Origin of the sequence: Halomarinibacterium sedimenti, assembly GCF_019312585.1 — a bacterium.
GTDB classification, from domain to species: Bacteria; Bacteroidota; Bacteroidia; order Flavobacteriales; family Flavobacteriaceae; genus Halomarinibacterium; species Halomarinibacterium sedimenti.
Genome location: NZ_JAHWDP010000003.1, coordinates 115,343 through 230,685, shown reverse-complemented (window position 1 = coordinate 230,685; position 115,343 = coordinate 115,343). Strand labels below are relative to the sequence as shown.

At 35.8% G+C, this 115,343-nt stretch carries 119 protein-coding genes (1 of these 119 cut by a window edge); 56 read left to right on the top strand and 63 right to left on the bottom strand.

All coding sequences use genetic code 11. The annotated features are described in order from the left end of the window. Positions 1-37: 37 nt before the first annotated feature. The 9 genes from KXJ69_RS08255 to KXJ69_RS08215 all read right to left on the bottom strand — a co-directional run bounded on the left by KXJ69_RS08255 (position 38) and on the right by KXJ69_RS08215 (position 7,304). A complete protein-coding gene (locus KXJ69_RS08255) occupies positions 38-370 on the bottom strand; it encodes an ArsR/SmtB family transcription factor (protein ID WP_219052541.1) in 333 nt (110 codons plus the stop codon). A 242-nt stretch (positions 371-612) separates the two neighbouring features. Further along, a complete protein-coding gene (locus tag KXJ69_RS08250; RefSeq protein WP_255571288.1) occupies positions 613-1,083 on the bottom strand; it encodes an ester cyclase in 471 nt (156 codons plus the stop codon). Positions 1,084-1,103: 20 nt separating this feature from the next. After that, complete coding sequence (locus KXJ69_RS08245) at positions 1,104-1,961, bottom strand: mechanosensitive ion channel family protein (protein ID WP_219052540.1); 858 nt, start codon at positions 1,959-1,961, stop codon at positions 1,104-1,106. A gap of 46 nt (positions 1,962-2,007) precedes the next feature. Further along, a complete protein-coding gene (locus KXJ69_RS08240) occupies positions 2,008-2,751 on the bottom strand; it encodes a DUF6090 family protein (RefSeq protein ID WP_219052538.1) in 744 nt (247 codons plus the stop codon). Further along, the gene (locus KXJ69_RS08235) at positions 2,752-3,519 is read right to left on the bottom strand and encodes a DUF6090 family protein (protein WP_219052536.1); all 768 of its coding nucleotides are present in this window, start codon (positions 3,517-3,519) and stop codon (positions 2,752-2,754) included. A gap of 115 nt (positions 3,520-3,634) precedes the next feature. Further along, entirely contained in the window at positions 3,635-4,411 is a 777-nt protein-coding gene (locus KXJ69_RS08230) for a DUF6090 family protein (protein WP_219052535.1), read from the bottom strand. 22 nt (positions 4,412-4,433) lie between these two features. Next, on the bottom strand, positions 4,434-5,174 hold the full coding sequence (locus tag KXJ69_RS08225) for a hypothetical protein (RefSeq protein WP_219052533.1): 741 nt from the start codon (positions 5,172-5,174) through the stop codon (positions 4,434-4,436). Between the two features lie 220 nt (positions 5,175-5,394). Continuing rightward, positions 5,395-5,904 (bottom strand): DinB family protein, encoded by a 510-nt coding sequence (locus tag KXJ69_RS08220; RefSeq protein ID WP_219052532.1) that lies wholly within the window; start codon positions 5,902-5,904, stop codon positions 5,395-5,397. Then, positions 5,901-7,304: a GFO_1087 family putative carboxy terminal peptidase gene (locus KXJ69_RS08215; protein WP_219052530.1), complete on the bottom strand. Its 1,404-nt coding sequence runs from the start codon at positions 7,302-7,304 to the stop codon at positions 5,901-5,903. Before KXJ69_RS08215 ends, KXJ69_RS08220 begins: the two co-directional genes overlap by 4 nt. A gap of 135 nt (positions 7,305-7,439) precedes the next feature. On the opposite strand from KXJ69_RS08215, the gene KXJ69_RS08210 reads away from it, so the two are divergent. Genes KXJ69_RS08210 through KXJ69_RS08195 form a run of 4 tightly spaced genes read left to right on the top strand, consistent with a single transcriptional unit; the run spans position 7,440 to position 9,518 of the window. Beyond that, entirely contained in the window at positions 7,440-7,946 is a 507-nt protein-coding gene (locus tag KXJ69_RS08210) for a GFO_1088 family ECF-type sigma factor (protein ID WP_219052529.1), read from the top strand. Beyond that, positions 7,933-8,409: a PG0215 family putative anti-sigma factor gene (locus KXJ69_RS08205; protein WP_219052527.1), complete on the top strand. Its 477-nt coding sequence runs from the start codon at positions 7,933-7,935 to the stop codon at positions 8,407-8,409. The genes KXJ69_RS08210 and KXJ69_RS08205 overlap by 14 nt, the downstream gene beginning before the upstream one ends. Positions 8,410-8,432: 23 nt before the next feature. Beyond that, positions 8,433-8,969 carry a GFO_1090 family protein gene (locus KXJ69_RS08200; RefSeq protein WP_219052526.1) on the top strand — a complete coding sequence of 179 codons (537 nt, stop codon included), beginning with the start codon at positions 8,433-8,435 and terminating at the stop codon, positions 8,967-8,969. Positions 8,970-8,972: 3 nt separating this feature from the next. Next, complete coding sequence (locus tag KXJ69_RS08195; RefSeq protein ID WP_219052524.1) at positions 8,973-9,518, top strand: GFO_1091 family lipoprotein; 546 nt, start codon at positions 8,973-8,975, stop codon at positions 9,516-9,518. Positions 9,519-9,772: 254 nt separating this feature from the next. Here the strand turns inward: KXJ69_RS08195 and purB are convergent, their stop codons facing one another. Continuing rightward, a complete protein-coding gene (gene purB / locus KXJ69_RS08190) occupies positions 9,773-11,116 on the bottom strand; it encodes an adenylosuccinate lyase (protein WP_219052522.1) in 1,344 nt (447 codons plus the stop codon). 149 nt (positions 11,117-11,265) lie between these two features. Between purB and KXJ69_RS08185 the strand changes: the two genes are divergently transcribed. Continuing rightward, entirely contained in the window at positions 11,266-12,228 is a 963-nt protein-coding gene (locus KXJ69_RS08185; protein ID WP_219052521.1) for a sugar phosphate isomerase family, read from the top strand. Here the strand turns inward: KXJ69_RS08185 and KXJ69_RS08180 are convergent. Then, complete coding sequence (locus KXJ69_RS08180; RefSeq protein ID WP_219052520.1) at positions 12,225-12,776, bottom strand: HEAT-like fold family protein; 552 nt, start codon at positions 12,774-12,776, stop codon at positions 12,225-12,227. The genes KXJ69_RS08185 and KXJ69_RS08180 overlap by 4 nt on opposite strands. After that, positions 12,776-13,456 (bottom strand): SIR2 family NAD-dependent protein deacylase, encoded by a 681-nt coding sequence (locus tag KXJ69_RS08175; protein WP_219052518.1) that lies wholly within the window; start codon positions 13,454-13,456, stop codon positions 12,776-12,778. Before KXJ69_RS08175 ends, KXJ69_RS08180 begins: the two co-directional genes overlap by 1 nt. 44 nt (positions 13,457-13,500) lie before the next feature. Here KXJ69_RS08175 and KXJ69_RS08170 point away from each other — a divergent pair, with 44 nt between their 5' ends. Genes KXJ69_RS08170 through KXJ69_RS08155 form a run of 4 tightly spaced genes read left to right on the top strand, consistent with a single transcriptional unit; the run spans position 13,501 to position 15,676 of the window. Next, positions 13,501-14,160 (top strand): TrmH family RNA methyltransferase, encoded by a 660-nt coding sequence (locus tag KXJ69_RS08170; RefSeq protein ID WP_219052517.1) that lies wholly within the window; start codon positions 13,501-13,503, stop codon positions 14,158-14,160. A 29-nt stretch (positions 14,161-14,189) separates the two neighbouring features. Beyond that, positions 14,190-14,720: an SRPBCC family protein gene (locus KXJ69_RS08165; RefSeq protein WP_219052516.1), complete on the top strand. Its 531-nt coding sequence runs from the start codon at positions 14,190-14,192 to the stop codon at positions 14,718-14,720. A 6-nt stretch (positions 14,721-14,726) separates the two neighbouring features. Continuing rightward, positions 14,727-15,104, top strand: a complete 378-nt coding sequence (locus tag KXJ69_RS08160) for a VOC family protein (protein ID WP_219052515.1) — start codon at positions 14,727-14,729, stop codon at positions 15,102-15,104. Beyond that, positions 15,104-15,676 carry a non-canonical purine NTP diphosphatase gene (locus KXJ69_RS08155; protein ID WP_219052514.1) on the top strand — a complete coding sequence of 191 codons (573 nt, stop codon included), beginning with the start codon at positions 15,104-15,106 and terminating at the stop codon, positions 15,674-15,676. Before KXJ69_RS08160 ends, KXJ69_RS08155 begins: the two co-directional genes overlap by 1 nt. Position 15,677: 1 nt before the next feature. Here KXJ69_RS08155 and KXJ69_RS08150 read toward each other — a convergent pair whose 3' ends face one another. After that, a complete protein-coding gene (locus tag KXJ69_RS08150; protein ID WP_219052513.1) occupies positions 15,678-16,274 on the bottom strand; it encodes a hypothetical protein in 597 nt (198 codons plus the stop codon). A gap of 220 nt (positions 16,275-16,494) precedes the next feature. Here KXJ69_RS08150 and KXJ69_RS08145 point away from each other — a divergent pair, with 220 nt between their 5' ends. The 9 genes from KXJ69_RS08145 (at position 16,495) to KXJ69_RS08105 (ending at position 26,832) form a co-directional block, all read left to right on the top strand. Continuing rightward, complete coding sequence (locus KXJ69_RS08145; RefSeq protein ID WP_219052512.1) at positions 16,495-18,309, top strand: DEAD/DEAH box helicase; 1,815 nt, start codon at positions 16,495-16,497, stop codon at positions 18,307-18,309. A 79-nt stretch (positions 18,310-18,388) separates the two neighbouring features. Beyond that, positions 18,389-19,156: a carboxypeptidase-like regulatory domain-containing protein gene (locus KXJ69_RS08140; protein ID WP_219052511.1), complete on the top strand. Its 768-nt coding sequence runs from the start codon at positions 18,389-18,391 to the stop codon at positions 19,154-19,156. A 23-nt stretch (positions 19,157-19,179) separates the two neighbouring features. After that, positions 19,180-20,541 (top strand): aldehyde dehydrogenase, encoded by a 1,362-nt coding sequence (locus tag KXJ69_RS08135; protein WP_219052510.1) that lies wholly within the window; start codon positions 19,180-19,182, stop codon positions 20,539-20,541. 36 nt (positions 20,542-20,577) lie between these two features. Further along, the gene (locus KXJ69_RS08130; protein WP_219052509.1) at positions 20,578-22,224 is read left to right on the top strand and encodes a T9SS type A sorting domain-containing protein; all 1,647 of its coding nucleotides are present in this window, start codon (positions 20,578-20,580) and stop codon (positions 22,222-22,224) included. A 181-nt stretch (positions 22,225-22,405) separates the two neighbouring features. After that, positions 22,406-22,897: a hypothetical protein gene (locus tag KXJ69_RS08125; RefSeq protein WP_219052508.1), complete on the top strand. Its 492-nt coding sequence runs from the start codon at positions 22,406-22,408 to the stop codon at positions 22,895-22,897. A 318-nt stretch (positions 22,898-23,215) separates the two neighbouring features. After that, entirely contained in the window at positions 23,216-23,578 is a 363-nt protein-coding gene (locus KXJ69_RS08120) for a hypothetical protein (RefSeq protein ID WP_219052507.1), read from the top strand. Positions 23,579-23,711: 133 nt separating this feature from the next. Further along, a complete protein-coding gene (locus tag KXJ69_RS08115) occupies positions 23,712-24,500 on the top strand; it encodes a DUF6090 family protein (protein ID WP_219052506.1) in 789 nt (262 codons plus the stop codon). A 195-nt stretch (positions 24,501-24,695) separates the two neighbouring features. After that, positions 24,696-26,153 (top strand): serine hydrolase, encoded by a 1,458-nt coding sequence (locus KXJ69_RS08110; RefSeq protein ID WP_219052505.1) that lies wholly within the window; start codon positions 24,696-24,698, stop codon positions 26,151-26,153. A 169-nt stretch (positions 26,154-26,322) separates the two neighbouring features. After that, positions 26,323-26,832, top strand: coding sequence for a lactoylglutathione lyase family protein (locus KXJ69_RS08105; protein WP_219052504.1), 510 nt, complete (start codon positions 26,323-26,325; stop codon positions 26,830-26,832). Here KXJ69_RS08105 and KXJ69_RS08100 read toward each other — a convergent pair. Beyond that, positions 26,820-26,972: a hypothetical protein gene (locus tag KXJ69_RS08100; protein WP_219052503.1), complete on the bottom strand. Its 153-nt coding sequence runs from the start codon at positions 26,970-26,972 to the stop codon at positions 26,820-26,822. The genes KXJ69_RS08105 and KXJ69_RS08100 overlap by 13 nt on opposite strands. Positions 26,973-27,320: 348 nt before the next feature. Between KXJ69_RS08100 and KXJ69_RS08095 the strand changes: the two genes are divergently transcribed. The 9 genes from KXJ69_RS08095 (at position 27,321) to KXJ69_RS08055 (ending at position 34,572) form a co-directional block, all read left to right on the top strand. Then, entirely contained in the window at positions 27,321-27,773 is a 453-nt protein-coding gene (locus KXJ69_RS08095; RefSeq protein ID WP_219052502.1) for a hypothetical protein, read from the top strand. Between the two features lie 117 nt (positions 27,774-27,890). Continuing rightward, a complete protein-coding gene (locus KXJ69_RS08090) occupies positions 27,891-28,613 on the top strand; it encodes a DUF6090 family protein (RefSeq protein WP_219052501.1) in 723 nt (240 codons plus the stop codon). Between the two features lie 103 nt (positions 28,614-28,716). Next, positions 28,717-29,154 (top strand): hypothetical protein, encoded by a 438-nt coding sequence (locus tag KXJ69_RS08085; protein WP_219052500.1) that lies wholly within the window; start codon positions 28,717-28,719, stop codon positions 29,152-29,154. Positions 29,155-29,275: 121 nt separating this feature from the next. Continuing rightward, positions 29,276-29,890, top strand: a complete 615-nt coding sequence (locus KXJ69_RS08080; RefSeq protein WP_219052499.1) for a class I SAM-dependent methyltransferase — start codon at positions 29,276-29,278, stop codon at positions 29,888-29,890. 179 nt (positions 29,891-30,069) lie between these two features. Further along, entirely contained in the window at positions 30,070-31,509 is a 1,440-nt protein-coding gene (locus tag KXJ69_RS08075; RefSeq protein ID WP_219052498.1) for a serine hydrolase domain-containing protein, read from the top strand. A gap of 117 nt (positions 31,510-31,626) precedes the next feature. Further along, positions 31,627-32,370 (top strand): DUF6090 family protein, encoded by a 744-nt coding sequence (locus KXJ69_RS08070; protein WP_219052497.1) that lies wholly within the window; start codon positions 31,627-31,629, stop codon positions 32,368-32,370. A gap of 135 nt (positions 32,371-32,505) precedes the next feature. After that, positions 32,506-33,270 (top strand): DUF6090 family protein, encoded by a 765-nt coding sequence (locus KXJ69_RS08065; RefSeq protein ID WP_219052496.1) that lies wholly within the window; start codon positions 32,506-32,508, stop codon positions 33,268-33,270. A gap of 43 nt (positions 33,271-33,313) precedes the next feature. Beyond that, positions 33,314-34,111, top strand: coding sequence for an alpha/beta hydrolase (locus KXJ69_RS08060; RefSeq protein WP_219052495.1), 798 nt, complete (start codon positions 33,314-33,316; stop codon positions 34,109-34,111). A 50-nt stretch (positions 34,112-34,161) separates the two neighbouring features. Further along, positions 34,162-34,572 carry an SRPBCC family protein gene (locus KXJ69_RS08055; RefSeq protein WP_219052494.1) on the top strand — a complete coding sequence of 137 codons (411 nt, stop codon included), beginning with the start codon at positions 34,162-34,164 and terminating at the stop codon, positions 34,570-34,572. A gap of 25 nt (positions 34,573-34,597) precedes the next feature. On the opposite strand, the gene rlmH is transcribed toward KXJ69_RS08055, so the two are convergent. After that, complete coding sequence (gene rlmH / locus KXJ69_RS08050) at positions 34,598-35,071, bottom strand: 23S rRNA (pseudouridine(1915)-N(3))-methyltransferase RlmH (RefSeq protein ID WP_219052493.1); 474 nt, start codon at positions 35,069-35,071, stop codon at positions 34,598-34,600. Positions 35,072-35,187: 116 nt separating this feature from the next. On the opposite strand from rlmH, the gene nadC reads away from it, so the two are divergent. From nadC to priA, 3 genes are read left to right on the top strand one after another with little or no spacing between them, the layout of a single operon-like run. Further along, positions 35,188-36,048: a carboxylating nicotinate-nucleotide diphosphorylase gene (nadC, locus tag KXJ69_RS08045; protein WP_219052492.1), complete on the top strand. Its 861-nt coding sequence runs from the start codon at positions 35,188-35,190 to the stop codon at positions 36,046-36,048. After that, positions 36,045-36,965 (top strand): YihY/virulence factor BrkB family protein, encoded by a 921-nt coding sequence (locus KXJ69_RS08040; RefSeq protein WP_219052491.1) that lies wholly within the window; start codon positions 36,045-36,047, stop codon positions 36,963-36,965. Before nadC ends, KXJ69_RS08040 begins: the two co-directional genes overlap by 4 nt. A 9-nt stretch (positions 36,966-36,974) precedes the next feature. Then, on the top strand, positions 36,975-39,422 hold the full coding sequence (gene priA / locus KXJ69_RS08035; protein WP_308701035.1) for a replication restart helicase PriA: 2,448 nt from the start codon (positions 36,975-36,977) through the stop codon (positions 39,420-39,422). 1 nt (position 39,423) lies between these two features. On the opposite strand, the gene KXJ69_RS08030 is transcribed toward priA, so the two are convergent. After that, a complete protein-coding gene (locus tag KXJ69_RS08030) occupies positions 39,424-40,134 on the bottom strand; it encodes a LytR/AlgR family response regulator transcription factor (RefSeq protein ID WP_219052489.1) in 711 nt (236 codons plus the stop codon). A 202-nt stretch (positions 40,135-40,336) separates the two neighbouring features. Between KXJ69_RS08030 and rpsF the strand changes: the two genes are divergently transcribed. The 3 genes from rpsF to rplI are packed head-to-tail and all read left to right on the top strand — an operon-like array spanning position 40,337 to position 41,444. Further along, entirely contained in the window at positions 40,337-40,678 is a 342-nt protein-coding gene (rpsF, locus tag KXJ69_RS08025; protein ID WP_219052488.1) for a 30S ribosomal protein S6, read from the top strand. Between the two features lie 3 nt (positions 40,679-40,681). Beyond that, positions 40,682-40,978 (top strand): 30S ribosomal protein S18, encoded by a 297-nt coding sequence (gene rpsR, locus KXJ69_RS08020; protein WP_219052487.1) that lies wholly within the window; start codon positions 40,682-40,684, stop codon positions 40,976-40,978. Between the two features lie 13 nt (positions 40,979-40,991). Next, on the top strand, positions 40,992-41,444 hold the full coding sequence (rplI, locus tag KXJ69_RS08015; protein WP_219052486.1) for a 50S ribosomal protein L9: 453 nt from the start codon (positions 40,992-40,994) through the stop codon (positions 41,442-41,444). A gap of 140 nt (positions 41,445-41,584) precedes the next feature. Here rplI and KXJ69_RS08010 read toward each other — a convergent pair whose 3' ends face one another. The 20 genes from KXJ69_RS08010 to prfB all read right to left on the bottom strand — a co-directional run bounded on the left by KXJ69_RS08010 (position 41,585) and on the right by prfB (position 59,565). Continuing rightward, positions 41,585-42,058: a methyltransferase family protein gene (locus KXJ69_RS08010; protein ID WP_219052485.1), complete on the bottom strand. Its 474-nt coding sequence runs from the start codon at positions 42,056-42,058 to the stop codon at positions 41,585-41,587. A 204-nt stretch (positions 42,059-42,262) separates the two neighbouring features. Continuing rightward, on the bottom strand, positions 42,263-43,207 hold the full coding sequence (locus tag KXJ69_RS08005; protein ID WP_219052484.1) for a TerC/Alx family metal homeostasis membrane protein: 945 nt from the start codon (positions 43,205-43,207) through the stop codon (positions 42,263-42,265). A 15-nt stretch (positions 43,208-43,222) separates the two neighbouring features. Next, on the bottom strand, positions 43,223-45,688 hold the full coding sequence (locus KXJ69_RS08000) for a TonB-dependent receptor (RefSeq protein ID WP_219052483.1): 2,466 nt from the start codon (positions 45,686-45,688) through the stop codon (positions 43,223-43,225). Between the two features lie 74 nt (positions 45,689-45,762). Continuing rightward, positions 45,763-46,104 (bottom strand): arsenate reductase (glutaredoxin), encoded by a 342-nt coding sequence (gene arsC / locus KXJ69_RS07995; protein ID WP_219052482.1) that lies wholly within the window; start codon positions 46,102-46,104, stop codon positions 45,763-45,765. Positions 46,105-46,143: 39 nt separating this feature from the next. Beyond that, positions 46,144-46,629: a hypothetical protein gene (locus tag KXJ69_RS07990; protein WP_219052481.1), complete on the bottom strand. Its 486-nt coding sequence runs from the start codon at positions 46,627-46,629 to the stop codon at positions 46,144-46,146. Further along, complete coding sequence (locus tag KXJ69_RS07985; RefSeq protein ID WP_219052480.1) at positions 46,626-47,612, bottom strand: carbohydrate kinase family protein; 987 nt, start codon at positions 47,610-47,612, stop codon at positions 46,626-46,628. Before KXJ69_RS07985 ends, KXJ69_RS07990 begins: the two co-directional genes overlap by 4 nt. Positions 47,613-47,685: 73 nt before the next feature. Then, positions 47,686-48,303, bottom strand: coding sequence for an HAD family hydrolase (locus KXJ69_RS07980; RefSeq protein ID WP_219052479.1), 618 nt, complete (start codon positions 48,301-48,303; stop codon positions 47,686-47,688). A gap of 305 nt (positions 48,304-48,608) precedes the next feature. Beyond that, positions 48,609-49,001 (bottom strand): hypothetical protein, encoded by a 393-nt coding sequence (locus KXJ69_RS07975; protein WP_255571287.1) that lies wholly within the window; start codon positions 48,999-49,001, stop codon positions 48,609-48,611. Between the two features lie 3 nt (positions 49,002-49,004). Further along, positions 49,005-49,433 (bottom strand): hypothetical protein, encoded by a 429-nt coding sequence (locus KXJ69_RS07970; protein ID WP_219052478.1) that lies wholly within the window; start codon positions 49,431-49,433, stop codon positions 49,005-49,007. 10 nt (positions 49,434-49,443) lie between these two features. After that, positions 49,444-49,863 carry a GreA/GreB family elongation factor gene (locus KXJ69_RS07965; protein WP_219052477.1) on the bottom strand — a complete coding sequence of 140 codons (420 nt, stop codon included), beginning with the start codon at positions 49,861-49,863 and terminating at the stop codon, positions 49,444-49,446. A 25-nt stretch (positions 49,864-49,888) separates the two neighbouring features. Then, on the bottom strand, positions 49,889-51,193 hold the full coding sequence (locus KXJ69_RS07960; RefSeq protein WP_219052476.1) for a Glu/Leu/Phe/Val family dehydrogenase: 1,305 nt from the start codon (positions 51,191-51,193) through the stop codon (positions 49,889-49,891). 698 nt (positions 51,194-51,891) lie between these two features. After that, a complete protein-coding gene (locus KXJ69_RS07955; RefSeq protein WP_219052475.1) occupies positions 51,892-53,220 on the bottom strand; it encodes a sigma-54-dependent transcriptional regulator in 1,329 nt (442 codons plus the stop codon). Between the two features lie 16 nt (positions 53,221-53,236). Beyond that, complete coding sequence (locus KXJ69_RS07950; protein WP_219052474.1) at positions 53,237-54,316, bottom strand: sensor histidine kinase; 1,080 nt, start codon at positions 54,314-54,316, stop codon at positions 53,237-53,239. 177 nt (positions 54,317-54,493) lie between these two features. Continuing rightward, the gene (locus KXJ69_RS07945) at positions 54,494-54,970 is read right to left on the bottom strand and encodes a hemerythrin domain-containing protein (protein ID WP_219052473.1); all 477 of its coding nucleotides are present in this window, start codon (positions 54,968-54,970) and stop codon (positions 54,494-54,496) included. After that, positions 54,954-55,691 carry an iron-sulfur cluster repair di-iron protein gene (ric, locus tag KXJ69_RS07940; RefSeq protein WP_219052472.1) on the bottom strand — a complete coding sequence of 246 codons (738 nt, stop codon included), beginning with the start codon at positions 55,689-55,691 and terminating at the stop codon, positions 54,954-54,956. The genes KXJ69_RS07945 and ric overlap by 17 nt, the downstream gene beginning before the upstream one ends. A 94-nt stretch (positions 55,692-55,785) precedes the next feature. Then, positions 55,786-56,220: an RrF2 family transcriptional regulator gene (locus KXJ69_RS07935; RefSeq protein WP_219052471.1), complete on the bottom strand. Its 435-nt coding sequence runs from the start codon at positions 56,218-56,220 to the stop codon at positions 55,786-55,788. Between the two features lie 218 nt (positions 56,221-56,438). Next, complete coding sequence (locus KXJ69_RS07930; protein WP_219052470.1) at positions 56,439-56,789, bottom strand: tRNA-binding protein; 351 nt, start codon at positions 56,787-56,789, stop codon at positions 56,439-56,441. A 118-nt stretch (positions 56,790-56,907) separates the two neighbouring features. Continuing rightward, positions 56,908-57,702 carry an energy transducer TonB gene (locus KXJ69_RS07925; protein ID WP_219052469.1) on the bottom strand — a complete coding sequence of 265 codons (795 nt, stop codon included), beginning with the start codon at positions 57,700-57,702 and terminating at the stop codon, positions 56,908-56,910. Positions 57,703-57,861: 159 nt separating this feature from the next. Further along, positions 57,862-58,449, bottom strand: coding sequence for an alpha-ketoglutarate-dependent dioxygenase AlkB (locus tag KXJ69_RS07920; protein WP_219052468.1), 588 nt, complete (start codon positions 58,447-58,449; stop codon positions 57,862-57,864). Between the two features lie 8 nt (positions 58,450-58,457). After that, a protein-coding gene (prfB, locus tag KXJ69_RS07915) for a peptide chain release factor 2 (protein WP_219052467.1) occupies positions 58,458-59,565 on the bottom strand; the annotation gives its coding sequence in 2 pieces (ribosomal slippage) (positions 58,458-59,501 and positions 59,503-59,565; 1,107 coding nt in all). Positions 59,566-59,670: 105 nt separating this feature from the next. On the opposite strand from prfB, the gene KXJ69_RS07910 reads away from it, so the two are divergent. Genes KXJ69_RS07910 through KXJ69_RS07900 form a run of 3 tightly spaced genes read left to right on the top strand, consistent with a single transcriptional unit; the run spans position 59,671 to position 63,782 of the window. Next, positions 59,671-62,079 carry a zinc-dependent metalloprotease gene (locus KXJ69_RS07910; protein ID WP_219052466.1) on the top strand — a complete coding sequence of 803 codons (2,409 nt, stop codon included), beginning with the start codon at positions 59,671-59,673 and terminating at the stop codon, positions 62,077-62,079. A 43-nt stretch (positions 62,080-62,122) separates the two neighbouring features. Beyond that, entirely contained in the window at positions 62,123-62,731 is a 609-nt protein-coding gene (locus KXJ69_RS07905) for a hypothetical protein (protein WP_219052465.1), read from the top strand. Between the two features lie 25 nt (positions 62,732-62,756). Then, positions 62,757-63,782, top strand: a complete 1,026-nt coding sequence (locus KXJ69_RS07900) for a threonine aldolase family protein (RefSeq protein WP_219052464.1) — start codon at positions 62,757-62,759, stop codon at positions 63,780-63,782. A gap of 45 nt (positions 63,783-63,827) precedes the next feature. On the opposite strand, the gene KXJ69_RS07895 is transcribed toward KXJ69_RS07900, so the two are convergent. Further along, on the bottom strand, positions 63,828-64,148 hold the full coding sequence (locus KXJ69_RS07895) for a YegP family protein (protein ID WP_219052463.1): 321 nt from the start codon (positions 64,146-64,148) through the stop codon (positions 63,828-63,830). Positions 64,149-64,368: 220 nt separating this feature from the next. Here KXJ69_RS07895 and KXJ69_RS07890 point away from each other — a divergent pair, with 220 nt between their 5' ends. Further along, positions 64,369-65,472 (top strand): OmpA family protein, encoded by a 1,104-nt coding sequence (locus tag KXJ69_RS07890; RefSeq protein WP_219052462.1) that lies wholly within the window; start codon positions 64,369-64,371, stop codon positions 65,470-65,472. A gap of 113 nt (positions 65,473-65,585) precedes the next feature. Then, the gene (locus KXJ69_RS07885) at positions 65,586-66,035 is read left to right on the top strand and encodes a thioredoxin family protein (protein WP_219052461.1); all 450 of its coding nucleotides are present in this window, start codon (positions 65,586-65,588) and stop codon (positions 66,033-66,035) included. Here KXJ69_RS07885 and KXJ69_RS07880 read toward each other — a convergent pair whose 3' ends face one another. Beyond that, entirely contained in the window at positions 66,036-66,359 is a 324-nt protein-coding gene (locus KXJ69_RS07880; RefSeq protein ID WP_219052460.1) for a YbaB/EbfC family nucleoid-associated protein, read from the bottom strand. Between the two features lie 65 nt (positions 66,360-66,424). Between KXJ69_RS07880 and KXJ69_RS07875 the strand changes: the two genes are divergently transcribed. The 3 genes from KXJ69_RS07875 (at position 66,425) to capB (ending at position 71,061) form a co-directional block, all read left to right on the top strand. Further along, a complete protein-coding gene (locus KXJ69_RS07875; protein ID WP_373422839.1) occupies positions 66,425-68,563 on the top strand; it encodes a S9 family peptidase in 2,139 nt (712 codons plus the stop codon). 71 nt (positions 68,564-68,634) lie between these two features. After that, entirely contained in the window at positions 68,635-69,669 is a 1,035-nt protein-coding gene (capA, locus tag KXJ69_RS07870; protein ID WP_219052459.1) for a cysteate synthase, read from the top strand. A gap of 132 nt (positions 69,670-69,801) precedes the next feature. Next, positions 69,802-71,061, top strand: a complete 1,260-nt coding sequence (gene capB / locus KXJ69_RS07865) for a cysteate-C-fatty acyltransferase (RefSeq protein ID WP_219052458.1) — start codon at positions 69,802-69,804, stop codon at positions 71,059-71,061. 92 nt (positions 71,062-71,153) lie between these two features. Here the strand turns inward: capB and KXJ69_RS07860 are convergent, their stop codons facing one another. Together KXJ69_RS07860 and KXJ69_RS07855 are read right to left on the bottom strand one after the other, a co-directional pair. Then, positions 71,154-72,272: a GNAT family N-acetyltransferase gene (locus KXJ69_RS07860; RefSeq protein ID WP_219052457.1), complete on the bottom strand. Its 1,119-nt coding sequence runs from the start codon at positions 72,270-72,272 to the stop codon at positions 71,154-71,156. 12 nt (positions 72,273-72,284) lie between these two features. After that, positions 72,285-73,310, bottom strand: a complete 1,026-nt coding sequence (locus KXJ69_RS07855) for a transporter (protein ID WP_219052456.1) — start codon at positions 73,308-73,310, stop codon at positions 72,285-72,287. Between the two features lie 122 nt (positions 73,311-73,432). On the opposite strand from KXJ69_RS07855, the gene KXJ69_RS07850 reads away from it, so the two are divergent. The 3 genes from KXJ69_RS07850 (at position 73,433) to KXJ69_RS07840 (ending at position 77,517) form a co-directional block, all read left to right on the top strand. After that, complete coding sequence (locus KXJ69_RS07850; RefSeq protein ID WP_219052455.1) at positions 73,433-73,696, top strand: DUF4834 family protein; 264 nt, start codon at positions 73,433-73,435, stop codon at positions 73,694-73,696. A 76-nt stretch (positions 73,697-73,772) separates the two neighbouring features. After that, the gene (locus tag KXJ69_RS07845; RefSeq protein ID WP_219052454.1) at positions 73,773-76,214 is read left to right on the top strand and encodes a YfhO family protein; all 2,442 of its coding nucleotides are present in this window, start codon (positions 73,773-73,775) and stop codon (positions 76,212-76,214) included. Between the two features lies 1 nt (position 76,215). After that, a complete protein-coding gene (locus tag KXJ69_RS07840) occupies positions 76,216-77,517 on the top strand; it encodes a glycosyltransferase family 4 protein (protein WP_219052453.1) in 1,302 nt (433 codons plus the stop codon). A 47-nt stretch (positions 77,518-77,564) separates the two neighbouring features. On the opposite strand, the gene KXJ69_RS07835 is transcribed toward KXJ69_RS07840, so the two are convergent. Both KXJ69_RS07835 and uvrA read right to left on the bottom strand, forming a co-directional pair. Then, positions 77,565-78,797: a hypothetical protein gene (locus KXJ69_RS07835; RefSeq protein ID WP_219052452.1), complete on the bottom strand. Its 1,233-nt coding sequence runs from the start codon at positions 78,795-78,797 to the stop codon at positions 77,565-77,567. 361 nt (positions 78,798-79,158) lie between these two features. Further along, positions 79,159-81,936, bottom strand: coding sequence for an excinuclease ABC subunit UvrA (gene uvrA / locus KXJ69_RS07830; protein WP_219052451.1), 2,778 nt, complete (start codon positions 81,934-81,936; stop codon positions 79,159-79,161). Positions 81,937-82,249: 313 nt separating this feature from the next. Here uvrA and KXJ69_RS07825 point away from each other — a divergent pair, with 313 nt between their 5' ends. The 3 genes from KXJ69_RS07825 to KXJ69_RS07815 all read left to right on the top strand — a co-directional run bounded on the left by KXJ69_RS07825 (position 82,250) and on the right by KXJ69_RS07815 (position 85,693). After that, complete coding sequence (locus KXJ69_RS07825; protein WP_219052450.1) at positions 82,250-82,834, top strand: RNA polymerase sigma factor; 585 nt, start codon at positions 82,250-82,252, stop codon at positions 82,832-82,834. A 57-nt stretch (positions 82,835-82,891) separates the two neighbouring features. After that, a complete protein-coding gene (locus KXJ69_RS07820) occupies positions 82,892-83,044 on the top strand; it encodes a hypothetical protein (protein ID WP_219052449.1) in 153 nt (50 codons plus the stop codon). Between the two features lie 231 nt (positions 83,045-83,275). After that, on the top strand, positions 83,276-85,693 hold the full coding sequence (locus tag KXJ69_RS07815) for a TonB-dependent receptor (RefSeq protein WP_219052448.1): 2,418 nt from the start codon (positions 83,276-83,278) through the stop codon (positions 85,691-85,693). 86 nt (positions 85,694-85,779) lie between these two features. On the opposite strand, the gene KXJ69_RS07810 is transcribed toward KXJ69_RS07815, so the two are convergent. Next, the gene (locus tag KXJ69_RS07810) at positions 85,780-86,436 is read right to left on the bottom strand and encodes an endonuclease III domain-containing protein (RefSeq protein WP_219052447.1); all 657 of its coding nucleotides are present in this window, start codon (positions 86,434-86,436) and stop codon (positions 85,780-85,782) included. Positions 86,437-86,503: 67 nt separating this feature from the next. Here KXJ69_RS07810 and bcp point away from each other — a divergent pair, with 67 nt between their 5' ends. Next, a complete protein-coding gene (gene bcp / locus KXJ69_RS07805) occupies positions 86,504-86,956 on the top strand; it encodes a thioredoxin-dependent thiol peroxidase (protein ID WP_219052446.1) in 453 nt (150 codons plus the stop codon). On the opposite strand, the gene KXJ69_RS07800 is transcribed toward bcp, so the two are convergent. Continuing rightward, positions 86,953-88,410, bottom strand: coding sequence for a TonB-dependent receptor (locus KXJ69_RS07800; protein ID WP_219052445.1), 1,458 nt, complete (start codon positions 88,408-88,410; stop codon positions 86,953-86,955). The genes bcp and KXJ69_RS07800 overlap by 4 nt on opposite strands. An 81-nt stretch (positions 88,411-88,491) precedes the next feature. Here KXJ69_RS07800 and KXJ69_RS07795 point away from each other — a divergent pair, with 81 nt between their 5' ends. Beyond that, positions 88,492-89,268, top strand: coding sequence for an MBL fold metallo-hydrolase (locus KXJ69_RS07795; protein WP_219052444.1), 777 nt, complete (start codon positions 88,492-88,494; stop codon positions 89,266-89,268). A 2-nt stretch (positions 89,269-89,270) separates the two neighbouring features. Next, a complete protein-coding gene (locus KXJ69_RS07790; RefSeq protein WP_219052443.1) occupies positions 89,271-89,765 on the top strand; it encodes a hypothetical protein in 495 nt (164 codons plus the stop codon). Here KXJ69_RS07790 and KXJ69_RS07785 read toward each other — a convergent pair. The 10 genes from KXJ69_RS07785 to KXJ69_RS07740 all read right to left on the bottom strand — a co-directional run bounded on the left by KXJ69_RS07785 (position 89,762) and on the right by KXJ69_RS07740 (position 99,727). Beyond that, the gene (locus tag KXJ69_RS07785; RefSeq protein ID WP_219052442.1) at positions 89,762-90,415 is read right to left on the bottom strand and encodes an alpha/beta hydrolase; all 654 of its coding nucleotides are present in this window, start codon (positions 90,413-90,415) and stop codon (positions 89,762-89,764) included. The genes KXJ69_RS07790 and KXJ69_RS07785 overlap by 4 nt on opposite strands. Positions 90,416-90,472: 57 nt before the next feature. Then, the gene (locus tag KXJ69_RS07780) at positions 90,473-90,802 is read right to left on the bottom strand and encodes a hypothetical protein (protein WP_219052441.1); all 330 of its coding nucleotides are present in this window, start codon (positions 90,800-90,802) and stop codon (positions 90,473-90,475) included. Positions 90,803-90,850: 48 nt separating this feature from the next. Further along, entirely contained in the window at positions 90,851-91,159 is a 309-nt protein-coding gene (locus KXJ69_RS07775; protein ID WP_219052440.1) for a hypothetical protein, read from the bottom strand. Beyond that, complete coding sequence (locus tag KXJ69_RS07770) at positions 91,152-92,405, bottom strand: dihydroorotase (RefSeq protein ID WP_219052439.1); 1,254 nt, start codon at positions 92,403-92,405, stop codon at positions 91,152-91,154. Before KXJ69_RS07770 ends, KXJ69_RS07775 begins: the two co-directional genes overlap by 8 nt. After that, a complete protein-coding gene (locus tag KXJ69_RS07765) occupies positions 92,402-94,327 on the bottom strand; it encodes a BatA domain-containing protein (protein ID WP_219052438.1) in 1,926 nt (641 codons plus the stop codon). Before KXJ69_RS07765 ends, KXJ69_RS07770 begins: the two co-directional genes overlap by 4 nt. 117 nt (positions 94,328-94,444) lie before the next feature. Continuing rightward, positions 94,445-94,981, bottom strand: a complete 537-nt coding sequence (locus KXJ69_RS07760) for a hypothetical protein (protein WP_219052437.1) — start codon at positions 94,979-94,981, stop codon at positions 94,445-94,447. 87 nt (positions 94,982-95,068) lie between these two features. Then, positions 95,069-95,701, bottom strand: coding sequence for a sensor histidine kinase (locus KXJ69_RS07755; RefSeq protein WP_219052436.1), 633 nt, complete (start codon positions 95,699-95,701; stop codon positions 95,069-95,071). Positions 95,702-95,822: 121 nt separating this feature from the next. Further along, positions 95,823-96,587 carry a TIGR02757 family protein gene (locus KXJ69_RS07750; RefSeq protein ID WP_219052435.1) on the bottom strand — a complete coding sequence of 255 codons (765 nt, stop codon included), beginning with the start codon at positions 96,585-96,587 and terminating at the stop codon, positions 95,823-95,825. Position 96,588: 1 nt separating this feature from the next. Continuing rightward, positions 96,589-97,242, bottom strand: coding sequence for an ABC transporter ATP-binding protein (locus KXJ69_RS07745; RefSeq protein ID WP_219052434.1), 654 nt, complete (start codon positions 97,240-97,242; stop codon positions 96,589-96,591). 58 nt (positions 97,243-97,300) lie between these two features. Further along, a complete protein-coding gene (locus tag KXJ69_RS07740) occupies positions 97,301-99,727 on the bottom strand; it encodes a DUF5916 domain-containing protein (protein ID WP_219052433.1) in 2,427 nt (808 codons plus the stop codon). A 261-nt stretch (positions 99,728-99,988) separates the two neighbouring features. On the opposite strand from KXJ69_RS07740, the gene folE reads away from it, so the two are divergent. Then, positions 99,989-100,588, top strand: a complete 600-nt coding sequence (gene folE, locus KXJ69_RS07735) for a GTP cyclohydrolase I FolE (RefSeq protein ID WP_219052432.1) — start codon at positions 99,989-99,991, stop codon at positions 100,586-100,588. A gap of 46 nt (positions 100,589-100,634) precedes the next feature. Then, entirely contained in the window at positions 100,635-100,943 is a 309-nt protein-coding gene (locus KXJ69_RS07730) for a hypothetical protein (protein WP_219052431.1), read from the top strand. A gap of 25 nt (positions 100,944-100,968) precedes the next feature. Here the strand turns inward: KXJ69_RS07730 and KXJ69_RS07725 are convergent, their stop codons facing one another. From KXJ69_RS07725 to KXJ69_RS07695, 7 genes are all read right to left on the bottom strand, one after another. After that, complete coding sequence (locus KXJ69_RS07725) at positions 100,969-103,179, bottom strand: TonB-dependent receptor (protein ID WP_219052430.1); 2,211 nt, start codon at positions 103,177-103,179, stop codon at positions 100,969-100,971. A 377-nt stretch (positions 103,180-103,556) separates the two neighbouring features. Further along, positions 103,557-103,880 carry a DUF6787 family protein gene (locus tag KXJ69_RS07720; protein ID WP_219052429.1) on the bottom strand — a complete coding sequence of 108 codons (324 nt, stop codon included), beginning with the start codon at positions 103,878-103,880 and terminating at the stop codon, positions 103,557-103,559. Then, positions 103,861-104,283 carry a DUF6146 family protein gene (locus KXJ69_RS07715; RefSeq protein WP_219052428.1) on the bottom strand — a complete coding sequence of 141 codons (423 nt, stop codon included), beginning with the start codon at positions 104,281-104,283 and terminating at the stop codon, positions 103,861-103,863. The genes KXJ69_RS07720 and KXJ69_RS07715 overlap by 20 nt, the downstream gene beginning before the upstream one ends. Positions 104,284-104,393: 110 nt before the next feature. Next, the gene (locus tag KXJ69_RS07710) at positions 104,394-105,035 is read right to left on the bottom strand and encodes a DUF937 domain-containing protein (protein ID WP_219052427.1); all 642 of its coding nucleotides are present in this window, start codon (positions 105,033-105,035) and stop codon (positions 104,394-104,396) included. 122 nt (positions 105,036-105,157) lie between these two features. Continuing rightward, positions 105,158-106,111, bottom strand: coding sequence for a D-2-hydroxyacid dehydrogenase (locus tag KXJ69_RS07705; protein WP_219052426.1), 954 nt, complete (start codon positions 106,109-106,111; stop codon positions 105,158-105,160). Between the two features lie 9 nt (positions 106,112-106,120). After that, positions 106,121-107,185: a 3-phosphoserine/phosphohydroxythreonine transaminase gene (gene serC, locus KXJ69_RS07700; RefSeq protein WP_219052425.1), complete on the bottom strand. Its 1,065-nt coding sequence runs from the start codon at positions 107,183-107,185 to the stop codon at positions 106,121-106,123. Positions 107,186-107,321: 136 nt separating this feature from the next. Then, entirely contained in the window at positions 107,322-108,338 is a 1,017-nt protein-coding gene (locus KXJ69_RS07695) for an acyl-CoA reductase (RefSeq protein WP_219052424.1), read from the bottom strand. 66 nt (positions 108,339-108,404) lie between these two features. On the opposite strand from KXJ69_RS07695, the gene KXJ69_RS07690 reads away from it, so the two are divergent. Next, positions 108,405-108,755, top strand: a complete 351-nt coding sequence (locus tag KXJ69_RS07690) for a 4Fe-4S dicluster domain-containing protein (protein ID WP_219052423.1) — start codon at positions 108,405-108,407, stop codon at positions 108,753-108,755. 61 nt (positions 108,756-108,816) lie between these two features. Here the strand turns inward: KXJ69_RS07690 and KXJ69_RS07685 are convergent, their stop codons facing one another. Further along, positions 108,817-109,296 (bottom strand): hypothetical protein, encoded by a 480-nt coding sequence (locus KXJ69_RS07685; protein ID WP_219052422.1) that lies wholly within the window; start codon positions 109,294-109,296, stop codon positions 108,817-108,819. Between the two features lie 133 nt (positions 109,297-109,429). Between KXJ69_RS07685 and ychF the strand changes: the two genes are divergently transcribed. Then, on the top strand, positions 109,430-110,524 hold the full coding sequence (gene ychF / locus KXJ69_RS07680; protein ID WP_219052421.1) for a redox-regulated ATPase YchF: 1,095 nt from the start codon (positions 109,430-109,432) through the stop codon (positions 110,522-110,524). Between the two features lie 53 nt (positions 110,525-110,577). On the opposite strand, the gene KXJ69_RS07675 is transcribed toward ychF, so the two are convergent. Further along, on the bottom strand, positions 110,578-111,156 hold the full coding sequence (locus KXJ69_RS07675; protein ID WP_219052420.1) for a hypothetical protein: 579 nt from the start codon (positions 111,154-111,156) through the stop codon (positions 110,578-110,580). A 174-nt stretch (positions 111,157-111,330) separates the two neighbouring features. Here KXJ69_RS07675 and KXJ69_RS07670 point away from each other — a divergent pair, with 174 nt between their 5' ends. Beyond that, on the top strand, positions 111,331-113,181 hold the full coding sequence (locus tag KXJ69_RS07670) for a DNA topoisomerase IV subunit B (RefSeq protein ID WP_219052419.1): 1,851 nt from the start codon (positions 111,331-111,333) through the stop codon (positions 113,179-113,181). Between the two features lie 3 nt (positions 113,182-113,184). After that, a protein-coding gene (locus KXJ69_RS07665; RefSeq protein WP_219052418.1) for a DNA gyrase/topoisomerase IV subunit A crosses the window boundary here: on the top strand, positions 113,185-115,343 show its 5' portion. It continues 535 nt past the right edge of the window; the window shows 2,159 of its 2,694 coding nt (coding positions 1-2,159); it begins with the start codon at positions 113,185-113,187; its stop codon lies off the right edge, out of view.

The window sequence follows — 115,343 nt, the reverse complement described above, 5'->3', positions numbered from 1 at the left end:
CGTTTCTTACGATGCTAGAATTATTAGTTTACTTTATTTAGCAACAATCTTGATTTTCGGTTATATCTTGATTTAGAAATGCAGTCATTACCGTTTTCATTGCGGTCCAATTATGGGTGTTGATGCAATAACAAACACTTGTTCCTTCTACATTTCCTTTAATTAGCCCTAAGTATTTTAGTTCTTTTAGGTGTTGTGAAATGGTAGGTTGAGCCAAACCAATTTCGTTTACTAAATCTCCACAAACACATGAATTGGTTTTAAACAAATGTTGTAAAATGGCTACTCTTGCTGGATGTCCTAATACTTTTGCAAATAGAGAGATCTCGTTTTGCTGGTCTGTAAACATTTCGGTTTTTGTTAATCCCATTTTTATTCTTTATTAATTTATTGCAATATTACGATTAATGTTTAAATGGGTAAAACTTTTTAGGTATTATTTAGGTTAAATTAAGCTAGGTTCATTTGACTTCAATTCAATACTGTTGAAGGTGGCTTTATAGCCAAGATTTCAGTATCAATTTTTAATTATAATAGTTCTATTGGTAATCGTCTCGTCGTATTTCATTGCATCCTTTTGTCCTCTATAACGATTTTGTTTTATACAATTCTTTAATTTCCCTCAAGTTGTCTGGTATACTCATCGGCATCGTAGGTGCCAATCGATTTTTGAACAAGTCCCTGCTCGTTCATCGTCCATTCTTCAAAACCACTAAAATCGACTTTGTTACCCGTTCCGTTAGGTCCTGTGTTGGTTCCTTTAAAAGTCCAATAGTATCTGTAGGTATCTTTTTCTTTGGTGAGACTATCCATGGTTAATATCATATCGGGAAAAGCCTCCATATAGGACTGTGCCGTGGCTGCTAATTGTTTTCTTCCTACGGCTGGGGTTCCGCCATTTACGGTAAGCGTTCCGTCTTCAGCATAAAAGGAAGCCATGTTTTCTGGTTGCTTGCTGTTCCAGGCATCGGTATATTTTTGTCCAAATTCGACCATGGTGTCGTATTCCGATTTTTCAGATTTACATCCTGACATAATAATGAGTATTAGAAATGTGGTGGGTATTAAAACGGTAGTTTTCATGGTTTTAAAATTGGCTAGCTTTAAAATATGTTATGAAATTTGTGTTTTTTTGGATTTTTTATATGTAAATCGAGTTGTGGGAAGGGGATGGTGATGTTATTTTTTGCTAGGTTTTTATGAATGGTTTTTCTAATGTCGCTTTTTACCTTTCCTATTCTAAAAATATTTTCACTAAAGAATAAGACCTGAAAATCTAAAGAGGAGCTGCCAAAATCGATTAGCCTTACTTCTATTAATTTTTCGTCATAAATATCGGAATGCTCAAGTAGGCTATCTTCTAGCACCTTTATCACCAAATCTACATCACTACCGTAGGCAACACCAACATCCACTCTAAATCGTGCTTTTTCTGACTGGTGACTCCAATTAATCACTTTATTGGTGGTAATGAGTGAATTGGGAATGATCATAGAGATTTCATCGGTGTTTATTCCTTTAGATGTTCGTAGCCCTATACTTTGTATTTTCACAACCATGCCATCAATATCCAAGATATCATCTACCCGTATCGATTTTTCTGAAAGGAGGATAATACCCGAAATAATATCGTTAAACGTTTGTTGTAGTCCTAATCCTATACCTACCAGTAAAGCAGCAGATCCTGCCAATAGCAAGGTCACTTTTACCCCTAGGGCTTCTAAGATAAAGCCTATGGCAATCACCCAAATAACGTATTTAATGATTTGGAATAGCGCATAGGAATCCTTCACATCTATTTTATTGGATATCCGTTTGCGATAGAGTGCCCTTTTTATGAGCCATAAAAGGGTTTTTGTGAGCATAAAAATGACCAAAATGGCAAATATGGAATACACCCGTAAGGTGTTTTCGCCTATGGTAATAAGCTCAAGTTCTAAAAAATTTTTAATCGTTTCCATGGTGTTTTTGGGTGGTTGTTTTGCCTACTTTCGGTTGGCAGGTTTTTTATTTTTTTAGTTCTTGTTCAATCATTTCAATTAATTGACTTGCTTTTTTGATGTTAAGTTCAAATTGCACTTTAAACCATCCATTTATCTTTGATTTTCGGTGCATGACTAGGTTTCTAAACTCTTGGTTTCCAACCAATCTTTCAGGATCCATAGGTTTTGCATACTTTAAAAATGAATATTCTTCCATTTCCTTTAGGTAAAAGTCTCCAAATTTTTCACGGTCTATTTGGTATTCTGTTTCTAAATACTTTTGCACATAAAAATACCTTCCTTCGTACAAATCACTTATGGCAGCTCTTAACGAATCATTTGAAATTAAATTGATTCCAACCACTTTCAGATTCTCATAAGCGGCTTTATTGGGAGTAAAAACTCCTTGAATAGGGATTTTTCCTAGGTGGATTTGTAAAGAGTCGTGAAAAGGGATTTTCCCATCGATATATTTCAAAATAATATCGGAAGACTTTGATGCTACGGTATACCCTCGCAAATCGCTTTGAAAATCTTGAATATCCACGAGTAAATTCGATTTCAATTCTTTTAAGGTGGATCGTTCTAATTCTCTTATTTTTCTATCTTCATTCCAATTATTAATCGAGAGCGCAATTAAAATTCCTATCACTACAAGTATGATTTCCCCAATAGCATACAGCAAGTATTTACTGAACCTGCCTGCCGGCAAGGCAGGCTTGTTTTCAGAAAGTAATCGCTGGCGAATTTTTCGAAAGAATTTGATCATTTAGTTAGTGTCTATTTTTAGCTCTTTATTAATCAATTCAATAAGTTCTTCTGCTTCAGTTTTTGTTTGTTTTGCAATGATAATTCCTACTCTTTTTCTGTTTATATTATGCCTTAAATAATTTCTGCCAAGATTAGACTCGATGGTTTGTATGATGGCTTTTTTTCTTGTCTCCTCGCTCTCTGAAAATGGAAACTCCATAGTTTCAGTGGCTTGGTAGATTAGATTTATTTCGTAGTTATTAGTGAGAAACCATAAATCGTCATCTCTTGTGGAGCGTTCTTTGTCATATTGTAAGTAGGTGTTAAAAGAATTTACACCATTTGAATAATAGTTGTTAATCGCATCATTTAATTCCTTTGAGCCTAGGTTATCTGAAAGTCCTGAATTTTTTATTTTTTGGTAAGTTTGATCTACTATTTGATGCATTGCATAATAACTGGTAATCCTTGAGACTATGGAATCTAACGGTAATTCTTGATAGCCTTTGTCTTTAAAGATTGAGGAGTTTGCTGCTACTTGATTCTCAAAGCTGCTTATAATTCTATCATATGCATTAGTATCACTTTTTAAGTCAATAACCATACTCTTTAAATAGTTGTTGACTTTGGCCTCCTGCTTCCTGTTTTCGTTCCAATTATTAATCGAGAGCGCAATTAAAATCCCTATCACCACTAACACAATTTCACCAATTGCATAAAGTAAATATTTGCTGAATTTATTTTCAGTGAGTAGTTGTTTGCGCAGTTTTCTGAAAAATTTAATCATTACTTCTATTTTTATATTGTGTATGTCCGCAAGCGGCTATCTCAACCAAATGTCCACTGGACATTTGATTTTGCAAATGCAAAATAATGTTTGGATAATGGAAGAATTTAATCATTTAGTTACTGTCTTTTTTTAGCTCTGTATTAATTAATTCAACTACTTTATTGTTTAAATCTTTCATTTTTTTGTAATCATCGATAATCAATGAATTTGTAAATACAGAAACGACAAATCCATTTTTAAAGACTGTATTATTAATCAGTCTATCAATTTCTTCCATTGAAAGCTTTATTTCATTATTAAAATCTCCGTTGTTAGCATAGAAAACAAAGCTTTGAGCAAAAGGGTCTAAATCAACAGTTCTAAACCAAGGGTCATAAAAATAGTGCTCCATATCATTTCTCAAATGTTCCCGATAGGATATAATTTGTTTGTGGATTAAGTCTAAATTTAAAAGCTCATTTTTTATTGATTCGTTTGAGATTAATGTAAAATTTCCAGAATTTAATAATTCAACAAAAGTGTTGTTGTTCCGTTGAAATTCTTGCCATATTCCCACGTTAAAAGTATGGTAATTAAACATTTGAATATTCTCGACGGGTTTACCATTAAAGTGTTCAAGTGCAATTTGAGCCGAGTTCACGATACTTTCTCTAATTTCAATGTAACGTTCAAGTTCACTTTCTTCAAATATTAAATCACTCTTTAGATTTTTTAAGAACTGAACTTCTTTCGCTCTTTGTTTATTTAATTCATTATTATTATTGATTTGTAATGCAATTAAAATTCCTATTACCACCAGCACAATCTCCCCAATGGCATAGAGGAAATATTTACTCAGTTTATTCTCAGAGAGAAGTCTTTGCCTAATTTTCCGGAAGAATTTTATCATGGGTTATCTTTTGAATTGATTTTTATAATAATTTGTAGGTATCAACAATAATTTTTTTTAACACTAGATAAGACTCTAAAAGTTCCTTTGAATGAATTAATCTTAAGGTAATGAGGTTTTCAAATTCCTGATCGACCAACAGTTTGTAATTATCTCCTTGGTAAATTTTGGACTTATTCAGTTCCTCGCCTTCAGTAACAGTATGAACTAAATTTTTTAAATTATAATGCTTGCTTAAATACGGAACAAAATGATTATTGAGATTCGAATTGGTAATCCGTTCATCTTCTATTATTTTGTTATAAAATGTTATTAAATAATAAATAGATTTACTTAGGGAATCGTTAGAAATAAGAGCAATATCTCCATTTTCTCTACTTTCCAAAATAACATTCATATCAAGATTTAGGTGATAATCATAAGAGTTTAAAAATATTAAACTGTCAATTTTTGCTTCGTTATCAATCTCCTGAGTGTCTCCAATAATGGCTATTAACCGCCTAGAATCTGAATAAAACTGTTCATTAGTCTCTATATATACATTCACCGCCTCTAAGTTGTCTTCTAATTGAAGTTTGAACTTATTTATAAAGCGCTCTACCCTCAAATCATCAAGGCGCTGGTTGTTTCTATTATTTACCGCTAAAGCAATTAGAATTCCGACAACCACAAGTACAATCTCTCCTACAGCATAAAGAAGATATTTACTGAATTTATTTTCAGCGAGTAATTTTTGGCGCAGTTTTCTGAAAAATTTAATCATTACTTCTATTTTTATATTGTGTATGTCCGCAAGCGGCTATCTCAACCAAATGTCCACTGGACATTTGATTTTGCAAATGCAAAATAATGTTTCGATAATGGAAGAATTTGATCATGTAAGGTTAGTTTCCTTAAAGATATTATTTTTATCAATATAGAAACTAAAATAATGGCATCCAGCTTATTTGTGATGGAAATAGTAGGACGGAGTTGGTGAATTTTTAAATACCCCCAGCATAGTTAAGTGAGTGCATCGATTGAGATTGAAGGTAGAGGTATTTTATTTTAAAGATTTGTCTAAAATGAAAGTAATCGTGCGCTAGCCAATTGGTTAAAAACAAAGATGCGCTCATGGTTCCAAAATGCTGATGCTCAAATGAGTTTTTCCATGGGGCATTTTCTAAACTATTAAGCCATTCAATAGACTTTGTTCTTTCTTTAAAAAATTCCTGCAAAACGTTATTATAGTCTTGCTTTGCGTAATTTCTTTCAGTGACCCAGCCTTTTGGGTCAATGGCAGGTGGGTGGGTGTTTGGATTCTTGAAAAGATGCTGTATTCGTGCTTTAAAATCTTCCCGTTCTTCGTCCAGTAAATGGCAGACCACTTCTAGTAAGCTCCAAGAAGTTTCGGAGGGTTTCCAAGTCACTGTGGCTGCATCCAAATGGGTTAGTAGGTCTTTATAAAAACCTAAGTTTTCGGTGAGCGCTTTTATGACTTGTTTTTCGGTCATTTCTTTTCAATATACATCACTTGGTAATGGGGCAATCCCGCATTGCTTTCCGAAATAATTTCAAGCTCGTTTATTCGTCGTGGGGCAGGCATAGGAACCCCCGTAATATCGGCGATCGCCGTAGCCAAAAGCGGTTCGTTTACATCCCCTAAGATTCCTAAATTGCTATAATCTTCGGCTTGCTCGATGCCTGGAACCAATCCATCCACAAAATTAGTATACCCCACCGAATTAGCCGTTTGAAACACCAAAGGTAGCATCGCATATTTATGATTGATATTGGCTTGGCTTCTACTAAAGTTAGGTGCTGGAGCATCGTACAATAAAAAAGAGGCTTGGTATTTTCCAGTGGTATTGGTGCCAATCTGAATTACATCTATATAGGGTGCTAAACCGTTAATAACCAACTCACTCGCTGAAGCCGTTCTGCTTGTTGTTAATACATACACTCTATTTAAGTTAAGACTGTTAATGGCTTCGCCACCACCTTCAAAAGTGCTTACAAATACACCGTCCTCAGCATAATCGGCTTGGCGGTCTTCATTCCACTGTTCTGTATAAAACACTTGTCCTGTATGTTGCCCAGTAATCATACTCGATAAGTAGGTTGCGGTGCGTACCGACCCCCCGCCATTATAACGTAAGTCCAAAACTAAATCTGTAATTCCTTCGGCTTTAAATTGTCCAAAGGCAGCGTTGAGTTGCGAATCAAATTCATTAGTAAAGGCATTGTATAGAATATAGCCTATTTTGTTTCCGTTGATGTCGAAAGTTTGTGTAGTAAAAATGGGGTTTTCAGAATATTCTGCCTTGATAAGCTGTACGGTTTCCCCTGTGGGCGTAATGGTTTGCCCATCGAAGGTAGCTAAACCTACTCCGTAGGCATCGGGAGCAATGAGCTCACTAAAATTTGAATCTGTTAACTGAACTCCATCAATGGTATTAAAAATATCGCCACGTTCTAATCCTTTGGTGGCTGCATCGGTATTGGGAGATACATAACGTACATAGCCAAAAACATTACCGCTGCCATCGGGATATAAAACGAGTCCAAAATTCATCCCGTTGGTTTTAGAAACGCCTGCAAGGGCATTTTCTAACTCAACATAATCATCTACCAAAATACTAAAACGATCCTGCGAAGATTTTAAGTAATCGAAAAAGGCTTCAGGGGTTGCATAGGAATTTAAAAAGGCATTATAATCTGCATCCGAAGCAAAAGCGTCGTTTGCCAATTCGGGGGTATCTGCCTTATAGAGATAGAAGAAATTGAGTCCGCGATAGATAAAATCATTAATTTCAGAAACCGAAGCAGGGGTAATTTCATCATCAAGATCCTTAAAACAAGAAGTAAATAACGGAAGGACGAAAAGTAATAGTAGGACGAAGGATTTTTTCACAGTACTTTAATTTTGTTTTCTTTAGAACCCCTAAAATAGTTACATTATTGCGTATTACAATTAAAATGTAACAAAAAATATAGTTATTCGTCGTAAGGATAGAACGGCATTATTAATGTGTTACACTAACCCACTATGAACCAGACAGAGTTTACAGCTTTAGTGCTTCCTTTTAAGGATAAGCTTTATCGTATGGCAAAACGCCTTTTGGTTTCTAGTGAAGAAGCAGAAGATGCCGTTCAGGAAGTTTTTTTGAAATTATGGAAAGGGAAACAACGTATTACAAACTATGCAAACCCAGAAGCGTTTGCCATGACAATGACCAAAAACTATTGTTTGGATAGGTTAAAGTCGAAGCAAGCTTCCAATTTAAAAATTGTACACAGTAACTATCAAAATAGTGAAAACTTACAGCGTACTGTGGAAGTAAATGATGGGGTGTCAATGGTTTTTAAAATAATGGAAACCTTGCCAGAGAAACAGCGAATGATCCTTCAATTAAGGGATGTAGAGCAGTTTGAATTTCACGAAATTTCTGAAATGCTGGACATAAACGAAACGGCGATACGTGTTAATTTATCGCGCGCCCGTAAAACCGTTCGAGATGAACTATTAAAAAAATACAACTATGGAGTTAGCTAAGATTACAAAACTACTAGATGCTTATTTTGAAGGGAACACAACCTTAGCAGAAGAAGCTCAATTACGAGAATTCTTTTCATCAGGGAATGTACCCGAGCATTTACAAGGCTATACTGCTTTGTTTGCTAGTCTTCAAGAAGCCAAAAAGGAAACTTTTGAAAAGGAAATTAAATTGCCTTTAGAAAGTAAACAAAATAACTTCTGGAAGTGGAGTATAGCAGCCTCGGTAGCCCTTTTAGTAGGAATTTCAAGCTATATGTATTTTAATAATAACGGTTTGTCTGCCGAAGAAGAAGAGGCATTAATGGCGTTTAATCAAGCCAAGGAAACCATGTTTTTACTTTCAGAAAATTTAAACAAAGGCACTCAAAAAGTAACTTTTATTAACGAGTTTTCAGAAAATACAGCAACCATCAATTTAATCAATCAATTTACCGAATCAAAAAATTTAATTTTAAAATAAACCCTTATTAAACACTAGAAATAATGAGAAAATCACTTTTTATACTCGCAATGTTATTAGCCCCAATGGTTGGCTTTTCACAAGGATTCTTCGATAAGTTTGAAGATGAAAAAGACGTTACTTCGGTCATCGTTACCAAGAATATGTTTAAGCTATTGGCAGAAATCGATATAGAATCGAAGGATAAAGAGGTACGAGATTATATGGAAATGGTGAATAACCTAGATAACATTAAAATCTTTATTACTGAAAACAAAGAGGTAGGTGCTCGTATGAAACTATCTGTAGAAAAGTATTTAGCATCCTCCAAAGGACTTAATGAACTTATGCGTGTCAAAGACGATGGAAAAAACATTAAGTTTTATTCAAAAGAAGGAAAGAACGAAAGCTTTGTAAGCGAATTGCTTATGTTTCTTGAAGGAAATGTAGACGGAAAAGATAGTACCATTATTATGAGTATTACTGGAAATATAGATTTGAAGCAAATTTCTAAACTTACAAAAGACCTAAACGTTCCTGGAAGCGAAGAGCTTAAAAATGTTGAAAAGAAAAAAGGATAAACCATGGCACTCTTAAAATATTTAACCGTATTAGTTATTGCTGCACTTACATTAATAAGTTGCGATAACGGAAAGTCGTTACAGCGCTATTTAGTGGACAAACAAGAAGATGATCGATTTCTAAAAGTGGATATTGCTACGAGTTTGTTTCAAAGTGATGACAGTAAATTCACCGAAGAAGAACAGGATATTCTTAAAACCATTAAAAAAATTAATGTGGTGGCCTATCCCGTTAAAAACGGAAATTTAACCGAATATGAAAGTGAAAAAGGAATTATTAAGGGAATTATCGATCAAGAGCAATATAAAACCCTAGGCTCAGTAAAGTCAAGTGATATGCATATGACCATGAAGTATGTGGGGAAAGAAACCGCGATAGATGAAGTCATTGTATTTGCAAGTAGTTCTGAGAAAGGATTCGGAATATTTAGATTGCTTTGCGACGATATGCGACCCGATCAAGCCTTAAAATTAATGAAAACCATGGAGCGTGGCGATTTAGATTTATCAAAGTTGTCAGGAATAGGGGAAGTGTTTTCAGAAATGTAGTTAGTAAGAATTTTTCATTAAAACGCCTCAAGAAATTGAGGCGTTTTTTTATACATCGAATTTAGGTATCCTTTTATCGAAAACCTAAGTATATCAGATCGTTACCTTAAAATTTGGCAGGAGATTTGAAGTTGTAAAATTATATTTATTAATGCCCCCAAGATTAATAATATTCCATTTCCTGTCCAGAGACCCCTGCATAGATAGGGATAGGTTGTGAAATGACAAGGCTTCAAATTTTTGGAGCCTTTTTTTTATATTCCAGTGTAATTGCTAGGCGTAATCACACGCATTTCTGCTTTAATTGCTTCAGAAACTTCCAAGGTCTCAATAAAGTCTGCAATTGATTTTTTAGTAATGGCTTCGTTAGTTCGTGTAAGTCCTTTTAAAGCCTCATACGGATTTGGATAGCCTTCTCTTCGCAGAATAGTTTGTAAGGCTTCGGCTACCACGGCCCAATTATTTTCTAAGTCTTCAGCAAATTTAGATTCGTTCAGCAATAGTTTATTCAATCCTTTTAGGGTCGACTGAAAACCAATGAGGGTATGGCCTATAGGGACTCCAATATTTCTAAGTACAGTGCTGTCTGTTAAATCGCGTTGCAAACGACTTATCGGAAGCTTACTTGCCAAGTGCTCAAACATGGCATTGGCAATACCTAAATTTCCTTCACTATTTTCAAAATCGATAGGATTTACCTTATGTGGCATAGCACTGGAGCCAATTTCACCCTTTTTAATTTTCTGTTTAAAGTAATCCATGGAAACATACGTCCAAATGTCACGATCCAAGTCAATAAGAATGTTATTAATACGCTTCAATCCATCAAACAATGCCGCCATATGGTCATAATGCTCAATTTGCGTGGTTGGAAACGAATGATGTAATCCTAATTTTTCTTGCACAAAATGGGTTCCAAAGGCTTTCCAATCGATGGTTTGGTATGCTACTTTATGAGCATTAAAATTACCTGTAGCGCCACCAAATTTTGCGGCACTTTTTATATCATTTAGTAAATCGAGTTGCTCTTCCAATCGAACTACAAATACATTAATTTCTTTCCCTAAACGGGTAGGGGAAGCGGGTTGTCCATGCGTTCTCGCCAGCATAGGGATGTTCTCCCATTCGGTGGCTAAGGCTTTCAGCTTATCCTTTACTTCAAAGAATAAGGGGATGTACACCTCATTCATAGCGTCCTTAAGGGATAGCGGAATGGAAGTGTTATTGATGTCCTGTGAAGTGAGTCCAAAATGAATAAACTCTTTGTATTGCTCAATTCCCAATGCATCAAATTGTTCTTTGATAAAGTACTCAACCGCTTTAACATCATGATTGGTCACCTTTTCAATTTCTTTTATTTTTAGGGCATCCTCTGTAGTGAATTCGGAATAAATTTTCTGAAGCTTAGGGACAAGTGTTTTGTCGAAATCTTTTAGTTGTGGTAAAGGCATTTCAACCAATGCAATAAAGTATTCTATCTCTACTAAAACGCGATATTTTATAAGGGCTTCTTCCGAAAAGAATGGAACGAGCGATAAGGTTTTCGAGGCGTAACGTCCGTCAATAGGAGAAATGGCTTTGAGCGATTGCGTAGACATAGGTGTAAAATTTGAAAACGCAAAGATACGGAAGCCACAGCAGTTAGGAAGTATCGAAGTCAGAATTTTTAACCAAAAGAAATTCTTTAATTATCGCTATCTTCGTGATTCCCTCCAATCTAATTTATTTCTTCAATAATTCTGTTCTTATGGAAAAACTAAATTTCTTAAATACTGTAAAAGGCTCATTACTCGAAAATTTTTATCCCAAAGGCTGGGATTTACAAAAAATAGATGATTGTTGTGATTTGGGGTTAGATAAACTTCTTAAAAAGGCACCTCATTGGAATAAAAACTTTACACCAGAAGCCTTAGATAATTTAGTGGATTTAGAATACCATATGGGGGCCGAGATTGCCAACGAAATTATTAGAGCCAAAGAACACGACCAAAAATTAGCCATTATTCTGCCTGTGGGACCCATGGGAATGTATAAACATGTGGTCGATATATTAAAAGAAACCCAGATTTCCTGTGAGCATGTACATACCTTCAATATGGATGAGTGGTCTAACCAACAAGGGGATACCATGGATACATCCCAAGACGGTGCTTTCGAATTGGCTATGAATAAAGCACTTTTCGAACCCTTAGGAGACTTAACAATACCAAAACTGCAACGAAATTTTGCAACAAAAGCGGTGCTTCCTCAATATGAAGGTAAAATAAAAGCTATTAAAGAATCGGGAGGTAAATTGGTTACTGTTTACGGAATAGGAAGAGCATGTCACATTGCGTTTTGGGAACCTCAAATTGGGGATGAATTTGAAACCGATGCAGCATGGAAAGCAGTACCTTATCGCATAGGGCAAGCCTTACATCCTTTAACCATAGAACAAAATTCATTACATAGTTTTTCTAGCCGATTTACCTTAATCCCTTGTTGGGCAAATACCATAGGACCAGGTCTGTTTTTACAAAGTGATTATTGCATAGGTGGAGCAGATGGGGTGTACCCCACTAGAGGCGCTTGTTGGCAAGGAATGAGTTTGTGTGTTACCCTTCAATATGGACCATCGCGATGGATACCGTCGAGTTGGATGCCTACTTTGCCGGGGAAACTGTTTTTTCTGAAAGAATTAGGAGGCCCTTTATTGCCTGAAGCACATTAGCCCATTTTTTGAAGGATTTTCTTTCCTCTTGATTGATATCCCGCACTACTTGTGTAGATGTTTTGATTAATGATGGTTTTCAACTCTGGATGAATCCAATCCTTTTCGGTTCCTAAATAATACAAACACGTCATCGCTCGCACTTCACAAGCCACTTTTTGGTTGGTAATAAGCCAATCGAAACAACATTCTACCATCAACTCTTTGTGTTTTTCGGTGAGTGCTTTTTTCAATAAAGGATCCTTTTCCTTGAAATAGACAATGCAAAGTAATTCGCAAATATGGGACAAGGGCCGAACTGAGGAATCTTCTTTAACAGAGGAAAGATGCTGAAAGAAATAATCTAGATGTGGATACAGGAGTCGTAATTCTTTTAAACACACAAATTCCAATACCCAATTGGCTTTATGCGAAATCTCTTTATCATTTTTAAAACAAAAATGGACTAATTCCTCTAAGGTTTCAGGATGATCCAACACCCACTTGGCGGCTTTTAATCGATGGGTGCGGGCAGCATTGGTAAAATTTAAAACATCGTACAATTCCATTATCTTCTATTTTCAATATCAATAATGGCTTTGGGAACTCCTGTGGTAGCTTTTTCAGCAAAAACTCGAATTCTTTCTGAAGGAGCTATTGAAGGATTGGGGTCAATAAAATAGACAGGAATATGCCCTTTACAATATTGAATAAGCCCAGCCGCCGGATACACCTGCATCGAGGTCCCTACTATCATCACAATATCGGAAGCATACACCAAATCAATGGCTACATCCATCATAGGAACCGCTTCACCAAACCAAACAATATGGGGCCTAAGCTGATGCCCATTTTCGCAAACATCCCCCAGTTTGATATCTTTTTTCCATTCACATACAGAGTCTTCTGTATAAACATTTCGTGCTTTTAACAATTCGCCATGCAAATGAACCACTCGAGTGCTACCCGCTCGTTCGTGTAAATCATCCACATTTTGAGTAACGATGGCAACTTCATGGTTTTTTTCAAGTTTTGCCAAAGCAATATGGGCTTCATTGGGGGACACCTCCAGTAATTGCCTTCTTCTTTGATTGTAAAAATCTAACACCAACTCCGGATTATTAGCAAAACCCTGAGGAGAAGCCACTTCCATAACATCGTGTCCTTCCCAAAGTCCATTACTATCCCTAAAGGTTTTTAATCCGCTTTCGGCACTAATTCCAGCTCCTGTAAGCACAGTAATTTTCATAACAATCAAATTATTTATCTTCGTTTTAAAATTAAACATTCTCATTGGATTTACAACTGTACGAATATCTACAAACCTACCTCACCGATCGTCGCAAGCAGCTTTTTAAAGAAGTGCTGGCCCAACGAACACGACATTTTGCCGTAGTAACCGAAGATGTGTATCAATTACACAATACCAGTGCTGTGATGCGTAGTTGTGATGTCTTTGGGATTCAAGATTTGTATGTGGTAGAAGAACGCTTCGGAAAAAGAGTCGATAAGGAAATTGCCATGGGGGCACAGAAGTGGGTGGATATTCACCGATTTAAAAGTACCAAAGAATGTATTCAAGAGTTAAGAAGAAAAGGGTATCAAATTATAGCAACAACGCCTCACGATAGTTCTACTTTACTCCATGAGTTTGATGTAACCATGAAGAGTGCGTTTTTCTTCGGACAAGAAAAATACGGAGTGAGCGATGAGGTCATGGAGCAAGCCGATGGCTATTTAAAGATACCGATGTACGGATTTACTGAAAGTTTAAATATCTCTGTTTCGGCAGCTATTATTTTACAGGAGGTAGTGACACGTATGCGAATTGAAAATGTTGATTGGCAACTCACTGAAAATGAAAAGCTTGAATTGGAGTTTCAATGGACCCAAAAAACCATTAAGAGTGTAGATAAAATCATGGAACGCTTTTACAATCAAAAAAAAACGTAAATTTATACAACAACTAAAACCTTCTCATTATGTACATTGCCATCTATATTATTGCGGCCATTGTAGTTCTCTTTATATTACTAGCCGCTATAGCGCCCAAGAAATACGAATCAAGTAGAAGTATTGTTATTAATAGACCTATAGGCGAAGTATTCCAATACTTAAAATATGTAAAAAATCAAGATTATTGGTCTCCATGGAAGGAGCGCGACCCTAATATGAAGCAAACGTTTACGGGTCAAGACGGAACTGTTGGGTTTATTTCGGCTTGGGAAAGTGATCACAAGCAAGTGGGTTCTGGGGAACAAGAAATAGTCAACATTGTTGAAAATGAAAAAATCGAAACCGAACTCCGATTTTTAAAACCTTGGAAATCGGTGAGTCAAGGCTATATAAAAGTAGCAGATGAGGGCAATAACAAAACCAAAGTAGTTTGGGGGTTTTATGGGGATGCCAAACTACCTATGAGCATCTTTATGTTATTTATGAATATGGATAAGGCTGTTGGAAAAGATTTTGAAGAAGGATTGGCTAAGTTAAAAACCATTTTAGAAAAGTAATACATCATGAAACACAACATTTTTGCTTGGATAGAAATACCCGTTTCCAATATGGAACGTGCTGTTGCCTTTTATGAAAAAGTATTTAAAGTCCAACTCCACCAAGTCGATTTTGGAGGGGTTTTAATGGCTTGGTTTCCGGGTCAGGGTGAAAATGTACCAGGTGCCACAGGAACCCTCGTACAGCAAGAAACGTATGTGCCAAGTCAAGAAGGAACACTAGTCTATTTTTATAGTGAGGATGTTCAAAATGAATTAGACAGGGTAGAAGCAGCAGGTGGAAAAATCTATCAACCCAAAACCCAAATCTCTCCAGAGCATGGCTATATGGGAGTCTTTATAGATTGTGAGGGGAATAGAATAGCGCTGCATTCTTCAAAGTAATGAAGCTCGTTTTCGCCACGCATAATCTTAATAAGTTTAAAGAAGTACAATTGTTACTTCCCAAGCATGTAGAATTGCTAAGCCTTAGCGATATAAACTGCCACGAAGATATCCCCGAAACGGCAGAAACCATTGAAGAAAATGCCATTCTTAAAGCCGAATACGTAAAAACCCATTATGGGTACGATTGCTTTGCAGACGACACAGGCTTAGAAGTAAAAGCCCTCAATGGAGCTCCTGGGGTGTATAGTGCTCGCTATGCAGGGGAAACAAAAAGTGCTCAAGCCAATTTGCAAAAATTGCTACAGGAAATGAAGGGCATTGAAGATCGTGCTGCCCGATTTAAAACCGCCATTGCCTTAACCTTGGAAGGACGACAAAATATGTTCTTAGGAATTTGCGAAGGTACTATTACAGAATCCCCAAGAGGCGAAAAAGGCTTTGGATACGACCCAATTTTTCAGCCCAACGGATTTAAAGAAACCTTTGCCGAAATGTCGCTTACGCAAAAAGGAGAAATTGGGCATCGCGGGAAGGCGATGCGTAAACTAATAGAGTATCTTTCACTGTAATTTAATCTAAAATTAAATTTAACGGAACCCTAGCTCCAAAATAAAAATGAAATCTATTTTGATCATCAACTATATCACTTCCACCTACTAAAATTCCACCGTCTAGGGTAAACAATTCTTTCAATCTAAAATTTAATGCAAATTTTACGAGAAAATCAATATTATTGTATGATTCACCTTTTACATCATTAACTCCCTCAAAATCTGGTTTATTCAATATGAATCCTGCACCAGCACCTATATTAATAAATATGTTGGTATTCATTATTTCTGCAGCCACACTTGGCACAAGATTAATACTATGAAATGTATTATCACCATAGTTAGGAGAGGATGTACCAACGTAAAAAAGTTCTCCAATATAAGCAAATGTGTTTTCGGTATAGTATCCAAAGTACCCTCCAAATGCTAGATTTGGATCGGTTTCAGTAGTTTTAACCCCTTCACTAGCGCCATTATTTGATATTACAATGGTCCCAGAGTCAGGTTTTTGAAATGCAGTTCTATGGTATTGAACCATAGGCCCAAATTCTATAGTTTGTGAAATTGAATGTTGCGAAATAATAAGTAAAGCAATAAGCAAAAGTTTTATCTTCATTTTTTTAGTTTTGATAAAATTATAATTTAAACATCAAATAACAGCAAGGCAAGCTTTGAAAAAGTACCTTTCCTTAAATAATTCACAATAAACTTTATTATTCGCTATTAAAATCTATCTTTGCCGCAAATTCCTCAGGGTGAGGAAGTGTTGCGGTTGAAGCGTAAGGTTTACTAGAGTCGATTGCTTCCTATCAACACACTAACTAGTAAATTTTTATATGTCTACATTTCAATCGTTAGGATTGGAGGAACAATTCCTTCAAGCCATTGCAGACTTGGGTTTTGAAACCCCAAGCGAAGTTCAAGAAAAAACCATTCCTATTCTTTTAGAATCTGAAACCGATATGGTTTCTTTAGCCCAAACAGGGACAGGGAAAACAGCCGCGTTTGGTTTTCCTATGCTTCAAAAAATTCAAGTGGAAAGCCGCACTACCCAAGGCTTAATTCTTTCGCCAACACGCGAATTGTGTATGCAAATTACAACCGAATTAAAACTATACGGTAAGTATATGCAAGGCTTAAACGTGGTGGCTATTTATGGAGGCGCAAGCATTAGTGACCAAGCCAGACAAATTAAAAAGGGAGCACAAATTATTGTGGCGACGCCTGGAAGAATGAAGGATATGATTGGCAGAAGAATGATCGATATTTCAAAAATTGAATATTGCGTTCTCGATGAAGCCGATGAAATGCTGAATATGGGTTTCTATGAAGATATCACCGAAATCCTTTCGCATTCACCTAAAGAAAAGAGTACTTGGTTATTTAGTGCTACCATGCCAAAAGAGGTTTCTACTATTGCCAAAAAGTTTATGCATAACCCAAAAGAGGTGACTGTTGGGACTAAAAATGTGGGAGCAGACAGTGTTTCTCACGAATATTTTATGGTAGGTGCCAAAGATCGTTACCCAGCTCTAAAGCGTCTAGCCGATGCCCATCCAGATATTTTTTCTGTGGTGTTTTGTAGAACAAAACGCGATACACAAAAAGTAGCCGAAACGCTTATTGAAGATGGGTATAATGCTGCAGCGTTACATGGTGATTTAAGTCAGAACCAACGTGATTTAGTGATGAAGTCTTTTAGAAATCGTCAAATACAAATGTTAGTCGCTACCGATGTGGCTGCTCGTGGGATTGACGTAGACGATATTACGCACGTAATTAATTACCAATTACCCGATGAAATTGAAACCTACACCCACCGTAGCGGACGTACAGGTCGTGCGGGTAAGAAAGGGGTTTCTATGGTTATTATTACGAAAAGTGAAATCCGAAAGATTAAAGCCATTGAGAAAATCATTTCTAAAACATTTGTAAAAAAGGAAGTTCCTTCGGGAATGGAAATATGCGAAATGCAATTATTTCACTTGGCAAATAATATAAAAGACACCGAGATTAACCACGAAATTGACAACTATCTTCCTAAAATTAATGAAGTGTTAGAAGGATTTTCGAAAGAGGAGTTAATTAAGAAAGTCTTTTCGGTAGAGTTTACGCGTTTTTATAATTACTACAAAAAGGCAAAAGATCTTAACGTAGATGCGGGAAGCAGAGAATACGAAGCAGAATCTTCGAAGAAATTTTCTGACGAAAGTACCCGTTTCTTTATCAATTTAGGTCGCAAAGACGAACTACAATGGATGGACTTAAAAGACCTAGTTCGTGAAATAACACAGCTAGGAAAAGACGATGTATTCCACGTAGATACCATGGATACTTTTTCGTTTTTTAATACCGATGTTGCCCATACCGATAAAGTTCTAGAAGCTTTTAAAGACGTTCAATACAATGACCGTAAGGTAGATATAGAAATTTCCAAAGACCGTGGCGGAAGAAACCGCGGTGGAAAAAGAGGAGGCTCTGGTAAAGGAGGCTTCGGAAAAAAAGGAGGTTTTGGTAAAAAAGGAAGATCTGGTGGTGATGACCGTCCAAAATTTGGCGGAGATAAACCAAAATTTAAAGGAAAAAGCAGACGTAGAGATGATCGCCCAAAAAGTGCTGGCACGGGCGGTAGAAGAAGAAAACGTATGTAAAATTGATAATTATTTTCACCTTAACGAAACTTTGGCAAGAAATTAGAGTCAAAAAAAGTACTTTTGCTTTGCTAGTGCTATGAAAAAAATTCTATTTACTTTATTTCTTTTATTGGTTATAGCTCCTGCTTTTGCTCAAGAAGAAGGAGAAATTAAAGGGGTGGTTGTTAACGATGCTACTGAAGAACCTCTTGAAAATGTTAACATTGTTAACCTTAATCAAGTAAAAGGAACCTCCACTGGAAAGGAAGGAAAATTTATGATTAAGGCGGCCGTAAACGACACCTTATATTTCTCTTATTTAGGGTTTAAGTCTATTCGAGTTCGTGTTACTAACGACTGGTTAAAATACGGGGATATTAAAGTAAAAATGACCGAATTAGGTATCGCACTTGAAGAAGTAGTGATACGCCCCGTGCAGCTTACAGGCTATGTGGAGGTGGATGCCAAAATTATTCCTATTTATGATAATTATCGCTACCGAATTGCAGGATTAGGCGGTGGTTACGAAGGAGGGCAAAGTCAGCCGGGTGCGGTTTCTCGAGTGTTGAACTCTGTCTTTAATCCAGCCGATTTCCTCTATAATGTCTTTGGGAAACGACCCAAACAGATGCGGAAGCTTCGGCAAATGAAGGAAGATGACAACATTAGAAACTTACTTCAATCTAAATTCGATAGAGAAACCTTAATGGCGGTGCTTCAGTTAGAAAGGGTTGATGTCGATGAAATTTTGAACAACTGTAGCTATTCTGAAGACTTTATCCGCACAGCAAACGACCTTCAAATACTCGATGCTATTAGCGAATGCTACGAAGAATATCGGGTGCTTAATCGTGGCAAAGGCTAAGGTTAATTTCCTACTTTTGCTATATGCACGAAATCGTTTCAAAACAAAGAACTTTTTTCAACTCCCAAAAGACGAAGGAACTTTCCTTTAGACTTCAGCAATTAAAAACGCTTGAAAAAGTTTTAAAACAAAACGAAAAGCTCCTCCTTGAAGCCATTTACAAGGATTTTAAAAAATCTTCTTTTGAAACCTATGCGACGGAGCTAGCGTTGGTGTATCAAGAAATCGCCCATGCAAAAAAGTATTTGAGTGCTTGGGCAAGGCCAAAACGTGTCGCCACCAACTGGGTTAACTTTCCTGCCAAAAGCTATATCATTCCAGAACCCTTAGGGGTGTGTTTGGTGATTGGTGCTTGGAACTATCCGTATAATTTATCATTTAGTCCTGTGGTGGCAGCCATAGCTGCGGGAAACACCATCATCTTAAAACCTAGCGAAATCCCTTCGGAAACATCAAAGGTGATGTACCAACTTATTTCGGAACATTTTGACGAGGCATTTTTTACCGTAGTGGAAGGAGGAGTTGCCGAAACAACCGAGCTTTTAAAGCAAAAATTCGATAAAATATTCTTTACCGGAAGCACGCCTGTAGGAAAGATTATCTACAAAGCAGGCGCCGAACAGCTAACCCCAGTCACTTTGGAGCTAGGAGGGAAGTCCCCTGCTTTTGTAACCGCTTCTGCTAACATTACTATGACCGCCAAACGCCTTGTTTGGGGAAAGTTCTTAAATGCTGGACAAACCTGTATTGCCACCGATTATGTGATGGTAGACAAGGCTGTAGAAGCCAAGTTTTTGGAAGCTTGTAAAAGGGAAATTGAAAAAGCGAACTATGCTTTTGAAAACAATAATTACGTTCAAATTATTAATGACAAGAACTTTGAAAGATTGGCTTCATTAATAGATACAGACAAAGTGTATTATGGCGGTAACACAGATGCTTCGCAACGGTATATAGAGCCTACCATCCTTCAAAACGTAGACTTTGAAGATGCGGTGATGCAAGACGAAATTTTTGGGCCTATTCTTCCCGTTATTAGGTATTCAAACCTTTCCGAAGCCATTCAAAAAGTGCAGCAATTACCCAAACCCTTGTCGTGTTATGTGTTTACCACAAAAGCTTCCGAAAGAAAACAGATATTAAACACCCTTTCCTTTGGGGGTGGTGCCGTAAATGATACGGTGATGCAAATTACAAATTCCAGCCTGCCCTTTGGAGGTGTGGGACTTAGTGGTATGGGTAGTTATCACGGAGAAGCGGGTTTTAAAACCTTCAGTCACTATAAAAGTATACTGCATAAAGCCAACTGGCTAGAATTGCCTTTAAAGTATTCGCCTTTAAGCAACAAAAAGCTTTGGTGGATTAAACAATTTTTTAAATTTTAAAATAGTAGTATATTCATCGTGTAAAATTTTATAGCGATGAAAAAACTTTTCCTACTTGTAGTTTTCCTTTCTTTTCAGTTGTCACAAGCGCAGTTTCGCTTTATGCCCACCCCAGATCCTGCACATTATCCAGAGCGAGGTGTTGTTTCAACCATTGTGGCGAATGTAGCCTACCAAGGGTATGACGAGACGCAAGCCTATTTTGGTGAGGGTGAATATGAAATCTTTGTGGATTTAGTAGATGGTGTATTAGATAACCCCATTATTGTGTTAGACGGCTTTGACCCAGGCGATGCTAGAGATATAGGCGGATTATACGCAAGTTTAAGTTTTGGTGGTGAAAATATGGCCGATATCCTTCGTGCCGAAGGCTATGATATTGTCATTTTAAATGCCCCCCTTTATACTACCGATGGCAAAGACATTGATGGAGGAGGCGACTACATTCAGCGAAATGCCATGGTGCTCGCTGCCTTAATTGAAGAAATCAACGCACAAAAAGTTGGGGACGGAGAGTTGGTTGTGTTAGGCCCAAGTATGGGCGGACTCATCGCTCGCTACGGTTTAGCTTATATGGAAGCCAATAGCATTCCGCATGAGACCCGTTTGTATATCTCTTTCGATTCGCCGCATCGTGGAGCCAATATTCCTATTAGTCTTCAGTATTTAATCAATTATTTTGCGCAAGAAGTGGGTGACCCAACCGCATTAGCATTGGTGGACCAGGTATTAGGCTCTCCAGCTGCCAAGGAAATGCTTGCCGACCACTTGCTAGGACATTTATTGGCGGGAGATCCCATTCAGCAGGACCCTACCAAATTATTACCCGCAGGAGCTCCCGATTTTAGAGATGCCTTTCAAGCCGAATTAGACGCACTCGGATTTCCGCAAAATGTACGTAATGTTACTATGATTAATGGAAATGGAACTGGCATTACCACAGGAACTCCAGGAACCGAAGTGGTTAATACCAATTTAACCATCGATACCTTTACGAGTTTGGATGTGGCGTTATATTTTACACCCGAAGCCAACCAAACCATTACGGTAACCGATTTAACCGCGTATTTTATTGGAATCCCTGTAGCTACTTATACGACAGAGGCGCAACAGCCTGCGGCTATTGATGGCGTAGATGCCTCTCCCGGTGGCACAGGAAGTATTGCCGATGCCTTAGCAGGTGGCGGTGGAAACCCCATATTAGAAGAATTTTTAGCTGCCTTACAACAAGATTTGTATTCGTTTATTCCTACCATGAGTGCTTTGGCAATCGATAACCCCGATTGGTTTGCGGTGCCTAACCTAAACGATTCCCCTTTTGTAAATACCTATATTCCTGCCGAGAATGAACCCCACGTTACGGTGACAGCCGAAAGTGCCGAGTGGGCCTTGGAAGAAATCCGTTTGCCTATTGCGGGCATAGAAGATAACGCCTTAGCGGCAAACATACGCTTAGTAGAAAACCCAGTAGAAAATACCATTGGTTTGGCGATAGCCCCAACCGCTCAGTATTCAAAACTTACTGCAAACATCTATACCATGGCTGGACAGTTGGTACTAGAAAACACCTTTGCACAACCCCAAGGCGAGCTACGCATTCCGCATACCTTGGCTAGAGGGATGTATGTCATGCAGGTAGAAACGTCAGAAGGAAGTGTACCGTTTAAGTTGGTTGTAAAATAAACTACCGTTCCCCCAGTTAATCTCTAAGGACGCCTTGTGCGTCCTTTTTTTTATGCCCAAACAGGAAAAATCCTATGTAAAAACAGGAAAAACCCTATATAAAATTTGGGAGATTTACCTCTTGACTTAAAAAACATTGATTTTTTATTTAGTGGTGTACTAATCATTAAAACAATCAATTATGAGTAATGTAAATCAAAATCTACTCGATCAAGTGCTAGACGGCGCCACTATGACCCAAATTATGGACAGCCTAGCCGTGGTAGAAGGCGCTTTGCCAGACAGCACACTCACGCCAGAACAACGCAGTAGCTTGAATGCCATAAGCGTAAACAACAAAGTCTTTGCAGAAGAAGTGCTGGATGAGATGACCACCAATCCTAACGCCGCCATTAACACTGCGTACAACAAAGACTCGCTTGCCAACGACCTAGCCTTTTTTGAGCAAATAGAAACCGTAACCAGCCGTATGCTAAACATTGTGCAAAAGCTAGACGATTTAAAACGTGTGGCTGGGCACGAAGCCTACGGCATGGCAACCGGCGCTTATGCACTTTATGAAGCCTTGGCAAAATCTGGAACGCCCGGCGCACAAAATAGTTACGATAGGCTAAAAGTACGCTTTGCAGGGCAAGGCGGAAGACCCGAAGACGGTGAGGAAAACGCCAGTTAACCTTGCAAACTCCCCAATAAGGAACGGTCTTTATGGACCGTTTTTTTAGTCCCTACAAAAATGAAAGAATAACAGCATAAAGCCTTATTAAAACAGTTAGAAAACTTAATAAAACAGTCATAAGACCTATTAAAACAGTTGTAAAATGTATTTAAACAGTTAGTCCTTTTATTAAAACACTCTTTAACCTTATTTAAACAGGCATAAGCCTTAATAAAACAGGTTTTAAACTTATAAAAACAGGTTAGAACCTGATAAAAACAGTCATTAACCTGTTAAAATTAGGTTGCAACCTGATATTTTTTAAAACGATTCATCATGAAAAAAAGAAATTATACTATACAAAAGCAGAGTCCTCATATAGGCAATATGCTACAAGCACGAATTAAATTTCGAAGAATTTCTAGAGCTTCGGTGGCTCGCCTTTTAAAAAGAGCACCACAAACATTTAACGAGTTTACAAAAAGGCACACCCTACAAACCGAAATTTTATGGCAAATCTGCAATGCCATGAAACACAACTTCTTTGCAGACCTCGCGGCACAACTGCCCGCAGACTTTACCACATATGCCCCAGACCCTACGCTTGCCCTGCAAGAAGAGCTAGAACAACTGCGGGAGGAGAATAAAATGTTACAAGCCAAACTAGAAGAACTACGCAATGCCATTGGGAGACGGTAATTTGTTATCTTTGGGAAGGACGAGCTGTATATCGATGACAAAAAACTGTCGATATCCTGACTCAGTTACGGTATATCGACAATAAAAGTAATTATATAACGAGTTGTGCTTCATTATAACCAACCATTAATCAATGATAAAATTCTTTAGAAAAATTAGACAAAATTTACTTTCAGAAGGAAAAACTGGAAAGTATTTCAAATATGCAATTGGAGAAATTGTTCTTGTTGTTATTGGAATTTTAATTGCACTACAGATAAATAATTGGAATGAGCAAAGAAAAGACAGGACAAAAGAACAGATTATACTCAAACAACTTCGAGAGGATTATCAAGCAAATCTCAATCAACTTGAAGAAAAAATGGCAACAAGAGAAAAGATAATAATTTCAGGAGTTGCATTATTAGAAGCATTTGATAACCCACAGACAGCGAATAGAGATAGTGTTATAAAAAAACTTGCAATTATAAGTAATGACCCAACATTTGACCCTATACAGAATAATTTAAACAGCTCTGAAAATTTAAGATTGATTAGAAATGTAAAATTAAGTCGCTTACTATCCAATTGGTCATCAGATGTAGTTGCCGTAAAAGAGGTTGAAGACGTCTGGTCTAAAATAGTTTATAATCAATTTGATTTAACTTCATTAGAATTAGGTATTGGCAGGGATTTATCAAATAGTTTTATGAACGAACAAGACCATCTTTGGCTATTGGATAAAGATGCTGATTCGCTTAAAATTAAAATTGGTAAATCAAAATTAGGAGCTACACTAAATGAAATATTGACCAATACAAATTTGGAAGGTGTTTTAGGGAATGCCATTACAGTAAACAAATCAGCTAACTTGCAATCAGAGGCATTACACAAAAGAATAAGGGATATACTGGATATAATCGAAATTGAATTAAATAAATAACGAAAGCACAACAATGGCTATAAACAATTGCTATTACAGGCTCATCCTGAAAATTCCTGCGGAATTTTCAGCTGGTCGTGTACTTGTAAAGTTAACCGCTAACCCACGCAACTACTCATAGCCGAGACCGTTTTAGGCCATTTTTGCAACATTCATAATATTAGTAAGTCTTTTGGATATCTAAATTCCATCAAAATGAAAAAAGTCTTATTAATAACCTTTCTATTAGGATTCATATTTAAATCCTGCCAAAGTAAAAGGGAGATTCAATCATCAAAAAACCTAGAAATTGAAGAATACATAACAGAGATGATGAATAATCACTCCATTCCTGGTTTGGCAGTCGCAGTAATAAAAGATAATTCAATTATCCATAAAGGATTCTATGGTACGAAAAATCTAACAACTAATGAAGCTATATCGAACAAGACGGTATTCAAAGTATTTTCTTTAACAAAAACCATTGTTGCCACTAGTATGTTCAAACTAATAGAAGAAGGCAAAATATCTCTAAAAGATAGTCTTTCTATGCACTTTGATGGTTTACCTGAAAAATGGCAATACGTTACAATTGGTAATTTATTATCTCATTCATCAGGATTGCCAGATATTCATCAACTAATAAAGGAACTTGAAGACGATTCTATAAAAGATAAAGAATTTATAGAATTGCTCTATAATGATGAAATGGAATTTGCTACAAATAATCAATGGAGATATAATCAAACAAACTATATTCTATTAAAAATGCTCATTGAAAAAATATCAAATTCAAAGTTCGAAACTTATATTCTTAATCATCAATTCAAAAAAACAAAATCTGAAAATGTATTTTTTTCAGCGGGATCAAATGTGAATATTGCAAATCAAGCTACGTATTACGATTATAAAAGAGAGAAAGCGGTATTCGAAATAAAAAAGGAATTCTCCGGTGATAAAAACCATCCTTTGGCTGGAATTAATTTGACATTGGATGAGTATATTATTTGGAATCAGCGATTAGACAATGATGAACATATTTCTGAAAAAACAAAAATGGCAATGTGGACTCCGTTTAAATTCAAAGAAAGCAACAGACATTTTTTATATGGTTGGGATGTATATACTGTAAATGGTTTTGACTCTTTCGGTTTTAGTGGTGGTGGTGTAAGTGGGTTTAGAAAATTTGTTGATAGAAATCTGACTATTATCGTTTTAACAACTGGATATAAAAACTATCCAGTTCAAGATATAATGATAGATCATATAGCAGGAATTATTGATACTTCATTATTTAATGAGCAAACAGTATTAACAGAGCAAGTGATTGGAGAATACTTTCTTTCAAACACTACTAGAGACCTAAAATATATCATTGAAAAAGTCAAACAAGACAATCCTAAATCCAATTTAGAAGAAATTTTCAAATCTATTGGATATACTCTTTTCTTTCAGTTAGACAGAAAAGAAGATGCCATCGATTTATTTAAGGCAAATGTTACAGAATATCCTAAATCGTATGACACTTATGGTAGCCTAGGCTACTTATATTTTCTTACAGAACAATATGATTTAGCAAGAAATAATTATGTTAAAGCTTTAGAACTAAATCCAGAGAACAGTTATTCTCAAAGACGAATTAAGGAAATTGATCTAATATTAAAGAATAACTAGTTAAAAAAACAAACGCCCTACAACTCCGTATAAACAAAATAGCGGAGGACGTGCTAAATCGAAACAAAATGTATAAATTTATGGTCATTTATAAGCCGAAAAGTTCGCGCCTTTTAACCGCCTGCTGCGCTTATACAAAACCGTTGTATACAATTTAAAATCATATTAAATGACAGATATAAAATACCCTAAATCATTTTCTCACATAGGAATAACTGTTCCTGAAATACACAAAGCTGTAAACTTCTATCAAGAAATTATGGGATGGTATGTTATAATGCCACCTTCTACAGTAAAAAAGGAAAATGACACTGCCATTGGACAAATGTGTATTGATGTTTTTGGAGAGGATTGGGAAAAATTCGAAATTGCTCATATGTCAACGTCTGACGGAATTGGAATTGAGCTTTTTTCGTTCCCACACGGTAAAAAAGAAGCGCCAGAATTCAATCCTTTCAACACAGGATTATTCCACTTTTGTGTTCAAGACCCAAACATTGAAATTTTAACCAAAAGAATTGTAGAAGCGGGTGGAAAGCAGAGAATGCCAATACGGGAATATTACCCAAATGAAAAGCCCTATAAAATGGTTTACGTGGAAGACCCATTTGGAATTGTATTTGAAATTTATACGCATAGTTATGAACTTACTTATTCTTCGGGCGCCTACCAGAAATAAAAAACCGTATACAACCATGTATAAACGGCATTAAAACGACCGTTAATAATTAAAGAAATAAAAATGGCATACCCTAAACCTGTAAAACGCAGCACTATAATAAAAACAGCAACTACCGTATTATCCTTTATTGTAGTCATGATCTTTGCCCCTCGAATGGATGGGCCTCGAATAATAGGCGACGTTGCGTTTACAACAAAGACCGGGGGTAATGGATTAACAAATTTAGGCTGGATTTTATTAATTTTAGTTCCCTTGTCTACCTACTTTATAACCAGCATGATATTAAAAATTAGGAATAGCAAAAAATGACTAAAAGACCATTAATCTATTTAAAATGACTTGCCAAAAAAGGCTGTATCCCCAAAACCTTTTGGTTTTTTTTTGCATCACAAAATCAATTAATAATAATATCTTTAGGGAAACCAACTGCTTGTGGTGGGTGGGTGCAACAAACCATTGTCCAACCATTGTGTAACATAAAAATTATGAGGAAAATCATTTGGCAACTTGTCTTAATTGCAACCCTAACCACGGGTTCGATATCTTGCCTTAGCGCACAGGAGAATAATTTAAAAGATGTTGAATCTGAAATTATCGAAGTAAGTGAAAAGGAAATAAATGCCTTTAAGAATGGTGACTGTGAGACTTTGGATGGATTTATTGATGAAAATGCAACGCTTTATCTTAATGGAAGAAAAGCACCGAATAAAAATATACTTATAGGTTTTTGTAATCAAATTGAACGCCCATTTGAAAAACCTTCATTCGTAGGAATGGAATATTTACCAATTTCAGATAGCTCTGCTTATGTAATTAGAACTATGGAATTCTCAAAAAATGAAAAAGTTTACAAAAAGGAAATAGTCACTAAGATTTGGTTTAAAGGAAGTAGCGGATGGAAAATTGTACATCTACATTCTACTATTACTAAATTATAGAAATAAAAACGTAGCGCAACAAACTGTATAAGTAATTGCTTGGTTCTATCCATCCTCCAACCCTTTTTACCTCGCAAAATCAATTAAAAATAATATCTTTAGGGAAACCAACCGTTTGTGATAAAATTCTTTAGAAACATCCGTAAAAACTTGCTTTCTCAAGGAAAAACAGGAAAGTATTTCAAATATGCGATAGGAGAAATTATCCTAGTCGTGATTGGGATATTAATAGCGCTTCAGATTAATAATTGGAATGAAGCCAACAAAAGGGTGGATCAAGAAGAAAAAATGTTAATTGAATTATTAGTAAATCTGCGTAAAGATTCCATAGACAATGCCATAAATGCTAGATGGTATGAGCGCGTAGAGAAATCTGCGGTTATTATAAACCAAACTCTTGAGCAAAGGATTCCTTGGCATGATTCTCTTGCCACTCATTTTGGAAACCTTTATACCCACGGCATTTCAACCTATAATACATCTGCATTCGAAAACCTGAAATCCATAGGATTTAATTTAATTAGCAATGATAGTATTCGAATAGCGCTTACCAATCTATATGGTATTTCCTATAAACTGGTAGAAAAAACGGAAGATCAAATGTCAAAGGATAACTTTAATGCCATGATAGCACCTGTTTTAACATCCAGGTTAAAAATGGAAAGGTGGTTTCACGCAGTGCCTTATAATTATGAGGCCTTAATCGATGACTTGATATTTCAAGAAACAGTTCGATTTAGAGGAATAACCATGGGATATGTAGGCAGTAATACTCGAGACGCCAACAGAAGGGTTACTAACTTAATAAATATGATTGAAAGGGAATTAAAAGGTAAATAAATCATGGAAATAATATCTAAATGTAATTCCTTTCCTGCCTGATGGCAAACAGGCGTAAAGGAATCATACCTAACCACAGTTGGTAACCATTAAGAAACGATTTATGAATAAAAGAAAAACTATTTCAGTACTACTTTTAATTATTGGACTTGCTTTAAGTGTTGCATTTATAACAAAAATTGAATTTCCTCAGGGATTCGAAGCATATTTTAAAAGAGAATACTATAGCCAATTTGGTCCCTTAGCAATAAGTGTTGAGCAGTTATTTGCAAGTTATTACCTTTTTGTAGGTCATGAAAAAACGAATTTCACTTTAGCTCTTTTTGGTTTTACTGCGTTGCTAGATCCTATTTTTAATCAATTAGGGTTTTTCAACAGTATAGTACCCTTATACGGAACAATAGTTTTATCGATTTGTGCTCTATTATGTTTATGGCTGGCATTTGCTAACACATTTAAATTAAAACGTTTATCTTATATAGCGGCTACATTAAGTGTTGTCCTTGGTGCCCTTATTGAACTATTCTTCAATTACCTATAATATGCGTTAGTCAACAACGGGTATAGCTCATTGCAACGAAACCATAGTCGAGACCGTAGTGGTTATTTAAAACGAGGTGAACGCATGGGACTTAAGATTAAATATAACAATTAATCGAAGTATGAATGAATTTTGGGAGTCTGCTTTTAGGAGCAATGATAAGATGTGGGGAGAAAGTCCAACTGACAATTCAATGAATGTCCTTAAGTTGTTCCAGAGAAACAAAATTAAAAGCGTCTTAATTCCTGGTTTCGGTTATGGAAGAAATGCAAAAGTATTTTATGATAACGGATTTAATGTAACAGGAATTGAAATATCAAAAACCGCAATTGAAAGAGCTAGAAAATATTTTGGAAATGACGTGTTAATACATTACGGTTCTGTTACAGATATGCCCTTTGATAAGGCTCGTTTCGAATCTATCTACTGCTATTCTTTAATTCATCTTTTGGATAAAGCCGACAGATGGAAATTAATCGAGAATTGTTATTCACAATTAAAGCCAAATGGCTTAATGGTTTTTGTGGCATTATCCATAAACGACAAACGATTTGGGATAGGAGACGAAATAGGAAAAAACACTTTCAATTCACCACACGGATTAAACCTTTATTTTTATGACGAAGTGGCCGTAAAAGAAGAATTTGGAAACTATAACATAATTGAAATAAAGGAAATTAATGAACCTGAGGAGAACCCAAATGAAAGACATTGGATGATAGTATGTAGAAAATAACCGCTCTCAACAAGTTACATAATTCATTACTTCTTTCTCTTCAATCCCCAACCCCTTGACGTAATTTTTCCGGTACAAAACCGATTAAAAATAATATCTTTAGGGAAACCAACTGCTAGAGGGAGGCGCGGGTGCTAAGACTATAGTCTTAACCATTAAGTACAATTAAAATAATGCAAATGAAAAGAGTACTACACTTCTTTATTTTAGGATTTTTATTTCTTTTCCTATTTTTTTCGTGCAATCAAAATTCAAAAAAATCTAATGCGAGTATCGAATTAAACGAAACCCTCGTTAAAAAATTAGATTCAATAGGTCAAAAATATATTAAAGAAAACAAAACTATGGGAATCTCGATTGCCGTAGTAAAGAAAGGTGAAGTTCTGTACAACGGTGGATTTGGATTTATTGACTCCTTGCGAACCATTCCTGTTACAAATGATAATATTTTTGCAATTGCCTCTATTTCAAAATTAGTAGGCGTAACTATGACTATGAAACTAGTAGAGGAAAATAAAATATCTCTAGACAATACACTTTTTGAATTATTACCAGATTTTCCCAATAAAGAGCAAGCCAAGAAAATTAAGTTAAAGCATCTAATCTCCAACACATCTGGAATAAAGGATTATGCCATTGTAATAGATAGTGTTTACTTAAAAACAGGTATTAATCCAACCAAGGAAGATTATTATAAATTTTTTGCAGAACACACATTAGACTTTGAACCTGGATCAAATTTCAATTATTCCAATTCGGGTTTTTTATTAATGGCAATGATTATAGAAGAGGTAACTGGTAAAAAGTTTGAAGATGAGTTAGATAGAATAATAAACAAACCCGCTAACCTAAATTTGAAATTGATTTCAGAAAACATTCACAACCCTTTTACATCTTCATATTTTGAACTGAAAGATTCATTAATGATGCAAGAACCTTTATGGACTTGGATTAAAGGTGATGGCGGACTAACAACAACTTCGGTGGATTTGGCAAGTTTTCCGTCCAAATGGGCAAATGGTCAAATTATTTCGAAAGAATCTTTTGAATTAATGAAAACACCATTTATTCTAAATGATGGACTATATTCTGGTTATGGACTTGGGGTTCGAACAGGTAATTTTGAAGGTGAATATGTTATTGGACATACAGGGGGTCATAAATCAAGTTGGGCAGTAATGAAATATTTTCCTTCCGAAGAATTAAGCGTCGTTGTTTTTGTAAATACAGATAATACTCCAACTGATGCATTGACTATTGCTGGCTTCATTTCATTAGCTGCACTTGGCAAGGAAGCTCCAGTTCTTCAGGATATAGAGAAAATGGATTATAATTTAGATAAGTACACAGGCGTATATCAAAGTTTCGAAAATTACTATAACTCTAATGATTCTATTTCTATAATAAAGTATGATGAGGATCCACATTTGTATAGAAAAAGTGTAACCGATACTTCAAGGGGGCGTAAACTTTATTATATGGGAAATAATTCATTTGCATATGATGGATACGTAATGGATAGAATTGTTTTTGATTCCGATAACAAAGGGCAAATAGTGGCATACAAAGAATATTGGAATGGATTATTTAAAGGAGGTATTTATAGAAAGAAAAAATAACTGCTCATAATAGTGTGTATAATTCATTGATTCATTCTTCCCATTTCAAAACCTAGCGGAGTTTTTTTACCTCATAAAATCAATTAAAAATAATATCTTTAGGGAAACCAACTCCTTGTGATAAAATTTTTTAGAAACATCCGTAAAAACTTACTTTCTCAAGGGAGGACAGGAAAGTATTTAAAATATGCTGTAGGAGAAATTATCTTGGTGGTGATTGGAATTTTAATCGCGTTGCAAATTAATACTTGGAATGAAAACAAAAAACTAAACGCCATTAAGGATAACAACTACGTTCAACTTTTAGAGGATCTAAAAACCGATAAAGACTACATTGATGAGGTAATTAAAGAATATAAATCGAACATTTTATTGTACCAAGCATATTTGAAAACCTATAAAACACCTAATTTAACACTAGATGATGTGATGAATAATCAAAATCAGTTGGATTTTTCAGTCACTACCATACGTTTCCAAAACAGCACCATTACATCCCTTGAAAATACAGGGGAAATTAAATTAATTCCTTCTGAGTTACGAAGGAAACTTACAGATTTTAAACGGAATCAAGATTACGCAACAGAAACCAATAATGATGGAAATGACTATTTTTTCGACAGGATGGAAATGGCAGGAATTACAGGCTCTCAACCAGATTTTCAAAATAGAATTAAAAATCATCCTTTATTAAGAGAAGCGCTTGGGATTCAGGAGAATTTGCCAAAAATAATTGGATCTATAGAAATTTCTATGCTGTATAAGAATTTTACAGAGCGAGAGACCGTATACAATTTGGAAAAGCTACTTGTTGATATACAAGAAATTACCAGCCTTATCAATAACGAAAGAAATAAATAACGAAAGCACAACAATGCGTATCATTCATTGCTAGTTCTCACCTACCCTTCAACCCTTTGACCCTTCGACAAGCTCAGGAGAGGCTTATGAAAATCCAATTAAATAAAATTATATCTTTAGAGAAACTAACTGCTAATGATAAAATTTTTTAGACGCATACGCCAGCGATTACTAACTGAGAACAAATTCAGCAAATATTTACTCTATGCAATAGGCGAAATTGTGCTGGTGGTGATTGGTATTTTAATTGCGTTACAGATTAATAATTGGAATGAAAATCGAAAGAATAGGATAACTGAAGCCAATTATTACTGTAGAATTTTAGAAGACTTGGAATTAAATGAAAAATTAATTGATGAAACTTCTGAACTGATAACCAAAAAAATAATACTCTGCAAAGAGTTGATATCCGATATAAATAAAATACCAAATAACAGAAGTATCATCCTGAATAAATTTGTAGTAGCTCTAAGACAAGATGTTTTTGTTCCCAGTAATATTGCTTTTGAAGAGTTAACCTCTTCGGGACAGTTAAAACTGTTAACAGATTTAAAATTGAAAAACAGACTTATTCAGCATAGTACATTTTTAAACAATATTTTAAATCTACTGCATGAAAATAGGAATGTCATTATTAACAGAATGAGTGATTTTGAATTAATGAGTGAATTTGGATATCAAGATATTGATTATCTTAAGCAAGAGCTTGATAAAGAACATATTGCTCTTTTACCTATAAACAACTGGACAAATGACCCTAATAATCCAATATTCTTAAAGTTTCAGGACAATCTTATTGTGTATATAGCTATGCTGATTAGACAAAAACAGCATTTATCTAATTTAAAAAAGGAAATGCAAGAACCTATTATATTACTAAAAGATAAGAATTGTAAATAATGAAAGCCTGCCTACAGTTAGCAGCAATTTGAATCACAGCAAAATGAAAAACTACATTGTATTCTTTTTCCTTTTAGGATTTTTAACCTCTGGAGGTGTTTTTTCGCAAGATGTGAATGTAAAAATAGGGGTTAGAGACAGCATCCACTCAAAAATGGTAAATGAAAACAGACAACTAATAGTCTCGCTTCCCAAAGACTATGAGTCCTCTAACAAAACGTATCCTGTTCTTTATTTATTAGACGGAAGTGAAACGAACCTAATAGATGCAAGGTTAGTGACGTATAATCTGCGTATGGAAATGATTATTGTAGCCATTGCAAACACCGATCGCGACAGAGATATGATGCCCTTGAGTAGACCCTCTTATGTAGTAGAAAATCCCCAAGCAGAAAACTTTATTTCCTTCCTAGAAATGGAATTGGTGCCCTATATAGACAATAACTATCGCACCAATGGACAGAAAACTATTCGAGGTAGGTCTTTAAGCGGCTTATTTGTAATGTATGCGTTTTTAGCAAAGCCAACCTTGTTTGATAATTACATAGGGAATTGTGCGGGTTGGTTTGCAGATATGGATGCGTATTTCAATACACTTGCAGACAAAGCCTTTAAGAATAAGAGCGACTATCAAGGTAAAAAACTATTTGTTGCAAATTCTTTGTCAGACCCCTTAGACCCAAATGGAGAAATACATCAATCCGTAGTTGATTTTTCCGAAAGGGTAACTTCTGAATTAAATGGGCGAGTCGAATTTAAGTATATGACCTATGAAGATGCAGGGCACGTTCCCTATTCCAGTTTTTATGACGGTATGAAATATATAATGAAAACGGAATAAAATGGGTTGGTTGGTGCAATGAAACTGTAATTAATTAAATAATAAAATAAGTGGGAAAAATAACGGTTAAAACCTCTATTAAAGGAGATATTAATAAAGTTTGGGACTATTGGACAAAACCTGAACATATAATTCATTGGAATTTTGCATCAGACGAGTGGTGCTGTCCAAAAGCAGAAAATGACTTAAAACCAAATGGAAAATTCTCATACCGTATGGAAGCAAAAGACGGAAGTATGGGATTTGACTTTGACGGAATCTATGATAAAGTCATTGACAAAAAACACATTTCTTGTCAATTGGGGGACGGACGAAAAGTTGACATCAACTTCACCCAAAGCGGAAATGAAATACATATTAGCGAATCTTTTGATGCAGAGGAAATAAATACTGAAGAACTGCAACGTACAGGTTGGCAGGCGATACTCGGGAATTTTAAAAAATATGTAGAATCGAAATAAAAAGACATCGAACTACCCTTATATTTTATTTATGATGATACGGCTCATTCCGTAAAATGGTGAACCCCCTATAGAGCTGCTCTATAAAAAAGAGACGTACCATTTGGTGGCTAAAGGTCATAGCAGAGAGGGAGAGTTTTCCCTGTGCCTTGGCATATACAGCTTCACTAAAGCCATAAGGTCCCCCAATGACAAAAACTAAGTTTTTAAGTCCGCTATTCATATGCTTTTGTAAGTAGTTAGAAAACGCTACAGAACTATGTTGTTTTCCTTTTTCGTCCAATAGTACCAAGGCATCACTGGGTTGGACTCGTTTTAAAATTTCTTCGCCTTCTGCATCTTTTTGCTGTGCCTCGCTCAAGTTTTTCGCATTTTTAATATCGGGAATTACTTCCAAAGTAAAATTTACATAATGCGATAGCCGCTTAGTATAATCATCCATCAAGTTTTGAAGGTATTTGCTATCGGTTTTACCTATGGCGAGTAAGGTGATTTTCATGTGTCAAAGATAGTAATGAGTATTGAGAAGTGTGTATTGTGAATTTAAATTTAACTTCAATTGTTGTACTTAGTAAATCGTACTTCTTTCGTAACTTCGCATAAATTGTACATCTCATGATTTCCAAAAAACAATTTCAGAAAGAAATAGATCTCATCATCGCCAATGCAATTCGAGAGGACGTTGGGAGTGGGGACCATAGTTCGCTGGCCTGTATTTCTGAAGAAGCTGAGGGAACTGCAAAATTATTAGTAAAAGACGAGGGAATCATTGCAGGAGTAGAATTTGCGAAACAGGTATTCGATTTTGTAGACCACGGTTTGGAAGTGGATGTAAAAATAAAAGACGGAACGCCCGTAAAATATGGCGATGTAGTGTTTTATGTGTCGGGATTAAGTCAGTCTATTTTAAAAGCAGAAAGACTTGTACTTAATGCGATGCAACGTATGAGTGCCATTGCTACCAAAACCAATCAGTATGTAAAATTATTGGAAGGCACCAATACCCAAATCCTCGACACAAGAAAAACCACGCCAGGGATTCGTGCATTGGAAAAATGGGCGGTAAAAATAGGAGGTGGGGAAAACCACCGATTTGCCCTTTACGATATGATAATGCTAAAGGACAATCATATTGATTTTTGTGGTGGAATTACCAAAGCCATTGCTCAAACAAAGGCATATTTAAAGAAAAACAAACTGAATTTAAAGATTATCGTGGAGGCGAGAAGTCTAGATGAAATTGCCGAAATCTTAGAAAGTGACGGCGTGTACCGAATATTAATTGATAACTTTAATTACGAAGACACTAAAAAAGCCGTTGCAATGATTGGCGACAAGTGCCTCACCGAATCCAGTGGAGGCATTACTTTAGAAACCGCTAGAAAATACGCCGAGTGTGGTGTTAACTATATTTCTAGTGGTGCGTTGACACATTCGGTGTATAATATGGACTTAAGTTTAAAAGCCGTTCAATGAGTGCCGAAGTAGAGGAAAAGCTTAATAAAATCCCCATTGTACGGAATGTGGTAAAGTTGTTGCAGCTTATCAAACTTCCTGGATTTGGTGGATTTTCTCTCTACGACTTGTTAGAAACCTATACGTTGGGAATTATTAAAGGGACCTTCTCTTCGCGTGCCAGTTCTATAGCGTATAGTTTCTTTATGGCTATTTTTCCATTTTTGCTATTTATCCTAAACGTGATTCCGTATATCCGAATTGAAAATTTCCAAGCGCGATTTTTAATTTTTATTCAGGAATTATTACCGCCACAAACACAAGATTTCTTTTATCCTGTGATTGAAGATATTGCGCTAAACCCCCGCAGTAGTTTGCTTTCTGTAACTTTCTTTTTAACCATGTTTTTAACGGCAAATGGGGTAAATGCTATTTTTAGCGCCTTTGAATATTCATTCTACGTGACCATTAACCGCGGATTTTTCAGACAGTATTTTATTTCCTTTTTGGTCTCTATTTTTCTGGCGGTAATTATCTTGATAACGGTAGGAGCTATTCTTTATGGGGAATACTTCATCAACTTTTTAACGGCAGATGAGTACATTCAAAATGAGATATTCTGGATTAATGTGCTTCAGTTTGGTCTCTTTGCATTGATGCTTTATATCGTAGTTGCCACTTTGTATCATTTTGGTGTAAAAGAAGGGCGCGAGACCAGCTTTTTCTCCATTGGAGCCTTGGTAACAACCCTCCTTTTTGTACTCACCACGTATTTCTTTGGGGTGTACATTAATAATTTCTCTCAATATAACGAATTATATGGCTCGATTGGGGCGTTGTTGATTATGATGGTGTATATTTGGATTAACTCGAACCTGTTGCTATTGGGCTTCGAATTGAACATATCCCTACAGCGTTTAAAAGAAAAGTGTATTTAATTTTTGCCTGTGTATTTTATCGATGTCATTTTACCCATTCCGCTACGTCAAGCGTTTACCTATAACGTTAATAAAGACGAAGCAGGCTTTCTTAAGCCTGGAATGCGTGTGGCGGTGCCTTTCGGAAAATCGAAGATCTACACAGGAATTGTCTATGCCATTCATCAAAACGATCCACCTACTTACGAAACTAAATCAATTGACCAGATTTTAGACGAAACTCCCATCATCACGGCTACCCAATTAAAGCATTGGGAATGGATGGCAAACTATTATATGTGCACCTTAGGTGAAGTGATTCGCGCAGCGTTGCCCAGCGCTTTTTTGTTGGAAAGTGAAACCATTATCACGCTTCGGAAAGATGTAGAATTTGATGAAGGCACCTTAAACGATGAAGAATTTGTGGTGTTTGAAGCCTTGCAAAATCAGTCGTCTTTACATATCAATGACATTCGGAATATTTTGGATAGGACTCATGTGGTGGGGGTGATTCAGAATTTAATTGAAAAAGGAGTGGTTACGGTTCAAGAAGAATTATTTGAACAGTACAAACCCAAACTGAAGCGGTATCTTAAATTAAAAGCACCCTTTCATGAGGAAGCTTCGCTTCGGGAGTTATTAGATGAATTATCTCGCGCACCCAAACAGCGCAATGTCCTTATGACTCTTTTTATGCTTTCGGCAACAGAAAAGAATGTAGAGTCGGTGTTACTTCAAAAGAAGGCAGATAGCACCGCTTCGGTGATTAAAACATTGATTGACAAAGGAATTTTAGAAGAATATTATCTTCAAAAAGATCGTATGGAATACACTGGGGATGCACCTTCTGAAGCAAAGGGGTTAAGTCCCGCACAGCAGGTGGCTTTTCAGGAAATAGAGGCTTCCTTTAAAGAGACGGACATTACACTCCTGCACGGTGTCACTTCCAGCGGAAAGACAGAAATCTATGTGAAACTTATGGAAGAGATGCTTGAAACGGGAAAGCAAATTTTGTATATCCTGCCTGAGATTGCTTTAACCACGCAGCTTATATCCAGACTTCAACATTATTTTGGAAAAAAGGTGGCGGTGTATCACAGTAAATATTCCAATAACGAACGGGTAGAAGTTTGGCAGCAAGCCCTTCAGCAAAAGCAAAAAGCACAAATTGTTATTGGTGCGCGTTCTGCTTTGTTTTTACCTTTTCAGAATTTAGGATTCGTTATAGTAGATGAGGAACACGAACCTTCGTTTAAGCAATACAATCCAGCGCCCCGTTATCACGCAAGAGATACGGTTTTGGTATTGGCACAATTGCACAAGGCTAAGGTGCTCATGGGTTCTGCTACGCCTTCTTTGGAGAGTTATTACAATGCCAAAGATGGAAAATATGGATTAGTAGTATTAAAGGAACGTTTCGGAAATGTACTAATGCCCGAAATGGAATTGGTCGATATTCGTGATAAGCTGAAGAAGAAAAGAATGTCAGGGCATTTTAGCGATCGCCTTTTGGAAGAAATGGAGGAAGCCCTTCAAAACAAAGAGCAGGTGATTTTGTTTCAGAATAGAAGAGGGTATTCGCCTATTGTAGAGTGTACCACCTGTGGTGTTTCACCACAATGTCCAAACTGCGACGTGAGTTTGACCTATCACCAACACAAAGATCAATTGCGATGTCATTATTGTGGGTATAGCATGGCAATGCTTATTTCTTGTTTGGCTTGTGGAAGTGAAACTCTCGATAGTAAAGGTTTTGGAACCGAACAGATTGAAGAAGAATTAAAAGAATTATTCCCAAACCATTCCGTAGCCAGAATGGATCAAGATACCACCAAAGGGAAACATGCCTATGCCAAGCTTATTGAACGTATGGAGGATAAAGACATTGACATTTTAGTAGGAACGCAAATGCTTGCGAAAGGATTGGATTTTCGGGATGTGAGTTTGGTGGGGGTTATGAATGCCGATAATTTGTTGAATTTCCCAGATTTTAGAGCCCATGAGCGCAGTTTTCAGCTTTTGCAACAAGTAGCGGGAAGGGCAGGGCGTACGCAAAAACGAGGCAAGGTGATTATACAGAGTTACAATCCGTATCATCAAATTTTACGTCAGGTAAGTACCAATGACTATGAGGGAATGTACAAAGAACAAACCGAAGAACGCTATCAGTTTAAGTATCCACCGCACTATCGGATTATTAAAATTACCGTTAAGCATAGGAACTTTAGCACCATGGATAAAGCCTCAAAATGGTTTGCCGAAGTGTTAAAAATGCCTTTAAAAGAACATGTGTTGGGGCCTGTAAGTCCGCCTGTTGGACGGATTCGCAATGAGTTTATCACCAATATTCTGGTAAAAATCCCTAAAGAAAATTCTCTTTCTAGATCCAAAGGATATATTTTAAAAGCGCAACAACGGTTTCTTGCTGTAAAAGAATTTTCGAGGGTGAAATTAACAGTAGATGTAGATAACTATTAGGTTACTTTGCCGTAGCCGCCAATGCTTCTACCAATTCGGCTTTACGATTTCTACTTAGTGGAAGTTGCTCCTTGTCAAGCTCGATAACTTTACTATTGTATTTTTCAACTTTATCTAAGTTCACAATATACGATTTGTGAATACGTAAGAAACGCTCTTTGGGTAATAGATTTTCAAAAGCTTTCATAGTGGATAACACTACCAACGCATCGTGCTCTGTAACAAGCTTTACGTAATCTCCTAAGGCTTCAATATAGCGTAGCTCATTCAGAAATACTTTTCGCTTTTTAAGGTTACTTTTTACGAAGATAAAGTCTTCATCGTCGAAGCCTTCCTCGTTTTTCATTTTGTAGTTTACAATCGCCTTATGAACCGCATTCAAGAAACGCTCTTTAGAGATAGGCTTTCTTAAATAATCCACAGCATCGTAATCAAAGGCTTTAAATGCGTATTTTGTTTTACCTGTAACAAAAATAATTTGTGGTTTATTGGTAAGGTCATCTAGTAAATCGAATCCCGAGAGGATGGGCATTTCAATATCCAAGAAAATAAGGTCAATCTCGGTAGAGGCTAGGCCCATTTTGGCCTCAATAGCATTATTGTACTCGGCAATTAGGTCAAGGGAAGGGTGATTCTCTATTAGTTTTACTATGGAAAGTCTTTGCAATGTTGAGTCATCAACAATAGCACATTTTAACATAGGTTTTTCCATGGGTGTAAGGTTTAGCTCAGTACAATGATATACAAAAAATCGATGAACTGCAACTTTTTTCCTCGTTCAACGCTAAAATTTAGCGTTTTAACTATTTGTGTAGGAAAAACTTTAATAATGAAATGGATGTTTGTTAATTCTAAATAAAGTAGTATTTTTGCACGCTCTTGGCAAGGTGCTAAGAAGTAATAAAATTATATTTATGAATCATTACGAAACTGTTTTCATCTTGAATCCCGTTTTATCTGAAGACCAGATAAAGGAAACAGTTAAGAAATTTGAAGATTTTCTTATTTCTAAAGGTGCAAAGATGATATCCAAAGAAAATTGGGGGCTAAAAAAATTAGCGTATCCAATTCAACACAAAAAAAGTGGTTTTTATCACCTTTTTGAGTACACCGCTCCAGGTGAAGCAATCAACGATTTAGAAGTTGAGTTTAAAAGAGACGAACGTATTATGCGTTTCCTTTCTGTAAAGTTAGACAAGCACGCAATTGCTTGGGCTGAGAAGAGAAGAAACCGTGATAAAAAACAAACTGCTTAAGATATGTCTACAATAGAACAACAAGCTAAAGGAAAGAAAGACGGAGAGATAAGATATCTTACTCCGTTAAATATCGAAACTTCAAAGACTAAAAAATACTGTCGATTCAAAAAATCGGGTATTAAGTATATCGATTATAAAGATCCAGATTTCTTATTGAAATTTGTAAACGAGCAAGGAAAAATTCTTCCTCGTAGATTAACTGGAACGTCTCTTAAATATCAACGTAAAGTGGCAGTAGCTGTAAAAAGAGCTCGTCACTTAGCTTTAATGCCATACGTTGCCGATTTATTAAAATAAAAGCAGAAAGAACATGGAACTAATATTAAAAAAAGACGTTGAAAATGTAGGTTTTGCAGACGATTTAGTATCTGTAAAAAATGGCTACGGAAGAAACTTTCTTATTCCTCAGGGATACGCTGTATTAGCGACTCCTTCTGCTAAAAAAGTATTGGCAGAAACGTTAAAACAACGTGCGCACAAGGAAAAGAAAATGATCGATGACGCTCAAAAAGAAGCGGATAAATTAAACGGATTAGAAATTAAGATTGCTGCTAAAGCTGGTGAAGGGGATAAATTGTTTGGTTCTGTAAGTAATGCAGACCTTGCAGCTGCCCTAGCTAAAGAAGGTGTGGAAATCGAGAAAAAGTTTATTATCATCGCTGGTGGCTTAATTAAGCGTACTGGAAAATACGATGCTAAAATTCGTTTTCATAGAGATGTGGTAACCGATTTTTCTTTTGACGTAGTAGCAGAAGCTAAGTAATTAGAACAAACACTAATTGATATAAAAACCCTCCCATTTTGGAGGGTTTTTTTGTGGGAAATTTTGAAGGAATTTATATGCTATATACGGGTGTTGTTCGGTCGTATTTGTCTTTTGTAATTCGTTTGGATTCAAGAATATTAAATCCATCTCCTTACTTTTTCACAATACCTTTTATAATCTTCTCCAAAATCCTTCCTCAATCGAGGCTCTTCAATAAGTATTGCGAAAATATTGAAAGTAATAAAGACAAAGAGAGCGTAAATCCATAACTCAACTGATTGAAAATAGGCTGATTCACCAATCAATATTAATGTCACACCAACGTACATAGGGTTACGTGAAAATTTGTAAAGTCCAGCCACAACTAACCGCTTTGTTGGGTCTATAGGAGAAAGCGTCCCTCTTCCTTTGACGGCAAAACTTATGATGCACCAGATCATTATTACAAAGCCAATCAGAAAAACAATAGTCCCTATATAATGATGTAATTGCCAAACTTTGACAAATATGTTATTAATCCTGAAACCTGTAATCCAAAATGGTATCAATCCTGCTACTAATCCAGGTTGCAAAATTGTAAAAAATAGATTTCTTATGAATAATGAAAACATATATGGTTTTAAGGTTGTCCTCGTTCCGATTATATGCCGTACAACTCGTTATATAATTTATTTTGTCGTCGATATATGGCAAAATAGCTAAGCTATCAATAGTTTTTTATCTTCGATATACGGTAACGTTATTTCAAAGATACAAACTTGGATTCAAGAGAATATCCAATTAAAAATATATTGGCTTTATTTAAATAGACAGACTTAGTCTTCCTTTTTAGCATTCAGCAAAGAAACATACACGCCTCCTGCCAAAGAAAGGACGATAAAAGTAAGGGAGAACCATTCTGGTATTTCCACTAGGGTTGCAGACATAAGCTTAATGGAAACAAAAATTAAAATAGCAAACACGCTGTATTTTAAATATTTAAATTTCTCAAGCATATTGGCAAGGAAGAAGTACAGCGAGCGCAGTCCCATGATGGCAAAAATGTTGGAGCTAAAGACTATAAAAGGATCTGTGGTGACAGCAAAAATGGCGGGAATACTATCAAGTGCAAAGAGTAAGTCGGTAAATTCTATGGTAACTAAAGCACCAAATAGGGCCGTAAACACTCTTTTACCGTCTATTTGGGTAACAAATTTATCTCCATCGATAATTTTGGTAAAACGAAAAACCTTGGATAATCCTTTGGGTTGTTTGGGATCTTCGTGTTCGGCTTCTTTTTTGAGCATTTTGAAGGCTGTAAATAACAAGAATAATCCAAAAATGATACTCATTTGATGAAACTTGTTAATAAGCACAATACCAACACTTATAAGGATAGCCCTAAATATCAATGCTCCCAAAATCCCTAGAAATAAAAGTCTATGCTGGTATTTACTTGGAATTTTAAAGGAAGTAAAAATAACGGCAATTACAAATAGGTTATCCACACTTAACGAAAGTTCTATGATATATCCCGTGAGATAGCTTAGCCAAGCTTTAGTGGGAGTGTAGTTGTTTGGGTTGTCCACTAATCCCTGCTTAAAAAACCAAAACACCACTCCTGAGAAGAGCAGTGCATTAGCTACAAAGAATAAAGTTTCGTATAAGGCTTTTTTGGAAGTAGGAGTTGTCCCTTTTTTGTGTAAGACAAAGAAATCTAAAAGGAGAAGAAATAGCACGTAGGCTATTAAAACTACCCAAGGGACATAATGTTCGGTCATATGTAAAACTACAAATTATCCTTCAAATCCTTCACCATCAAAATCTCCATCGCCACCACGATTTCGTTGTCTTTCTTTTTTCTGGTTAAAACGATACGTGAACGATAAATTAAATTGGCGCTCTCTCCATTGAAACTCACTATTACTTGTAAAGCTACTTGTTTCGGTTAAAGAACGACGTTTTCTGCTGTTAAATAAATCACTTACATTAAATCCAATGGTTGCATTGTCATTAATAATGTCTTTACTGAACGCTAAATCGACCGAGAGAATACCTTCAAACTCTGTTTGTGCATTATTATAAGGGCCGCGATAAAAAACATTGGTCTGCCAATCAATTTTAGCAGGTAAGGTAACCTTAGCACTACCACGTGTAAACCAACTTGTATTTTTTGCACCATAATCCACACCGTTAAAATCTCCTTCGGTTTCAAACTGAAAGAAATTAAAACTTCCGTTTAATCGCAACCACTTGGCAGGATTATATAGTACTCCCGCTTCAAAACCTATACGTGTATTTGTAGAAAGGTTAATAGGAATGGTTCTAATAATAGGAATTCCATTAGGCGTTACCAATCCCGTTTCTTCCTGTACTCTTTCAAAAGAATCGGTTTCGTATTGGTAGTAAATTGAGGTTGTTAATGTTAATTGTTTCCAACGTTTTAAATAGCCCAAATCGAAAGCGCTTGCATAGGCAGGATTCAAGTCAGGATTTCCTTGAAACACATTGGCTTCACTGGAACGCGAAGGGAAGGGGTTTACAAACCAATTTCTAGGACGGTTAATTCTTCGGTTATAACCAAGGGTAACATTTTCTCTTTCTGAAAGCTCATATACCAAATTTACTGTGGGGAATAGCCCTAGAAAATTTTTGTCGAAATTAATGTTTAAAGCCGCATTGTTTGCCGTAACATCGGTTGCAGTAACTTCTCCTTTTAAAACGGTGTTTTCCATTCGCAAGCCTAATAAAAAGGAAAAGTCTCCAAATTTATTTCCATATTGACTATATATGGCATGAACATTTTCGGTGTAATCAAAGATGTTGGAAAGGCTGTCATTTCGCACAAAGGCACCTCCCGCTACTAATTGTTCTTCTAAGGTGTAATCTGTTATGGTATTTTCTAAAGTACTTCGGAAACCTGCTTCAAATTGAGCGCTTTCTCCAATGGGTAAAACGTAATCTGCTTGGAATAAATATTCGGTATCGTCTTGAACTTCGGTAATATATTCAGAAGGAAGTGTTTCGTTTTCAGGGAAGGTATTAAATTCTTCAATTAACCCTATTTGGGTTTCTGAACCTGTTTCCCATTGGAAATCGGCCGTAAGTTTATGTCCATCTGTATTAAACTCATTTACATAATTTAAAGAAAATTGAAAGTTTTCATCATCTTCAGTTTCGTCTTCATTTCTGGATCGAGAGACTGCTAAATTCCTATCTGCATCAAATTCGCTGGTAAGGTTGGTGGTAAGATCATTATCGTCACTCATTCTATAAAAGCCCGAGGCAGTAATAGAAGAGCGGTCTGTAATGAAATACTCCATACCTAGATTGGTATTAAAACCTTGTCTTTTTCGGTTGTATTTACGAGTTTCATCAACAAAGGGATTGTCAATGTCATCACTGAAATATACATTTTCAAAAGTGGCATTTCCAGGGCTTTCATTGTAACGAACTCCAGTAGTATTAAATATATTGAATTTATCTGTTCTAATATTTAAATTCGCTGTGGCACTACTTCCTAGTGGATAACTAAAGTTGGTTTGAATGGATCCATTAAATCCTAAAGTTTTTTCCTTTCTAAGAATAATATTCAGAATTCCAGCGGTTCCTTCAGCGTCATAGCGAGCTGAAGGGGACGTAATTACTTCCACACGTTCTATAGCTTCGGCAGGAAGTTGGCGCAGGGCATCGGTATCACCAAATCCAGCAATGGCGGAGGGTTTACCATTGATTAAAATACGCACGTTTTCATTTCCTCTAAGTGCAATGGCACCGTCTACATCTACTGTAACAGAAGGGACATTATTCAAGGCATCACTTACGGTCGCACCGCTTGTAGTTAGGTCCTTCCCAATATTGTATATTTTTTTATCTAATCGAATTTGAACCTCTGTCGTTTCCGCTCGAACCACCACCTCTGCCAGACTTTCCGAGTCTAGGGCTAATGCCATAGTAGGTAGCGATGTATTTTTAAATAATCGCTGATTGCTTAACGTTTCGGTTTTATAAGATATAAACTCAAATTGAACATTATAAACACCTGCTTTTACATCAATGTTGTAATTTCCATTTGCGTCTGTTATTCCTCCACCAATAATGTTTCCATTGGTATCAGAAAAAGCTACCGTTGCATATTCTAAGGGAAAATTTGAACCTTCTTCAAGCACTTTTCCTGTGATTGTAACTTCGGTTGTTCCTCCATTTTGTGACCAAGACCCAAAACCAATCAGTAAGGAAAGGGCAAATAAGATTTTCTTCATAGTGAATTTTTCCAGTTCGACTACGAAAATAACTTTAGGTTTAAGCTTTGAATGCTAATATTCTGTTAAACTTTTTATAGAATTTCCTTAACGCTTTCGGGAGGTCTAGCCACAATAGCCTTATCCTTTTTTATAACGATTGGACGCTCAATTAATTGAGGATTTTTGGCAAGGATTTTTAGTAATCTTTTTCCACTTAGTTTCTTATCTCGATATTTCTCTTTCCAAAGCGTTTCATTTTTACGTACAATATCCTTTGGTTTTTTATGAAGCAGTGTCAGTAAACTTTGAAGCTCCTCCACTGTGGGTGGGGTATCTAAATAATGTATAATTTCAACAGCTTCATTATGTGCTTCTAAAATTTGAAGGGCTTCCCTCGATTTGGAACAGCGAGGATTGTGATAAATGGTGGTCAATGCTTGAATATTAACATATTAAAAAATACAAAGATACGGCTACTCATCTCGAAATGCCAATTGTTGTAAAACTTGGCTGTAATCGTACTGGAGGTCTTCGTGGAGTCCTTCCAATTTCTTTTCAATAAGCGTAATTTGTCTGTGATAAAGGTTCATCATGGCAGCACTTTCTTTAATGGAAGGAGTAAAGTTTTCTAGAGTTTTGCAAAAATGGAGCAACAGAATGACTTCGGTTTCCTTTTCGGAAGAATAACGGATGAACCGTTTTGTAACGCGAAGTATTTTTCTAATACTTTTTCGAATATAGAAATAGCTATGAGTGTTTATTTCTGAAAAAGCTTCGGTAATATAGGATTCAATTCCAGCAATATAATGAGCCTCATCCTCGACTTCAAAAAGTAAATAGGAGAGGAGTTCTTTATTGTCGGTTTTGTATCGCACCAATTTTAAGCATAACTCCTGTAATTCTTCGTTCGAACGAAGTTTTAATTCTTTTCGTAACTGTGCTAAACTAGCTGCTTTCAAATGGATGATTTATAAGTATTGGCAAGAATTTTTTTAGTTTCTAAAAGTGATTTAAAAACTTCGAAGGTTTTTCCTTGTGTACGTTGTGCACCCATGGCATTTCCAAATTGAGCCGCTTTAATAAAATCCGTTGGGTTATCAAGTAAACTGAAAGCTATTCCACCTGCAAACGAGTCTCCACAGCCCGTGGTGTCTATGACATTTTCAACTGGAACCGAAGGAACCAATTCTTGATGCAACACCCCATTTTGAAGCGTATAAACCATGGTGCCTCGTGAGTCTAATGTTACATATAAGGCTTTGAGTCCGTGTTGAAGGCAATATTCTGCAAACTTGGGAAGTTGTTCTGGGTCAATTTCTTCATTGTGTTCTAGTTCTTCTAGGCTATATTCGTTTTGAAACCAACTGCAATTAGCTTCTTCCAAATTCATTTTTAGGACGTCTATATACGGAAGCCACAAATCTCTATCTACCCAAAACTTGGTCACTCGCTGTCCGCGTACCGTAAGTGCCGTAGTAGGACCGTGGGCATCAAAAACAATCGATGCGTTGCTGTTTTCTTTTATATAAATAAGTGTTTCGAGAGGGACTTCAAAATCGGTTACGGGAACACACACAAATACTTCGCAATCGAGGAGGGGTTTTACATCTTCTGGGCCAATGGGTTTCATAAATGCCGTTTGGGTTTCGATACGTTTATTTTGATCTACAAATTTTAACTGGATAACATCTCCTTGATCTGCTTCCGAAGAAATATAATCCGTATCGATATTGTCATAAGGTGCGAAAAGATCCTTTATTCCCTGTGCATCTTGCTTTCTAACGTGTGTAACGGGATACACAACACCCTTATTCTCTAATAAATTTGAAATTGCAATGGCAGTGTGCGTAGCACCACCATACTTTTGAATAACCTCGTTATTATGGGTAATTATATGGTCTCTTGGAATAGGGCCTAAAACGGCAACTTTATAATGGGTCATATTTTTCTAACAGTTGAAGTAAAACAGAAAACTACAAAAAAAGTTGCAGATAGAGAGGATTGTGGCTTTTTAATTATAATACCACACCCAATGCTATGAGTTCTTTTTTAAGAGAAGAAGCGTCGATATAATGAATGCCTTTAATTCCAACAGTTTCGCCTCCTTGTACATTTTTCAGACTGTCATCAATAAAGACTGCTTCATTGGGATTGATGCTGTAGCGCTGAAGCATTAACTCGTATATTTCTTTATGGGGTTTTCGAATGCCTTCATTACCACTCACCAAGATTCCTTCGAACCATTGTAGCCAAGGAAATTTTTGTAAGGCTTTAGGAAACGTTTCCCCGCTCCAATTAGTTAATGCAAACACATTATAGTTTGGATTTTGCACGACACTTTCTAAAATCTCCAAGGTATCCTCGTGTGTATAGCCCAGCATTTCTTCCCAGCGTCCATAATACATTCGTATAAGCTTTTCGTATTCTGGAAACATGGCAACCCGATCTTCGGTAGCTTGTGCTAGGGGATACCCAGCGTCTTGGTTCATATTCCACTCCCAAGCACAAATTTCATTAAGAAACCAATCCATTTTTTCTCGGTTTCCACGGAATTCTTTCAGAAAAACATATTCAGGATTCCAATCGATAAGGACGCCGCCAAGGTCGAAGATGATGGTTTTTATGTTAGGCATATAGGGTTTTTGGTAAAGATAACAAACGTTCGGGAATTGTTTTAATGTCTTACCTGGTGCTAATCCAATATGTAAAAGTGTTTTGGATTTTATCTATGATGGAAACCGCAGTCAGTACAATATGAAATATTTTCATAAAATGTAATAGTGTTTAGCTTGAATACACAACTATTCTCGTCAATTTTCGATTCCGTTTTATAAATAGCATCTTCTCCAGTATTTTCCAAATCTATATTATCAAGTGCATTAAACTTAAAATTTTTTAAGATTGTTTTCATTTCGATTTTAATGTATTTATTTAAGATTTATTTGAGTTGATATTTTATCAAATGGGAGTAAATTGTTTTTTTTAGTTGATTGAATTCTTGTATTAAGGATACATGAATATCTCGTTTATTTTCGTGCAATTTTGCACGGGTTAGAGTGTATTCTGTTTTTCCATATTGGTATTCTATTTTTAGCTCTTGCTCATATTTGCAAAGCATTCCCATTACCAAAGTGTTTTTTCTTCTTAATCCTAGAATATTGGTTTCAATGCGACTATTTTTTAATAGCTGCTTCTCTATTAATTTTAATTGTTCTAACTCCGAACTGATAACAGAAAGAACATCAATCCAGTGACTTAACTCTATTAGATCCTTTTTGATACAAAGTCTTCTATGGACATCTGTCTTGTATGATAATTCAATATCCACCATATACTATGAAGTGGAAGTTTTGCTCAATAAAGAAAATTGGCCTTGAATTTTAATAAAAAATTCATCCTTTACTTTTCTATATTTTTCCAAATGGTATAAATAACCCCTTCTATAACTTTCATGTTCATTAATGTAAGCCATATCACATTGTGTGTCTTCACATTCAATGATGCTCTTTCTTAAGTTCATATAGTTGTGAAGCGTATTTAAAAGAATATCATTTTCGGCATCCTTTTTTTTAAATTTTTGCACAACACTTTCATCGTTCAATTTGTTACTTAAGTCTACTCCACAAAGGGCAATTAAATTTTTTAGCTCTTTTTTAATGTAATTAAGATGATTAATCCAATTGTCTAATTCTATAGAGTTGATTTTATGAGTCACATCAACATCAGAGTCGTGATGATAGATTTCTGTTTGTAAAGCTTTCATTTGTATGTTTTTAAGTAAATATTTCTTTATTGGTTTGCTTTTCAGTTTGAGCTACCGTTACAATTTTGAGTTGTTGTTTTCCAGAAGGAAAGTCCCATTCTATAGAATCTCCTTCAGAATAACCAAAAAGCGCAGCTCCCATGGGTGTAAGAATGGATATTTTACTTTGTTTAGTATCTTTTTCAGATGGGATAACAAGCTGTATTACTCTCTCCCATCCATTTTCAGAATATACCATTATCCTACTATTGAAGCGAATTACGTCTTCAGGCATTTCTTCTTCATCTACTATTTGAGCATTTTTAAGTTCATCACTTAACCTTTGTAAGGATTTTTGTGTTTCAAAATCTTCGGCATATCCCGAAATATTGAGTACACGCTTTACATACACATACTCCTTTTTTTCAATTATTAAACTTCCGTATTTCATTTCTTTTGTTTTAATTGTTTTTTATTTAAGGGAATATCCCTCTTTGTAAATATGCTTTTTCTATACGCTTAATAGCGATGCAATAAGCTGCTGTGCGTAGGTCCATTCCTTCTTTTTCGGAATATTCATAAACCTTATCAAAGGATTCTTTCATCTTCTTATCAAGCTTTACCATTACCTCGTCAAGTTGCCAAAGTTCTCCATTACGGTTTTGCAACCATTCAAAATAACTTCCTACAACACCTCCCGAATTGCAAAGGATATCTGGAATAATGGTAATTCCTTTTTCCAAAAGAACTTTTTCACCTTCCACATTGGTAGGACCGTTAGCACCTTCGGCTATTAGGCGTGCTTTTATTTTTGAAGCATTTTGCTTGGTTATTTGATTACCGAGTGCAGCTGGAATACAGATGTCACATTCGATTCCAAAAAACTTTTCATTGTCTAGATCTAATGCTTCTGGAAAACCTGCGACACTACCATTATTAGCTTTTGTATAGTTAAACAAATCTTCCACCTTAATTCCATGAATATTTTTAATACTTCCAAAAGCATCCTGAACAGCCACTAATTTTGCACCCTCCTTTTCTAAGAAATGTGCTGCCCAATAACCCACATTTCCGAAACCTTGTACTATAAACTTTTTATTATTTAGGGATTCATGGTTGCGCTCTGCCCAGAATTTAATATTTAAAAAAACACCATACCCAGTGGCACGGTCACGGCCTTCTAAACCGCCACTACCATCGGGTTTTCCAGTAACCACATGCTGATTTGCAGTCCTTTCGGCAGGAGGCCTTGTGCTCATATACGTATCTGCAATCCAAGCCATGGTTTGGCTGTTTGTATTTACGTCCGGTGCAGGAATGTCGTGTTCAGGGCCAATATTATCTGCAAGGGCAAATGTAAATCTACGTGTAATGCGTTCTAATTCGCCTTGTGAGTATTTTGAGGGATCTAATTTGATACCTCCCTTGCCACCACCATAAGGTAATCCGGCTAAAGATGATTTCCAGGTCATCCACATGGCAAGTGCCCTAGCCGCATCTATATCAACTGTAGGATGATAACGTAAACCACCTTTGTAAGGGCCAAGTGCATTGTTATGTTGAACTCTGTAACCCGTGAATATTTCTACTTCACCATTGTCCATTTTTACTGGAAAGTGAACGACGATTTCGTTGTTTGTGATACTCAAGATCTTTCTAATATTTGGATGAAGTCCAATATGATCTGCAGCACTGTTAAACTGTTCCATCACATTATCCATCATGCCTTTTAAAGGTGCTTTCTTTTTCTTATTATTTAAAGTTGCTGTTATTGTTGTCATAATTATATACCGTTAATATGGATTTTATTAGTTGTTTTTATTTAAAAAGACGATTAATGATACTTCTCTCGTTGTATCTTTCTCTTATATATTTGTTAATTCGTTTCTTGATTTCGGACTTTTTAAAAGTCTTACTTGTTACAATTGCTTGTGTATTCATATGTTAGGATTTAAAAAGGATTAATTATTAAACCCCTATTTCTTAAGTGGCGTTTGTTAGAAAACCTATAAGGGCTCATTCGTATTGAATCAAATTTTAATCTTGTTTGCTTTTTTTTCTTTCCTAATAGGATAGTTTCTAATTCATTAAAAATCATTTCTTTTTGTTTTAAGAGTTATGCCATTGCCATTTCTGGTTGGTCTTTTTTATTTATTGAAGGAGGGAGTTCAACCCGTGTTTCGGGTGCTAATTCTTCATACTCACTACATGACCACACTTGATTTTTTAGATCCGTAAGTACACAGAATTCCCTGTGAGTGCAAGTTGGACATATGTTAAATGTATTTGTTTTCATAGTGCATTGTTATAATTCAATTACCTAAAGGCAACCTGTATGCCAGTGGTTGTGCCAAAAAAAATTAAATGAGGAAAACCCTTACTGTTGTAGGGTTTATTGATTATTATGAAATAAAAGAAAGGAATGATAACTGATACAAATTTACCCAGTTGGGAGAATTTGTATCATTATCAGTTATACTTAATCGGTTAGTTTTTGCCGGATGGTCTTACGGTCAATTCCTAAAATTTCAGCGGCTTTGGTTTTGTTATTATTAGTGGCGTTGAGTACTTTTTGAATATACCTTTTTTCTATTTCTTTTAAAGGTAGTAAAGTGTCTTCAGGAAAAGCAATAATGTATTTAAGCGAATCGGGGAGATGTTCAACCTCAATAACTTTGTCGCACATTATGACAGCACGTTGAATCACGTTTTCCAGTTCTCGAATATTTCCAGGCCAGTCGTATCGTTGTAATAGAGTAGAAGCTTCGGCGCTTATTTTTATAAAACGGTCTTTGTATTCTACACCGTATTTAAAAAGAAATTTCTCCACCAATAGAGGAATGTCCTCCTTACGTTCGCGTAAAGGAGCTACCTCAATTTCAACTACAGTTAATCGGTAATAGAGGTCCTCTCTAAAAGCTTCCTTTTTAATCATCTCCTTTAAATCACTGTTAGTTGCAGCAATAATACGCACATCAATTTTTTCGGCCTTTTGAGCCCCCACCTTTACAACCTCTTTTTCCTGCAGCACACGCAATAGTCGTGATTGTACTGCTGTAGAAGCATTTCCAATTTCATCAAGGAAAATAGTACCCCCGTTTGCCGCTTGAAAGAATCCGGCACGGTCTTTTTCGGCACCCGTAAAAGCTCCTTTTGTATATCCAAATAATTCTGATTCCAATAAATTTTCAGGAATACCGCCGCAATTAACTGAAATAAAGGGTGCTCTAGAAAATTTTCCCTGATAATGGATGGCACGTGCCACTAGCTCTTTCCCAGTTCCACTTTCACCTTTAATGAAAATAGTCGCTTTATTATCCTTAACACGTTCTATTATTTGGAAAACATCATTGATTTTTTCTGAATTTCCGATGATTTCACCATAGGACTTGTTAAATTGTGTTTCGGTTTTTGGCGAAGAAGAGTTAGAGTTATTACTATTGTTTAAAGATTTATCTATGGCTCTTTTTAATTCTTCCTTGGTAAATGGTTTGGTTAAATAATCAACTACGCCAGACTTTATAGCCACAAGTGAGTCCTGAACCGAAGGATATCCAGTTACGACAAGTTTTGGAAGTTTTGGATAGTGTTCGGACACAAATTTAATAAGTTCAAAACCATCCACTTCGGGCATTTTAAGGTCAGTAATGAGTAAATCTATAGTTGTATCTCGTAAAATTTGAACTGCTTCCCTAACCGATATTGCCTTATAAGCGTGATAGTCCCAAGATTGTAAATGGCGTTGTAACAACTCTAAAATGTTGATGTCATCATCTACAATTAATATATTTTCTTTTTTAAGTTGCATAGCCCTTACAAAGTAATTAATATTTAGGCAGTTTTACAGTAAAAGTAGCACCTTTCTCAGGGTTGTTTTCTGCTGTTATGATACCATTATGACTTGATACAATTCCATGTACTACACTTAAACCTAAACCTGAGCCATCTCCCGTAGGCTTTGTTGTAAAAAAGGGTTGAAAGACCTTTAATAATGCTTCATCAGATAGTCCCGATCCTTGATCTGAGATTTTTAATACAATATGACTATTCGTTTGAAATGCTTCAATGGTTACAAGGCTATTTTTGGGCGAAAAGTATATTGCATTGATAATTAGATTAAAAATGATTTGTGTAAGTTGAATGGTGTCTGCACGTAATAAGAGTTCTTCATCTTCAATTTTTACAATATACTTTACTTCAGCTTTTTTGAAAGAGGCATCCAGTAAAGTAATAGCATTTTTAATTCTTGGTACAATATTAACCTCTTTCATTTCCTGAGGCATTTCACAAGCAAAAAACATTAACTTTTTTACAACTTCACGTGAAAATATTGCATTTTGGATAATCTTGTCTAGGTCTTCGGCTGATTGGTTACTGAATTTTAAATTGTCTTTTAATAGCTCTGCGAAACCCAAAATATTTGCTAGAGGGGTATTTAATTCATGGGCAATTCCAGCTGTTAATTCACCTATAATAGAAAGCCTATCGGCTCGTTCCATTTGTCTTTTTAAAGAAATTTCGTTTTGAAATATCTCAATTCGCTCCAATAAGTTTCCAATTTTTAGGGCAACGTTGTCAAGAAGCTGCTGTTCCTCTTTTAAAAAACTTCCTTTCCCATTATTTAATGAGGCAATAATCTCACCCTTTTTCTTATTGAATGCATATATGTTTGAAGTAATACTTAACAATTCATTACTATTCCCAGTTTTAATCGTATTTCCAGGTGAATTAATAGTAATTTCAGTATGATTTGGAAACTGAAACCCTTTTTTTAAACTTTTTGCAATGGCTAAAAGGGTCTCCGGTAATTGCTTTGCATCTACATTAACAATAATAGATGAAACCTCATAAAGACAAGTGAGCTCTTTAATCCGTTCTTTAAGTGTTTCTTCTGTACTATTCATGGGATACTTTAAGCTCTACTATTGCAAATCTAGTTATTGGTAAAGATAGTAAAAGTAGTGAGTAGTGAGTCGTGTGAAGAGATTATGGCATTACTTTGCTTTGACTGCCCTTTAACCTGAATGATACCAGAATTAAGTCTAGGTTTGACCTCGAGTAGATTTTAAGTTGATGGAGGTTTACAAGAAATAATTTTCTTCTTTAATCCAGAATTTATCTTCCCAAGATTCTATGATACTTTTTGAGTGTTCTTTTTCAATGATGTTGAGTTGTGTGGGGGTTGCTATTTTTTCTACTTCTTTAAATAAAATGCGTTCTTCAAAACGTATATGTGCGGCGAGTTCTTCTACAATTAGTGAAAGATTTTTTTTAGGTTTTTCTGTGTTTGTAAATAGTCTTGTTAATCGTCGGTGCTCTTTTACTGCTCTTTTGATGTCTTTGTGTTTATTACCTAGTATAGGAAATATGTAGGACTCTTCAAATTGAAAATGAGGGGCGAGATGGTTCTCCCAGAACCAATTTGTGTATTTTTTAATTCGTTCTGGGGGAACTTCACGTTTAAACCCTTCTCTAATTTTCCAAGAAAGTAGTAGTCCATAATGATGTTCTCTACTAAGGGGTTGCAGGGATGGGTCACGTTTAATAGGTTGAGACATGATTTAATTCTTGTTCAAGTTTTATTGCTCTTGGAAACAGGATGTTGTTTTCTAGGTGGATGTGTAGGTGTAGGTCTTCTTCAAATTCTTTAAGTAGGGCGAAAGTCACTTTATAGGTATTGCATGCATGGGGGGGTGGTGTATAATTGTTTGTTAGTTCTTGAATTTTTAAGAAACGTTCTCCCTCGCTAGAGTGTTCTAACATCATTTTATTAATAGGGTTAAGAACAGTGCCAAAAAGGGGAGACTCTAACGAGTTGTTTTCTTGAGTTGCTTTTTCCATTTTTCGGATGAATGGAAATAGTAGCAGTTCTTCTTTTTTCATATGCTTTGCTAGTTCTTGAGCAGACGATTTAAAATGTTGGCTTATTTCAAATAACTCTGGGTTGTGGGCTCCATGGACTTTACATACTTTGTCTAAAAAAGGGATTATTTCGTTTGTTTTTTCTGCTACATAGCGATGGTGTTTTTTTTCGATATAATCTGTGATTAAGTCGAGAGGCCAAGATAGGTAGTCGATACTAGATTCAGTAGATGTTTGTGTTAGCATATCGATTTCTTCTAATACTTTTTGAGAATCTATTTTTTTCTTTTTACAGGCCTCGTTAATGGTTCGATTTCCTTGACAGCAAAAGTCTATTCCGTATTTTTTAAATATTGATGCGGTGCGGTAATCTTGCGCTACTAACTCTCCAATTATTTTATTTTCTTGTGTATTCATAATTATAGATTTTACTAATGATTATTATTTAAGGTTTATGGTTTTTATTATGTTTTATAGTGGATAAAAGTATCCGATTTAGATATAAATTTTTTTATCTTTTTAGGAATGCTACACCGTTGTGCAATCCGTTTGCCAATTCGTTTATATTGGTGGTTTGTAACATATTTTTTAAATTATCTCTAATGGCTTTAAATTGAAAATGAATAGGGCAAGGTTTCAGTTCGTTACATTGATTTAAGCCTAAGCCACAACCATTGTAAATATTGTCTCCGTCAATAGCTTCTACAATTTGTAGTAGGGTTACTATGTCATGGTTACTTTGTGGGATTTCATAACCACCTGTTGCCCCTTTTGTAGAAACAATGATGTTGTTATTTGCTAAGGATTGTAAAATTTTTGCAGTAAAGGCAACTGGAGAATCTATGGCTTTTGCAACTTCCTTTAGGCTTACACGCTGTCCTTTTTGAGACTGATGTGAGATATGAATGGTTGCTCTAATGCCATATTCACAAGCTTTTGAAAACATACCTTGGGTTTTATATAAGTACAAAGATAATCTTTTATTCATAACGGACAAAAATATCCGATATAAAAATTATTATTAAATTTTTAGTAGTGTGTTATTCCTAATAATATAATGTGATGCAGTTTTAGTCTTACTAATGAAGTGATTGTGTTTTTTTGTTTTTTATACAATAGGGTTTAACAGTATTTAATAGGGTTGTTTGTTAGTGATTGTTATTGTTACCCAATACGAGTTCCATTTCCTAAATTTCTTTCAGGTTGAAGTAGGGTGACTTCTTTGCTTTCACCAACACCGCCAAGGACAAGACATTCACTCATCATGGTTGCTATTTGTTTGGGAGGAAAGTTTATAACGGCAACAACTTGTTTTCCTATGAGTTCATCGGGTTGGTAAAGTGTAGTGATTTGCGCTGATGTTTTTCGTATTCCGAAGGGACCAAAGTCTACTGTCATTTTATAAGCAGGATTTCTTACTTCCTTAAACACTTCTGCCGAAATGATGGTGCCTACACGCATTTCTACTTTCATAAAGTCTTCCCAAGTAAGGGTTGGGGTAGTTTCTGATTGCATTAGTTTTCTTTTTAGTAAAGATATTAAAAGGATAAAAATAGAAGGACTAAAATTATATTCAATAAAAAAGCTTCCTCATAACCTGAAGAAGCCTTTTTACTATGCTAAATTTTATTTTTTAACAGCCTAATAGCCCGAAAGAGACAACTAATTCTTGGTTCACTTGTTCTCCTTTAGCATTTTCGGCGGGAAGCCAAGTGCCTGGTATTTGTGTAATTAGTTCAATCATTTTTTTATCTATCTCGGGGTAGCCACAAGATCGGTCTAGATGCACATTTTTAATGGTTCCATCCTTTGAAACTGTAAAGTACAATTTGGCAGCTTGAAATTTTTCTAGGTCGGCATCCTTCCGAACTTCTTCGGTGCTCATTTTTAAGAATGCTTTTAATGCATCTTTACCATCTACAAAAGTGGCTTCCTTTTCTGGAACGATGGTTAGGTGGGGAGAGGCATAGTTATTTTCTAATTCTCCCGTAATTTCATTTCTCTGTTTAAAATCGGCTCTAACCACAAAATTAGCGTCATATTCAAAGTTTTTCAGCAAATTTAATTGTGCCTTTGTTAAATCTTTGGTGGTTCCTACCTCTCTAATTTCAGATTGTTTATCATCAATAACACGAATTATTTTAATGGAGGTAATGGCCTCCATCTTTTCTAATTCTTCTTCACTAAAAAAAGCGTTGATGGTTTTAGCGTTTTCTACCTCACTTTTTTTAATGGAACTAAATCGAGGTCCAATTTCATAAATAAAATCGTCAAAAACTTTTGTTTTCGATTTGTTTATGGTTTTCGTGTTGTTTGTAACTTGGTCATTTGTTACAACTGCTAGATCCTCTTTTTTGATATCATTTTTATCCTGACAACTTAAAAGAATTGCGACTATAAAAGAGAGTCCTACTATTTGATTTTTCATAACTGTTTGTTTTTAATTAATGATGACCAAATGTAGAAGGTTCGCTTTTCAATACTGTAAAATGGATGTCAAAAAAGTGTGAAAATATGCAAAACTTCCCAAGTATTTAAAACCATAAAAAAAGTGAACTAGTAAAAAGAAAGGTTAGTAATTCCTTTATTAATAAAAACCATATTTTCGAAAAGTGATATTAATACGACCTTTAATACAGGTTGGGTCTAAAGGAAGACAATGTTCATAACGCTCTTGACTGTGTTTCCCCATAATTAATAAGCTTCCATGGGCTAGTGTTATTGAGTAGTCCTTTTGGGATTGATTTTCTCTAAATATAAAGTTACGTTCTGCTCCTAAACTAAGCGAAGGTATAATGGAAGTATCTCCAAAAGCAACATAATCTGAATGAAAGTCGACTCCCGAGTTTCCATTAGGGTAATAGATACAAACACAGGTTTCAAATCTATTACCAGTTAAACTTTCTACTTTGTTTTTAATGGAGAGAAGTTCTTTTGGCCAAACCTTTATTTTACCCCACTGAATTTCTGAAAAGACATTTTCATTAAAAAGTGTTTGAGTAACGAACATTATTTTGCCAAATTGTTCCTCAAAGATTTCTCCTGTTGGTGTTTTTATGGAAAAGTTTTGTGTTAGTTCAGGATCACTCATTAAATACTCAAAGGCTTTTTGCGCAATTTCTTTTGTTAAGAAAGCGTCATAATACTGAACATTACAATTTAAGGGTAATTCCATTTTATATCTTATAATTCCTCACTTTTCTCACCTTGCCCAGTCATCATGAGATAGGCTTTTAGGAAACCATCTAAATCGCCATCCAGCACAGCATCGGTATTACCTGTTTCATGTAATGAGCGTACATCTTTAATTAATTTATATGGATGTAACACATAGTTCCGTATTTGACTACCCCATTCAATAGCCATTTTACTGGCTTCAATTTCGTCGCGTTGAGCTTGTTGTTTACGAAGTTCGATTTCATACAATTGAGACTTTAACATTTGCATGGCCTTTTCGCGATTTTCTAATTGCGATCGGGTTTCGCTATTGTGTATTACTATACCACTAGGGTGGTGGGTAAGGATGGCTTTTGTCTCTACCTTATTCACATTTTGACCTCCAGCACCGCTACTACGGGCAAAGTCCCAAGAGATATCCGCAGGATTTATGTCAATTTCAATACTGTCATCGGCTAAAGGATAAACATATACACTTGCAAAACTGGTATGACGCTTCGCGTTGCTATCAAAAGGGGAGATACGTACCAAACGATGCACACCATTTTCACCTTTTAACCAGCCAAAGGCAAATTCGCCATCAATTTCTAGCGTTACGGTTTTTACTCCAGCAACATCTCCCGCTTGAAAGTTGAGTTCTTTTACTTTATATCCATTTTTTTGAGCCCACATCATATACATACGCATGAGCATGCTTGCCCAATCACAACTTTCTGTACCGCCTGCACCAGCAGTTATTTGAAGTACTGCGGAGAGGTCGTCACCCTCACTACTTAGCATATTTCTAAATTCGAGGGCTTCTATGGCTTCTTCGGCTTTTAAAAAGGCAGTATCGACATTGTTCTGTGTGCCTTCACCTTCTTTAAAAAATTCAAACAGAATTTCGGCTTCTTCAGTTAGTGCAGTCGCTTTTTCGTAATCTTCAACCCATTTTTTAAGGGTACGAAGTTGTTTCATAAAGGCTTCGGCCTCCTGTGGATTGTTCCAAAAATTAGGATCGAAGGTTTTTTCTTCGTCGTTTGAGATGGTAATACGTTTGCCATCTACGTCAAAGATACCTCCTTAACGCATCCAGGCGATTTCTGAGATCTTTAAGTTGATCTATGGTTGTCATAACTAAGATAGGATTTTATACAAAAATAGAATTTAAGAACATAAGCCGAAACACTTTCAAAGAATTTTAATAGATTTATCCCCTATAACCTTGGGAGACAATCTTATGAGAAACCTACTACTTGCCTTAATTTTTACCTTCGGAATGACCTACGTTCACGCACAGTTTTTGGACGGAAAGAAAAATGTTCAACATTTTGAAGGATATTTTAATTTTCATTACGTTGAAGATGAGGGAAATATATACCTCGAAATTCCTGCTGCAACGCTCAACACTGAATTTTTATACGTACATTCCTTAAGAACCGGATTAGGTTCTAATGACATCGGATTGGATCGCGGTCAGCTTGGAGGAGGAGAATTGGTGAAGTTTATAAAAAGTGGTAACAAGATATTATTGTTGCAACCCAACATGAATTATCGTGCTAATACTGATAACTTATTAGAAAAGAAGTCCATTGAAGAAGCTTTTGCACGTTCGGTCTTATTTGGTTTTGAAATAAAAGAGAATAAACAAGGGGTTTACCTAATAGATTTAACTCCATTTTTAATGGAAGATGCACACAATGTGGCACAAACCCTTAAACGGAATAAACAAGGGACTTATAAACTAGATAAAACTCGAAATACTGTTTGGATGGAACGTACCAAAGCATTCCCAAAAAATGTAGAGTTTGAAGCTATGCTTACGTATGTAGGGGACTCAACGGGTTGGGATTTACGTAGTGTGGCACCTAATTCACGAGCTATATCTGTAATACAACATCATAGTTTTGTGGAGTTACCCGAAGCTGGATACATTCCGCGTGAATTTGACCCACGTAGTGGTTCTTACCCCATGACCTATATGGATTTTGCAACCCCAGTACAAGAACCCATTACCAAGCGTTATATTACTCGTCACCGACTTGAAAAGAAAGACCCTACGGCTGCAATGAGTGAAGCAAAGGAGCCTATAGTCTATTATTTAGACCCAGGAACGCCGGAGCCTATTCGATCGGCGCTATTGGAAGGTGCAAGTTGGTGGAACCAAGCATTTGAAGCCATAGGATATAAGGATGCATTTCAAGTAAAAATATTACCCGAAAATGCAGACCCAATGGATGTTCGGTATAATGTGATTCAGTGGGTGCATCGCTCTACAAGGGGATGGAGTTATGGTTCCACAATCAATGATCCACGAACCGGTGAAATTATAAAAGGGCATGTGAGCTTAGGTAGCTTGAGAATTCGTCAGGATTTTATGATTGCGCAAGCCTTATTAAATAAACCTTTTGCTGTCAGTGACGATAATTATGGACCTATGTTAGAAATGGCATTGGCTAGAATTAGACAATTGTCTGCACATGAAGTAGGGCATACGCTAGGTTTTGCACATAATTTTGCAGCGAGTATTTCTAATAGAGCGAGTGTTATGGATTATCCACACCCTACGTTACAACTTATTAATGGTGAAGTTAATTTAAACAATGCCTACGCTACAGGAATAGGAGCGTGGGACAAAGTAACAGTAGCTTATAGTTATGGAGAAGCACCCAATGGCGATGAAAAAACCTATTTAAAAGCATTGTTGGAGGGCGCTTTTGCTAATGGGTTACGTTATATCACAGACGGCGATGCACGGGCAAAGGGAGGAGCTCACGGGAAAGCTCATCTTTGGGATAATGGTGAAAGCGCTTGGGAGGAATTGGAAAATTTATTAAAAATTAGAGAAGTAGCTATTAATAATTTTTCTGAAGATAATATTCGAACAGGAGAAGCTTACTCTATGTTAGAGGATGTTTTTGTACCACTATATTTTTTACATCGTTACCAAACCGAAGCTACAGTTAAGTTAATTGGCGGAATGGAATATGATTATTTGGTAAAAGATTATGCAGGAGTACAACACAATTATTTACCAAAACCTGAGCAAAAAAAGGCACTACATGCAGTTTTAAAAACCCTTACTTCAAAAAATTTAAGTATTCCAGAAACGCAATTAAAATTATTTCCACCAAGAGCTTTTGGGTATAGTAGAACACGTGAATCTTTTAAAAGCGATATAGGTGTAGCTTTTGATGCTTTAGGAGCTGCGGCAACAGCAAGTGATATGACTTTAGAATTACTTTTACATACTGAAAGAGCCAATAGATTGGTGCAACAAAAAGCCTTGCAACAAGATAATTTAGGATTTGACGAAGTTTTAGAAGACTTGCTTAATACAGTTTTTGAGGACGATTTAAAATCTCCTTATCAGAAAGAGGTGCAACATATTATCCAGTATCAAATGCTTCAACATTTGTTTGCACTTTCATTAAATAAAGATGCTTTACCGCAAGTTAAAGGAAGCTCTTTGGAAGCTATTGAAGATATCGCCTCCGAATTAAAAAGAGATAAAAGTCCTTTTGCAAAGCAACTATTATTAGAAATTGATGCCTTTGAAGAAGATCCAGACGATTTCAAAAAAGTGGAAGTTTCCAAAATCCCAGATGGAAGCCCCATTGGAAGTTTTCAATGCGATATGGGATATTAAAAGCTTCTTTGTGTAAATTAGCAATTCAGAAAACACCTCACTTATGAAAACAATACTCCTTTTTTTAAGCTTCTTTATAGCTGTTTCAGGTTATTCTCAAAACGATGAAACCTATGTTACCGAATTAACAAATGAATTTACCTCAAAACTTCAAGAACGAGGCATAGCGCAATTTTTTACAACCAAGCATTATTGTTCTGGTACTATTGAAATGTTTATGATTGATGGAAAAATGTGTACTTCAAAAGAAACGTATTACGAAGTCTATATATTTTGGCAAGAAGATGGTAGGCCGTTAATGAAAAAAATTGATAATTGCGGATTGTTTAGAACAGTATTGCTTTCCAATGATAGCATATTTCAGTTTGTATCCAACAACTTTGAAGAGCTTAAAGAAAATGAGGTTAAAAACTATGAGCCTTCCAATCCGTCTGACGGGCCAGAACTTAGTGCTCCCGTGCAACCTTGCTATAGAAGCTTTACCTTTTGGAATGATGATGAACGTTTTGAAAAAAGCTTTAATCTCTTTCATTTAACCAATAGGTTTGAAGGGGATAACTTAAATTTTGAATACAACCAATCTTTGGCCATTGTTAGGCTCAATAATAAAGCAAAAGCATTTATTGCGGCTGCTGGCTTTCAAAGACAATAACCTTTAATCATTTGTTTTTATTTCTATGACGATTGATTTACGAAGTGATACGGTTACCAAACCTTCAAAGGAAATGTTGGAGGCTATGCTTCACGCCAAAGTTGGTGACGATGTTTACAAAGAAGACCCCACAGTAAATGAATTGGAACAACGCGTTGCAGCAATGTTTGGTGCAGATGAAGCATTGTTTTTTCCAACGGGGAGTATGGCAAACCAAGCGGCTATAAAATTGCATACGCAACCAGGAGAACAATTAATCTGCCACGAGTGGGCGCACGTTTATAATTATGAAGGAGGCGGTGCGTCGTTTAATAGCGGTGTCTCATGTAAGTTACTACCTGGTAAAAGCGGTATCTTAAACGCCAAATTAGTTGAAGAAGCCATCAATCCACCCGATTTTTATCACAGTCCGTTAACCTCATTGGTTTGTGTGGAAAACACAACCAATAAAGGGGGTGGTGCTTGCTATGATTTTAAAACATTACATGAAATTAAAGCCGTTACCGTAAAACATGGGTTAAAATACCATCTTGACGGTGCTAGATTGTGGAACGCAATTATTGAAAAAAAGGAAGATCCAAGGCAATACGGTGCTATGTTTGATACTATTTCATTATGTTTTAGTAAAGGATTGGGGACACCTCTTGGGACGGTATTGGTTGGGACTAGAGAAGCTATGAAAAACGCCATGCGTGTTCGCAAAGTATTAGGAGGAGGGATGCGCCAAATAGGATATATTGCTGCGGCAGGATTGTTTGCTTTAGATAATAACCTAGAACGACTAAAAGAAGATCACCAAAGAGCTTCCGAAATTGCTGAAACTTTAGAAAAACAAGACTATGTACAAAAGGTGGAACCCACCGAAACCAATATTGTTATTTTCTATTTAAACGAATCTATTTCCGAAGACTTGTTTATAAACGATTTGCTTAAAAGGAATGTAAAAATTAGTACTATGGGGCAAGGGAAATTACGCATTGTTACCCATCTCGATTATACAGAGGAAATGCACCAAACCTTTTTGAGTATTCTTGAAAACTACAACGTATAAAAAAAGCCCTTAAACAAGGGCTTTTTTGTACTAATTATCTGATAATTATTCTACTTCTTTAACATCGGCACCTGGAGCATTTTTTTGAACAGAAGCAATACCGTTTTTCATTCCACTCTCGTCCTTATACATTTGGCTACTTCCTACTATTTGTCCATTAGTTGACTTCAAGTTAAAATGGAATTTTCCATTTTTTGCTGTTTTAGTTTCCCAACATTTCTCGTCTCCACAGTTTTTCTTTACAGACTCAATACCATTCATGGCAGAAGCTTTTGAAGCGTACATTTGGCTAGTTAAAATTACTTGTCCATTTCCTGCTTTTAAAACGAAATGAAATTTATCACCACTTTTCTTTAATTCAAACATATTTTTTATGATTTAGAGTTATACATTTTGATATTACAAATATCCGAAAAAAAAATAATGTAGGGTAATTTGTTTACTATCAATTAATTAAAATAAAGTGTTCTTTAACGAATTTAGAAAACGATTGAGCGAAAACCAAAGTTTGAGATTTTAGTGAGCATTCATTTAGTTATAAGTTTGAATAGTCAAATTAAATATTAACACAAAAACCTCATTAAAAATGAAAAAAACTATCCTATTTGCATGTGCGCTCTTTATCTCTGCATTTGCATTTGCACAAGATTTACCTACCAATCCAGAACCAGGAAAATGTTATGTACGTTGTACCACCCCAGATGTATATGTGAATGAAACTGTACAAGTAATGACTCGTCCAGCATACAAAAAACTTCGTACGATTCCAGCAGAATATGAAACGGTAACGGAAAGAGTATTGGTGAAAGAAGCAGGGAAAAGACTTAGAGTAATTCCTGAAAAATGGGGAACTGAAACAGTTTCTTATGTAAAGAAGCAAGGAGCCTCTACATTAAGTATAAATCCAGCGTCTTTTAGAAGTGTGAACGAAACCCTTGAAATAAAGCCAGCTTATGCTCAATGGGAATTAGGAGCTCCTGCACCCGATTGTGCTTCTGGAAATCCAAACGATTGTCGCTACTGGTGTTACAAAGGGTACCCAGCAGAGTACACAACTGTTTCTGTAACTCGTTTGGCTAACGATGCTTCATTTAATCGTTCTCCTATTGCAGAGCAATCTGGATCTTATACAAAAAGAGTTGTAACAGAACCAGCTAGTGTGGTTGAAGAAGAAGTACCAGCAGAGTATGCTACTATTACTCGTACAGTGATGGTAAAAGATGCTCAAGTAGTTGAAGAAACGGTACCTGCAGAATATAAGTCTGTGACTAAAGAAGTATTACAATCTAAAGGAGGATTAACAACTTGGAAAGAAGTTGAATGTGCTTTAGTAGAGTACCAAGCCCTTCCAATTAATTGGAATCTAGGTAGTGCTACATTAACCGAAGAAGCAAAAAGACTAATTGATACTCGCTTAATGCCAGTTTTAGCTCAAAATCCAGGGGTTAAATTAGAAATAGCCTCTCACACAGATTCGAGAGGATCTAACGGATCCAATCAAGACCTTTCAGAAAGACGTGCCCAGGCTGTGGTTGCTTATCTTCAAACAAAAGGAATTAACTCAAGCTTGCTAGTGGCAAACGGATACGGTGAGTCTAGATTAAAAAATAGATGTGCAGACGGTGTATCTTGTACAGAGAGAGAGCATGCAGTAAACCGTAGAACAGAGTTCAGATTAATTAACAATTAATTATCTCCAATTATTAATTATTAAAATTGAAAAGAGATTCTCATATTTTTGAGAATCTCTTTTTTTTATGATATTTGGCACACATTGTGTTAAATACACAATAAAACTAATGTATGAGAAACTTTCTATTTTTTATCTTATTTTTTCCATCCATTTTGGTTTTAAGTCAGGAAGAAGATACCCTTCATTGGTTAACAAATCTTGAAGAGGCTCAAAAAATTGCTAAGAAACAGGATAAATCTATTTTGGTGTACTTTAATGGAAGTGATTGGTGCGCTCCTTGTAAAATGCTTAAAGAGGATTTCTTTAATTCTGAAGAATTCCAGCAGAAGGCAGAAAATTTGGTCCTGGTTATGATTGATTATCCCCGAAGAGTGGATATTATTTCCGAAGCACAAATGGAATATAACAAACAGGTTATGGAGAAGTATAATGCCGAAAAAACCTTTCCAAAATTACTGGGACTCAATTACAAAGGGAAGGTGTTAGCTCACATTTCTGGGTATAGTCCGTTGCGAGACACAACGCATCATTTCCATTTTATTGAAAAGATACTTCAATAATTACTTAAATAGATCCATTCCAGGAATATTTGGCATCCCTTCTTTTGCTACCGCAGCAATTTCGGCTTCATTAATTTTTGTAGCTTTTTCAATGGCTTTATTTAAATTGAGAATAAGATAATCTTCCAGTTGTTCTTTATCTTTTAAAAGTTCCTCATCTATGACAATGCTTTTAATTTCCCGGTTTGCCGTAATGGTAATCTTTAGAAGTCCATCACTACTTTTTTCATCTACCAAAACAGTATTAAGGCGTTCTTTAGTAGCTTCCACTTTGGCTTGGGTTTCTTTTAATTTTCCCATCATTCCCATTAAATCTCCAAACATATTTTTCAGTTTAAAATTTATCGCTGCAAATTTAGTATTTTGCGAGTGCAAACCATAGTCTTTTTATGATGAAAATTTATCCCTCTATTTTATTGATATGCCTTATTTTTGCGGCTTCGTGTATAAATTCTGAAACTTCAGAGAAACCTATGAATATAATCCCCCCAAAAGCAGACAAAAAGGAAAAACATCTTGAAATTCACGGCGATGTTCGTATTGATAATTATTATTGGTTAAACGAACGTGATAATGAAGAAGTGATAGATTATCTAGAGCGTGAAAATGATTACTATAATAAAATGACGGCTCATACAAAGGATTTTCAAAATGATTTATTTGAAGAAATGAAAGGTCGTATTAAGGAAGACGATGCCTCGGTGCCTTATTTCTATAATGGGTACTATTATATCACGCGTTATGAAGCTGGAAAAGATTATCCTATACATTCTCGTAAAAAAGGATCGCTGGACGCAGAAGAGGAAATTATGTTCAACGTAAATGAAATGGCAGAAGAATATGCCTATTACAGTTTGCGAGGTGTAAATGTAAGTCCAGATAATAAATGGGCAGCTTTTGGAGTAGATACCCTAAGCCGTAGGCAATACAATATTTATATTAAAAATTTAGAAACGGGCGAGATCCTAAAAGACGAAATCAGTAATACTACTGGGAGCTCTACTTGGGGAAACGATAACAAGACCTTATTTTATACTTTAAAAGACGAACAAACCCTTCGAGCCGATAAAATTTATAGACATACCGTAGGAACAGAACCAGAAAAAGATGTACTCGTTTTTGAAGAAAAAGATGAAACCTTTGGAACCTATGTGTATAAAACAAAATCGCATAAGTTTATCGTTATAGGAAGTTATAGCACACTAACGTCTGAGTTTCAGATTTTAGATGCCGATTCGCCTGAAGGGGCTTTTAAAGTCTTTCAGCCACGTACAAAAGGCTTGGAGTATAATATTTTTCATTTTGGTAATGACTTTTACATTGTCACAAATAAAGATAATGCCACTAATTTCAAATTAATGAAAACTTCTCAAAACAAAACTACCATGGATAATTGGGAAGAGGTGATTGGACATCGTGGCGAAGTGCTTCTTGAAGATATTGATATTTTCAAAGAATATTTGGTAATAAGTGAACGTAGCAATGGATTAAATAAAATACGAATCAAACGTTGGGATGGAAAAGATGATTATTATTTACCATTTAAGAGTGAAACATATACCGCTTACCCTTCACAGAATATAGAGTACGATACAAAAACGCTTCGGTATAGTTATAACTCATTAACCACTCCGGCTTCGGTAATCGATTTCAATATGGAAACCAAAGAGAAAGTGGTGATGAAGGAAACCGAAGTATTGGGAGGAAAGTTCAAAAAAGAGAATTACGAATCGAAAAGAGTGTGGGCAACAGCCGCAGACGGGACTAAAATTCCAATTTCGATGGTGTATCGAAAAGGAATGAAACAAAATGGCAAGAACCCAGTGTTGCTTTACGGTTATGGGTCTTATGGAGCCATTGTAGATCCTTATTTTTCCATTACTCGCTTAAGTTTATTGGACAGAGGTTTTGTATTTGCCATTGCACATATTCGTGGAAGTGAATATTTAGGAAGAGCATGGTACGAAAATGGAAAGCTTCTTAAAAAGAAAAACACTTTTACAGATTTTGTGGATGCTTCAAAATTTTTAATTGAAGAAAAATACACGTCGCCTAAGCATTTATATGCCATGGGAGGTTCTGCTGGAGGGTTGTTGATGGGAGCGGTGGTAAATATAGCGCCTGAATTATATAATGGAGTAGTTGCTTCGGTTCCTTTTGTAGATGTGGTAACAACTATGCTTGATGACAGTATTCCCCTAACAACCGGAGAATATGACGAATGGGGAAATCCTAATGATAAAATATATTACGATTATATGAAATCGTATTCACCCTACGACAATGTTGAAGCGAAGGCCTATCCAAATATGTTAGTGACCACAGGGTTGCACGATTCTCAAGTTCAGTATTGGGAACCTGCAAAATGGGTGGCAAAACTTCGTGAAATGAAGACCGATGAAAATATCTTATTGTTGCAAACCAATATGGATGCTGGTCACGGGGGAGCTTCAGGTCGATTTGAATCACTTAAGGAAGTCGCTATGGATTATGCTTTTTTACTTGATTTGGAAGGAATTAAGGAGTAATTAAATTTTTTGCCGTAACTTTGTGCGGTTTTAATCGTGGGTTCGCTCACGTAGCTAATTAAACTTTCTATATGAAGAACATTCAGGCCCACGAGAGTGTGTTGGAGTTAATAGGTAACACACCATTAATAAAACTCAACCACATTACTTCAGGAATGAAAGGGAGCTTTTACGCTAAAGTAGAAGCATTTAACCCTGGGCATTCTGCTAAAGATAGAATAGCACTATACATTATAAACGAAGCTGAAAAGCAAGGAATTTTAAATCCTGGAGATACCATCATTGAAACCACGAGTGGAAACACAGGCTTCAGTATTGCGATGGTTAGTATTTTAAAAGGATACAAATGTATTTTAGCGGTTTCTTCAAAATCTTCTGAAGATAAAATAGATATGCTAAAAGCTATGGGAGCTGAGGTTCATGTGTGTCCTGCACACGTTCCTGCAGATGATCATCGATCGTATTACGAAGTAGCAAAAAGAATACACGAAGAAACACCAGGCTCTATTTATATCAATCAGTATTTTAATCAATTAAATATAGATGCTCATTATCACTCCACGGGTCCCGAAATTTGGGAACAAACTGGTGGGCAAATCACGCATTTAGTGGCTTGTAGTGGTACGGGTGGTACTATTTCTGGAACCGCAAAGTATTTAAAAGAGCAAAACCCAAATATTCAAATTTTAGGAATAGATGCCTATGGTTCTGTAATTCAGAAATATCACGAAACGCGTGAATTGGATAAAGACGAAATTTATCCATACCGTATTGAAGGATTGGGTAAAAACTTAATTCCTTCGGCGACAGATTTTGACTGTATCGATCGTTTTATGAAAGTGACCGATGAAGATAGTGCGCATACAGCACGGGAGTTAGCCACTAAAGAAGGATTATTTCTTGGGTACACCAGTGGTGCAGCGATGCAGGGAATAAAGCAGTTTGATGAAGAAAAAATGTTTACAGATGAGAGTGTGGTAGTGGTTATCTTTCCTGATCACGGCTCTCGATATATGAGCAAAATCTACAAAGATGAGTGGATGGAGCAACAAGGCTTTATGGATGCTGAAAAAGAAGCACAAAAGCCAATAACTTATGTAAAATAACAATTCAGAAAATAATCAAAAACCGTTACAGAAATGTAACGGTTTTTTTATACCTATTTCTTTCTGAAAAAGAATATGGCTATCATCTTGAAAATAACTATTTTTGCAACTTATTCTAACCTATAGATGTTGATGAAAGATTTATTCGACAAAATTTATAAAGACAAAGGACCATTAGGAAAATGGGCCGAACAAGCGGAAGGCTACTTTGTATTCCCAAAATTGGAAGGTGAAATTTCTAACCGAATGAAATTCCAAGGGAAGGAAGTAATCACTTGGAGTATCAATGATTACTTAGGGCTAGCAAACCACCCGGAAGTACGAAAGGTAGATGCCGAAGCTGGCGTAAAATATGGTTCGGCATACCCAATGGGAGCCCGAATGATGAGCGGTCACACAGACCTTCACGAAAAACTTCAAAGAGAGTTAGCGGCATTTGTTCAAAAAGAAGCAGCTTATCTGTTAAACTTTGGATATCAGGGAATGGTTTCTACCATCGATGCCTTGGTATCTAAAGATGATGTAATTGTGTATGATGTAGATGCACATGCATGTATTATAGACGGAGTACGTTTGCATTTAGGTCAGCGTTTCACCTATAAGCACAACGATATGGAAAGCATTGAGAAAAACTTAAGACGTGCCGAAAAAGTAGCTGAAAAAACAGGCGGGGGAATTCTTTTAATTTCTGAAGGTGTTTTTGGTATGCGTGGTGAGCAAGGAAAACTAAAAGAAATCGTTGCGCTGAAGAAAAAATTCAATTTTAGACTGTTTGTGGATGACGCCCACGGTTTTGGAACTCTTGGTAAAACAGGTGCTGGAGCAGGTGAGGAGCAAGGAGTGCAAGACGATATCGATGTGTATTTTGCCACCTTTGCTAAGTCTATGGCAAGTACAGGTGCATTTATTGCTGCCGATGAAGAAATCATCAATTACTTAAAATACAACCTACGTTCTCAAATGTTTGCCAAATCATTGCAAATGCAATTGGTGGAAGGTGCATTGAAACGTCTAGATATGATACGTACCATGCCAGAGCTTAAAAACAAGCTTTGGGAGAACGTAAATGCGCTACAAGGCGGATTACGCGAACGTGGATTTGACTTAGGAACTACACAAAGTTGTGTAACTCCGGTCTATTTAAAAGGAAGTATTCCAGAAGCCATGGCGTTGGTAAAAGATTTACGTGAAAATCACGGAATCTTCTGCTCTATTGTTGTTTATCCGGTGATTCCTAAAGGGTTAATCTTATTGCGTTTAATCCCTACCGCATCTCATACTCTGGAAGACATTAATGAAACTTTAGATGCCTTTTCTGCTATTAGAGAACGATTAGAAAACGGAACCTATAAACGCCTATCTGCGGCAGTTGCTGCGGCAATGGGAGAATAAAAAGTGTCATCTCGAAATGTCACACTGAGCTTGTCGAAGTGAAGACGAGGAATCATAAAATAAAAAAAGACCACCCAAAAGGGTGGTTTTTTTTATAGATTTTTCCTAAACGTACTCCGCTCTTTATGTTGGATAGGGTCGTAGTCTTTCCAAAGTTGTTGTACGGCTGTGTTTTCTTTTAACTCGGGGTTGGTTTCCACTTTGTCAATACCTTTACTGTTAAACAAGTATTGCATTTCTTCAAAGATAATCGCAGTCACCCCTTTTCCTTGGTATTTAGGGTCGATGCCAATTAAATAAAAGGCAGCACGATCGTTTTTACGCTGCGCTTGCCATAAATGATACCACCCAAAGGGAAATAAGCTTCCGTTAGCTTTTTTAAGGGCTTTGGTAAAGGAAGGCATGACGATAGAAAAGGCAATGAGTTTTCCTTCTTTGTCCTTAATACACGTAATATAATCTGGATGAATAAAATTAAAGTATTTCTCTTTGTAATAATCTATTTGGTATTGCTGAATAGGCACAAAAGTTTGTAGGGTGTTGTAGGTTTTATTCAGCAAATCGAACATTTCATCTACATATGGAAGGATTTCTTTTTTATTTTTAAAGCGAATCACCGAAAGTCCGTATCGTTCTCGTACAATACTTGAAAATTTGGCTACTTTATCTTTGATAGATTCTGGGATACTTAATTTAAATTCTACCCAAGTGGCTTGCTTTTTGAAGCCAAGCTTTTCAAAATGCGCTGCATAGTAGGGATGATGATACCAGGTAATCATGGTATTCATTTCGTCAAAACCTTTGGTTAAAATCCCAGCTTTTTCCATATTGGAAAAACCTACGGGACCTTCGGCATATTCAAGGTTGTGAGCACGTCCAATTTCAAAAACTTTGTCTAATAGGGCTTCGGTTACTTTAATGTCATCTATCACATCAAACCATCCAAAGCGAACTTTCTTTTTGCCAATTTCATTGACTTCCAAATGATTGATAATCACTGCAATTCTGCCCACGATGTTGCCGTCTTTTTTAGCTAAAAAATAGTTGGCTTCCGCATTTTTAAAAACGGGATTTTTGGATTTATCAAGGGTTTCCAACTCATCTTTTATTAAAGGTGGTACCCAATACGGATTGTTCTTGTATAACTGAAACGGAAAGGTAACAAATTGTTTCAGTTGAGTTTGGTTGGTAACAGGTAAAATTTCAATCATAAGCTATTCAAACTATATTCCACCATTATCATCTCCTTCGTTGTCATCAATTTCAAAACTGTCTTTTCTTTTCTTTTTATTCTTTTTCTTTTCTTTTAAAGCTTTTTTCAGGGCTTTGTTTTTGTCTTTTTCGGCACGTTTTAATTCTCTACCTGCTTTTCCTTTTTCTTCCAAGAATTCATCATCGCCGTGCATGTCAAACCGGTAGGCAACACCCACTCTTCCGTAGAAAACAGATGGAGTATCTTTAAATCCTTTGGTTAGCGAGACATCTATGTGTAAATCTTCATAAATAAGCACAGCGGCTCCTGCACGCAATAATTGATCTGAATAAAAATCACTCTTAAACCCTTGATTTTCTACAAAAATGGAAAAGTATCGGTTTGTGGCATGTGTTAACGTAACAATGTATCCGTAGGTTGGGAAATCGGTAGTGATCCTATCGGCAAAAATGTTAGTCACGAGCACCAAGCTTCCCACAAAATTGTTTTGAGTAGACAAAACTACTTTTGGAGAGATAGTACTCTCCTGGTAAGGGAGAAAAGGATTGTCTGCAAAATCAAAATTGGCTCCTGCATAAATAGAAACCGCCGGAATTAAATCTTCCCATTGAAATCTATTATTAGCTTTCCAACTGTATAAATTGGGACCTTCTAAATCTCTTTTTCGGTAAGGATCGTATAGTAAATACTTTGCTCCTAGGGTGTTGCTTTTAAAGTTAGAATAGGCATCTTCACCTGTAAATCCTTGCGTATAGGTTACTTTATTTCTTTGAAAAGAACCCATTAAACTCACCTCAAGTTCTTCTTTAAACAACCCGTATCGAATGCTATAATCCCAATTAAAAAGATTGGTTTCGGTAAATAATAAATTGTGCTTTTCCTGTCCTAAGGTAATACCGCTTTCAAACTGAAGTACTTTTTTACCTACTGCAAACGCCCCTTGAGAACCTCCCGGCTGATTGGTGTTAATCATATCGGTGTATTGAGAATTAGCCGAAATGGGTAGGAAAACAAGCAGAGCAAGAAGGAAACGCATAGAGTTTAGGTTTAAGCCAAAGATATAAGATTTTATCATTTATTTAATAGTTGAAATTACACTTTTTATATTACAATGCGTACTTTTGAAAAGTGTTAGATTATTGATAATTGAGTAGTATTATGATTTCTTTTCTGAAAACGGTTTTAATCATCCTTTTGGTATATCTCGGGCTTAAGTTTCTCCTTAGGCTGGCAAAACCCTATTTACTTCGTTTTTTGGCAAAAAAAATGAATCAACGTTTTGAAAGTGCGTTTGGGCAAAATCCCTTTCAGCCAAACCATACCAATACAGATGAAAGTGCACAGTTTACTAAAACTTCCAACAATAACCCAAAGTCGAAAAAAGTAGTGGGTGAGTACATCGATTTTGAAGAAGTAGAATAAAACCTAATTTCTGCTAACTTTTTCATCGGCATCGCGATATTTTTTATAATTTCCCCAAGTACTTAAAAATCCCTTTATGGCTTTTAATTTCAAGCGATTTATTCCGCATTTAGTTGTTGTCGTCTTATTTATTATTGCTTCGCTAGCTTATTTCAGCCCTGTTTTAAAAGGAAAAACTATTTTCCAGAGCGATATTGTGCAATATACGGGAATGGCGAAACAGCAAAATGATTTCCGAAAACAGACGGGTGAAGAAACGTATTGGACTAATAGTGCCTTTGGGGGAATGCCCACTTACCAATTGGGAGCGCAATACCCTCATAATTATATCAAAAAACTGGACTTAACGCTTCGGTTTTTACCACGCCCTGCCGATTATCTCTTCCTTTATTTTATAGGGATGTATATTTTATTTATGGTCATGAAAATTGATTATAAATTGGCCTTTTTAGGGGCCTTAGCCTTCGGGTTTTCCACCTATCTCATCATTATTTTGGGCGTTGGACACAATGCAAAAGCCCACGCCATTGCTTATATGCCTTTGGTTTTAAGTGGTATTATTCTCACCTTTAAAAGGAAATATTTACAAGGATTTTTGTTAACAACAATAGCCATGGGACTAGAATTGGTAGCGAATCACTTTCAAATGACCTACTATTTATTACTACTGGTACTATGCTTGGGAGTTGCCTATTTTATTGATGCTTACAAAAAGAAGATGCTGCCACATTTTTTCAAGTCGGTGGGAATAATGATGGTAGCCGTAATCCTTGCTTTAGGATTAAACAGCACTAATTTAATGGCAACAAAAGAGTATGCAGATGTTTCCACTCGAGGGAAAAGTGAATTAACTATAAATCCAGACCGTACTCAAAAAGTTTCAACAGATGGTTTAGATTATGAATATATCACTCAATATAGCTATGGAATAGCAGAAAGTTTTAATCTATTTATTCCTCGTTTTATGGGTGGTGGAACTTCGGAAGCGTTTCCAGAAGATTCTGAAACAATTAACGAGCTCCTAAAAATGGGTGCCAACCAGCAGGAAGCCAATCAGATTTTAAATCAAATTCCAATGTATTGGGGGGAACAACCCATTGTAGCCGCACCTGCCTATATTGGAGCTGTTGTCATATTTTTGGCGGTCATTGGATTGTTTTTAATTAGAGGAAGGTTAAAATGGTGGGCTGTTTCGGGACTATTGTTAAGCTTGTTCCTTTCCTGGGGTGATAATTTTAAATTTCTCACCGAATTTTTTATCAACTATATTCCATTATACAATAAGTTTCGAGCGGTTTCTTCCATTCAAGTGATTATAGAATTAGTAGTTCCAATTATTGCGGTCGTAGGTCTTCATCAATTTTTTAATGATGTCAACTCAAAAGAAAAGAAAAAGAAGGCCTTACTGCTTAGCACTTATATTGTAGGAGGATTAGGAGTCATTTTTCTTCTTGGGAAATCGTTGTTATTCAGTTTTTCAAGTCCGTACGATTCTTTCTTCATTGACGAAATGGGAATGGAGTTTGTCGATGCCATAAGAGCAGATAGAATGAGTCTGTTTACTACAGACGCCATACGTTCCTTAGTTTTTGTTTTACTTACCGCAGGAACTTTATGGTTGTTGCTTCAGAAGAAACTAAAAGAAACCCTTGCAGTTGCCGTTTTAGCACTATTAGTTGTTATAGACTTAGTAGGAGTGGACAAACGATATGTTAACAATGAAGACTTCGTATCGAAAAGAGTGATGGAACAACCGTTTCAGGTAACGGAAGGAGATTCTAAAATTCAAAAAGATTCGGATTACTTTAGAGTATATGACGCCACTACTGATGCATTTAATAGTGGGCGCGCCAGTTTCTTTTACAATGCCTTAGGTGGGTATCACGCAGCAAAAATGGGAAGAATGCGCGATTTGTACGATTTTTATCTTGATCGAGGAAATATCGAAATTTTGAGCATGTTTAATGTAAAATACATTTTGGTTCCCGATAAAAAAGGAGGGATTGATGCACAGGAAAATCCTTATGTAAATGGGCCTTCTTGGTTTGTAGAAGGGGTGATGCCAGCCAATAGTGCCAACGAAGAAATTTTAAACTTGGATAGTCTGGATACCAAAAAAATTGCAGTGATTCATAAAGACTATTTAGATAAAATTCCTGTGAAGGAAGTTACCCGAGATACATTAGCTACAATTGATATTACTGAATTCAAACCCAACCGACTTGTATACGAAACGGCAACAGAATCAGATCAATTAGCGATATTTTCTGAAGTGTACTATCCCAAGGGATGGAATGCCTATATCGATGGTGAGCCAGCAGAACATTTTAGAGCGAATTACGTCCTAAGGGCGATGGTGATTCCAGCTGGAATTCATACCATTGAATTTAAATTTGAACCCGAAGTAATAGCTAAAGGCAGTACCTATAGTTTGATAAGTTTTGTATTGTTATTATTACTACTTTTAGGTGGTCTCTTTTTTCAGTGGAGAAAATCTAAATCTGTAAGAGAAACTTAGTATGAAACGTGTGCTCATCATATGCTACTACTGGCCGCCAGCTGGAGGACCTGGAGTACAACGTTGGCTAAAATTTGTGAAATATTTTCGGAATTTTGAGGTTGAACCTGTTTTATTTATTCCAAAAAATCCGCATTATCCTATCATAGATGAAAGCCTGTTGGCAGAGATTCCCAAAGATCTTGAAATTATAAGACATCCCATAAAGGAGCCATATAAATACGCTCGACTGCTTTCCAAAAAGAAAACCAAAAAGATAAGTAGCGGTATCATTGATGAAAAAAAGCCATCGGTGATAGAAAAACTCCTTTTATATGCTCGTGGAAACCTTTTTATCCCTGATGCACGTATCGGCTGGGTAGCCCCTTCAGTAAAAGTTTTAACGAAGTACCTTTCAGAGAATAAAGATATTGATACCCTTATAACAACCGGACCACCCCATAGTCTTCATTTAATTGGGATGGAATTAAAAGAGCAATTAAAACTCAAATGGATTGCCGATTTTAGAGACCCGTGGACGACAATTCATTACCATAAATCCCTTCGATTGAGTAAATCGGCTCAAAAAAAACACGAAAAGCTAGAAAAGGAGGTGTTGCAAGCGGCAGATTTGGTTGTTGTAACCAGCCCAACCACCCAACAAGATTTTAGGGAACTCACGTCAAAACCTGTGGAAGTGATTACGAACGGATTTGATACTTCTGAAAATAAAGAGGTGGTATTGGATTCAAAATTTAGTTTGGTACACATTGGTTCGTTGTTGAGCAATCGAAACCCAAAATTGTTATGGAAAGTACTTTCAGAATTAAAAAATGAAGTCAATGGTTTTTCAAATGATTTAGAACTAAAATTGGTGGGTTTAGTTTCAAAAGATGTTAAAGAAGAAATTCAGAAATATCACCTTTCTGAAAATGTTGTATTACCGGGATATGTATCGCATCAGGAGGCTATTTCCTTTCAGAATAGCGCACAAGTTTTGTTGTTAATTGAAATGAACAAGGAAGAAACCAGTGCTATTATTCCCGGAAAGTTGTTTGAATACCTTCGCTCCAAGCGTCCTATTGTAGCCATAGTACCTGAAAAAAGTGATATAGAAGGAATCTTGAAGGAAACGAAAGCAGGAGAGTACTTCACTTATACTAATGAAGTTGCTTTGAAAAAATCTATAGCAGAAAAATACAATCGTTACAAAAGCGGAAAACTTGCTGTGACCAAATCGAGTATTGATGGGTATAGCCGAAAATCCCTCACACAGAAAATGGCAGCATTATTAAAGGACTTAAAAAGCGAAACCCCCACCTAGGCTGTTACGCTTCGGCGAGGGTTTCTCACTAACCAACCAAAAAATCTTTATCCGCGACCTCTTTTTTGTACGGTACTTTTTGAGTTTGAAGTAGTGGTCTTTCTACTACTTGTAGTAGATCGGGTGCTTTTATTTGAACTACGTTTAACCGTTGTGCTTCTACTTGTAACTGTAGGCTTTGTTCTACTTGCCTTTGGTTTTGAATATGTAGAAAGTTTTCCTCTATTTACAGTTGGGCGACTCTTACCATAATCCTTTGTTACTTTTGGACGTGTGGTATTTGAATTAGGTCTCCCTTTGGAGGAATTACCACTATAGCTAGGTCTAGCGCTATCAACTTTAGGTTTTTCTCTTGACACATTGCCATCATACTTTGGTCTAGCGTTAGAAAGATTCCCACGATTTACCGTTGGACGACCTTTGTTTTCTTTATCAACCTTAGGTCGTGCGTTTGTTGTTACAGGTCTTCCCTTGGAGGTATTCCCATAAGTACTTGGTCTTGAATTACTAGCAATACCATCTCTATCATTTCGTTTGTTATAGCGCGCCGCTGTATTTTCACGGTTTGGCTTATAATCTCTGTTAGCCACAGTTCTTCCGTCTTTATAATGAACTCTACTTCCTACACGAGCAAATTCTCTCCGACCGTTTCTGTAGTTTTTAAATCCTCTTCTATAGTAATCTCTGTGATGGTGATACGAATATCTTACAGGGCTATAATATCTACGGTAAGGGTAATCATATACAATACAGTGACTGTAAAAAGGTCTCGCATAATACACGTGCCATGGGCGATACACGTAGGTTGTATACCAAGGGCTAATAAATCCAGTGTAATGTGAGTAATAGCCATAGTGGTTATAGTATATATGCATTCCGCCTACACGCACAATCCGTCTGTTGGTATATCGAATTTCTACGCTACCTGCTTGAACAATCCTTCCGTATTCGTCATAATAAATAGGAACTTCTTCTACTTGTATCACAGCACCATAATCATCGTACTGTACATAAGCATCATAATTATACCCTGAGTTGTAGGAGATACTTACGTTGGGCGAATTAATACTTACGTTTACATTGCTTCCTTGATTAGGTCCAACGTAAACAAAGTCGAATTGACCATCTGGAAATACTGAAAATTCTACACCGCCTTCCACAAAAATATAGGATTGACCGTTGTTTAAACTTCCATAATAATGGTTTGCATTTTCGCTAGCAGCGTTTACTGAAAAGACTGCTACGAAGAGTCCGAGTACGAGTGCTGTTACTTTTTTCATAATCTTAATTTTTAAAGCCTGTTTTGCAACAGGGAGGGTTTGTACTTGCATTCTTTTTTGGTTGCCGTGTACATTTTATAAATAACCAACGACCGTGCCAAAAATGAAAGCCTCTGATTTTGAAGGGGTTTCGAAAGGAGGGATATTGAAAAGATACTTTTTGAGGTAGGTGTGAAAAATAAAAACCCGCCGTTGTTTTAGAACAATCGACGGGTAATTAAAAAACTAACCAACCAAAAAACTATATTTTTTAAGTCGCTGCAGTGAACGTTAACTAAAACTGCAACTGATATATATAAAGCAATTGGCGTGCCAAAGTTTTTGGTACGTATTAAAGTTTTCTTAAAGCTTTTGAATTAACTTAAATCTTTTCCTTTAAATAGCTGGCTGTGTAGGATTTTGTGTTTTTTGACACTTCTTCTGGAGTCCCTTGGGCAATGACCTCGCCACCTTTTTCCCCGCCTTCTAACCCTAAGTCAATAATGTGGTCGGCGCATTTAATTAAATCGAGATTGTGCTCCACCACGATGACGGTGTGTCCTTTGTCTAGAAGCGCATAAAAGGAAGCCAATAGTTTTTGGATATCGTGAAAATGCAATCCCGTAGTAGGCTCATCAAATATAAACAGTGCTTTATCTTTGGTATTTCCTTTAATTAAAAAAGATGCCAATTTAATCCGTTGCGCTTCCCCGCCTGAGAGGGTAGAGGAGCTCTGCCCTAACTGCACATAACCCAATCCCACATCTTGAAGCGGTTGCAATTTATTGGTAATTTTAGTTTCGTTATGTAATGAAAAGAATGCAATAGCATCATCCACGGTCATCGAAAGCACGTCGTGTATGTTTTTTTCGTGGAATTGTACTTCCAATACTTCTTTTTTGAAACGTCTTCCATTACACGTATCACACTCCAAATGCACATCGGCCATAAACTGCATTTCGATAGTGACTTCACCTTCACCTTTACAAGTTTCGCAACGTCCGCCATCTACATTAAAACTGAAATGCTTGGCTTGATAGCCACGTATATCGCTTAATTTTTGAGAAGCATATAAATTCCGAATATCATCATACGCCTTTATATAGGTCACCGGATTGGATCGGCTAGAACGACCAATGGGGTTTTGGTCTATAAACTCCACTGTTTTTATACTGCTGAAGTTTCCTTTTAACTCACTAAACTGTCCGGGCTTTTCCCCATAGCCTCCAATTTCTCGAAGCAAAGCAGGATACACTATCTTTTTTACCAACGTACTTTTTCCGCTACCAGAAACTCCTGTAACGGCTGTAAACACACCCAACGGGAACCGTACATTAATATTTTTTAAGTTATTATGACGTGCCCCAATAATTTCTATAGCCGATTTTGAAGTACGTCGCTTGACGGGTACTTTAATTTGCATCTCGCCGTTTAGATATTTTGCCGTAAGAGAATCACTTTTTAAAATATCTTCAAAAGTTCCTTCAGCCACAATTTCACCACCAAAGGTTCCGGCCTCGGGGCCAATATCAATAATGGCATCGGCGGCTTTCATTATTTCTTCGTCATGTTCCACAACAATCACTGTGTTTCCTAAATCTCGTAGGGATTTTAAGACGCCAATGAGTCTTTCAGTGTCTTTTGGATGTAATCCAATACTAGGCTCATCGAGGATATACATAGACCCCACTAAACTACTCCCCAACGAAGTGGCTAAATTAATTCGTTGGGATTCCCCTCCCGAAAGAGTATTGCTCTTCCTGTTCAGGGTGAGATAGCTTAGTCCTACGTCCATTAAAAAACGAAGACGGTTATTAATTTCTATAAGCAAACGTTTTGCTACTTTTTGCTCATACTCGTTGAGTTCTATGTTTTTGAAGAAATCGGCGACTTTATCGAGCGGAAGTTCCACCAATTCTTGAAGGGATTTCCCATTAATTTTTACATATCCTGCTTCAGGGCGAAGTCGTTTCCCTTTACAAGTTACGCATTTAGTTTTACCTCGATAGCGAGATAACATCACTCGATTTTGAATTTTATAGCTTTTCGATTCTAAAAAAGAAAAGAAATCGTTGAGTCCTTCAAAATACTGATTTCCTTCCCAAACGAGCTTTTGTTGTTCTTCAGTAAGTTCGAACCAAGGTTTGTGTATTGGGAAGTCAAATTTATAGGCATTATTTACCAAAGTATCTCGATACCATCCCATGCTTTCGCCCCGCCAAGGGAAGATGGCATTTTCATAAATAGAAAGCCCTGTATTGGGTATCACTAAATCCTCATCAATTCCAATAACATCTCCATACCCTTCACAGGTAGGGCAGGCCCCATAAGGATTATTAAAACTGAATAGATGCACGTTGGGCTCCATAAAAGTAATTCCATCGGCTTCAAAACGGTTGTTGAACTCTTTTTGGCTACCGTCTGAAAGGTGCTCGATATATAATTCGCCCTTTCCCTCAAAAAAGGCAATTTGGATGGCATCGGCTAATCGATTATAGAAATCTTCATCATTTTGTGTGATGACTCGATCTATAACCAATTGAATTTCCTTCGGAAAGGATTTTCCTTTTAACTCGTCAAGACGAACCACTTGTCTTTCCATTTTTACACGCGCATATCCTTGTTGTGCCAGTGTTTTCAGTTTATTCTCCATGGTTCTTCCATCCTCCAAATGGATAGGAGCGAGGAGAAGAAGCTTTTCACCTTCAGGAATTGTTTTAATGTAGGTGACGACATCGGTCACGGTATCTTTTTTCACCAATTTTCCTGACACAGGTGAGTAGGTAGTACCAATACGAGTATAAAGGAGCTTAAGGTAGTCGTAAATTTCTGTAGATGTGCCAACCGTGGAACGTGGGTTGGTTGCATTTACTTTTTGTTCAATGGCAATGGCAGGCGCAATCCCTTTAATGGCATCTACTTTGGGTTTGTCCAACCTTCCTAAGAACTGACGTGCGTAGGAAGATAAGCTTTCTACATAACGTCGTTGGCCTTCGGCATATAACGTATCGAACGCTAAACTCGATTTTCCGCTACCTGAAAGACCAGTTATTACAACAAGTTTATTTCGTGGAATAGCAACCGTAATATTTTTAAGGTTGTGTAATTTAGCTCCTTGAATAAGGATATTTTTTTTAATATCTACGGCAGTTTCGATCAATTTCTTATGGCAATTTTTGCAAAGATACTATTTCAGAAGGAGAAAAATAAGTGACTGCTTCATAAAGAAAACGGTAACGATGAGTTTTATGACCTATTGTATTTATTAAGGTAATTTAACAGTAGAATAGGAGGTTTAACGATATATTTTTCAGAAAAAACGCACTTTTTTTTGTATTTGTAAAATCTTTGTTGTTATATTTACCTCCAGTAACACAAAAACCGTTGCCTATAGCATACCATTACTTTTAAATAAACAGATTTACTAGACAACCAAAAACCAATAGTTGTTTATTTATTAAAAAAGTATGGATATGAAACAAAGCACAAGTTGTGATGCGCTTTTGGTAAGCGATTACATGAATGGTAACGAAGCTGCACTGTGTGAATTAATCACCCGCCACAAAGACAGAATATTTCGTTTTATCTACTCTAAAGTGTATGATAAAGACGTTGCTGAAGATATTTTTCAAGACACTTTTATTAAAGTTATTAGAACCCTCAAACGTGGCGCCTATAACGAAGAGGGTAAATTTTTACCCTGGGTGATGCGTATTGCACATAATTTGGTTATTGATCACTTTAGAAAGAATAACCGCATGCCTAAGTTTGAAAACAATGATGACTTCAATATTTTTTCGGTATTAAGTGATGGTGCTTTAAATGCTGAAAAGCAAATTATTAAAGGACAGGTAGAAGAAGACGTACGAAAGTTAATTGAAGAGCTTCCAGATGATCAAAAAGAGGTTTTAATGATGCGAATGTATCGTGATATGAGTTTTAAGGAAATAAGCGAGCAAACAGGCGTGAGTATTAACACTGCGCTGGGTCGTATGCGTTACGCCCTTATTAATATGCGCAAAATAATTGAAAAACATAACATTATATTGACGAATTAAACAATAAAGTACAAAAGCCTGCGTTATTTTTTAACATTAACCTCAAAACAACGCTCTATGGCAAACTTGTACTCTGAAACTTCACGTCCGGAACGCGTGAATAAAAACTTAGTTCCAAAAGAAGAAACCATTAGGTTCCTTCTGGATTACTCGAAGGCTTTAAGTGTTATAGATTATAATAAATTGAAGTTTGAAGCACTTCTAAACTAAACTTTGGAAAACCCCAGAACCCGATTGTTTCTGGGGTTTTTTTATGCTTTATTTTTCTACCCTCTCTTACTACAAAATATATCTAAGAACATTTTTTACCATTTTGTATATTAATATATTGCTTCATATACTGATATATTGCGCTTTAGCTAATATAATTTACGAGTACCTTCTTCAGATTTCTTATATCATTTGACTAAATTGCAGTTGAATCAACTAATTAACTACTCCATGAGGACTATTTATTGTCTTGCAATAACTCTTTTATTTATACCACTACAATTATTTTCACAAGCTACCTATCAAGTAACGGGTGATGTTAAGGATGCTAATAATGAAGGTATTGCTTTTGCAAATGTACTATTACTAAGGGCAAGTGATTCTACACTTGTAAAAGGTGCGCTAACCTCTGAAACTGGGAGTTTTATTATAGAAAATGTGTTAGAAGGAAAGTATTATATAAAAAGTTCAGTTATTGGTTATCAAGGAACCCAATCTGAGGTGTTTGATTTAAAATCTAATTTTGAACTACCTGTGTTATTTATGCAGGAAGGTGAATCATTAGAGGAAGTTCTAATTATTGCTGAAAAACCTTTATTTACTCAAAAAGTAGACCGTTTGGTAATTAATGTAGAAGGAAGTATTGTGTCTTCTGGCGGGACTGCATTGGAAGTTCTCGAACGTTCTCCGGGTGTCGTTGTTAATAGACAGAGCAATAATATCTCAGTAGTTGGAAAGGATGGGGTTGTGGTCATGATTAATGGGAAGACAAGTTATGTTCCAACAGATTCTCTTGTTCAATTGTTAGGTAGTATGAGTTCAGATAATATTGAATCAATTGAACTTATTACTACGCCACCTGCCAATTTTGATGCAGAAGGAAATGCTGGTTTTATTAACATTGTACTAAAGAAAACAGCAGATTTAGGACTTAACGGGTCTTATTCTTTATCGGGAGGATATGGTGATGGCGAAACAACTTCGGATAATATAAATTTTAACTATCGAAAGGATAAGATTAATCTTTTTGGGAGTTATTCCTTTTCAATAGACAAACGATCACAATTTTTCGAAACAACTCGTCAGTATTTAGAAAATGATACACTTAAAGGGGTTGCGACCAAAACGAATAGAGATCCCAGACAGCGAAATCATAACCTCCGACTTGGCCTGGATGTGCAAATTTCAGAAAAAACTATTATGGGAGTTTTGCTAAATGGATTTGATAATCGATGGAGCATGGATGCGTTTAATGAAAACGTTGAAACAGTTAATGGATCTCCCATATCGTTTGTGGATATTGTAAACGATGAAATAAATCATTTAAGACATTTTGGAGCCAACTATAATATAAAACACAATTTTACAGCAGATGAATACATAAGTATGGACTTGGATTATCTCTATTATAAATTTGAAAACCCAACCAATTATACTAATTCTTTTTTTGATGAAAACGAAAACTTTTTGTTCAATGCATTGCTAAGAAGCGATAAAACGACTCCTATTACCACCTTGGTTGGAAAAATAGATTATAGTAAAAAAGTGAATGATAAATTTAGTTATGAAGCAGGAATAAAGGGGACCAATTCAGCACTTGAGAATGACGTTTCTGTTGAAGATAAAGTAAATGGTGTTTATATCCTTGATCCTACATTAACCAATTTTAGTAATTTGGATGAAAGTATACTAGCGGCATATACTGCTGTCGATTATTCATTTAATGATAAAACATCAGCTAAAGTAGGCCTGCGATATGAGCATACAAATTCCCTATTAGTTACAAATACTCAAGGTGTTGTTGTAGATAGAAACTACGGAATATGGTTTCCAAGTGTTTTTTTTAATCGGAAAATCACTGATGATTTAACCATGAATTTATCCTATTCAAAACGAATAACCCGTCCTACTTTTAATGATTTGGCACCTTTTGTAATATTTTTTGATCCTTCCACATTTATTTCGGGGAATGCCTCATTACAGCCCGCTATTTCAAATAGCTTTAAATATGACATTAATTATAAATCATATTTTTTATCCTTTGGTTATACCAATCAGGATGCTTCAATAGCCAGTTTTCAAGAAACTATAGACGAAGAAACAGGAAGGCTTTTTTTTGTAGCAGATAATTTGGACTATACTAGGACCTTTTCAGTGATTGCAGGAGTACCAGTTAAGATAGCTAGTTGGTGGCGTACACAAAATAATCTAACCTTTATTAAACAAAAAGTGAGAGCTTTTTATTTAGGAGAGCCAGTCGTTCAGGATTTAGGAAACTTTTCTGCAAATAGCACTCATTCATTTAAAATTACGGAGAGTTTTACAGCAGAATTGTCTGGTTTTTATAGTGGCCCAAGCTTTTTTGGAACCGCTCGTTACGAGGAGGTTTATGGCATTAATATAGGTTTTCAGAAAAAGTTTAATGACAAGTGGGGTACTCTTAAGTTCTCAATTAATGACGCATTGGATTCTGTTGAATTTGTTGGTGGTACCAATTTGCCAGATCAAAATATATTTACAAAAAATGTGTTTGATTTCAGTAACAGAACCTTTTTGATCACATATTCTCGTAATTTTGGAAATAGTAAACTTAAGTCTTCAAGGAATAGAGAAACGGGCTCTGAAGATGAGAGAAGACGTGTTAATTAATTTACTTTTTGGAAAGATTCTTATAAGGGAAGTTTATTTTTAAGTTTTTTTATGAGTATTATTAATATGATGATAGATTAAGAGCTTTATTTTTTCTTTTTCAAATACTCATTAATAACACTCTTTCTCCCCACTGTTTTTGTAATTACATCCTTTTCTAAGTCCCAACCGCGTGCTGGTGAGTATTGACGACCATACCAAATTATTTGTAAGTGTAACTCATTCCAAAGGTCTTTAGGGAAGAGGCGTTTGGCATCTTTTTCGGTTTGGACTACATTTTTACCATTGCTTAAACCCCACCGATACATTAATCGGTGGATATGGGTATCTACAGGAAAGGCAGGAACATGAAATACTTGCGACATCACTACACTTGCCGTTTTATGCCCCACAGAAGGAAGTTCTTCTAAGGCTTCAAAACTTTTAGGTACTTTTCCGTTGTGTTTTTCAATTAATATTTTTGAAAGTCCGTGGATGCCTTTACTTTTCATAGGGGAAAGACCTACAGGTTTTATAATTTCTCGTATTTCTTCCACGGTCAGTTTTACCATATCGTGGGGATTGTCTGCAACTTCAAAAAGGAGTGGGGTAATTTGGTTTACGCGAACATCGGTGCTTTGGGCAGAAAGTAACACAGCAATAAGAAGCGTGTAGGGGTCTTTATGATCAAGAGGAATAGGAATTTGGGGGTATAAGTCTTTTAACGTAGATATAACAAATTGTACCTTTTCCTTCTTAGTCATTTTCAGTAAATTTACATTCGCTTTAGTAAAGCCAACTATTTCTATTTAATCCAACAAAAATACATAAATGAATACACTAAAACTGGGAGACAAAGCACCAAATTTTACGGCCAAAGATCAAGATGGCAATACCATTTCTATGGCAGACTATAAAGGGAAAAAACTGGTTGTTTTTTTCTACCCTGCTGCAAGCACGCCTACTTGTACTGTGGAGGCCTGTAACTTAAGTGATCATTATGGTGAGCTTCAAAAAGCCGGTTATGAGATTCTTGGGGTAAGTGCAGATACACAAAGAAAACAAGGAAATTTCAAGAAAAAATTTGGATTTCCTTATCCTTTATTAGCGGATGTGGATAAGCAAGTTATTAATGCCTTTGGTGTTTGGGGACCCAAAAAGTTTATGGGACGTAAGTTTGATGGCATCCACCGTATTACATTTGTGATAAACGAAAAAGGAATTATCGATCGAGTAATCGATAAAGTTAAAAGTAAAGAACATGCTACCCAAATATTGGACTAGTTTGTCACTTCTTTTTTAGAGTCCTTATGATAATTAAATAATTCTTTTTCTTTAATAAGATTGGCGACACCTTCGGGAAGCATTTTCTCCCATCCAGAGTCGTTATCTTCAATCTTTTTGAGCACTTCTCGTGAGAATACACTTAAAATTTCTGGATTGTAATCTTGAATATCCACTAGCTTTCCGTTGTATTTAAAGAATTTGTATAATTCTTTCATACGTGGGTGAACTTTTAAATTGTCACTGTTTATCAATTCACCTGTTTCAGGGTCAAGCATAGGGTAGAGATACACTTTTAAATCTTTGAAGAATAGTTTTCCAAAAGCCTCTAGGATACCACCGCTTAAATGGCGGTAGTATTTTTCGTCAAATATATCTACTAGATTATTGACTCCCATGGTTAGTCCCATTCGGGCGCGTGTATAATTTGAAAAGTATTCAACAAGTTTGTAATATTCCTTAAAGTTAGAAATCATTACTGTTTGCCCTAACGAACAAAGCAATCTGGCGCGATCCATAAAATCTTGTTCATCTATTTCTCCTTCGGCTCTTAGATTGGATAATGTAATTTCAAAAATTACTAATGTTTTTTCTGGATCAACTTTCTTTTCATTTAGGAACATTTGAAGCGACCTTTCATACATATCCATATTGACCTTAGTTACTGGTCTAAAACTTCCACGTAAGGCAAGAACATTCTTTTTATAAAGAATACGCGCAGGTAATATATTATTTCCATCTGGGCCAAAGATAACTGCCTCGGTCATTTCATTTTTGATCAATTGAAGACTCATCAATCGATTATCGACTGTTTCAAATTTTGGGCCTTCAAAATTAATGGTATCAATTTCAATTTTATCTTTATCAATATGATCGTACAAATAACGAAGTAACTTTTTAGGCTGATCATGTTTATAAAAGGCACCGTATATAAGATTTACACCAAGAATACCAAGAGTTTGCTGCTGTAATACGGCTTCGGTTTCTTTAAAACGAATATGAAGCACTATTTCGCTGTAATCTTCGTTAGGATCGGTTTGAAAGCGTATTCCTACCCAACCATGGCCTTTAAATTGTTTGGCAAAATCTATGGTTGTAACCGTGTTGGCGTAAGAAAAGAACATTTTGTTAGGATGCTTTTCCCTTACAATTCGTTCTTCAATAAGTTGAATTTCATGCGACAACATTTTCTTTAAGCGTGATTCTGTGACATAACGCCCGTCCTCTTCTTCTCCATAAATAGCATCGCTAAAATCTTTGTCGTAAGCCGACATAGTCTTAGCAATGGTCCCGGAAGCCCCTCCTGCTCTAAAGAAATTACGTACAGTCTCTTGACCCGCCCCAATTTCTGCAAATGTTCCGTAAATATTTTCGTTTAAATTAATTCTAAGAGCCTTATCCTTTATCGATGGAATGGTCTCAAAATTCTTATCGCCTGGAATGATTTCTGGCATAGCAATTTTATATTAAGTACCCTTTTACAAAGGTAGTAAATACCATAGGCTAACAAAAAAAATACTGTTATTTTTGTGCCAATGAATTTACCCCTAACTATTACGTTTTTAGGAACTGGTACTTCCCAAGGAATTCCTGTTATTGGAAGCTCGCATCCTGTTTGTCTAAGTAACGATTTTAAAGATAAAAGATTGCGGGTTTCGGTAATGATTGCTTGGGGAGATTACCAATACGTTATTGATTGTGGTCCCGATTTTCGACAACAAATGCTTCGAGAAAACGTTACGTTTATTAATGGTGTTTTGTTAACTCATGAGCACAATGATCATGTAGCTGGAATTGACGACATTCGACCTTTTAATTTTAGACAAGGCGAACTAGCTTTTTATGCTGAAAAGAGAGTGTTTGAAGCATTAAAACAGCGATTTAGTTATGTTTTTGAAACGGTAAATAAATATCCAGGAGCTCCAACCATTAAAGAAGTTGAAATTAGTAAGAAACATTCCTTCGAGTTAGGTGGAAAAATAGTGATTCCAGTGGAAGCAATGCACGCAAATTTACCTGTTTTAGGTTTTAGAATAGATGATTTTGCGTATATGACTGATGTGAAAACCATTGACGATACTGAAAAGCAAAAGTTAAAAGGTCTAAAAGTATTGGTGATTAATGCGCTTCGTGAAAAACATCACGAGTCACATTTAAATATAAAGGAAGCTTTAGAATTAATTAAAGAATTGCAACCCGAAACCACCTATTTTACACATATAAGTCATTTAATGGGTTTCCATGAGGAAGTAGAAGCCAAGCTTCCTAAACATGTTCATTTGGCGTATGACACCTTAAAAATTACTGTATAGTTATGAAGTCTAAAATTTTTATGTATCTATTTTTCTTTGCGGTCTTATTTATCCTGTTTCAATATATGAATGAAAAGTCCATTTTTGAATCGCAAGAAAGTAAAATTGATTCGCTTACAGAAAAAGTAAAAACAGCAAATGATTCAATAAATGTATTACAAGATAACATTGGAAATCTTAACTATTTTACTTTACAAGGAAATGATAACGCCATGACCTATTTAGAAAATCTAGGCTTGGATGCAGCAGAAGTAGAAAAAGTAGTGACTGAAATGATTTATGAAAGAAATCTAGAAAAGGGTGGAAATACGTTAATTCCAGTAGAAGGCATGTATGGGGAAATGCGCGTGAATAAAGTAAAGTTTTTAAATCATCGTTGGATTCTTGCCGACTTTAGCGACGGAAAATTCTGGGGAGAAATGATTATCGAATATTTTTATAATGATAAAATGGAATTGGAACTAACCCCAATTTCTTCAGTATTGTATCCAAATTAGGAATGGTTTTTAAGCCATTCTTTAAATTCATAAAAATTTTGAGGGGCAACTCCGTGACCTACTGGAAATTCAGAATAATGGCAATCTATATTTAGGTCTTGTAGAAATGGCTTCGTTTTTCGTGCCCATTCTACAGGGATAACTTGATCGACACTTCCATGGGAACTGTAAATGTTTAAATTGCTAAAATTATTTTCAGTGTAATTTTCTCTCAAAATGGCTTTGTTGACATAGCCACTTAAACCAATTACATTTTTTACCTTTTTGGGATAGCTTAGTGCAACAGCAAAACTTAGAATCGTTCCCTGACTGAAACCTAAGAGCGTTACATTGTCTTTATCGACTGGATACTTCTCAATGATTTCATGAATTACAGTTACAACTAACTCTCTGGACTCAATAGCCTGTGCGTCATCGCTCCATTTGTCTTTTGGATTGTCAAAATAAATATGGTACCAAGCATTCCCAAAAGGCTGAAGCCTATGTGGTGCTTTTAATGCGATCACAGCATATTCTGACCGTAATTCGGAAGCAAAAGAAAACAAATCGTTTTCGTCGCTCCCATAGCCATGAAGCATAATGATTACTGGGGCATTTTCGGTTAAAGAGCTTGGCCGATAATTATGTTCTAAAGAGAGATTTTGTTTCATGGGTATAAAAAAAAGATGCCGCAAAAATACGGCATCTATTCTACAAGGAAAATATTTTTATCCTATTCCTTTAAACCATTGCTGGAATTGCTCTCCAAGAAGTGGTACTGGTTTTTTTTCACCATTAAAGGCACCAATGAGTCCCATTATCCATAGTGCAAATACTCCAATTTGTAATACCCAAACAACCACGGGAATACCTACCACCCTAGCTATAATTGAGAGTGTAATTCCTAAAAGCAAAAGGCCTAACATTTGACGGAGGTGGTAAGCACCTAGTTCGGTTTTGTTATTATTGTGCATTATAAAAGCAACAATCCATCCTATTAGTGTTAAATAGGAAACAATAGCAACGGTTTTTCCGTTATCTGAAACAGTTTCTGACATAATATGAAAAGGTTTAGGTTAGTGATTAACTAGTTAAAGATAAACTTTCTAACCCAAAAAAGTGAACCATTGCTGAAATTTTTCACTAAAAAAGGGAATTCCCTTTTTTCTTCCAACGATAGCCATGATTAAAGAAAATAACCAAAATATAGCACACGTCCAGTAAATGTAGAAACCAATAAAACTATTTTGAAGTGCTACCGCAATAAAAAGAATGATTAGCAACCCAAACATATTTTTGATGTGCCAAAGGGTATATTCTTCTTTTTTTTCTTGATTCATCGAAATAGCGATGAGTAATCCAATAAAAGTGATGTATGCAATAATGGCTTTTGTTTTGGCTGAAGGATTATTCATTAATTACCAACTGATTGTTGTTAATAATCCCATACACATTCCCTTTCATGGTTTGATTTTTAAGCGCGGTATTCTTTGAAGTAGAAAGAATAGACTCCTCTGTAAAAATCCATTCAACATCAGGGTTAAAAAGACTCAAGTTAGCTGGTGCTCCTTCAGCTATACTTGACGAAACTACCCCAAAAGTGCTTTTTAGTCTGGTAAGAGAGTTTATGGCCGCTTCCAAGTCGGTTACTTTTAACAAAGCCCCAAAACAGCTTTCTAGGCCTATACTTCCAAAGAGTGCGTGGTCAAATTCGGTACGCTTATGCTCAACATCAATAGGGTTGTGGTCGCTAGTTACTCCATCGATAATGCCATCTTTTAATCCTTTAAGCAATGCCCTTCTGTCTTTTTCGGTTCTAAGTGGTGGAAGTACTTTATAATCTGTGTCGAAACTTTCAAGTACGTCGTCTGTTAAATACAAATGATTTATACAAACACTACACGTTACTTGCAATCCTTTCTTTTTGGCCTCTTTAATAAGTTGTACAGAGGCAGCTGTAGAAATGGTGGGGATGTGTAATCTTCCACCAGTGTATTCGAGTAAATATAAATCTCGTGCTATTTGTAATTCTTCTGAAAGGGCCGGAATTCCTTTAAGGCCAAGCTTTGTTCCATTAACCTCTTCGTTGACCATACCGTTTTTTGCTACCGAAACTTCTAAGGGAAAGGATTGTACCAATCCGTTAAAATTTTGAACATATTGCAAGGCAATTTTAAGTAAGTTGGCATTGGTGATGGGCTTCTGATAGTCATAGAAACTCACAGCGCCTTCATTTTGCATATCGTAAAGCTCTGCTAAATCCACTCCTTGGCTTCCTGTTGTGAGTGCGCCCGTAGGATATAAATCTACAGGGCTATTGTGAATTTTTGATTTTAGAAATTTTATATCCGATTTCGAATCTGTAACGGGATTGGTATTTGCATTTACAGCTACAGCTGTAAATCCGCTTTTGGCAGCTACTCGCAATCCGTTTTCTAGTGTTTCGCGTTCTTCATATCCAGGTTCTCCAAAAGACACACTACTATCGAACCAACCCTGTGAAATATGTAAATTTTTAAGTGAAATGGTATTTGCCGATGTTTCAGAGATAGCAGTAGCTATTTTTTTAATGATTCCTTTTTCAATGAGGACATCTCTTTTCTTTAAGTGATGTTTGCTGGTGGGGTCAACAATGGTAGCGGATTTCAGTAAAATCTTCATTTAAAGAATTTTAGGATAAACATTTCAACTAAAAGGAACAACACTGCAAAAATAACAAACCATTTCCAGAAACTCGTAGTATTATTTTCTTCGGCTATAGAATTAAACAAATCAGAAACCGAAGAAAAGGTTTCTACCCCCTCCCAATCTTCAGCATTTGCATAGGTTAGCCGGCTTTCGGTCCTTGGATAATTATAACTTATGTATTGCAACAATTGTTCATTTTGGTAAACTCCATAATTTCCAGCTTTGGCAGGCTCATTTTCAGTAGTAATTTCAACACTATTGGCTTTGGTTTGCTGCAGCGGAATAAAAGAGGAAATACTGTCTTTTAAGGTTACAATTTCATCTTGGGTAAGCTTTTCAGGAATGGCAAATGTGTTTAATTTCCCTGCATCAAAATATAATTTGGGGAGGGACAAACTTTGCTGAGCCATATTAATGAGTGTAGGCACGATAAGTGGAGAGGTTTTAAAATTGGAGTTTTGTTGATTAAAAGCGGCAGTTGTAACAAATGTATTTCCAGTTTGAAGTAAAAAGGGCTTATCATCTTCAAAGGACAACACTTTTGAAGCGTTGGATGTCATTTGAAAAAATGATTGTACAGAGGGAAACTGAAAGTTAGTAACCCTTTTTTCAAACACATTAGTATATAAAGGATGGGAGAAATTAATTTTTGCAATTTTCTTTTCTGCAGAAATAGCATCTCCATTTATGGTTCCAACTTGCAGTGTGTTGAGTAAAAGATTATAACTAGCAATATCCAAATCCTTGGCAGGAATAATAAAGATACTTCCTCCTTGATTGCTAAATTCCCTTAGGGTCGTTGTTAAAGATGCAGGGATGGATTTTAATTCATTTAGAACGATAAAGTTTTGCGATGGAATAACACTAAAATTTAACTGATTAAATTCCTGCTGAACATAGTCGTATCCTTCATTATCGAATAGTTTTCGCAAGAAATCTGAATTGGATTGGTTAATAGATAATACCTTTATTTTTTCTTTATAATTAATACTGAAAAACAGTGAGTTGTCATAGCTAAGTTGGGTGTCGTCCATCTGAATTTCTCCAATAAAATTCTGGGTGTTCTCAATGTCAAAAACAATTGTGTTTTTGGTACTTTCTGAAAAATCCACGGCGGTTTTGGCAATGAGTTTCCCATCGTTTAATAACGATATGGAAGCTGTTTCTGGAAGTTCTCCCGTTTTTGAAACCGTTACTTGTAACTGGATATTATTTGCGTTTTTCGAAATAATATAGGCCGTATCAATGGCTAAATTAGCCGTTACAACTGGTTTCGTTTGGACGACATTGATAGAAAACGTAGAATCCACCGCTGGAAAACTTCCTTTTTGTTGAAAATCTGAAACAAGGATTAATTTTTTATCTGCCGTAGTGCTTTTTGAAAATAATTGCTGTGCTTTCAATAAAACATCTTGCAAATCCATTTGATTTTGCGAATACTTTAAAGAGAGGACTTCATTTTTTAAATCGGTTTGAGAAACATTTTTTTTCGACTCATCATTCGTAAACCAACTAAGTTTCATATCCCCATTTACATTTTCATAAATATCTTGGACAACCTTTTTAAGCATAGGTCCATTACTTCCTTTGACCTCCATACTAAAGGAGTTATCGATGTAAAGAACGGTTTCCTTTTCGGTATTTAAGGCTTTTTTTGAAGCAGAAAATGGCTGTGCAAAAGCAAAAATAATACAGGCCAATGCCAATAGGCGAGTGAGAAGTGTGAGCCATTTTTTAAGGCGCGAACTTTTGCGGGTTTGTAATGTGGCTTTTTTAAGGAAAGCAACATTGGTAAAATCTATTTTTTGAAATCTACGTAATTGAAAAAGATGAACAAAAATAGGGATAAGCAGTAGGAGTAAGGCATATAGAATTTCTGGGTGTTTAAACTGCATTCCTAATTTTATTTGCCAAATATAAACATAGATTTTAAATAAGGAATAGATAAAAAGTTATATAACAAAAAAAAAAGCCTCCTTGGGTGGAGACTTTTTTATAATATTATATCAAATCTAGTAACAGACCTCAAACATCATGGCCCAGCTATTACCTCCAATTGGGACACCATTACCCCAAGCTGTTTCAGTTTGTCCAGTGTTCACATTGGTTACCACTGCATGGGCCGCCACATAAACACATTCACCTTGTTGGAGTTCAATAGTAGAGTAAGTTACCGTGCTTGTTCCTGAAGCATGATTACCTTTGTATGGAAACCGCCCAATTTTTGGGTTTCCACCACCGTTGGTCGGTAAATCACTTAAGTCACCCACAAATAAATGAGTTTCTTCTATTTCCCAATCACTATTGGTATTATATGTGACTTCAATAACTCCCTCTACAAGAACTGCAGAAATAGTCCCTGATTCTATATGCTGTCCAGCTAGAAGTAAATCATCATATAATACAATTGGTTCACCTCCTCCAGGCTCGTCACGCCTTGTATCCATATCATTTCCATCTTTTATAGCCTCTTGGTCAACATTTGCTTCTTTAGAGCAACTAATCATTAAGGCACTAAGGAAAAAAAGTAAAGTAATTTTTGATTTCATAAGTAGGTTATTTAAGGGTTAAGAAACCAAATATATAAAAATAATCGACTAAGCGATACTTTTTTACGATAAAATACAATAATCTTTTTATTTTTTTATTGTAAACGTAAAAATACTGCCTTTACCAATTTCAGACTCTAACGTAATTTCTCCCCCTAATTTGTTTACTAAGTTTTTTACAGTTGCCAATCCAATTCCAGTACCTTCTTTTCGATTTAGATCTTTAATGCCACCCGTTTTAAAAATTTCGAATACGTCATCTTGTTTTTCTTTTGGGATTCCCATTCCATTATCCTCAACTGTAAAAATGTAATAATCTGTAGTTTCAAAAAATGAAACTTGTACTTTTATGGCACCAACAGCATTGAATTTAAATGCATTGTCTACTAAATTTAAAAGAATTTGACTAATTGCTGGTTTATTTATGTGTAAAATTGTTGGGTCTTTTGGATATACAAATTCAGCTTTATTTAAAATAAGCATCTCTTTAATTTCTTCAAAAAGACCAACCACCGAAATACTATTTTTTTGTTGGTCAAGAAGCTCTGTAGATTTGTAAAATTGGAGCATTCCATCGATATAGTTTTTTAATGTAAGGCTAGATTCTTCAATATAATTTAAGTATAACAATGATTCTTCGGGTAAGGTATCTAGGAGGTTGTATTTTTTCACCTCGTTTAGTCTTTCGGATTCGTTAGCGGGGAGTTTGGGGATAATCATATTACTATTTAGGAATATATAATAGGTTTTTTTTATTAAAAGGTATCATCTTTAAAAATCTCTTTTAAACAATTTTAAAACTATTACTTATTGTAATGTATCTATGTTAAAAGAGTGATAATTAAAACTTTTCGGAAACGCCTAATCCAAAAAGCGCAAAATCATATTTAACAGGATCTTTTGAATCAAGTTTCCTAAGGTTGGTGTCGAGTTCAAATAACGCTTTGGCATCGTTTTGTTTTCGCTTTAAGAGGCCTAATTTTCTTGCTATATTCCCACTATGAACATCTAGTGGACACGAAAGCTGACTGGGATTTAAACTATTCCAAATTCCAAAATCAACTCCTCTTTGGTCATTGCGAACCATCCACCGTAAAAACATATTAATTCGTTTTGCGGCAGAGTTTTTTAAAGGATCACTCACATGCTTTTGCGTTCTAGGAAAATGAGGTATACTGAAAAATATTTTTTTAAATTCAGAAATTGATTTTTGAAGAGATTCCTTTTCTGCATTTTGTAAAAAAATAGCTTCCAAGCCCTTATGATTTACATAGATATTTTGAAGCGCCTTAACAAAATAAATGAAATCCTCTCCATTAAAGGTTCGATGCACAAAAGAGGCGAGAGGTGTTAAATCTTCATCAGAATGATTTATTATAAAATCGTAGGGAGCGTTATCCAGTAATTGTACCATTCTTTGGGCATTGTTTATAATACTCTTTCGGTTTCCCCAAGCAATGGTGGCGGTTAAAAACCCTGCAATTTCAATATCCTCCTTTAGGGTAAATTGATGCGGAATTTGAATGGGATCGCTTTCAATAAATTTTGGCTGATTGTAAAAGGCGGCTTTTTCGTCTAGAAATTCTTTGAGCTCGCTTTGCTTCATATTACAAAATAATTTTCCCGTCCTGCATCACTAATTTTCTATCGGCCATTTCGGCTAAATCTTCATTGTGGGTTACAATAACAAAGGTTTGGCCAAATTCGTCCCGTAATTTGAAGAACAATTTGTGCAGATTTTCTGCACTTTCTGTGTCAAGATTTCCGCTGGGCTCATCTGCAAGAATAATGGCAGGGTTATTCATAAGCGCTCTCGCAACCGCAACCCGTTGTTGTTCTCCCCCAGAGAGTTCATTAGGTTTGTGATTTTCGCGATGTGATAAGCTTAAAAAGTGGAGTAGTTCTTTGGCTCTTTTTTCGGCTTCGGTCTTTGATGTATTTTTAATGAATGCCGGAATACAAACATTTTCCAAGGCGGTAAACTCTGGTAATAATTGATGAAACTGAAAGATAAATCCCAACTTTTCATTTCGGAATTTTGCCACGGCTTTTCTATTTAAACTTTCAATGGAAATTCCGTCAATTTCCAAAGAGCCTTCTGAAAAACTATCCAAAGTCCCTATAATTTGTAATAAGGTTGTTTTTCCCGCGCCTGAAGCCCCTACAATGGAAACAATTTCTCCTTTTTCAATGGATAAATCTACTCCTTTTAATACGTGGAGTGTATCAAAATGTTTATGAATGTTGTTTGCTGAAATCATTTCCTAGAATTACTTCGTGAAAATAGTATATTCGCATTGAATGCACAAGGGAAGTGGTTTAGGAGTTTTTCTTGAATACGTTTTTAATGTTGTTATAATCTATAAAATAGACGACTCGTAGTGAGAAAACGTGCTCTATGGGCTGTTCGAAAAGTCTTTCAATACTTTCAAAATAGGTTGCAGAAGACTCTGCATTTGAATTAAATAAAGAATTCCGGTAAAGCGCTGTTAATTGACTTCCAGGAGCAAATTGCCAAGTATAGCGAAAATCTAAATTCCAAGTATTAAAATTGATATTAGGGTCGCTAATATCGGTTGTTAAAATATTGTCTTTTGTGGAAAGCGTACCATCTTCTAGGAGCACAAATAAAGGGTTGTCATAAGTCACGGTGGCCCAATAATTTCGAAAAGTAAGTGATAGTGCATGAAAAGGGTTAAAATTGTAGCTTCCAGAAATGCTATTTGTTACAGTTTTTTGATCTCGTTCTCCAAAGATAATATCATCATCAAGATTTGTGACAAATCCCCGGCCCCCGCCGCCACCTTGGTAATTGATACTATAACTTAATGAGAATTTATCTGTAAAACGCATTCTTGGTTCTGCTCCAATCCAATAATAGAATAAATCTCTTTCTGGGTCAAATTGAGTTGCAAAACCTGCATTAACGAAACTAGCTAGGCGTTTAGCATAATTGGTTCCCATATAGGTAGAAACATTCATTTCGTTTTGAAAAGTAAAAAAGTAGCCTTCGCGTCTAGGTTCAAAATAGTCGTGTTGTTTTCCTATTTTGTAATTAACATTCATCCCGTATTCCCAAAGTTTTGTAGATTGAGTATAAATGTCTAAACCTACTTCATTACCAGTATATTTACTAGGTTTAAAAAGCGACTCGTATTGAGCCCATATATACACATTAATGTTGTTAAACGTTTCCGTAGGTTCAAAAATTCGATAGGATCCGAAGGCATGAAAATTGTTATAATTATTTCTGAATAAGACCCCTAAATCGTTAATATTATATTTGGTGTCTGCGGTTACATTTTCAATACCATAGCGATATTTTCCACTTACTTTTTCTACCTCAAGTGAAGTGCTAAAACCTGTTTTATTGTCTTCGGGAAGGTTCAGATTACTCATCTTTACAGCGCCATCAACATTCCATTTATTTGCTTTGTCTGTAATATCGAATAACGCAGCCGTCACATTACCATCTCTAAATCCACCGTTTCGAATAACACTAGTATTAATTAAACTAACTGAAGAGTTTTTATTGAATTGCTGATCAACAACCATTATATTATAGTTGGTAAAAGGCTCCACAACTTCTTCGCGTATTTCTCCCGTATTAATATTTTTAATTTTTGCAGATGTCTTTTCGGTAATAGCATTAAAAAAACCAATTCCAAGCCCTTTTTTTGTACGACCAGAAACTTTTACCGCATTCAACACTTTCACTTTATTAGGTTGACCAATTAATTTTTCATTATCCTCATCAATTTCAGGGTAACTTGACGGGGGACCACCAATTCTACGTGAATAGAATAGATTTCCTTTACTAAAAAGATCAACACCTTCGGTAAAAAACTGTCGTTGCTCAGAAAAGGTTTGTTCAAACGGACCTAAATTAAGTTGTACATTGTCAAACCCAGCTTGACTAAAGTCTGGAATTAAAGTGGCATCTAGTGTAAAGTTCTCTGTAAGTCCGTATTTTACATCCATCCCCAAACTATAATCATCTGTTGTTTCGCCGTCAAAAGTGCGAATTAATGTCGATGCAAAGGGATAAAAACTCAAGCGAGTGGGGGGTGATATATTTTCTATTCCGTTAAGAACGCCATGATACAGCCCAATATTTCCTTTGGTTCTATCAATGGGATTCCAAGAATATTGTGAATTATCGGTTCTAAACCTTCTATGAAACTGTAAACCCCAGGTTTGTACTTCCTGATTAGCAAATCGCAAATTCGCATAAGGAATTTTCATTTCAACAATCCAACCATCTTCTACAATTTGAACGCTACTATCCCAAACTCCATTCCATCCAAAATCTTCTCCATTACTAGGGTTGGCAATAGCATCTGCCTGAGTTCCTGAGCTAAAAACGAAGAATTCTGTATCATTTTGGGCATCATTATTTGGATTTAACACAACACCAAAAAAATCTGATTGCCCAAAGTTATCCCTACTGGTAAATTGCTTCATTATGTCTCCTGGATTGTCGTACAAATAGGCTCCTACATAAATAGCATTGTCATCATATACCATTTTTACAATGCTTTTTTGATGTGGCTTTTCAGCCAGCCCCATTTCGGGTCTAAACTGTGTAAAATCCTTTGCCTCGTCTGCATTTTGCCAAGCGTCGTCATTCAAGACTCCGTCTATTTTGGGAGCATTATCAGTTCTACTAATAGTGAGCGATTTTCTTTCTTGAGATTGTATTGAAATGGAAAAGCAAAGTGCAAGAAGCAAAACTACTAATTTCATTGACGGTTGTTTTTTGTTTAATAAAGACATGCTTCGAATTAAATTGTTACAAACTAAAAAAAGTTTGTAAAGCTTTGATTTGCAAAATCACTTCAGAAAAATAGGCGGAGTGATTGGTTAAGGTGGTTGTTAAACAAAACTAAGAGTATCCTTTGGCATAGTTTACTAACGAAAAGTTAAAAACTGAAATAGCTATAGATTTAGTAAAATTAAATTGCCATATTGAAAAAAAAATGCAATACTTTAATAGAAATAAAAAATATGGGATCGTATAAATACTTTGAAGAATACAGTGAAAATGTGACTGATGACTTGAAAAATAACTTTTCCGAAATTTTAAAAGGAATAGGAGAAGATGTGGACAGGGAGGGTATTTTAAAAACACCGGAAAGAGCTGCCAAAGCGATGCAATTTCTAACTTCTGGACATTGTCAAGATCCAGCTGAAATTCTTCGCAGCGCTATGTTTGCTGAAAGTTATAACGATATGGTGATTGTAAAAGAAATTGAGCTTTATTCCCTTTGTGAACACCATATTTTACCGTTCTTTGGAAAGGCACATATCGCCTACATACCAAATGGATATATAGTTGGTTTAAGCAAAATACCAAGGGTAGTGGATGTTTTTGCCCGTAGATTACAAGTGCAGGAACGCCTAACGCATGACATACTAGAGTGTATTAATACCACGTTAAAACCAAAAGGTGTTGCCGTAGTTATTGAAGCTTCGCATATGTGTATGATGATGCGAGGTGTACAAAAGCAGAATAGTGTTACCACAACTTCTGGTTTTCGAGGACAATTTGAAAAGATTGAAACGCGAAACGAATTCCTAAAATTGATAGGAACAGAACTATCTTAAATTTGGCATGTTTATTGCTTTATTATAAACAATTAAATAATTGAAAATGAAAAATACCAAATTCAAATTACTTAGAAAAAGTATCTTATATGATCTTGTAGGTATGGCTACTATGTTTATACCAGTTGCGGGACCCTTTCTTGATCTTATTTGGGCGCCTATTGCTGCTAAAAAAATGAGTGATATGTATGAAGGGACTACTGGTAAAATTGCTGCAGCAGTAGTTTTTATTGAAGAGATTTTACCCTTTGACTTTATCCCCACATTTACTTTAATGTGGTTATATACCTATGTTTTTTCTTCTGAAAAAAAACAACCAACACCGCAAGCCATCGAGGTTAAGGTAAACGAATAAAAAAAAGCCCCAATTGGGGCTTTTTTTAAAGGGTAAATCCTAAATTAAAATTGATACTCCTTCCCGGATTAAGAATTTCGTCTGCTTTTAGCCTAGAGAGATGATTGATAAAACTTTCATTAGTAATATTAGTAGCATTTACCCCCCAATTAAATTCAATTTTATTCCATTTTACGGTAGCACCAAAACCAAGACTTAACAAGTTATAGCCTTTGGTTGTAGTCTCAAATTCACTTGCATTATTTTGAGCAAAAATATTCTCAAGTGTAATAAAGCTATAGGGTGATTTCAAAAAGCCTCCATCATTCAATTCTAATCTTATAGTATTATTAAGTGTATTTGCTGGAATGAGAGGTAAATTTCCACCTTCCTTTAACTCTCCTATAACCGTTTCATAACTACTCTCCCAATGTAACCAATCAAGCGGGTGTGGGTGTAAATGAAATCCAATCTCACCTCCGAATAATTTCGCCCCATTTTGAACATAGTTAAAAACACGATTATCTTCAATAACATCACCCGTTGGGCTAATAAATATGTAATTGTTTATGGTGTTATAGAATCCATTGGCAAAAGCTTCAAAATGTTCACTGCGATATTCGAATGCCAAATCTGTTTGGAAGCTTTGTTCGTTATTTAAATCAGGGTTTCCAATTTCATATCTATTGGTTCCTTCATGGACACCGTTTGACGTTAATTCAGCTAGATTAGGTGCTCTAAAACCACTTGCCAAATTAAGTCGCCCAGTAAATGTTTCTGAAAAATTATATTTAGCTCCTAATGCTACATTAAAACTATTGTAATCTTTATCTATTGAAGGAATAAAATCTTCATCTTGAGGGTTGCGGGCATCTTCTGTTTTTATTTTTCTAGTGTCTAGACGGAGTCCTCCTTGAAAATCCCAATCTTTCAAATGTAAGTGAGTCGTAGCAAAAACCCCAAAATCTACCTTCTTAGCATTAGGGATTAAAATCTCTTCCCCAAAATTTTTGTTATCTTGAAGCATCCCTTGCACTCCTACAATAGTAGTAAAATGACCCAATTCTGGAAGGTTGTATTTTACGTCATAAGTAAATGTATTCAGTTTTAATCTTAAAGCTGCTTCGTCTGCTGATTCTTCAAATTCCCTTCGGTCATTAAAGAGATAACCGGTTTTAATATCCAGACTTGAGTTGTTCAAGAACAAAGTGTTGTCCAAGCTTAATATGTGATTGTCAATTTCCTGAAAAGGGAGGAGTAATTCTTTTGAAGTATTTTGAGCACCTATTTCTTCTGGGATTCCAATATTAGAACGATTATAATTATAACGAAGAGTTGACTTTAGTCTCTTATCTTGAAATCGTATACCTGTTTTTATATCGTATTCATTATAACGAGTATTTGTAACTCGATACTCGTCTCCAGTTTCATAATCTGAAAATGATGCTCGGCTTCCTCTCACTAAGAATTTTACTTTTTCTCCTGAAGTTTTAGCGCCAATGCTACTGTTAAAACCTTTTGTGTTTGAAAAATAAGATCCTGTTCCGTCTACCTCCGTTTCATTATCGGTAGCAAATCCTTCAGGGTTTAAATAAAGTACACCTCCTATGGCATCACTTCCATAAAGTAGAGAAGCGGGGCCTTTAATAACTTCAACGCTTTCAATCCCGTTGCCGCTAATTCCGAGTCCGTGCTCATCTCCAAACTGTTGATTCTCAAGGCGAACCCCTTGAGTATAGGTAAGGACTCTGTTGCTGCTCAATCCTCGTATTACAGGTTTTCCAATGCCATTGCCTGTACTCACTGTGGATACTCCTGCCATATTTGAAATACCTTGAGATAAGTTAACAGCGCCATTTTTGGTGAGTTGCTCTGTGGTAATACGCTCCACTTTCATCACATTTTCACTTTGCAGTTTATGAAAAGGAGTGGAAATGATAACTTCCTCCATTTCCACAGCTCTTTCTTTTAGTACTATATGTTTAGCAATAGTTTCATTTTTTAAAAAACTTAGCTTAAACGATAAAGTCTCGTATCCCAATGCAGAAATAATTACAGTATAATTTCCATTCGGAATTTGAGTAACTAAGTATTTTCCATTTACATCACTTACAGCCCCTTTTTCAATTTGAGGCAGATAAACAGTGGCTAAAACGGATTGATTGTTTTCATCTACAATACTACCTTCCAAAGTAGCTTGAGAAAAAGTTAATTGGGATATAAATAACAGGCCAAAAAGGCTATAAATATTTTTCATATAGTCTTAATTTTAAAATGATTAAAGTAATTTATTTGATCTAAAAAATTAAGCTAAATGCGGAGGTCCTCTTAGGTAAAAATAGGAAGAATATTGATTTAGATAAAGACTAACATAATGATTAATCCTTTCGGTAAAGGTGATTTTTTTTGAAAAATCTGGGTATTCAAATAAATGAAAAGAAAAGATGTTTAAATGAAAATTTTGAATAGAACAATCTAGCTCTTTTTCATGAAAATGAGTTGTGGTATCACCACAAGAGACGTGTTTGTGATTTTCAAATAAATGCGTGAATTGTATTGCAGAAGGCAATAGCAACGTAAGGCATAGCGCAAATGTTATGACAAATGAAAAACCTGTATGTTTTTTTAAAAAAATCATTTCATTAAAAACCCTAATCCTAAGTGTCGTAACATTTTTAATACAAATTGCTTAAAAAAAGTATACTCTCCAAAAAGCCATCCAAAAATAACCAACAATATCTTGTAAATGGGTAAAATAATGATAATTCGAATGGGCCAATAAACAAATGGGTTTAATTCTTTTGTAATTCCTAGCACTTCGGTTAGTGGTCCAGCAAACTTTGCAGATGTTGTCCCAGTTATTGCAAATACAGTAAAAATGACAAATACTCGCCAATTTGTATCAACACCCCATCTAGCTTTTAGCCGCTTTACAAAATTAGTTTCTTCTCCTGCCACCGATAAAATTTTGCTTGTATTGTCTTTGAAAATAAATAAAGTAATTGTAAAGCATGTAATTAACTTCATATCCATAATCTACTCCCATCCTATAATTTATTTCCTGCTGATAGAGTAGTGGATCAAATTGTTGAGGATTCTGGACTCTGTAATTATACTGTTGCACAAATTGTTGATTTCTAGATTCTAAAAAGCTTTGTCCATAATACCCTCTTGGAGGTTGCGTTGCTAACCAATTATTGAAGCCAGGCTCAATGATCATAATTTCATATTCCAGCGAATCATTTTTAATTTTAATTGTATCGTTAGAAATTTCATTGGAATCACTATCACCATTGGAATAGGTGCTTTTACAACTTGCAAAAGCAATAATCGTTACTAGTATAATTATTACGTGTTTCATAGCAGTGTATTTTATCAAAATTACAAAATTACTGCTGCTATCTTGTTAATTTTAACTGTGTTTAACAAAAAAAATGCCCTATAAAAGGGCATTTAGATTCGTTTGCAAAATTACCTTCTACCTAAAAGCCCTCCGAGTAAACCTCCAAGTCCGCTTTTCTTTTTACCACTACTAAATACCATACCTGCTAAGTCATCTACAATACTACCATCGTTGTCTCCGTCTAGAATAGATTCAATTAAACTTTGCTGTTTCTGTTGCTTTCTTCCACCACCTAATAAGCCTCCTAAAAGACCTCCAAGCGCATCTGGAGATTGTACATTTTGTTGTTGTTTCTGCTTACCAAGGTAGCCTAATATAATGGGTGCTGCGATTTGAAGAATATTCATTACAGATTGAGAGTCCATTCCAGATTTTTGGGACAACGCATTTGCCACATTTCCTTGAGATCCACCTAAAACGTGACCAAGAATTCCCATTCCATCTTGCTTAACTTCCTCATTTACACCTCCTCCAAAAAGACCTCCTAAATTATCTAAGATACTTCCATCGTGTTTACTATTTAAAGCACCTAATAAGCCTGCCGCACCTTCTGGCGTGGAAGCATTTCTTTTCATTGCTCCCATTAACAAGGGTAGTGCCATTTGTAGCACAGAAGCTGTTTTGTCGGCTGGTTGCTTAGTTTCTTGGCTTACACCCATCACAATTTGGCGTCCTGCTTCGCTATTTAATAAATCTAGAATTCCTGACATTTGTAACTTATTTTAATGTTTGGTTTAAAAGTAATAAATAAAGCCAATGTAAAGTATGTCCTTTATTTACGTTTTCGTTGAATTTCATTCTTTTAAGGTTAAAAAGAATTGGTCATAACCGTCTATGCTTTTGATATTGAAATAATTTGTTCTGCAAGCTCTTCTCCAATTCTATCTTGTGCTTCTAATGTAGCAGCACCAATATGAGGACTTAATGAAATTTTTGTATTCATTAAAATTTTTATCTCGGGTGTGGGCTCATTCTCAAAAACATCTAGTGCAGCAAAAGATAATTTTTTATTTTCCAAAGCTTCAATTAAAGCCACTTCGTCAATAACACCTCCACGAGCCGCATTAATAAGTGCTGCGCCATCCTTCATTAGAGAAATTTCTGAAGCTCCAATAACATACTCCTTTTGTGCAGGAACATGAAGAGAAATAAAATCACTTTCTTTCAATAAACTCTCTAACGACTGAGTTTTAAATGAAAAATTTACTTTTTGTCCGTCATAGAAAGTTAAGGAAATAGCTGCATTTTCAACAAAGCTATCACTATAAATTACTTTCATTCCACAGCCAAGAGCAATTTTTGCCACTTCACGACCAATTCGTCCAAAACCAACAATCCCCATGGTTTTACCACGAAGCTCTTTTCCTTTGGCATAACTTTTCTTTAGATCACCAAATTTGGTGTCTCCTTCCAATGGCATATTTCTATTACTGTCAAATAAAAAGCGAACTCCTCCAAAGAGATGCGCAAAAACCAATTCGGCTACAGATGCAGAGGAGGCTGCTGGTGTGTTAATTACATGCAATCCTTTTTGCCTTGCATATTCTACATCAATATTATCCATTCCAACGCCTCCACGACCAATAATTTTAATGCTCGGGCAGGCATCAATAATATCTTTTCTCACCTTAGTGGCACTGCGAACTAAGATGACATTTATTTGATGTTCGTTAATGTAATTAATTAATTGCTCTTGAGCTACTTTTGTAGTTATTACCTTTATACCAGCCGCTTCTAAAGCGTCGATCCCCGTTTGAGAGATCCCGTCGTTTGCTAATACTTTCATTCTTACTAATTATGATTTTCTTTCAAATTCTTTCATTACTTCAACGAGCACTTGTACACTTTCTAATGGCAGTGCATTGTACATAGAGGCGCGGTAGCCACCAACACTTCGGTGACCATTAATACCGCTTATTCCTGCTGCTTTCCAGAGGCCATCAAAAAGTTCTTGATTTGCTCCTTCGACCAAGGTAAAAGTAGCATTCATTTTTGATCGATCTTCTTTTTGCGCAAAGCCTTTAAACAAAGGATTTCTATCAATTTCTGTATAAATAGTGTCAGCTTTTTTGTTGTTAATCTTCTCAATTGCAGATATTCCTCCTAAATTTTTTAACCAGTCTAAGGTGAGCATGGAAACATACACTGCAAAAACCGAAGGCGTATTAAACATGCTCTCTGAATTAATATGAATTTTATAATCCAACATAGAAGGGATATTTCTGCTTACTTTCCCTAAAATTTCTTCTTTTACAACCACTAGAGTAGTTCCAGCAGGACCCATATTCTTTTGGGCACCGGCATAGATTAAATCAAATTTTGAAAAATCCAATTCACGAGAAAATATATCACTACTCATATCACACACAAGTGGTGCATTGACTTCTGGAAACGAATTAATTTGCGTACCGAATATAGTATTGTTACTTGTACAATGGAAGTAATCTATGTCAGATGGAATATTAAAGTTTTTAGGGATATAATTGAAGTTTTTATCCTTAGAAGATGCAACTTCAATTACTTCGCCAAAAAGTTTAGCTTCTTTTAGAGCTTTACTAGACCAAGTACCTGTGTTAAGATAGGCCGCTTTCTTTTCTAATAAATTATAAGCTGCCATTAAAAACTGTGTACTAGCACCTCCCTGCAAAAACAATGCTTTATATCCTTTGTTTTGGAGGTTTAGATGTTCCAATGCTAATGCACAGGCATTATCCATAACTGCAACAAAATCTTTGCTACGATGAGAAATTTCGATCAAAGAAAGGTTTGAATTGTTGAAATTGAGAACGGCTTCAGCAGATTTTTTTATCACCTCCTGCGGCAAAATGCAGGGTCCGGCACTAAAATTATGTTTTTTCACGAGTTTAGATTTTACAGTGCAAAGATGTAAAATCTACAAGCAAATAAGGGTATATTATTGACAATTTATTAAGAGGATTTCAACAAATTAGATGCTATTTGCTTCGAAATCCTTTTCGATAAATGTGGTGTGGAAATTATAATTTCAATAAAAACTCTAAAGTATCAATCCCGTCTGCATAATCCCAAAGTTCTGGCGATTGAGTTTTCCCAAAAGGAATAGCATTTGCAATATTGCTAGCAGAAACTACACATTGTATTTTCTCTGTGTTTTCAGCTAAATATTTTTCAACTTCGTGTAAAGAGTTATAATATTCATAAAAAACCACCGAAATGGGAGAGGAGAAGCCCGTATCTTCCTTCAGCAACATAAATTCATTATCCAATAAATTAACTCCGCCCATTAAGTAAACAGCTTTGTTGTAATCGTAATTATTCATGTACTTATCATTGTGAATTATGTCCTTTTGCATGTACATGGCATTAAAAAAGGGTTTAAAATCAAACTCCTTTGGTAGGTATAATTTTGATACATTTCTACAACCCAATCCAAAATAGATAAATATATCTTTCGATAGCGCTTCTAATTGAGCAGGAGATTCATCTCCAGAGAGCACCGCAACACTATTTCTATTTTTTCGAATGATGTTTGGATATTTGCCAAAGTAGTGTTCAAAATAAAGGGAAGTGTTATTACTTCCGGTGGCAATCACAGCATCAAAGTTTTCTAATTTTTTATCTGAAAATTGAATGTACTCTTTAAACTCAGGCTCAATTTCAATTAACTTTTGGGTTAAAAAGGGTAACAGAATCCTATCATTTGAAGATAATTTGCCTAGCACTTTGTTTCCAGAGATAAGAACTGAAATAAAATCATGAAACCCGACAAGCGGGATATTTCCAGCCATAATAATGGCAACCGTTTTTGGGTTTTTTTCTGAAAAGGAATAGGGAGATAGCCAATTATCAATATTTTCTTGAGAAAGTGCTTCACTCCAACTGTGTAGTGCAAATCTAATGTTGTCTAAAGTAAACCACCTGTTGTGGTCCTGAGCCGTCTGCAGTATTATAGAATGAGGAGAATTTACTGAGGATAATTCCGCAAGAAAAGTCCCTAATTTTTGAAAAGCGTTAATTCTTTGTTGTAATTGCATGCTTTGTTTGGAGTTGCCCTAAATAGGCATTAAATTTGCGGCAAAGTTAGAAAAAGAAATCCTACTATGGCTATTATAATAACCGATGAATGTATAAACTGTGGTGCTTGTGAGCCCGAATGCCCAAATACAGCTATTTATGAAGGAGCAGATGACTGGCGATATGCAGACGGGACGAGTTTAGAAGGGACCGTGGTTTTGCCTAATGGCAAACAAGTAGATGCCAACGAAACACAAGAGCCTATTAGCGATGAAATTTACTATATAGTACCCGATAAATGCACCGAGTGTAAAGGCTTTCATGAGGAACCTCAGTGCGCTGCTGTTTGCCCTGTGGACTGCTGTGTGCCAGATGATGACCACGTTGAAACAGAAGAAGTACTATTAGGAAAACAACGCTTTATGCACAATGAATAAACAGTTTGTCTTAAATACTTAAAAAGCCCCAAAATAGGGCTTTTTTATTTTTTGGCTTCACTTAATTGTCCTTCTTTAAAGGAGCAATTCCCTTACTTCTTTTTTCTAACTTTTTACGATTTTCTTCCAACGCTTTCATTCTAGCTTGTTTTTGTTCCTCAAGAATTTTTTTCTCGGCTTCGGCTTTTGCCTTTTCGGCTTCAATAGAGGCTTTAAGAGCTTCTTCTTGTCTTTTCTTTTCAGCAGCAATTAAGGCTTCATTTTGTGTATCAATGGTTTCCTGATCTGTAACTATTTCTTTATCGGTGTCTTTTTTAATAGCCTCATTAAACTCTTGATTTTCATTTTCATCATCGGCTACAATTACAGCCCCCGTTTCTTTATCTACTTCTTTTACTTCCTTCACAACAACTTTACTTCCTTCTTTGGTGATCACCTTTTTTACTGTGGTTTCCTTTTTTATCACCTTATTTTCTTGAGCCTGAGAAGAAAAAACAAACGCCAAAAGCGTGAGGAAGATTGCTATATTTTTTGCTTTCATAATTTTACATTTTGGTTATTGTATAAATTTAGGCATTTAACTTAGGTTTTACTTAAAAGAATTGCTAAAAATGTTTAATCTTTTCCTAAAAATGTATCTTTGCCGCTTCTTAAAACAAAACAAGAGTATCTAAATGAAAGCAGGAATTGTAGGTTTACCCAATGTTGGAAAATCAACATTATTTAATTGTTTGTCCAATGCAAAGGCGCAAAGTGCCAATTTCCCCTTCTGTACTATAGAACCAAATATTGGTGTGGTTAATGTTCCCGACAAGCGACTATTGAAATTAGAGGAGTTGGTAAATCCTGAACGTGTAATTCCAGCAACTGTAGAGATTGTTGATATTGCTGGCTTAGTAAAAGGAGCCAGTAAAGGAGAAGGGCTTGGAAACCAGTTTTTAGGAAATATACGTGAAACAGATGCCATTTTACATGTCCTTAGATGTTTTGACAACGATAATATTGTTCATGTGGACGGAAGCATTAATCCTATTCGCGATAAGGAGACCATTGATATTGAATTACAATTAAAAGATCTTGAAACCGTAGAAAAGCGCCTTGAAAAAGTCGCCAGAGCGGCAAGAACAGGAAATAAAGAAGCGCAAAAGGAACAACAAGCTCTTGAAAAAGTTAAAAAGGGATTAGAAGCAGGTATTTCTGTAAGAGCGATTGATTTAACTAAAGAAGAGAAAGAAGAATATATCAACCCAGCCCAACTCATAACCGATAAGCCAGTTATGTATGTTTGTAATGTTGATGAGGGTTCTGCCGTAAACGGAAATGCTTATGTGGATAAAGTGAAAGCCGCTGTAGCCAATGAAAATGCAGAAGTATTAGTCCTTGCTGTAGGTACTGAAGCTGATATTACCGAATTGGACACCTACGAAGAAAGACAACTTTTTTTAGAAGATTTAGGTTTGGAAGAGGCAGGGTCTGCAAAACTCATTCGTGGTGCCTATAAATTATTAGATCTTCAAACGTATTTTACAGCAGGAGTAAAGGAAGTGCGTGCATGGACTATTCCAGTTGGAGCGACTGCACCACAAGCTGCGGGAGTAATTCATACAGATTTTGAAAAAGGATTTATCCGGGCAGAAGTAATCAAGTATGATGATTATGTAATGTATGGTAGTGAAGCAAAAGTGAAAGAAGCAGGAAAACTTTCAGTAGAAGGAAAAGAATATATCGTTCAAGACGGGGATGTAATGCATTTTAGATTTAATGTTTAAATAAAAAAAAGCGGCGTTAAAGCCGATTTTTTTTATTATCTCATCAAGAAATATTAAATCTCTTTAAAGGATTCTGCCATTTTCTTGAATGTGTCTTTGTTGGTGTCTTCATAATCACTTAGCGTCCATTCCATAACCATATAAAGCGTTTCTTTTCCTTCAACAAAGGTCATTAAGTAGTAAATATCAAAATCAATTTCAGGAACTCTACCCACAAACTCAACTTGTTCGGCATCTAAACCATTAACTTTCATTTTTTTTGGAGAACTCATGCGGCTTACTTCCATTCCTTCGGAAAAGAAATTCATTTGAATTAATTGATAGTTACTAGCAGCAGATTTTGTATCATCATATTCACCTAAATCTTTAAAAGTTTCAATAAACTCTTCTTTAGATTCTTCAATGACAGCTAAATAAGTTTCTTCGTAGATATTCTGAAACTGCATGGACGCATCATTATTAAGTCCTTTTGTTGCAGTCATGCTTTTAGGTACTTGCATTTCGTATAAGCCTAGAGCAGATTCGGGTCTAAAATCTTTGTAATCCGAATTTTTCTTATCACTATTTCCAAGACAAGAGGAAAGAGTAATACTTATTGCTAATAATATGAATGAAAGCGTTATTTTTTTCATAATGAAAAAGTTAGTTAATTTTAAGATTTGAAGATATATAATTATTGAATGATATAAAAACGAAAACCCCATATTTCTTAACAATTTCAAGCATTTTTTGTTAATTACTTTACCTACTTTAGGTTTCAGTTTTTATTGCGAAATTTTATATTAGCGAGCACATAATCTACCCCAATGGCCGAAACACAATATACCGAGGATAATATTCGCTCTCTCGACTGGAAAGAGCACATCCGTATGCGTCCTGGTATGTATATTGGGAAGTTAGGTGATGGTTCCTCACCGGACGATGGTATTTATATCTTATTGAAGGAAGTTATCGATAACTGTATCGATGAGTTTGTCATGGGCGCAGGGAAAACTATAGAAATTAGAATAAAAGACAAGGAAGTTAAAGTTAGAGACTTTGGACGTGGAATCCCACTAGGGAAGGTGGTAGATGTTGTGTCTAGAATGAACACTGGGGGAAAATACGACAGTCGAGCCTTTAAAAAATCGGTAGGACTAAATGGTGTAGGGACTAAAGCTGTTAATGCTCTTTCTTCCTTTTTTAAAGTAGAATCGGTTCGTGATAGCCAAATGAAAGCTGCTGAGTTTTCCAAAGGTGATTTAACATTGGATGCCAAAGTTGAAGAATCTTCTAAACGAAAAGGAACCAAAGTTGTCTTCGTACCCGATGAAGAAATCTTCAAAAATTATAAGTATCGTACAGAGTATGTTGCTAAAATGCTTAAAAACTATGTGTATCTCAACCCTGGATTAACCATAGATTTTAATGGCGAAAAATACTTTTCTGAAAATGGGCTGAAAGATTTATTGGAAGATAATATGTCTGAAGAAGATATGGTATATCCTATAATTCATCTTAGAGGCGATGATATCGAAGTTGCCATTACTCATAGCAAAACGCAATATAGCGAAGAGTATCACAGTTTTGTAAACGGTCAAAACACCACACAAGGAGGAACCCATTTAGCGGCCTTTCGTGAAAGTGTGGTAAAAACCATTCGGGAGTTCTTCGGAAAGAATTATGAAGCTAGCGATGTTCGAAAATCTATTGTTTCGGCCGTTAGTGTGAAAGTGATGGAACCTGTTTTTGAAAGTCAGACAAAAACAAAGTTAGGTTCTACTGATATGGGAGGAGATCTACCCACGGTACGTACATTTGTAAATGATTTTGTAAAAACAAATCTTGATAATTTTCTTCATAAAAATCCTGAAACAGCCGAGCAATTACAGCGAAAAATCATGCAGGCAGAAAGAGAACGAAAAGAGCTCTCTGGTATTCGAAAATTGGCTAAGGATCGTGCTAAAAAGGCAAGTTTGCATAATAAAAAATTGCGAGATTGTAGAGTACATTTAGGGGATTTAAAAAATGAACGAAACTTAGAGTCAACGTTGTTTATTACCGAGGGAGATTCGGCAAGTGGAAGTATTACCAAAAGTAGAGATGTGAATACTCAGGCTGTATTCAGTTTGAAAGGGAAGCCTTTGAATAGCTATGGACTAACGAAGAAGATAGTGTATGAAAACGAAGAGTTTAATTTACTACAAGCGGCTCTTAATATTGAAGAGTCTATGGAGGATCTTCGGTACAACAATATTGTAATTGCTACAGATGCCGATGTAGATGGAATGCATATTCGATTGTTATTAATTACGTTTTTTCTTCAGTTTTTTCCAGAGTTGATAAAAGAAGGGCATTTGTATATTTTACAAACACCATTATTCCGTGTGAGAAATAAAAAGGAAACGATTTATTGCTATTCCGATGAAGAGCGAATTAACGCCATAGAAAAGCTAAAGCCAAAGCCAGAAATCACCCGATTTAAAGGATTGGGAGAAATATCTCCAGATGAGTTTAGACATTTTATTGGGGAGGATATTCGGTTAGAACCCGTGATGCTTGATAAAGCGATGAGTATTGAAGAATTACTAAGTTTTTATATGGGTAAAAACACTCCAGATAGGCAGGAGTTTATTATAAATAATTTGAAGGTAGAATTGGATAAAGTTGAGGAGTAAATAATGAGTGATGAATTAGAGCAAAACGGAGAAGAACTATCTTCAACACCAGATTATCTTGGTGAAAATGAGGATACCTCTGGCGATACCATCACCAAAGTCACGGGCATGTACCGTGAATGGTTTTTGGACTATGCTAGCTATGTCATCTTAGAACGCGCCGTTCCTGCTATAGAAGATGGGTTCAAACCTGTGCAGCGCCGCATAATGCATTCCATGAAGGAGTTGGATGACGGGAGGTACAACAAAGTTGCAAATATTGTTGGGCATACTATGCAATATCACCCACACGGCGATGCAAGTATAGGTGATGCTATGGTGCAAATAGGTCAAAAGGATTTACTCATCGACACCCAAGGAAACTGGGGAAATATTTATACCGGTGATAGTGCCGCTGCTTCTCGTTATATAGAAGCGCGATTATCAAAATTTGCCTTGGATGTTGTTTTTAATCCTAAGATTACAGACTGGCAAGCTTCTTACGATGGAAGAAAGAAAGAACCTATCAATCTTCCCGTCATGTTTCCGCTGTTATTAGCACAAGGAGCCGAAGGGATTGCCGTAGGATTATCTACTAAAATTCTCCCGCATAATTTTATAGAATTAATAGATGCTTCCATCAAGCATTTAGAAGGTAAAAAATTCAAGTTATTTCCAGACTTTCCCACTGGAGGAACTTTGGATGTAACTAATTATAACGATGGTCTTCGAGGTGGAAAGATTAGAAGTAGAGCCCTAATTAGTCAGCAGGATAAAAATACCTTGGTAATTACCGAAATTCCTTTCGGAACCAATACCTCAAGCCTAATCGATTCAATATTAAAGGCGAACGATAAAGGAAAAATTAAAATAAAGAAGATTGAAGATAATACTGCCGCTCAAGTAGAGATTCTTATCCATTTACCTTCAGGAATTTCTCCCGATAAAACCATTGACGCTCTTTACGCATTTACGAGTTGTGAAACTTCCATTTCTCCTTTAGGTTGTGTTATTGAAGATAACAGACCCCTATTTATTGGAGTTACCGAGATGTTATCGCGCTCTACAGATCGAACAGTTCAGTTATTAAAACGGGAACTTGAATTTCAGCTAGATGAATTGGAGGAGCAATGGCATTTTGCCTCTTTGGAACGAATTTTTATTGAAAATAGAATTTACCGTGATATTGAAGAGGAAGAAACTTGGGAAGGAGTTATTGCGGCCATAGATAAAGGGCTGAAGCCTCACATTAAGCATTTAAAGCGAGCCGTCACCGAAGAGGATATCGTTCGATTAACAGAAATTCGAATTAAGCGAATTTCAAAATTCGACATTGATAAGGCACAACAAAAGATTGATGCTTTGGAAGATAGCATTGCTCAAATAAAGCATCACTTAGATAATTTAACAACGTATGCGATCGAATACTTCAAAAGACTTAAAAAGGAATATGGTGCAGGAAAAGAACGCAAAGCCGAGATAAAAATATTTGATGACATTGAAGCGACCAAAGTTGTTATCCGAAATACTAAATTGTACGTAAATAGGGAAGAAGGCTTTATTGGAACAAGTCTTCGTCGAGATGAATACGTTACCGATTGTAGCGATATTGATGACATCATTGTGTTTACAGAAAGCGGTATGATGATGGTCACCAAAGTGAGCGATAAAACCTTTATAGGAAAGGGAATCATTCACGTGGCAGTCTTCAAGAAAAGAGACAAACGCACCATTTATAATATGATTTATAAGGATGGTACGCGTGGGGCAACTTATGTAAAACGTTTTGCCGTTACAGGGGTAACACGAGATAAGGAATATGATTTAAGTGCTGGGAATAGTGGTTCAAAAGTACTTTATTTTACCGCAAATCCAAATGGTGAAGCTGAAGTGGTAACTGTATTATTACGACAATCAGGTAGTATTAAAAAGCTGAAATGGGATCTTGATTTTGCCGATATTTTGGTAAAAGGAAGAACATCAAAAGGGAATATTGTTACAAAGTATTCGGTTAAAAGAATTGAATTAAAAGAAAAAGGCCTTTCTACGCTTAAGCCTCGTAAAATTTGGTTCGATGATACAGTACAACGTCTCAACGTAGACGGAAGAGGAGAGCTTTTGGGTGAATTTACTAGTAAGGACAGACTATTGATTATTAAGCAAAACGGAATGGTTAAAACAGT

What these genes read in the sequence shown, in the direction of transcription:
- KXJ69_RS07705 (WP_219052426.1), bottom strand. Translation starts at nt 106,111, where the DNA reads ATGAAAGTATTAGCAAACGACGGGATCTCTCAAACGGGGATCGACGCT.
- KXJ69_RS08230 (WP_219052535.1), bottom strand. Translation starts at nt 4,411, where the DNA reads ATGATAAAATTCTTCCGGAAAATTAGGCAAAGACTTCTCTCTGAGAAT.
- rpsF (WP_219052488.1), top strand. Translation starts at nt 40,337, where the DNA reads ATGAATCATTACGAAACTGTTTTCATCTTGAATCCCGTTTTATCTGAA.
- KXJ69_RS08085 (WP_219052500.1), top strand. Translation starts at nt 28,717, where the DNA reads ATGAATAAAAGAAAAACTATTTCAGTACTACTTTTAATTATTGGACTT.
- KXJ69_RS07790 (WP_219052443.1), top strand. Translation starts at nt 89,271, where the DNA reads ATGAAGTCTAAAATTTTTATGTATCTATTTTTCTTTGCGGTCTTATTT.
- KXJ69_RS07685 (WP_219052422.1), bottom strand. Translation starts at nt 109,296, where the DNA reads ATGAAAGCAAAAAATATAGCAATCTTCCTCACGCTTTTGGCGTTTGTT.
- KXJ69_RS07935 (WP_219052471.1), bottom strand. Translation starts at nt 56,220, where the DNA reads ATGTTTTCAAAAGCTTGTGAATATGGCATTAGAGCAACCATTCATATC.
- KXJ69_RS07930 (WP_219052470.1), bottom strand. Translation starts at nt 56,789, where the DNA reads ATGCAATCAGAAACTACCCCAACCCTTACTTGGGAAGACTTTATGAAA.
- KXJ69_RS08250 (WP_255571288.1), bottom strand. Translation starts at nt 1,083, where the DNA reads ATGAAAACTACCGTTTTAATACCCACCACATTTCTAATACTCATTATT.
- KXJ69_RS07945 (WP_219052473.1), bottom strand. Translation starts at nt 54,970, where the DNA reads ATGTCTCAACCTATTAAACGTGACCCATCCCTGCAACCCCTTAGTAGA.
- KXJ69_RS08010 (WP_219052485.1), bottom strand. Translation starts at nt 42,058, where the DNA reads ATGTTTTCATTATTCATAAGAAATCTATTTTTTACAATTTTGCAACCT.
- KXJ69_RS08255 (WP_219052541.1), bottom strand. Translation starts at nt 370, where the DNA reads ATGGGATTAACAAAAACCGAAATGTTTACAGACCAGCAAAACGAGATC.
- KXJ69_RS07880 (WP_219052460.1), bottom strand. Translation starts at nt 66,359, where the DNA reads ATGTTTGGAGATTTAATGGGAATGATGGGAAAATTAAAAGAAACCCAA.
- ychF (WP_219052421.1), top strand. Translation starts at nt 109,430, where the DNA reads ATGAAAGCAGGAATTGTAGGTTTACCCAATGTTGGAAAATCAACATTA.
- KXJ69_RS07690 (WP_219052423.1), top strand. Translation starts at nt 108,405, where the DNA reads ATGGCTATTATAATAACCGATGAATGTATAAACTGTGGTGCTTGTGAG.
- rpsR (WP_219052487.1), top strand. Translation starts at nt 40,682, where the DNA reads ATGTCTACAATAGAACAACAAGCTAAAGGAAAGAAAGACGGAGAGATA.
- KXJ69_RS08125 (WP_219052508.1), top strand. Translation starts at nt 22,406, where the DNA reads ATGAGTAATGTAAATCAAAATCTACTCGATCAAGTGCTAGACGGCGCC.
- KXJ69_RS07775 (WP_219052440.1), bottom strand. Translation starts at nt 91,159, where the DNA reads ATGAATAATCCTTCAGCCAAAACAAAAGCCATTATTGCATACATCACT.
- ric (WP_219052472.1), bottom strand. Translation starts at nt 55,691, where the DNA reads ATGAATACACAAGAAAATAAAATAATTGGAGAGTTAGTAGCGCAAGAT.
- KXJ69_RS07675 (WP_219052420.1), bottom strand. Translation starts at nt 111,156, where the DNA reads ATGAAAAAAATAACGCTTTCATTCATATTATTAGCAATAAGTATTACT.
- capA (WP_219052459.1), top strand. Translation starts at nt 68,635, where the DNA reads ATGAAGAACATTCAGGCCCACGAGAGTGTGTTGGAGTTAATAGGTAAC.
- KXJ69_RS07925 (WP_219052469.1), bottom strand. Translation starts at nt 57,702, where the DNA reads ATGAAAAATCAAATAGTAGGACTCTCTTTTATAGTCGCAATTCTTTTA.
- KXJ69_RS08080 (WP_219052499.1), top strand. Translation starts at nt 29,276, where the DNA reads ATGAATGAATTTTGGGAGTCTGCTTTTAGGAGCAATGATAAGATGTGG.
- KXJ69_RS07820 (WP_219052449.1), top strand. Translation starts at nt 82,892, where the DNA reads ATGGCAAACTTGTACTCTGAAACTTCACGTCCGGAACGCGTGAATAAA.
- KXJ69_RS07835 (WP_219052452.1), bottom strand. Translation starts at nt 78,797, where the DNA reads ATGAAAAAAGTAACAGCACTCGTACTCGGACTCTTCGTAGCAGTCTTT.
- KXJ69_RS07975 (WP_255571287.1), bottom strand. Translation starts at nt 49,001, where the DNA reads ATGGTGGATATTGAATTATCATACAAGACAGATGTCCATAGAAGACTT.
- KXJ69_RS07855 (WP_219052456.1), bottom strand. Translation starts at nt 73,310, where the DNA reads ATGCGTTTCCTTCTTGCTCTGCTTGTTTTCCTACCCATTTCGGCTAAT.
- KXJ69_RS08185 (WP_219052521.1), top strand. Translation starts at nt 11,266, where the DNA reads ATGGAAAAACTAAATTTCTTAAATACTGTAAAAGGCTCATTACTCGAA.
- KXJ69_RS08115 (WP_219052506.1), top strand. Translation starts at nt 23,712, where the DNA reads ATGATAAAATTCTTTAGAAAAATTAGACAAAATTTACTTTCAGAAGGA.
- KXJ69_RS07770 (WP_219052439.1), bottom strand. Translation starts at nt 92,405, where the DNA reads ATGAAGATTTTACTGAAATCCGCTACCATTGTTGACCCCACCAGCAAA.
- KXJ69_RS07670 (WP_219052419.1), top strand. Translation starts at nt 111,331, where the DNA reads ATGGCCGAAACACAATATACCGAGGATAATATTCGCTCTCTCGACTGG.
- KXJ69_RS07980 (WP_219052479.1), bottom strand. Translation starts at nt 48,303, where the DNA reads ATGCCTAACATAAAAACCATCATCTTCGACCTTGGCGGCGTCCTTATC.
- folE (WP_219052432.1), top strand. Translation starts at nt 99,989, where the DNA reads ATGGGATCGTATAAATACTTTGAAGAATACAGTGAAAATGTGACTGAT.
- KXJ69_RS07750 (WP_219052435.1), bottom strand. Translation starts at nt 96,587, where the DNA reads ATGAAGCAAAGCGAGCTCAAAGAATTTCTAGACGAAAAAGCCGCCTTT.
- KXJ69_RS07875 (WP_373422839.1), top strand. Translation starts at nt 66,425, where the DNA reads ATGATGAAAATTTATCCCTCTATTTTATTGATATGCCTTATTTTTGCG.
- KXJ69_RS08130 (WP_219052509.1), top strand. Translation starts at nt 20,578, where the DNA reads ATGAAAAAACTTTTCCTACTTGTAGTTTTCCTTTCTTTTCAGTTGTCA.
- KXJ69_RS07965 (WP_219052477.1), bottom strand. Translation starts at nt 49,863, where the DNA reads ATGAAATACGGAAGTTTAATAATTGAAAAAAAGGAGTATGTGTATGTA.
- KXJ69_RS08120 (WP_219052507.1), top strand. Translation starts at nt 23,216, where the DNA reads ATGAAAAAAAGAAATTATACTATACAAAAGCAGAGTCCTCATATAGGC.
- KXJ69_RS08150 (WP_219052513.1), bottom strand. Translation starts at nt 16,274, where the DNA reads ATGAAGATAAAACTTTTGCTTATTGCTTTACTTATTATTTCGCAACAT.
- KXJ69_RS08145 (WP_219052512.1), top strand. Translation starts at nt 16,495, where the DNA reads ATGTCTACATTTCAATCGTTAGGATTGGAGGAACAATTCCTTCAAGCC.
- KXJ69_RS07885 (WP_219052461.1), top strand. Translation starts at nt 65,586, where the DNA reads ATGAGAAACTTTCTATTTTTTATCTTATTTTTTCCATCCATTTTGGTT.
- KXJ69_RS07780 (WP_219052441.1), bottom strand. Translation starts at nt 90,802, where the DNA reads ATGTCAGAAACTGTTTCAGATAACGGAAAAACCGTTGCTATTGTTTCC.
- KXJ69_RS07800 (WP_219052445.1), bottom strand. Translation starts at nt 88,410, where the DNA reads ATGCCAGAAATCATTCCAGGCGATAAGAATTTTGAGACCATTCCATCG.
- KXJ69_RS08100 (WP_219052503.1), bottom strand. Translation starts at nt 26,972, where the DNA reads ATGACTACAATAAAGGATAATACGGTAGTTGCTGTTTTTATTATAGTG.
- KXJ69_RS08205 (WP_219052527.1), top strand. Translation starts at nt 7,933, where the DNA reads ATGGAGTTAGCTAAGATTACAAAACTACTAGATGCTTATTTTGAAGGG.
- KXJ69_RS08060 (WP_219052495.1), top strand. Translation starts at nt 33,314, where the DNA reads ATGAAAAACTACATTGTATTCTTTTTCCTTTTAGGATTTTTAACCTCT.
- KXJ69_RS07730 (WP_219052431.1), top strand. Translation starts at nt 100,635, where the DNA reads ATGAAAAATACCAAATTCAAATTACTTAGAAAAAGTATCTTATATGAT.
- KXJ69_RS08245 (WP_219052540.1), bottom strand. Translation starts at nt 1,961, where the DNA reads ATGGAAACGATTAAAAATTTTTTAGAACTTGAGCTTATTACCATAGGC.
- KXJ69_RS07910 (WP_219052466.1), top strand. Translation starts at nt 59,671, where the DNA reads ATGAGAAACCTACTACTTGCCTTAATTTTTACCTTCGGAATGACCTAC.
- bcp (WP_219052446.1), top strand. Translation starts at nt 86,504, where the DNA reads ATGAATACACTAAAACTGGGAGACAAAGCACCAAATTTTACGGCCAAA.
- KXJ69_RS07810 (WP_219052447.1), bottom strand. Translation starts at nt 86,436, where the DNA reads ATGACTAAGAAGGAAAAGGTACAATTTGTTATATCTACGTTAAAAGAC.
- KXJ69_RS07745 (WP_219052434.1), bottom strand. Translation starts at nt 97,242, where the DNA reads ATGATTTCAGCAAACAACATTCATAAACATTTTGATACACTCCACGTA.
- KXJ69_RS07845 (WP_219052454.1), top strand. Translation starts at nt 73,773, where the DNA reads ATGGCTTTTAATTTCAAGCGATTTATTCCGCATTTAGTTGTTGTCGTC.
- KXJ69_RS07725 (WP_219052430.1), bottom strand. Translation starts at nt 103,179, where the DNA reads ATGAAAAATATTTATAGCCTTTTTGGCCTGTTATTTATATCCCAATTA.
- KXJ69_RS08030 (WP_219052489.1), bottom strand. Translation starts at nt 40,134, where the DNA reads ATGGAAAAACCTATGTTAAAATGTGCTATTGTTGATGACTCAACATTG.
- KXJ69_RS08040 (WP_219052491.1), top strand. Translation starts at nt 36,045, where the DNA reads ATGAGTGCCGAAGTAGAGGAAAAGCTTAATAAAATCCCCATTGTACGG.
- KXJ69_RS08105 (WP_219052504.1), top strand. Translation starts at nt 26,323, where the DNA reads ATGACAGATATAAAATACCCTAAATCATTTTCTCACATAGGAATAACT.
- nadC (WP_219052492.1), top strand. Translation starts at nt 35,188, where the DNA reads ATGATTTCCAAAAAACAATTTCAGAAAGAAATAGATCTCATCATCGCC.
- KXJ69_RS07765 (WP_219052438.1), bottom strand. Translation starts at nt 94,327, where the DNA reads ATGCAGTTTAAACACCCAGAAATTCTATATGCCTTACTCCTACTGCTT.
- KXJ69_RS08225 (WP_219052533.1), bottom strand. Translation starts at nt 5,174, where the DNA reads ATGATTAAATTTTTCAGAAAACTGCGCCAAAAATTACTCGCTGAAAAT.
- KXJ69_RS07815 (WP_219052448.1), top strand. Translation starts at nt 83,276, where the DNA reads ATGAGGACTATTTATTGTCTTGCAATAACTCTTTTATTTATACCACTA.
- KXJ69_RS07960 (WP_219052476.1), bottom strand. Translation starts at nt 51,193, where the DNA reads ATGACAACAATAACAGCAACTTTAAATAATAAGAAAAAGAAAGCACCT.
- purB (WP_219052522.1), bottom strand. Translation starts at nt 11,116, where the DNA reads ATGTCTACGCAATCGCTCAAAGCCATTTCTCCTATTGACGGACGTTAC.
- KXJ69_RS07890 (WP_219052462.1), top strand. Translation starts at nt 64,369, where the DNA reads ATGAAAAAAACTATCCTATTTGCATGTGCGCTCTTTATCTCTGCATTT.
- KXJ69_RS07715 (WP_219052428.1), bottom strand. Translation starts at nt 104,283, where the DNA reads ATGAAACACGTAATAATTATACTAGTAACGATTATTGCTTTTGCAAGT.
- KXJ69_RS08135 (WP_219052510.1), top strand. Translation starts at nt 19,180, where the DNA reads ATGCACGAAATCGTTTCAAAACAAAGAACTTTTTTCAACTCCCAAAAG.
- KXJ69_RS08175 (WP_219052518.1), bottom strand. Translation starts at nt 13,456, where the DNA reads ATGAAAATTACTGTGCTTACAGGAGCTGGAATTAGTGCCGAAAGCGGA.
- KXJ69_RS08140 (WP_219052511.1), top strand. Translation starts at nt 18,389, where the DNA reads ATGAAAAAAATTCTATTTACTTTATTTCTTTTATTGGTTATAGCTCCT.
- KXJ69_RS07740 (WP_219052433.1), bottom strand. Translation starts at nt 99,727, where the DNA reads ATGAAATTAGTAGTTTTGCTTCTTGCACTTTGCTTTTCCATTTCAATA.
- KXJ69_RS07850 (WP_219052455.1), top strand. Translation starts at nt 73,433, where the DNA reads ATGATTTCTTTTCTGAAAACGGTTTTAATCATCCTTTTGGTATATCTC.
- KXJ69_RS07920 (WP_219052468.1), bottom strand. Translation starts at nt 58,449, where the DNA reads ATGGAATTACCCTTAAATTGTAATGTTCAGTATTATGACGCTTTCTTA.
- KXJ69_RS08210 (WP_219052529.1), top strand. Translation starts at nt 7,440, where the DNA reads ATGAACCAGACAGAGTTTACAGCTTTAGTGCTTCCTTTTAAGGATAAG.
- KXJ69_RS07950 (WP_219052474.1), bottom strand. Translation starts at nt 54,316, where the DNA reads ATGAATAGTACAGAAGAAACACTTAAAGAACGGATTAAAGAGCTCACT.
- KXJ69_RS08075 (WP_219052498.1), top strand. Translation starts at nt 30,070, where the DNA reads ATGAAAAGAGTACTACACTTCTTTATTTTAGGATTTTTATTTCTTTTC.
- KXJ69_RS08095 (WP_219052502.1), top strand. Translation starts at nt 27,321, where the DNA reads ATGAGGAAAATCATTTGGCAACTTGTCTTAATTGCAACCCTAACCACG.
- KXJ69_RS07860 (WP_219052457.1), bottom strand. Translation starts at nt 72,272, where the DNA reads ATGATTGAAATTTTACCTGTTACCAACCAAACTCAACTGAAACAATTT.
- rplI (WP_219052486.1), top strand. Translation starts at nt 40,992, where the DNA reads ATGGAACTAATATTAAAAAAAGACGTTGAAAATGTAGGTTTTGCAGAC.
- KXJ69_RS08165 (WP_219052516.1), top strand. Translation starts at nt 14,190, where the DNA reads ATGTACATTGCCATCTATATTATTGCGGCCATTGTAGTTCTCTTTATA.
- KXJ69_RS08235 (WP_219052536.1), bottom strand. Translation starts at nt 3,519, where the DNA reads ATGATTAAATTTTTCAGAAAACTGCGCAAACAACTACTCACTGAAAAT.
- KXJ69_RS08180 (WP_219052520.1), bottom strand. Translation starts at nt 12,776, where the DNA reads ATGGAATTGTACGATGTTTTAAATTTTACCAATGCTGCCCGCACCCAT.
- KXJ69_RS08195 (WP_219052524.1), top strand. Translation starts at nt 8,973, where the DNA reads ATGGCACTCTTAAAATATTTAACCGTATTAGTTATTGCTGCACTTACA.
- KXJ69_RS08160 (WP_219052515.1), top strand. Translation starts at nt 14,727, where the DNA reads ATGAAACACAACATTTTTGCTTGGATAGAAATACCCGTTTCCAATATG.
- KXJ69_RS07710 (WP_219052427.1), bottom strand. Translation starts at nt 105,035, where the DNA reads ATGTCAGGAATTCTAGATTTATTAAATAGCGAAGCAGGACGCCAAATT.
- KXJ69_RS07985 (WP_219052480.1), bottom strand. Translation starts at nt 47,612, where the DNA reads ATGACCCATTATAAAGTTGCCGTTTTAGGCCCTATTCCAAGAGACCAT.
- KXJ69_RS08000 (WP_219052483.1), bottom strand. Translation starts at nt 45,688, where the DNA reads ATGAAGAAAATCTTATTTGCCCTTTCCTTACTGATTGGTTTTGGGTCT.
- KXJ69_RS07955 (WP_219052475.1), bottom strand. Translation starts at nt 53,220, where the DNA reads ATGCAACTTAAAAAAGAAAATATATTAATTGTAGATGATGACATCAAC.
- KXJ69_RS08065 (WP_219052496.1), top strand. Translation starts at nt 32,506, where the DNA reads ATGATAAAATTTTTTAGACGCATACGCCAGCGATTACTAACTGAGAAC.
- KXJ69_RS08155 (WP_219052514.1), top strand. Translation starts at nt 15,104, where the DNA reads ATGAAGCTCGTTTTCGCCACGCATAATCTTAATAAGTTTAAAGAAGTA.
- KXJ69_RS07760 (WP_219052437.1), bottom strand. Translation starts at nt 94,981, where the DNA reads ATGAAATCAAAAATTACTTTACTTTTTTTCCTTAGTGCCTTAATGATT.
- KXJ69_RS07825 (WP_219052450.1), top strand. Translation starts at nt 82,250, where the DNA reads ATGAAACAAAGCACAAGTTGTGATGCGCTTTTGGTAAGCGATTACATG.
- KXJ69_RS07755 (WP_219052436.1), bottom strand. Translation starts at nt 95,701, where the DNA reads ATGATTATCCCCAAACTCCCCGCTAACGAATCCGAAAGACTAAACGAG.
- KXJ69_RS07900 (WP_219052464.1), top strand. Translation starts at nt 62,757, where the DNA reads ATGACGATTGATTTACGAAGTGATACGGTTACCAAACCTTCAAAGGAA.
- KXJ69_RS07905 (WP_219052465.1), top strand. Translation starts at nt 62,123, where the DNA reads ATGAAAACAATACTCCTTTTTTTAAGCTTCTTTATAGCTGTTTCAGGT.
- KXJ69_RS07895 (WP_219052463.1), bottom strand. Translation starts at nt 64,148, where the DNA reads ATGTTTGAATTAAAGAAAAGTGGTGATAAATTTCATTTCGTTTTAAAA.
- KXJ69_RS08005 (WP_219052484.1), bottom strand. Translation starts at nt 43,207, where the DNA reads ATGACCGAACATTATGTCCCTTGGGTAGTTTTAATAGCCTACGTGCTA.
- KXJ69_RS08110 (WP_219052505.1), top strand. Translation starts at nt 24,696, where the DNA reads ATGAAAAAAGTCTTATTAATAACCTTTCTATTAGGATTCATATTTAAA.
- KXJ69_RS07695 (WP_219052424.1), bottom strand. Translation starts at nt 108,338, where the DNA reads ATGCAATTACAACAAAGAATTAACGCTTTTCAAAAATTAGGGACTTTT.
- KXJ69_RS08240 (WP_219052538.1), bottom strand. Translation starts at nt 2,751, where the DNA reads ATGATCAAATTCTTTCGAAAAATTCGCCAGCGATTACTTTCTGAAAAC.
- KXJ69_RS08220 (WP_219052532.1), bottom strand. Translation starts at nt 5,904, where the DNA reads ATGACCGAAAAACAAGTCATAAAAGCGCTCACCGAAAACTTAGGTTTT.
- KXJ69_RS07785 (WP_219052442.1), bottom strand. Translation starts at nt 90,415, where the DNA reads ATGAAACAAAATCTCTCTTTAGAACATAATTATCGGCCAAGCTCTTTA.
- KXJ69_RS07840 (WP_219052453.1), top strand. Translation starts at nt 76,216, where the DNA reads ATGAAACGTGTGCTCATCATATGCTACTACTGGCCGCCAGCTGGAGGA.
- KXJ69_RS08200 (WP_219052526.1), top strand. Translation starts at nt 8,433, where the DNA reads ATGAGAAAATCACTTTTTATACTCGCAATGTTATTAGCCCCAATGGTT.
- KXJ69_RS07795 (WP_219052444.1), top strand. Translation starts at nt 88,492, where the DNA reads ATGAATTTACCCCTAACTATTACGTTTTTAGGAACTGGTACTTCCCAA.
- rlmH (WP_219052493.1), bottom strand. Translation starts at nt 35,071, where the DNA reads ATGAAAATCACCTTACTCGCCATAGGTAAAACCGATAGCAAATACCTT.
- KXJ69_RS07970 (WP_219052478.1), bottom strand. Translation starts at nt 49,433, where the DNA reads ATGAAAGCTTTACAAACAGAAATCTATCATCACGACTCTGATGTTGAT.
- capB (WP_219052458.1), top strand. Translation starts at nt 69,802, where the DNA reads ATGAAAGATTTATTCGACAAAATTTATAAAGACAAAGGACCATTAGGA.